Here is a 115,343-nt window from a genome sequence, read left to right as displayed (position 1 = left end):
AGTCCGAGCGCCAAAAATAGGAGAAGTGATGCCCGGTTTATGAATCAACCAGTTCAATGCCACCTGTGCCGGTGTCTTGTCCGCCTCACGGGCAACCGCAATCAATTCATCTAGAATGCGGAAGTTTTTCTCGGTATTGCGAACCTCCCAACGGCTCTCTCCCGTTTTAGAAGCCAACCGCCCTTCTGTCGGTTCCTGTCCGTGAGCATATTTCCCTGTCAAGAAGCCGCCGCCCAAAGGAGCCCAAGGAATCACACCTACGTTTTCCTCCAAGCAAAGAGGCAGAACCTCGCGATCCATCGCACGACATACCAAACTGTATTGCGGTTGAATGGAAATAAAACGGGCATAACGATTAAAATCGCTGATGCTTAATGATTTCATCAATTGATAAGCCAAGAAATTGGAGCAGCCGATATACCTAACTTTGCCTGAGGTAACCAGATCATCCAACGTTCTCAATGTTTCTTCTATGGGTGTTATTTGATCCCAAACATGCGCTTGATACAAATCAATATAATCTGTTCCTAAACGACGAAGACTGGCTTCCACACCATCAAGAATATGCTTTCTGGATAAACCGACGTGGTTGACGTTATTGCTCGTAGGAAAACGCACCTTGGTCGCCAAAATAACATCGGAACGATGCTTCTTTATGGCTTTGCCCACGATTTCTTCTGAAGTACCGGAGACATACACATCCGCCGTATCAATAAAGTTACCTCCGCGATCCAAAAAACGATGAACCATTTCAATAGAATCTTGTTCATTTGTCGTATTTCCAAATGTCATGGTACCTAAACAAAGCTCAGAAACGGCAATCCCGCTTTTGCCTAAAACACGATACTTCATCTCTTACCCCCTACTCTTACTTCTTCTCTCGCTCATCAACAAACTTAATGTTTTCAAGATGGCCACGTAAGGAGGTTTTAAAAGAATCGATATACTTCCTTCTTAGTCCATTGCGCTCATCCAGTTCTGCCTCGGTCAGACCTTCTGATTTCGCTTTGCGGGCCAACTCGTTAATACGCTGTACGACTGCATCATGATCCGATTCGTTCATGCTGATCCTCCCGGTAATATCATTTCAAATTATACTTTGACATTACCGAATCTGATTGTCAAGAGAAGCATCCCCGGCAATACAGCACTCGTCCAATTTATTATGGAAGCAGCAGTTTTTGTCCTACTTGAAGATTGGAATTCTCGAGGTCGTTGATTCCTTTCATCTGGTGCACATATTCCCTTATATCCTGTCCTTGGTCTACATATTGGGAGGCAATGCTCCAAAGCGTGTCGCCAGATTCGACCTCTACATACGTCTGAACCTGAGGCTGCGAGGATGCCGCATGTACATCCTGGTCAAAGAAAAAACCGAACATAGTGGAGATAGCGATCACGGCACAAAATAAAAATGCACCAAAAACCAAAACACGGACATATGTTCCCTTATTATTATCATTATGTTTTCTAGGCATCACATGACGGGAATTAAAGTTATGTATAAGCTGAGTATTCTGAATCATCAACATAAACCCCCCAAACATTTGTTCTGTTCTTAATTTAACACGAACACTTGTTTGTGTCAACGTTTTTTTCTCGAACTTATGTTTGTACGAACTCCGGTTCTGTGGTATACTTCTAAGTAATGATTACCAAAATTGGAGTGATGATCGTGAGCAAAATTTCCAATCGGCAGCAGGCGATTTTAGAGTTTATCAAGAATGAAGTCAGAGAAAAAGGTTATCCGCCTTCCGTAAGAGAAATCGGAGAGGCCGTAGGATTGGCCTCCAGCTCCACCGTACACGGACATCTGGAACGATTGGAAAAGAAAGGCATGATCCGCAGAGACCCCACCAAACCGAGAGCCATAGAAATATTGGACGGAAGCTCATCGGACGGAGCATTCTCCGTATCGGTCGCCAGAGTACCGCTGATCGGACGCGTTACTGCCGGCGTACCCATTACAGCGACGGAAAACATTGAGGATTACTTCCCGCTTCCCAGCCATTATGTAAAAGATAATAATGTCTTTATGCTCAGTGTTATCGGAGAAAGTATGATCGAAGCCGGTATTCATAACGGAGATTATGTTATCGTTCGTCAGCAGCAAACGGCCAATAACGGGGATATTGTCGTCGCCATGACCGAAGACGATGAAGCGACAGTTAAAACTTTTTACAAAGAAAAGGATCATATTCGTTTGCAGCCTGAGAACCCGACCATGGATCCGTTGAGACTTAAAACCGTCAGCATCTTGGGCAAAGTCATCGGTGTATTCCGAAATATTCAATAATTCCTTCCCTTTCGCCGCCGCCCATGCCGGCCGGAAGGGATTTTTTATATCCGTGCCTCCATGAGAAAAGCTCTAACGAGTCCATTCAAGAATGAGCGACCTCGATTCAAAGGCATGTTTTCTTGCGATAAAGAAAACCGCCCGCTGCCGGAAAGCTTCCGGACAGCGGGCGGTATCATCGTCAAGCTATGAATATCTACTCTTAATACAGCGTCAAATATTGATCCCGTTCCCATTGATGAACCTGAGTACGGTAAATGTCCCACTCGATTTCTTTGAGCTCGATGAAGTGTGCGAGGGCATGATCGCCGAGCGCATCGCAAATGACATCGTTGCGCAGCAGCTCGTCCAGCGCCTGCTTCAGGTCAAGCGGAAGGCTTGGAATGCCCTGCTCTTCCCGCTCCTCTTCCGTCATGACATAAATGTTGCGGTCCGTAGGCGGAGGCAGCTGCATTTTGTGCTTAATGCCGTCCAGACCGGCCTTTAACATGACAGCCAGGGCCAGATAAGGATTCGCTGCCGGATCCGGATTCCGCACTTCAACGCGCGTGCTGATGCCGCGGGAAGCAGGAATACGAATCATCGGGCTGCGGTTGCTTGCAGACCAAGCCACATAACAAGGCGCCTCGTATCCAGGCACAAGCCGTTTGTAAGAATTAACCGTCGGATTAGTAATTGCGGCGAATGCGCGGGCATGCCGCAGAATGCCGGCCATGTATTGTCTCGCTGTCTCGCTTAAGCCCAGCTTGTCGCTTTCGTCATAGAACGCATTCTCTTTGCCGTTGAACAAGGATTGGTGACAGTGCATACCGGACCCGTTGACACCGAACAAAGGCTTCGGCATGAACGAGGCATGCAGACCATGCTGTCTTGCGATCGTTTTGACGACCAGCTTGAAGGTCTGAATTTGGTCTGCGGCTTTAATCGCATCCGCATATTTAAAATCAATTTCATGCTGACCTGGAGCCACCTCGTGGTGGGAGGCTTCGATCTCGAAACCCATTTCTTCCAGTGTAAGGACAATTTCACGACGGCAATTCTCGCCAAGGTCGGTTGGGGCCAGGTCGAAGTAGCCGCCCTGGTCGTTTAATTCCGTAGTCGGATTTCCCTTCTCGTCGGTTTTGAACAAGAAAAACTCCGGCTCCGGTCCGACGTTCATAGCGGTAAAGCCCATTTCCTCGGCTTCCTTCAATACGGATTTCAGAATGCCGCGCGGGTCTCCTGGGAATGGACGGCCATCCGGCAAATAAATGTCGCAAATTAAGCGGGCTACGCGATCTTCCGTTACCCAAGGGAATACGACCCAAGTACTCAGATCGGGGTATAAGTACATATCGGATTCTTCAATGCGCACATAACCTTCGATCGAAGATCCGTCGAACATCATTTTGTTATCGAGAGCTTTCTCCAGCTGACTTACTGGAATCTCCACGTTTTTGATCGTTCCCAGCAAATCGGTAAATTGAAGACGAATGAATCTAACGTTCTCTTCCTTGGCGATACGCAGAATATCTTCTTTAGTGAAATTCTTATCTGTCACTGTGAAATCTCCTCCTTATACTTTGTAGCAAAGGTAACGGAGCCTGTCCGGCACGCTTGAAAACGGTACCGGGACTACTCCGGACAAACCCTACTTTCTGAAAAACCGGGATAGTTCGCCTTGAATCAAAGACACTTGATTAGGACGTCTTCCTCCGCCCAAGAGCTGCTGTTTCAGCATCCGATGAAGCTGTGTGTCGCTAAGCTCTCTGCGTTTGACCTCCGTCTGTTCATTGAGAATGGTAGCATCCTCGGAATCCTTGTCTACAGGCAGCAGAACCTGTTTGATCCCTGCGATGTTAACTCCCTTCTCGATCAAATCCTTGATCTCAAGGAGCCGTTCTACATCATTAAAAGAGTATAACCTTTGATTGCCTCCGGTCCGGGCCGGGATGACGAGCTCATGCTGCTCGTAGTACCGGATTTGTCTGGCGGTCAAATCGGTCAGCTTCATTACGATGCCGATCGGAAACAACGCCATATTTCTGCGGATATCATCAGTCATGACCATCACTCCTAAGCTACTCTGGAACCTTACCTCTATTGTAACCTTACCGAAAAACATATGTCAAGTCATGTTAGGTTTATGCCATATGTTATTTTTGATTACAGTGGTTATTCCACTATGGGAGGTCAAGTCTTTTTCTTATGCGGCAAGCTGCGTAACTGTCCACGCATAACGCGAATAATACGAAGCTAAGCTTCCGGCCTACAAAATTTAAACGAGCAGACCCCGATCCATCATGTTTTGAATGGCCGTCAAAACCCCCATTTTACAATGAGAGTAGGTTAAGCCTCCCTGCATATAAGCGATATAAGGCTCTCGGATCGGAGCGTCTGCAGAAAGCTCAAGGCTGCCGCCCTGAATGAAGGTCCCTGCAGCCATAATGACCGGATGCTCATAACCGGGCATATCCCATGGCTCGGGAACGACGTGAGCGTCAACCGCGGCCGCTTGCTGAATCCCCTGAACAAAAGCGATCAAATGCTCGGCGCCCGTAAATTGAATCGCTTGAATAAGATCGGTGCGGGGAGCATTCCAGTGCGGGCTTGTTGTAAATCCAAGCTGCTCAAACACCGCGGCGGCAAACACCGAGCCTTTTACGGCTTGTCCAACGAGATGAGGCGCGAGAAACAAGCCTTGATAGATGGATCTTGTCGTACCAAGCATGGCCCCAACTTCGCCGCCGATTCCCGGTGCAGTTAATCGATATGATGCCAGCTCCACATACTTGGCTTTGCCTGCGATGTATCCTCCGGTCGCCGCCAAGCCTCCTCCCGGGTTTTTGATCAACGATCCGGCCATCAAATCGACTCCTACCTCGGTCGGCTCAAGCAGTTCAGTAAACTCCCCATAGCAGTTATCCACAAATACGATAAGTTCAGGACGGATTTCTTTGACAAAACGAACCATCTCGCCAATCTGTGAAACTGTAAAAGACGGCCGCCATGCATAACCGCGCGACCTCTGAATTCCAATCACTTTGGTGCCCGGGTTGATCCGCCGGGCAATTTCCTCATAATCGGGTAAGCCTTCCTCGAGCAGCTCCACCTCGCCATATGTAATTCCCCAATCCTGCAATGACCCTTTTCCGTCCCCAGGCTTCCCAATGACCTTATGCAGCGTATCATAGGGTTTTCCGGTGATCATTAGAAGCTCGTCGCCCGGCCGGAGCACGCCGAACAATGCCGTGCCGATCGTATGGGTACCCGATACGAAATGAGGGCGCACCAAAGCCGCTTCCGCCCCGAATACATCAGCATAGACCAAATCCAGGACCTCACGGCCCCGGTCATTATAACCATATCCCGTAGAAGCGGCAAAATGATAGTCGCTAACTTTGTGTTTTTGAAATGCGCGGATGACCTTCCATTGATTCCGGTCGATCACGCGGTCTATATCTTTGAGCTTCTCTCCGATTTTCTCCTCAGCTTGTTCCATCAAACCGAGCACCCTGTCCGTAAACATACTTAAACGTCTCTCCCTTGTTCTCCCTCAGCCGGTCGGACTGCATCATAGGCAGCCAGCATATAACCGATTTTGTCAAATTCCTTGTTGTTTATCCTTACCTTAAACAGCATATCACTGCCGTCAACCTCATTCTCAAGCACCTCGCCGATACGGTAAACCAGCGAGATCACATCCCCTTTGTCTGCCGGAATCCGGAAGGAACGGCTGCCGCCCGTCATCCGGGCTTCAAGCAGCTCCTTGAGACGTTGTAAATCCCCATCCCGATAAGCTGAAATTCTGAGGAACTCCCCTTCGGTGGTCAGCATATCCTTTTGCTCCGGCGGGCATGCATCGATCTTATTGAAAACCGTTACCCGATCCTTCCCATGGGCGCCCAGCTCCTCAAGCACCTGGTCGACTACCTGCATCTGTGTAACCATCATCTTGGAAGAGCTGTCCACAACATGCAAAATCAAATCCGCTTCGCATGCTTCTTCCAATGTCGCCCGAAAAGCAGCGACCAGATCGTGCGGCAGGTTTTGAATGAAGCCTACCGTATCCGTAACGACGATCTCCAATCCGTTTGGGAGCTTAAGCGAACGCGAGGTCGGGTCAAGCGTAGCGAACAGTTGGTTTTCCACATACACATCGGCGTTTGTAAGCTGCCTCAATATGGTCGATTTCCCCGCGTTAGTATAGCCTACCAGTGCAACTTGATACACCCCGGATTTCCTTCGTCTTTCCCGATGCAGACTGCGGTGCCGGACGACCTCCTGCAGCTGCCGCTTCAGCTCGCTGATCCGGTTGCGGATATGACGACGATCGGTCTCGAGCTTCGTTTCCCCGGGGCCGCGCGTACCGATCCCTCCGCCAAGCCGGGACAGATTTTTGCCTTGTCCGTACAGCCGCGGCAGCAGATAGGTAAGCTGGGCCAGCTCCACCTGGATAATTCCTTCCCGCGTTTTGGCACGCTGTGCGAAAATATCCAGAATAAGCTGAGTGCGGTCAATGATTTTGACATCGAGAAATTGCTCCAGATTCCTCACCTGGGCACCCGAAAGCTCCTGATCGAAAATGGCGGTATTCGCCCCGGTATCCTCGATCATGGCTTTGAGCTCCTCTGCCTTCCCTTTGCCGATAAACCATTTGGAATCGGCATATTCCTTATTTTGCGTAAGCGTACCGAGCACATGGACCTTTGCCGTCTCCGCCAAACTGGCGAGCTCGGAAAGAGAAAATTCCGGATCATAAGCTTCCCGCTTTTTTTGCTCAGCTGTAATGAGACTGACCAGGATCGCATTTTCCTGTGCGTTTGGCATCACTTCGTGCGATGTTTTTTTCATATATGCGTATCTTTCTCCTTATTGTGATCTCCACTGTCTCCACTTGAAAAGGAAACAGGAAAAGGAACGTTTACGTTCATTGTAAACGTCCCTACACCGAATTACAATTCAATGATTGGTTTATTGCTATTCTTCCCAATCCGAGCCTTGTTCCACAACCCTCATGTGATCGCTAATCTATGGTTATAAACCCATTGGTTTTTTCCGAAACGGATTCGTCACCTGGTCATCACAAATGATAAAATCCTGAGGAAGCAAATTCATTAATTCTTGTTTGTTCGGCTTTTGAGACTTGCTTAACAAACGAACTGCCTGATACCGGATGGCTTTTTCAATCAGATTCCTGACATATCGCGCGTTACTGAAATGCAGCTCCGTCAGCTTTTGTATATACAGGTGCTCTTTTAATTTTTTCAGCGTCTCAGGCATAAGCACATATTCTCGTTCGGAAGCCATTTTTTCCGATATTTTGATCAACTGGTCCACTTGATAATCAGGAAAATCGACTTGAATGGGAAACCGCGACGGCAGTCCGGGGTTGGTCTGCAGAAAGTTATCGATCTCGTCCGGATACCCGGCGAGAATCAAGATGAAGTCGTTCTTGTGATCTTCCATCGCCTTGACGAGGCAGTCAATGCTTTCCTTGCCGAAATCCTTCTCTCCGCCCCGAGCCAAGCTATAGGCCTCATCAATAAAAAGAATGCCTCCAAGCGCCTTTTTGACCATTTCACGGGTTTTTAGCGCCGTATGGCCTATATACTCTCCAACCAGGTCCGCACGCTCCACCTCGATCAGATGACCTTTGGACAAAACGCCCATCGATTTAAAAAGCTTGGCAACGATTCGCGCTACTGTGGTTTTGCCCGTTCCGGGATTGCCTTTAAAAATCATGTGATAGACATGGGATCCCGCATGCAAGCCTGCTTCCGTCCGAAATTGCTTGATTTGCAGCACAGCATATATTTGAAAAATCAGTTCCTTAACATCCTCAAGACCAATCATGCCGTCAAGCTCTTTAAATATGTCCGAAAACGTTTCTAGATGCGCGGGAATCGCTTTACCGTTGATATCCATCATCTGCGCTGCAGGCGGTTCATGGTTGTTAAAGACAACATTGATTTGACGATCCCTTTTCGTTATTTTACGCGTGTCCTCCTCCATCGCTCTCACCTCTTCACCCATTTTATGCATCACACCGCAATGATCATGTTTTAAACTTTCGGGGCTTGTATAGAGGCTTTATGATTATGAGAAGAATGCATTGGGAAGCTTTCAAGGAATGAAGAAGGAAGGCATTCTCTTAGCAGCGTGAGCTGATGATTGATGAGGCGGTCTTAGAAGACCGCCATTCGGCGCTGCGTCGACTCAGTTGGAGATGATGGGGAAAAGTTCGAAATCATACCAGGTTTGACTGTAGCCCTTTGTTACATTGGTTATCCTATTCAGCTTACGGTCCAGCATATAAATGTCTCCGTTCAGATCGGAGTAAGCTCTGCCGTTCAAATCGCTCCATTTGTCGGCCCTGCCGTCCGTTCCAATGCGGAATATCCCGTGAGCCTCATTTTGCTCATCCGGTAAAAGCCGGTTAAATGCCCTGATTACCAAGCTCCCATCCTTCTCTGCCCTGACCACCTGAATATCGTGAACCTTCAATAGATCGTTAATGAACACGGCATTACCCTTGGTATCGGTCAACGTCAGCTCGCCTCTGAGCTCTGCGTTTCTGACGGAAACCTCTTCCGATACGGAGCGGATCCGCCAAGACGAACCATCCTTATTTTTCAATTCCGTTCCCGGCATACCTTGCTCTTTTTCGCTGAGCTTTTGATAAAGCTCCTGTTCTTCTGCCTGTGTTAGTTTCACCGGGGTACCCGTTAAAGCTTTGTTCACTTTTAACATAGGGGAAGCGGAAAGATATAAGAAGTCCGCTTCGTCAAAAACAATGTCTTGAATGATTTTTTGCTGCTGCGTTATGATGCCGAAGCCATCAACATTACTCCAGCTTGTGATCATATGAAATTCATCATGCGCAAACCGCCAAGTCATCGGGAAATAGGTGATGTTACGGAAGTTAAGTACAGGATACGGCTCTTTAGCGTTGTCAATAAATTTGCCGTTGATCTTTATAGGGTATGACGGTAAATCAGCTGAATATGTCATGTTCGTATTGTTATTTTCATATCGTTCTTGTCTTAGCTCATTAAGCGTCGTTCCTTGATTTTGGATGTCCAGTCCATGTTCATAACCCCAACGAATGGAAAGACCCAATCCTCTTGCGTAATCCCATGTCATGGGAAAATAAGTGATGTCTTTATAGATCAACAGCGGATATGGAGCGTGGTTGTTATCCACTTGCGTGCCGTTAACCGTCACCGGGAATGAAGGCACGCGAACCTGAACGCTGTCGCTTGCCGCCATTGCATTCGGGCATACCGAGCCTACTGACAAAGCGAGCAGTGCAGCACAAGTCATCAACCTTTTTTTGTTCATCATAGCATCGTTTCCAATCCCTCAGATTTGAGCTACCAGTGTCACTGATCATTGGCATTACTCTACTACTACCTTTAAAGCCGATGTCTGTCCGGGATAGGACAAATTCATATATCCCTCTGACCAAGCCTTGACCGTTCGACCTACAAGCTCTTTATCAAAGCCACTCGACATTTGCATTCCATTGACAATTAGAACACCATCCGAACTTAAACGGACCCAGGTAGCTTGTGGTTTATTGGACTCTCCGATGTTCTTGTCCTCGTTTACAATCAATATCTGTCTCTGCTCCTGATCCCATTCCGTAATTGTACCGACTATGTCCGCCTCTGCGGTGCAGCAGGTTCGCACGGATAATTCGAGTGGGAATTTCCCTTCGGCGAGCTCATAAAGAGACCGCTTAAATGCATCCAGTTCGTCATTCGTAAGGATATGCTCAACATCGGGGGAGCTGCGAATCTCCATCGTGATGTGATTCAGCCCTGTTCCCGTGCCCTGTATCCGAATAGAGTGATTCCCCTCCAGTTCCTCCCACTTTTCAATGATCCTTTGCTGTATCTCTTGAAGTGGAATCTCCGTCATCTGCGTGTCCTCAGCATGCTTTTGGGGGATGGCCTCAAATGTAGTTTTTGGAACAACAGTAGTCTGTTGGGAACCATGAGACACAACCAAAAAACTGCCCAGCAACATGAAAGTGAACAGCTTCACCATAAGACTCTCCTCCCCTGATTAACATAAGCGGATAAAAAATCAGCACGAGTACCGGACATCGCTCCTTTAACGAATCGCATCCACCGGCTCATGGATACGCCAGCCCTTGCCGTCAACATAAAGCATTTTGATTACTTTTTCTTCAAACTCCTCAAAAAGCGGTACTTGGAAACGGAACGTTTTCGTTCCTTTCCCCTCTTCGATTAATGCTGCCTTGGCATCCGCCCAGCCCATCATACTTCCGCCGTCAGCCTCAGGCTGGGCCAATTTCCCTTCAATTTCCACAATGGAGCCGTTCGCAGTCTGCTTTTTCCAAAAGGCCTCTGCATGTTCAGGAGTATAAATCTCCTCGATATAGGAAATGAATTTTTCTTTCGTATCTAAATCGCTGCCCATCCAGCGGTATGGATGCTCTCTGCCCGGAACGGAAAAGGACCCGGGGAGGTGCTCGCCGTCGCCGCCTCTGGAGATGACCCAGTAATGATTTTGTGCGTCTGCCGCAAGCCCAACCGCATCCTGAATGGTGATCTCCTCGTTTTTTCTCTGAAGCTTACGATAAGCTTCATTCTCAACAATAACCGTTTGGTTGGCTTCATCCCAAATGACTCTGGCTCCCAATGCTTCCGATAAGGCCCTCGCCGGAACTAGAGTGCTCCCATCGATAATCTGGGCAGGAACCTCGGAAAGAATTTCATTGCCGTTAACCATCAGCTTCACAACCTTTGGCGCGGCAAACGATATTCCCGAAAACAGTACCGAACCCAAAACAACCCCGCTTACAAAAGATTTCCCGTTTATTTTCATATCCATAGCACTCCTTCTATTGGACAAAATCATAGATCTGCTTAATTGACGTTTAGGGGTTCCCTTTTGTTACAAAGTTTGGAAGAAATATTTGAATTTTTGTTGTAAATTACCGAGGCTGCGGTTCTGGGGTGAATGAGTTTTTGATTTCCTGAAGACGTTTGCGCGATGATTTTCTGTATAAATAAGTACACAAAACAGCGATACTTATGATTCCATACATCACGATCGGAGAGGTAGCCAGATATACAGTAACCGATAAGGTGTAAACCATGATGATTTTGATAACGGCTTCGCCCAGCAGCGCGATACCCCATCCTGCCGTCATCACACGCATCACCTTGCGTACATAAGGCAATTTCCAATTCTCTGCAAAATCAGCCTGCTGAGCCTGATGTTTCCCAACGGTAAATCGTAAGGCAAAATGGTAAATAAGCGGCTTGGAAGCCATTAATGAGCCCAGAAACAGCAGCCCCATAATCCCCGTTACGAATGATTCACGAAGCAAAATCAGCTTCTGGTCGCCGCCCAGCAGAACAGCTGCAATACTGAGTATAAAGCCGGTGGCCATAAAAGCGGAGAAGACATCCGTTTTTTTGTGTTTAAACAGATGAACCAGGGTATCGAACAATGGAATCAATGTAGCGATGGACAGTGCCGCTACTTCGGACATATGATTCTCCAGGACCTTGTAAACCAATAACGGCAGCCCGCCATTGATGAATAAAGAAATGAATATCCCTTGCATCACTTTTTTCCGGTTCATCGATGACTACCCTCTCTCAATTTGTATATAAACCATGAAAACCAAAAGGAATGTGGTGAGGAACCTCCGCGCGTCCCACTTCCTCCAAGCTGAGGGCATCACATACTAACAAGCAGGACCTTCCTTTCAAACCGTCTAAAACCACGGACAGCAAGAGGCCCTCATCCTCCGCTGTTGATCCGGGAGAAGGAACAAACACCGGTTCGCCCGGATAATGGCCTTCTTGATGCCAAATCCGGGACTGGCCTGTATGCGTATCGATTTTGATCAGTTGGTTGCTTACGTTTTCGCGACGATGCCGGCTTGTGCTGATTCCATAGGCATATCGGTATTCCCGGCCGTTAAAGCGGTGATAAGAAATGGCCGGAAGCTCTATCGTTTCGGGAGACAACACCTCGACTCGCGCACTCGATTTACCTGGCAGCAACGTGAGTCGTTTGAACTTGGGATGGGACTGGGCGGATTCTTCACCCATCATTTGATCGATAAACATATTGTTCACTGCAGCGGCGTTCTCCGACATACAAACATCCACAATAATATCGGAGCCTTTCTCATAGGCATTAATCACGTGGTAGCCAAAACCCGCTTCGCCTTCCACTATTCTTTCGACTCTGCCTGTGGCTTTGTTCATGACCAGCAAACGGGTGCCCCGCTCCGCCCTCCAGTCCAAACTATCGACAAACGAAGCACCTCCGGCCATTAATAATAAAGGCTGAATCATTAATGGAAATTCGATTAGAACAATATAATGCTCAGTAACGGCAAAGCTGTGCATATAGGCAGGCTCTTTGGTTTCTATGGTTCCGATGAGATGCCGCTTGGTTGTTTTGGAATCCATGGAATATACATGGTATTGATGCTTTTGCCCGAATTCAAGAGTAAAATTAATGATCTGTCCGGAGAACAAATCCATATGAGGATGGGCTGTCGTCATATGAGCCCGAATATCATCTTCAAAAGAATAAAGACCTATCGTTGCAAGATCCACAGGGTCAAATTCGACGACTCCCGGCGATTCCGTTAACGCAAGAAAATGATGACCCGCTTTCAATATACTTACGTTCGTGTTATTCCCGCCGGAGGCCCCCCCTGAACCAAACCCATTACTGTAACTTCCATTCATTACGCGCCGATAAGCTTCCGTATGAAGAAAACGGTTGGCATAAGAGACGGCTCCTTGCCGAAAAGAAAACTTGTGAATCATGGCCAAACCGTCGAACCAATGCCCTCCCTGAAAATAAGCCGGTCCATTGCGGTACAGCGCTCCGGAAAGCCACTCCGGAATCCTGCCCCGGATGGGCAGCGAATCAAGATTGACCTCTTGCTCTAGTGTGGTTAAGCCCATTTGAAAGGTTTTCATAACCATCCTCCTATTGCTCGCTTTTTTTAAGCGCACCTACCATTAGACGGAACATATCCTGCAGCTTCGGAGCCTGTCGATCCGGATTTTTATCAAGAAGCTGGTTTATGCGTAATCCATAGGACATCGTAACAAACATGGAAGCCATGGAATCGGCGTCTACATCTGCCGGTATAGCGCCGTGCTCTTGCCCAACCTTGATCCATGTCTCGGACAGCAGCAAAGAATTTTGATGCACTTCTTCCAAAATAGCTTCCGTTTTCGGATTATGTCTTTGGCTTAATAAATAAATAAAAATGAGGTTGCTTACTTCTCTTTCGGCAAACGAGGATACTAGAGCTTGAACAGGCTTCCGGACATCTTTATCCTTTGATTGATGAACCGCTTCATGAAAGCTTTGATTCAATTGCTCCATATACCCCAAAAGAATTTTCCCGAACAGCTCATCTTTGCTTTTCACATAATGGTATATCGCTCCTTTGGACAAGCCGGTTCGTTCCATAATGTCCTGCAGAGTCGTTAGTTGACATCCTTTTTCTTTAATCAGCTGCTCGGTCGTCGACAAAATAAATTGGAATGTGCTTTGATCCATTGGGTCCTCCTTGAAATTGAAAAAACCGACCATCGGTCTGTATGATCAGTATACATACCGCAGGTCGGTTTGTGAATCCATTTTTTCACTTTTTATAAAAATTCTCTCCAGCTTAAATTACATTAGGCCAGTTTTGCAATTAATTCACGCAGCGGCAATTCCTCCATGGAAATCAGACGCTGATCAACCTCTCCGAACTGAAGCCTGGCAGTCACACTGTTCGGTACAATCACGCAGCGCATGCCTGCACGCTTGGCCGCGAGCGCTCCGTTGGGTGAATCCTCGAAAGCTGCGGCTTCCTCCGGACGAACACCAAGCTCCTCCAGTACCTTAAGGTAAAGCTCAGGATCAGGCTTGACTTTAGAAACGTCATTCGACGTACGAATGCAATCGAACCCCGAAAGGAGTCCGAATCTCTCCAAATAACCGGTAACCCATTGTCTTGTAGAACTTGAGGCCAAGCCAATCCGCAGCCCTAATTCCTTTGCTTCCTGCAAATAAGCGCGAACGCCAGGACGAATGTCCGCTTCCCGCATTTTCTCTTCATAAGCCAGCTTGCGCCGTTGGCGGGCAGCCTCCCTATCCCAGACCCGGCCTATGCGGGCTCCCAAATCCTCATAAGGATTAAAGGCGTCCGGTCCGGTTCCAATGCATTGTCCCCATATATCCAGAGTCAGCTCACAGCCTTCCTGCCTGTACATGTCTTGATACGTTTCAAATTCGGGCGTCTCCGTATCCAGAATCAGCCCGTCGAAATCAAACACCACCGCTCTTATCACGTTCAGCAGCTCCTTTCAGTCCTTGGTTCGTACTATGCTCAGGGGATATAGAATAGTACATTTTTCGTACCATCTTAACATCAAACCATCCCCTTATCCAGTCTAAGGGATACCTTTTCACATCCAATGTGACGAATCATCCTCCATGAAGGTTACACAAAATTCAATGCGGCGTACACAGCAAAGCCAGCTAAAAAAACGCCTGCCCATGGAGAGCAGACCCTTGTCACTAGCATTACGCCTCCACTGCAAGTGTAAGCTTCTTCTTATACACCCATTTGGATAACGAAATGCTCAATTCGTACAGCAGCAGCAAAGGGATAATGACCAGAATATCGGAAATGAAATCCGGCGGCGTAATCGTTATGGATACGACAACCAAGACAAAATAGGCGGCCTTTCTCGCTTTCGCAAGCCGGATCGGGTTGATTAGCCCGATTTTCGTCAAAAACATAACGACCGCCGGCATTTCAAACAACAGCCCAAACGGTAAAGTAAGGTTCAGCATAAAACGAAAATATTTATCTGCCGTGTACATCATCAGCACTTGATCCTGAGCCATTCCCTTCATAAAGGAAAGGACCATCGGAAACAAAACGAAATACCCAAAAGAAATCCCTGCCGCGAACAGAACGGCCAGCGCGGGAATAAAGGCGAGCGCAGCCCTTCTCTCATCCGGCTTTAACGCCGGCTGCACAAAACCCCATACCTGGACACCCGCAACGGGTATGGTCACCGCGAGCGCAAAAACGCCGGAGATCATCAGGTACACCCAAAGCAAATCCGTGGGTCTCAATACGGTAAGCTTGCCCTCCATGTCGCGAACCAGCCAGGCGTAAATCGGTTTGGCATACAAAAAGGCGGCGGCCAGCGCAACCACGAAGGTGCAAAGGGTCACCATCAATCGCTTTCTCATTTCTTCCAAATGGGTCACTACATGCAAATCTTGATCTTGTCGGGCCATGGGATTTCCTCCGCAATAAAAGATCGCTTCCGGCATACATCAAGCGGAGGGGGCGCTTGTTTGCCGGAAGCGTGGAAGTTAGCTTACATTATGACTGTGTTTTCTCGACTGCAGCCAGGTGAGGCTTGGTTTCAACCGGCGAGGAGCTTGTAGCGGCAGCGGAGGCCGGTTTCTCCTGCGGCTTGTCGGCATCGGACTTTTCCTCGTCTCCGCCGATCAACTCTTTCGTAGCGCTTTTAAACTCACTCAGGGTACGGCCAAAGGCTCTTCCGAGCTCGGGAAGCTTGGACGGTCCAAAAATGATTAATGCAATAATTAGAATTAAGATCAGCCCGGGAATCCCGATGTTACCAAACGGCATGTATATTCAGCTCCTTGTTAAAATTGAAAACCGGTAATCGCGATAACGGCAGGACGAGGCATGGTATCTCCCGGACGGCGCGGCCAGGTGCTCGTCGGCTTGCTCAGATCCGTCGTATTTTCACCCGGATGCTGTACGGCGAGAAACAAGGTGCTTTCATCGGGAGTAAACCAAGGTCCGGTCATTTCGGCTTCGATCGGCGCGGATGCAAACTGCATCGCTTCTCCCATATTCGGACCGGTAGTCGGGATGACATACATGCCGTTGTTGGCAAACGAGGTGAACACGCCTTTGTTCATGCTGCTCGTGGACATATCGGTAACCGTCCACAGATTGCCGTTGCTATCGAAGGTGAGATTGTCCGGCGCGCTGAAACCGCTTTGACGTCCGCCTGCGGCGAAAATCTCAAAGTCAAATTCCATAGCCCCGAGGTCTCCATCCTTCTCAAAAAAACGGGTGATGTGACCGTGAATGTTCCCATGGTTGTCATTGTTGGTATGTGCTACAAAAAAGGTATTGTCAAAAGGGCAAATTTCGATATCTTCAGGACGATCGGTCGGCGTTGCGCCAAGAATCATGGCCGCTTCATGCGTATGTACACAAATATCCGCCTGCGTCCGGAATTTGGCCGCGAGCTCTTCTTTTTTCGCTTTGATCATGCTCGGAACCTTGAAGTTCTTATCCTCTAATGCTTTCTGTACGGCTTCAATCGTAATCGCAATCCACTTGCCTTTCTTCATATCCGCAGCGTAGAGTGTTCCTTCCGTCAGCAATGCGGTATTGGCACGGCCCATTTCGGGCGTGTATTTGTTCATGGAAACGAATTTGTACACACATGCATCCTTCTTGTCGTCCCCCATGTATACGACTACACGGCCGTCCTTACTAAGACCCATCGCCGTGTTCTCATGATTAAAGCGCCCGAGCGCGGTATGCTTGCGGATTTCAAACGTCGGATCGAACGGATCGACTTCCACAACCCACCCATAGTGCGTAACATCCAGACCTGCTTGTGCAGATGTCTCTTCAAAGTTTTCTTCACAGGTCAACAGCGTATTCCACAGCGTCATTCCGCCGGAGCAGTTGGCGAACGTCCCCTGCGCATTCGTCGCACCGTTCACGGCCTTTGTACCCGCAGCAGGACCGACTAATTTCGTCGGCGTCAAGCCGGTTACGCGGCGCGCATACTTCGATTGGGTATCCAGCTTCCAGACTCCCTTCTCATCGCGGCGAATTTCGATGACGGACCCGCCTTGTACATACAGCATTTTTTTAACCTGCTCCACCGTATATTTCCCTTCGGCACCCGGCCTGCCATGAACGAACACGTCGCTGGAATATTCATGGTTTACCCACAGTAACCCGTGCGTATTGGAGCCATTGATGGGAAAATAGACGGTAAAATCGTTGTTGAAACCAAACGTATCTCCCGCTTCATTAATTACGTCTCCATAGGCAGCCACCACATCGTATTTGAATCCCTTTGGAAGGATCACATCGTCAAGTTTGCTGTGCTCGATCGGTTTAAAAAAACCGGACACTTTGTTGTTTTTGTAACCGAACAAATGATCAGCCGTTCTGGCGGCATAGGCTTTACCGCCGACTAGGGACTCGAGTCCTGTAGATGCGGCCGCCAGCGCGGCCGTACCTGTGCCTAAATAAGCAAGAAATTTTCTTCTATTCATTTCCATGCCATTACACCATCCGTTTCCCTGTATTGGTAATCATTGCTTCCTAAACCATCATACGGGGGAATCGTAAAAGGAAGATTAAGGCGGAATGGATTTTTTGTAAATGAACAGCTTACCGCTCGCCATATATACGTCTCACTGATCGTATGAACAGCGAACAAAAAGCATACACAAAAAACTCCCTGTGATGTCTGCTTCTAAAGCAGACATCACAGGGAGTTTAGACCATTTAAGCTTATGATTTTTTCTCATCCTGGGGCTTGCTGTTATCTTCTTTATCGCCGGATACGAGGCCGCGGGTCGATTCTTTAAATTCGCTCAGTGTTCTGCCGAAGGCTCTGCCGAGCTCGGGAAGCTTGGACGGTCCGAACAATAGCAACAAAACAATCACGATCAATATGAGTCCGCCGATACCGATATTACCAAATGGCAAGACATTCCACTCCTTTAGGTTCGAACAGTTGTAGCTTTATTATACCAGCTTGTCTGTGGAAAAGAAACCACTGCGGCATATGGCTTTGTAAAAGGCTGAAAATCCCATGATTTTAATTTACACTCTGCTGACCCCATACGAGCTTGACTTTATCCCACTGCCATTTGGTCAGGGCCAACGTCTCCCGTCCTTTGTGCCAGGCCATCATCAGCACACTGGAATCCATCGGCGATGCCACGGGTTCTTCATACCCCAGGAACCTGGCAATATCAAGCGCTCGTACGGCATGATACCGGTGAGTTACAATGACCGCTGAGGTCCAGCCGTTGCTCTGCATGATTTTTTGGCTGAGCAGCATATTTTCATACGTGTTTGTCGCTTCATTCTCCAGGTAAATATCACGCTCAGGTACCCCTTTGTCCATTAGGTAATTGCGCATGCCTTCCGCTTCCGTCAGCTTGGCGCTCGCATAATCGTAACCGCCGGATACAATAATCTGCTTAATCGTACCCGATTCATATAACTGAACCGCACGATTCAAGCGTTCCTGTAATGCGGGGCTGGGCGTCGTTTGCCACAGCGCCGCGCCCAGAACGATACCTACCTCTTTTGGGGGGAGCTGGCCGTCCTGCAGGCTGGCCATCTTCCACTGAATAAATAACACCCACAAGAGCACGATAGCTGCAGCCATGAACAAAGCTTTGACCGGAAATTTTAAAGCTTTCGCCAACCGTGGTGCCTCATTCCTTCTTATCGCCCTCAACCCTAACACTCCCATCCCCAGTCATTTCGATCATCTCAAAAAACGCTCCACCGCAGCAAATAATTCAGGCGCCTCCGGTCCCAAACAGATCAAATGACGGGAATGCGGAAAGTAAAGCAGCTCCCTTTCCCCTCTCAGCTTTCGGTAAATATAATCTGCACTTCGGGGGTGAACGATCTGATCCCGTTTTCCTTGAGCAATCAAGGTAGGGACTGAAATCCGCGGCAGCTCACGCAGCCTCATATAGCGAGCCAGCTTTATAAATTGAAGGGCCGCAGGAAGGGGTGTTTGCTTAATCCGGAGCAGCTGCTCCCAATCATGACAGCGGAGGCGGTCAGCCAAGTCGCATATGAAAAGGTAAGGGCTGAGGTATATAGCTGCCGCATTAAGCAGCACCAGCCTGCGTACCGGGAAGTGATTGGCCAGATAAGCGGAGAGCAGGCCGCCCATCGAAAATCCTACCACATCGATCGCTCCAAATTGCTGCGTCAGCATTTCCGTCTCACGCGCTGCCGCCTTCACCCAATCCCGCCAAGTAACCGTACCGAGTCCCTTCAAGCCTTGCTCATGTCCGGGCAGTGTAGGCACATGGCAATAGTACCCTTGCTTATGCAAATGCTCAGCCAAAGGCATGACCTCATAAGGTCCGCCGGTAAATCCGTGCAGCAGCAAACAGCAGCGGTTATCCAGTCCTGCTGTCGGCGCCTTGGGGACCACACCGGGAGAAGGCGCCGAAGCATCGGTGTCAAAGCAGCCGCTGACGTGAAGCGTCATAAGAACTTCTCTCCTTTACTGACGATGGAAATTATCATATTGTTCCGTATCTTCAAAAATAATTAACCTTAGTAAGATATATGCGAAACTTAATCTCAGGTGTGATGGCAAAAAGCAGCGTGGCGCGCCACGCTGCTTTTTATTTTTCAGTCATCGTAATCGATTGGATCGTAACTTTCTCCGTCGGTACGCTCGGTGACGGCTCTCTCCCTTGCTTTACAGGTGTAGCCGCAATCTTCTGCACCACATCCATGCCTTCCACAACTTTTCCGAAAATCGTATAATTCGGCTGCCTGTTCAAACTTTTGCTGTCCTCACCCGTACAAATAAAAAATTGGCTGCCGTTCGTGTTTTTGCCCGAATTGGCCATAGCGACAATGCCCGGCTCATATTGGTGAGGCGAATTCAGCTCATCCTCGAACTTATAACCGGGGCCTCCCGTTCCATTGCCGAGCGGGTCGCCGGTTTGTATCATAAACGACTGGATGATCCGATGGAACGTAATATCGTTATAGAAGCCTTCCTTCGATAAAAAGACAAAATTATTGACTGTCTTCGGCGCGTCTTTAGCGAACAGTTCGATCGTAAATGTCCCCATGGAAGTCGTCACTGTCGCATGATACGATTTGTTCGGATCAATCGTCATCTCCGGAGGTGAAGACCAGGATTTTTTTCCCGTCTGCTCTGGGTTAGATGCATTTTGGCCGGCAGGCTGGCTGCCGTTTTGTGGAGCGCTCTCCGTACCCGAAGGCGCCGGTTTCGTACCGCATCCGCTTGCAATCAAGGCCAGCAGCGCTGCGATGCAAATCCAGACGGATAATTTTCCTAAACGTAAAGCTTTCATCCGTATTTATTCAACTCCAATGTCGTGATATGAATACCGGGTTATCACCCAGTATTCATTATACTACGGGTCCGCTTCAAATTAAAAATCCACTGGCTCATTATTGCGTGGGCACACCCGGAATCCTTTGCGTCCCTGTGTTAGGATCGGTTCCGTTTCCGCTGGTTCCGGAGGTCCCGTTACCCGATTCGGACGTTGGTGGGGTCCCTGTGCCTGTTCCGCCGTTACCGTTGACCGGTGGGGCAGGTTTTGTGCCGTTCCCCGTTTCACCGGTTCCACTGCCGGAATCGTTACCCGCATCACCTGTGCCGGTACCACTACCGTTCTGCCCTCTATTCGGCGACTGGCTGCCGCCGTTCTGCCCAGGCATGATCTGTCCTCCCGTTCCAGACCCGTTGCCCGGGTGGTTCACTCCCGGCGCACCTGTGCCCGGCCTAGTCCCGTTTCCTCCCGTTCCCGGTTGATTCGGACCGACGGGCTCTTCATTCGGATTGGTTCCCGGCTCTTCCGGATGTAACGGATCCGTCCCGTTCGCATGCTCCGGAACCTGAACGGATACTACGTTGGAACGCTGTCCGGCTGTATTGTTCTCCCCATTTATAGGAACAACAACATATTGATAAGTATCCGGCTGTATAGCGGAAATATCGTTCACTTCCGTCATCATCGTCGTTACAAGAGGTTCTGTCGGGAAATCCTGCATGGTGCTGTCTTTCCGCAGCACTTGATACGATACCCCTGAACCTACACCGCTCCAAGTAAGATGAACCGAACGTTTTTCCTGATCGTATGACGCAGTCAAGTCTCCAATCCCTTTAGGCGGCTCAACTGGATCCGGTATGCCGGATGGCTTCTTGAATGACGACATCGGGCGCTTAGCCAGCGATTTTTGCATCACTTCTTTGAAGATCGCCGCGGCGCTGCCGCTGCTCATCGATACATAATGCTTCGAATCGGTCTTGTCGAATCCCATCCAAACCGCCGCTGTCCATTCCGGAGTATAGCCGACAAACCACAAGTCCCGGTTATACCGTTCCAGCCCTTTGATGTCCAGCTGAGTCGAGCCGGTTTTGCCTGCAACCGGACGATCAAACCTCGCCGCCGTGCCGGTTCCCCCCGGTTCCACTACCGTTTGCATCATTTGGGTCATATACCATGCCGTTTTGGGGCTCATTACAGGCGACTTGCGCTCTTCCTTAAACGCAGCGACCTCGCCCTTGCTGTTCGTTATTTTGATAATCGCATGCGGTGTGTTCATGAATCCGTTATTTGCAAACGCGCTGTACGCTCCGGCCATTTGAAGCGTGGTTACGCCTTTATGCAAGCCCCCCAACGCTATTGCCAGATTATTATCCTCCGGAGCCAGCTCGATACCCAGCTTGCTGACGAAATCCCTGCCGGTCCTAACGCCGATGTCATTTAATACATCGACAGCAGGGATGTTAATCGATCTTTTGATCGCCTCCTGCATGGTCACCTCTCCGCGATATACGCCGTCATAGTTTCTTGGAGAATACCCGTTATAGGATCTCTGCACGTCTTTAAGCATTGTGTATGGCGTATAGCCTTCTTTTTCAACCGCAGGCGCATAGGAGATAAGCGGTTTAAACGCCGAACCGGGCTGTCTCGGTTGAGATACGGCACGGTTCAATCCGCGTGTCACATAATCCCTTCCTCCGATCATCGCGACAATGCCGCCATCCTCGTTGTTCAGGATTACCATACTGCTTTGCATTTTTTGCTGCGGACCGTCTTTTTGGAAAAATTTATTGTTCGCATATGTTTGTTCCATGGTTCTCTGAGCTACAGGGTCTAAGGTCGTGTAAATTTCATACCCGCCCCGCAGCAAATCGTCTTCCTCAAAGCCGTAAACATCCTGTGCCTCTTTGAGCACATAGTCGATATACGTTTGGAAATTGCTTTGCTCTGCAGCCTTCGGAGGCGCCGAGTACTCCACCGCAGCCGCTTCAGCACGCTGGGCTTCCGTAATATAGCCCTGCTCCTGCATCAGCTTAAGAACTACCGCCCTGCGCTCCATTGATTTGTCAGGATCATTCAAAGGATTGTATGCGTTGGGCGCCTTGGGCATGGCTGCGAGAGTTGCCATCTGCCATAATTTCAATTGATTTAAATCCGACACACCAAAATATACCTTGGATGCGGCTTTCACGCCGTATGCCCGTTTTCCGAAGTAAATACGATTTAAATAATAGCTTAAAATTTCATCTTTCGAATATCTTTGCTCCAACGCAACGGCAATGGACATCTCCGTCGCTTTACGGAAAAACGTTTTGTCCGAGCTCAAAAACACGTTTTTGGCCAGCTGCTGCGTGATCGTGCTGCCGCCCTCGACCATGCTCCTTGCGACGATATCCTTGACCAGTGCACGGCCTATGCCAAGAAAGTCAACGCCGGCGTGATCCTCAAACCGTTTGTCTTCCGTTGCGATAAAGGCCTGCTTGAGCAGATCCGGAATCTCGGACGAATCTACATTTTCCCGGTTTTCCACTCTTAATGAGCCGGCTTCCTTCCCATTCACATCATAGATATGGGACGCTTCGCTAAACTCTAGCTTATCCAAATTTTTCGTTAGGATCCGGTTACCGTTGACGATAATAAAGATATATACTCCCATTGCGCAGATCGCTGCGATGGCACCGGCAACGAAGGTCCACCAAAATACTTTTCCTGCCGAAAGCTTCTTTTTCTTCTTACTGACCTTTCCCGACGCCGGCTTCTTCTCCATGGGTGTTTTACCGGATGCTCTGCTGTTTCGTTCCGCCATGCCCCGACTCCCTTTCTTTATCTGTATCTGACATTTTACAGGATTCTTAACCTGCAATCATGCCTCTTAAACAAAGAACAACCCAAGAAATCAGGGTTGCTCCGGGATCCTCTATTCTATTATACGTTTCGGACGACCAAAAGGTTGCTTCTTCGGTCATGCTCTTCACGTAGCCAACCGTAATTACTCGGCGCTTTCCTGCTGCTGCATAAGAGAAACCGCACGCTGTGGAGTAAAAGTCGAAATGGCATGTTTATACACCATTTGCTGACGTCCTTCACTATCGATGATAATGGTAAAATTATCGAAAGCGCGAATCACGCCGCGAATTTGAAACCCATTGGTCAGATAGACGGTGACTGGAATGTTCTCCTTGCGCAATTGGTTCAAAAAAGTGTCTTGAATGTTGATCGTCTTATTCATCAATGGGCCCCCTCCAAAATATTAACGGTCAAGCTTTAGCTTTTGTGCTATTATAGCATGAATTTGTTTCAAGTGTGTAGGAAATTCTGTCAATTCACTCACATCAATCCATTCGATGTCCTTCATATGGCGAAACCATGACAGCTGCCGCTTGGCAAATCGGCGGGTGTCCCGTTTAAGCAGCTCCACCGCTTCCTCCAGCGAATAATCGCCATTCAGATATCCTACCATCTGCTTGTAGCCAAGCCCCTGCATCGCAACCGACGTCGGGCTGCAGCCTTGTGCCAGCAAGCCTCTGACTTCCTCAACCAGGCCCTGCTGCATCATGACATCGATTCGGTCTTCAATACGTTTATATAGTAAAGCTCTATCCATTGTCAACCCAATGATACACAATTCGTACGGAGATTGCTTTTTCTGACGCTTCAATTGATCCGATAACCGCTCTCCGGAGACATGAAAAATTTCGAGCGCCCTTATAATCCGTCGTTGATCGTTCGGATGCAAACGCTCCGCGCTTTCGGGATCCGCCTGCTTTAGCCGCTCGTGCAGAGCTTCCGCTCCCTGCGATTCCGCAAAAGCCTGCTGCTCTTGACGAAAAGCCTCGTCCGACCCCGTCTCGCTGAATTGAAAGTTATAGCACACCGATTCGATATACAGTCCCGTGCCCCCCACGATAAAAGGCAGCTTGCCTCGCCCGTGGATGTCCTGGATCAGCTCTGCGCAGCTTTCTTGAAATTCCGCTACGGAAAACGGCTCATCCGGTTCATGGATATCGATCATATGATGCTTGATTTCAGTCCGTTCTTCAGGAGTCGCTTTGGCTGTGCCGATGTCCATTCCGCGGTATACCTGCATCGAATCCCCGGAAATGATTTCCGCGTTGTATTGTTCGGCTATCGTAAGGCTGAGCCTTGTCTTGCCGACGGCCGTAGGGCCGACGAGCACAAGGAGCCTTGGCCGCTGCCGGTCCGTTTCTGTCAGCATCGTATCACTCCATAAGCAATTTTGTTCCCGGAGCGGTGCACTTCAGCAAAGCCGAGACGGGCAAATTGATCGCTGTCGCGGTGCTCCTTCATGACAACGACCCTGCGGGAAGCCCGTAGCGCTTCCTGCACGCTTTCTTCCGAAAGGGGCCGGTCGTCGGCTAATCCGCGAATCGCCCGTATGGAAACCGACTCCGTAATTGGCTTACGGAACATCGGATCAAAATAAACGACGTCGACGCTGTTCTCCGGCAGATCACGCAAATAGTCCATGTGGTCCATGTGAACCACCTCTATGCGGCGCATTGCGTCATTCAAACCAGTCACATCGGAATGATAGGTCTTGAGTCCTTGTTCAAGTAAAAAACAGGGAATGCCGGCATTCTCAATCGCCGTGACCCTGCCGTTTGTCCCAGCGGCAAATGAGAATACCAGGGCATCGGAGCCTAGTCCGGCGGTACAATCGATAATCCGGTCCCCTGCCTTGATACCGGCGATCTCCACAAGGGGGTCGCTTTCACCTTTGAGCAGGCGCTTGATGCGAACAGCTGCCGTACTGGGATGAAAAAATAAGGGCTCCCGCCGGTCATGATGATACTCGATCCTTTCCTTGGACACCAGGAGGATCTCCTCGTCCCCGTATCGCCGCCTCATCTGCGACAAAGACATCTGCCGGCGTTCAATACAGCGGCCGCTCAGCATAATGGCAAGCCTCCGAGCTTCTTCCAGCTGCTCGGGACAGGGGTCATAGGAGGTAGTAACGAACAACGCTGATCACCCTTTACGGTTATGCTAAAATAGTCATTATCATTATAATGGAATTGCACGGGAACGCCAAATGTTACGACTCGTTTTATTGAACCCGTTTGAACATTTTTTCCAGCTCATATGTGGAGAAGCTGACGACGATCGGCCTTCCGTGCGGGCACGTATACGGATTACGGCAGGCTGCGAGCCGGTCGAGCAGCGTTTCGATCTCTAGCGTACCGATGCTCTGATTCGCTTTGATCGATGCTTTACAGGAGCACATGATCGCCGCTTTTTCCCTCAGCTTGCCGATATCCACCTGCTTCTTCTCGCCCATCAGCCATTCGATCATTTCTTCTACGATCGCCTGCTCATCGCCTTTGGGCAGCCAGTGCGGATATGCGCGGACAAGAAACGAAGTTCCTCCGAATGGTTCCAGATATACCCCTGCCTGTTCCAGCTGCGGAAGCTTGTCCGTAAGCTTAGCCGCCTCCACCGCCGTGAACTCCAGAGTAATTGGAACGAGCAGCTCCTGACTTGCCTCATCAGGCCTGCCGAACATGTCAAAGTAACGCTCGTAATTGATTCTCTCATGCGCCGCGTGCTGGTCGATCAGGAACAAGCCTTCCTCGTTTTGTGCTACGATGTAAGTACCGTGAAGCTGCCCGACCGGTTGAAGCTTCGGAAAACCCGGCAGCGCCGGAGGGGCCTCCGGCTCCGGGGCAAGCGTGCGCAGCAGCGCGCCCGAAGCGGCAGCCGCTTCACGCGGCGCAGGCCGCTCCCGCGGAGCCTGCGCCCATGCAGGCGCTGCCGGCTCACGGCGTACCGGCGGCTCCGCCGCGAAGGCGGAACGTTCCGAACGCGGAGCATCGTCCCTAGACGGCTGAGCCAACGGGGCACGCGACGGTTGTCCAACCGCGCCCGTCAGACGCTCCGCGGCGGCGGCAGCCTGCGGCCGGTACAGCTCGAGCTGCTCCTGCACGAGTGGTTCCCGCGGCCGCTTCCCCGCCCCGCCCGGCTGCCCGGCCGTAGGAATCAACCGCTGCCGTCCGAGCGTTTCACGCGTCTCGCGCTCGATCAGCTGCATCAGCTCGGGCTCCTTGCTGAAGCGCACCTCCAGCTTGGCCGGATGAACGTTTACGTCGATCAAGGTCGGATCCATCTGCACATGCAGCACCGCCACCGGAAAACGGCCGATCGGCAGCAGCGTGTGGTAGCCCTGCAAAAGAGCCTGGACCATCGGATAATTGCGGATATAGCGCCCGTTAATCACAGTCGTCATGCCGCCGCGGTTGGCCCGGGTGATCTCCGGCTTCGCGATAAAGCCCTCCAGCCGGTAATCCAGCGTTTCTCCGCTAATCGGAAGCATGCTCTTGGCCACCGCTGTACCATAAATGGCTGCGATGGTTTGAAGCAGATCCCCTCCCCCTGGCGTCTGGGCCAGCACATTCCCGTTATGCTTCAGCGTGATGGCGATGTTCGGATGCGCCAGTGCCAAACGGTAGATGTAATCCGTCACGTGCCCGAGCTCCGTTTGGATCGTCTTCATATATTTAAGCCTGGCCGGGGTATTATAAAACAGCTCCCGCACGGTAATATCCGTCCCCTGGGGCACAGCTGCATCGGAGCGCTCCAGCACGCTGCCGCCTTCCAGCACAAAACGCGTCCCCAGACCGCTTGAATCCGGGGAGGTCAGCAGCTCCACCTTCGACACCGCCCCGATACTGGGCAAAGCTTCCCCGCGAAAGCCGAGCGTTCGGATTTGGAACAAATCGTGAGCGCTTGAGATTTTACTTGTGGCATGGCGGTAAAACGCCGTTTCGCAGTCCTCACGGTCCATCCCTGAACCGTTGTCGGTCACCCGTATAAGCTGTAAGCCGCCTTCTTCAATCGCTACATCAATCCGGGTGCTTCCCGCATCAATGGCATTTTCGACCAGCTCCTTTACGACTGAGGAAGGCCGTTCGACCACTTCGCCCGCGGCGATCTGGTTGGCGATATGTTCGTCTAAAATGGTAATCTTACCCATGGGCGGCACTCCTTCCGCGGTTGGATTTCACGCTTACTCAAACGCGACCGTAGTATTCCTGCCGTCATCGCTCCACTGCAGGCCGGTCCATACGGAAGCCGCCTGATTCAAACTTACGTAGCCCGTACCGTCTTGGAGCAGAAGTCCTCCCCCTGCGGAACCGAATTCGAACTGGCCGCTTGCGGAGCTTATCCGTACCGATCGGTTCGCTTCATTCCACTCTACGTTGCCGCCGATCAGAGCCGCCAGCACACGGGAAGGAACATAGGTTCGACCTTGTTCACGAACGACAGAGAATATATGATCCACGGCCAAACCGTTCACCGTCAAATTCAGGCGCTTTTGCGACAGGTCGATGCGGCTGGCGCCGGCCGTCCGAAGCGCGGTCAGCAGCTGCGGAACGTCTCCGCCCTCAGCTTTAATGTCCGGCTCGATACCTACCCCGTTCACCTTTCTAAGCTTCGGAGTTAAATACTCTTGAATGGTAAGCTTCAGGGCGCCGCCCGATTTCAGCGGAATGACCTGCTGGACACTGCCTTTTCCAAATGTTTTCGTTCCGATGACCTTAATCACGCCATAATCCTGCAAAGCCCCCGTCAGTACTTCCGAAGCGCTGGCGCTGTTTTCGTTCACCAGAAAATATACCGGAAAAGGCTGCGTCGTCCCGTTCTTAATTTGTATGGGGGCATCCACGTTGTCACGGTCCTTGGTATGCATGAGCGTGCCCTCTTTCACAAAGAGCCTGGCCATCCGCTGAGCCGTCTCCAGAATACCTCCGGGATTATCCCGCAGGTCCACGATCAGGCTTTGGATCCCTTGTTCCTTCAGCGCGGACAGCTCCTTGTCCATCTTCTCGTCCGCATCGCTGGAGAAGCCGATCACCTTCAAATACCCGATACCCGGCTGAAAGCGTCCGGCTATGACACTGGGAACCCGCACCTGCCGCCGTTCGATCGTCAAGTCCTTCGGTTCCCCGCTGCGCGTCATTTGAAGGTTGACCTTCGTTCCAGGCATACCGATAATTTTGGAGGTGACCTCCCCCAACGGTTTTCCAATCGTGGATTCACCCTCCACCTTTACAATCAGGTCGCCTGCCTGCAATCCCGCTTGGCTGGCCGGGGAGCCGCTGAACACTTCGGTAATGTAGAGCCCGTCCACTTCCATGGCTACCCTTACGCCGATCCCGACATATTGATTCTCAACCGCAGCTTCGAAAGACTGCAGCTCTTCCGGCGTAAAGTAAACGGTATACGGATCTTTCAGCAAGTCAATCATCGCTTTAATGGCCGCATCGGACAATGCGCTTTCGTTCGGAGCGCTCACATGGTTGTGTTCAAGCAGGTCAAGCACTTCCGACACGCTCCCTGCCCCCGCAGCCCCGGCCGGAGCTGCAGCCGGAATCAGGAGAGACAGCGAGAGCACCGCTGGAATCGCCCGGCGCAAAAGCGCCTTTTTCACATTTCGTTTCATGGATTAATCCCTTCTCCCCATAGCATCTTTGCCTTGTGAAGCCGTATTTAAGAGGACAGCTGCTTTTTTAGTTCATATACAAAGTTCATGGCCGCCATCGGGGTCATATTCATAAGATCGGCGGTGCGCAGCTGTTCAATCACTTTGTCCGTTTTGGCATCCTTTCGGGATGGCTTGTCCGGCTTCTCTTCGGAAACACTAAAGAGGCTTAATTGCAAGGCCTCCTGCTGCCCGTATCGATCCGGCTCAGATTCCTGCACCTGCACCGCCGGCTGAGCCGCTTTGCGTTCTGCACTCCCGCCTGCAGATGCTTGAAGCTGTCCCTGCAGCAGCTCCCCCCGCGCTTCAAACGCATGAAGCAGCTCGTAGGAGCGGTCGATGATCCCCGACGGCAGTCCTGCAATTTGCGCGCAATAAATGCCGTAGCTGGTACTCGCCGCCCCACGGATGAGCTTCCGCAGGAACGTAACCTGCTGTCCGCTCTCTTTAACCGCCATACAGTAATTTTGCAGCCCCGGCAAGCTTTCTTCCAAATGCGCCAGCTCGTGAAAGTGTGTCGAAACCAGCGTTTTGCAGCCGATCTCGTCGTGCAGATATTCGATCACGGCCTGAGCGATCGCCATGCCTTCGCCTGTAGACGTTCCCCGTCCCAGCTCGTCAATGATCACAAGACTCTTCGAAGTCGCTTTTTCGGTCATCACCTGAATATCCATCATTTCGACCATAAAGGTACTCTGCCCGCCGATTAGATCGTCTGCTGCGCCGATGCGTGTAAAAATACGGTCAACGATCGGTATCCTTGCCGTTTTCGCCGGAACAAAACAACCGATTTGCGCCATCAGGACGATCATCGCCACCTGACGCATATACGTGCTTTTACCCGCCATATTCGGTCCGGTAATCAGCAGCATGCTGCCTTCCTCTTTGGACAGCTTGGTTTCGTTGGCGATGAAGACACTATCCTCCAGCACCGCTTCCACGACAGGATGGCGCCCTTCCTCGATGAAAAGCTCATATCCATCTCCGATTTCAGGCCTTACAAAGCGGTTCGAGCTGCTGACATGCGCAAGCGATTGGTACACGTCCATCGTCGCAATCAGCTCGGCCAGCTGCTGCAGTCTCGGGATGTGTGAAGCGAGCTTGTCCCTCAGCTGAATGAACAGCTCGTATTCGAGATCGACCATGCCTTCTTGCGCTTCCAGGATCAGGGCTTCTTTTTCCTTAAGCTCCGGCGTAACGAACCGTTCGGCACTGGCCAGTGTCTGCTTTCGTTCGTACCGGCCTTCCTCAAGAGAGCCCAGATTCGACTTCGTCACCTCGATGTAGTAGCCGAACACTTTGTTAAAGCCGATTTTGAGCGATTTGATCCCTGTTCTCTCCCGCTCGTGCTTCTCCAGCTCGGCGATCCACTGCTTGCCGTTCGTGCTCGCCTCGCGAAGCTGGTCCAGACGCGCGTTCAGCCCCGCGCGGATCATGCCCCCGTCCCGGACGGATACGGGAGGCTCGTCCACGATGGCGTCCGCGATCGAAGCCATCAAATCCTGGCACGGATCGATCCGTGCCGCAAGGGCCGCCAGCGTAGAGGAGCCGCTGGTTTCGCAAAGCTCCTGGAGCTTGGGCACCTGCGATAGCGACATCTTAAGCGCAACCAGATCGCGCGCGTTGGCGCTGCCGTAGGCGATGCGGGCCGTCAGCCGCTCCAGGTCGTAAACCTCCTTGAGCGACTGCTTGAGCTCATCGCGGACGATCAGCTGACGGTACAGACGTTCCACCGCTTCAAGCCGCTCTTCGATATGCGTCCGGTTCATGAGCGGCTTTTCGATCCAACGGCGCAAAAGCCGGCCGCCCATCGCCGTTACCGTCTTGTCGAGCAGCCACAGCAGCGTGCCCTTCTTGGAGCGGTCGCGCACCGTCTCGACCAGCTCCAGATTACGACGAGTGAATGGGTCCATAATCATATACTGGCTGGGCTCATAGACCCGGATATGCTTAATGTGCGTCAATGACCTCTTCTGCGTTTCCTGCAGATATTCCATCAGCAGCGCCAATGTATCACGGGTGCCTTGCGGCAGCGAACGAAGCTGCGCCTCCGAAAAATGACCCTCCGGAGACAGGCCTCCGGCCACCCGACCGCCCTCGCGTTCCCGTGGTGTCATTACCGCCGATTTCATCCATGCGGCCGCCCCGCTTCGTATGCGCTCCAGCAGCGTCGCGCTGCCCAGCACCTCGGAAGGGCTGTACACATTCAGCTCGTCAAGCAGCAGCTCGAAAGATCCCTCAAGACGCGTTACGTAAAGCTCACCGGTAGATATGTCGCATGCGGCAAAGCCGTAGCCTTCCCCGGACCGGACGACAGCGGTGATATAGTTGTTGCTTGTCTCGCTAAGCAAACGTGCATCCATCACCGTGCCCGGCGTCACAATGCGGACGATCTCCCTGCGGACAGGCCCCTTGGCCTCCGCCGGATTTTCCACCTGCTCGCAGATGGCCACCTTATAGCCCTTTTCCACCAAACGGGCAATATAGTTTTCCGCCGAATGATAAGGTACGCCGCACATCGGAATGCGTTCTTCCGCGCCGCCGTCCCTGCCGGTCAATGTAATTTCAAGCTCGCGCGCTGCCAGCACCGCGTCTTCAAAAAACATTTCATAAAAATCGCCTAAACGAAAAAACAAAAAAGCGTCCTGCACCTCCGCCTTGATGGCGAGATACTGTTCGATCATGGGTGTATATTTGGCCATGCTTCATCCTCCAAATGCCTTCTGCATCATCGCCCGCAAACAGGTGTATAACTATTCATTTTCTTATGTACTTGGGTCGTACGGGCAGCTTGAATCTTCGAAAGTCCGCTAAACGCTGCAAACCTTCTCTGCTCTATCTTTCATTCTATCATGCCAATCATTATATCACGAAAAGATAGAGAACTCCCGCGTTCTATGTAAAGGGAGAGATTTTCCATTTGGGACGGATATCCTCGCGTTCATTCCAGGCTCTCATCTGCAGCATCATACGGCGAAGCGGCAGAAGGTAGGATTCATGACGCGCGTAATCCGGCAGCCTCTCCAAATCCCGCCACAGCGCAGCCAGCAGAGGCCGAATGCGTTCCTTGTCCCCTTGATAGTAGGCTTTGGTCACCTCCGTCTCCGCAAGCGGTCTTTGCTTCAGCTCAAGATAATGCTCGGCGATCAGCTTCGCAAGAGCCAGTACCCCTTTGGTCACGGTCGGAGAGACCATCCAGCTCGGCAGCACGCGATATTCGAATCCTCCGTGCTTCGCCCTGCGAAAATCACCCAGAAATCCGTACTTCGGCTTGCGCATACCGGTCGTCGCGTCCTCAAGCAGTATCAGCGGAAGCGCGAGATAATTATCCAACGCCCGCAGCAGCCTGCAATCCAGCGGAGTGCCGCTGAAGTGAATATGTCCTCCGAGCGGAAGCCCGCGAACAGGCATTCCGCCTGCCACCCACTGCAAATCCGAATCCGTAATCCGCCTGGCGGCAAGCTGCATCGTCCGGCGAAGATGTATGATAAGCTCCCTCACCTCGGTGCTTGGCTTTGGCCTAAGCTCAGCCAGAGGGAATATTTTCCTTCGGCTTCGAAGCAGGATGGCATCGCAGCCGAAGGGTCCATCCTTGTCAACATAATGGGAGGCGAACTTTACTTTACCCTGAGGAGTAAGCAGTAAAAATTCGGGGTCCGCCCCAAGCATGACCTCTCTTTTGGGGCCTGAAACGCCGGCAGCTATCTGCTCATCGAAGCGGTTCATCGCTTCGGCGAACAGCTCGGCGAGCCGCGGCGTCAGCTTAGGAACAGCCTCCAAGCCAAGCACAGCCATAGATCCGTCCGGCCTGACGCCAATGCGTACAACGCCATAATCAAGTCCAAGCGCATAAATCGCTTTCACCGCTTCACGCAACGCATGCGACGCATAATAATTCGGTTGGGAGGTGCCGATTTCCGTCCATTCGGCCGTCGCCCCATCGCGAATCCGCACCCCCGAAGGCGTTGCTGAGCCGTAGTATACGTTTAGCACCTTGTGGAACAGGGTCAGCGCCTGCAGATGGAATACGGGCACAGTATATAGATGGGACCAGCGCCGGCTTTGCTCAGGAGCTGCCGGTGCAGCGGTCAGATGCATGGGAACCGGTGACGGCGTCTTCTCCTTTGCCGGTTCGTCTTCTGTCCATACACAGTCTATCCCATGTATGCCCAGCAGCTCCGCCGCTCTTTGAGGCTGTAAAGAAAGCAGCAGGCTTTTGACCGGCTGAAGCACCTCGGCATGGCCTCTTTCCGGGTGAAAAGCGCCCCAATGGATGATGCACCTCGCTTCTTGTCCGGGAGGCAGCCGGCTTCCGTGAGGAATCTGCAGCTTGTCTAACAACAGCTCCAGCGTCGGTTCATGGGAATGCAGCAAAAATGCGCGCATTAGGAGTTCCTCCTTCTTCGAATTACATCCATATCTAAGCCGGCAAGGCTGCTTCCGAGCCGGTCCCGTAATATCACTGCCTTGCCGGCCGGCCCATTTTTCATCGGACAACCGCCGGGAACAAAAAAGAGGGCTAACGCCCTCTGCCGAAATGCCTTGTTCCGGCATATGATGTTAAGGGAAGCTCGGATCAGTCCAGTTCCTCGTCTAACAGATCGGGATCCAGGTCCTCGTAATCGCCGTCGTCGGCGCTATCGAAGTCCACATGCTTATCGTCGAAATCATCGCAGCCGTTAGGGCATACCACCACGCATACCTTCGTTTCTGCGATCATTTCCACCTTAAACTCCCGTTCAACGCGGATAAGAACCGTATCTCCATAAGAAGAGATGCTCGCTTCTACGCAGTTCGGTTCCTGAGTAGCGACAGCCGACACTTCCGCCGTCGACGGCTTATGCTTTTTGTCAAGATAATGAAGCGAGACCAACTCCGAATAAGATACGGTTTCTTTCGCAACATCGGTTTTGGTATTCCGGTCGTAAGAATACCATATGTTGATGTCGTAAGTACCTACCACTTCCACATGTTCACCCGACTTCACCGCATCGTACTGGTTGTTGATAATCCAAGCACCCAAAATACTGGTCGGAGCATGAGGCGGAGTGACCGAGTTGGTTACTTGTGAGAATTTGCGTCCTTTGCCACAGACAGCCTTCGTATAGATCTCTCTGCACTGCAAATCTTTATCTAATGACATCCTTCTAACCTCCTCCATACAATCATTCATTACATTTGTATGCAGGACATTCGTCTAGTGTGCTCATTTTCTTTACCATTTTTAATTTATTTCAAAAGTTTCTCAGAAACGTGCCGTTCTTTATGCGTCCTGCCCCACAGGGCGTTTTTCCCGTTTGGCCACGCTAAAATAAACCTTCATTTCTTCTGTGAGCTGCAGCAGCGCGGCGCGAATCTCGAACTCCTCGCGTGTGGACGGCAGCGGCATCGATTTAAATCCTTTTTCCAGCTCCAGCAGCATGTTCTCCGCTCTTCCTGTATAATACGGTACCTTTACATCCTCTGCGAGTCCATCAAAAACGCCTGCCAGCAGCTCGCCGTGCGGGAGGGTTTGATATACTCTGGCGACCAGCTGAACCATTCGCTCAATCGCATCCAGCTGCTGTTCACGCATGTAGAAATAAACGGGCCAAGCCGTACGGCCGCTCAGCAAGCTGTTCTCGTCTGCACGCTCCGCCATTTGGATCGCCTGCTCGAGCAGCTCCTCGGTCTCCAGCAGCTCACCGCCGCTCCAAATATACTCCGTATCTCTCAAATGGTGCGCCAGCTCGATAAAAATCTGCGAGAACAGCTGCTCCACTCTCGCTTTGCAGTCGAGCAGAAGCTTGTCCTCTTTGGGCATATAAATAACGTTGATCACCGTGGCTGTACCCAGCCCGACAAGCAGCAGTCCGATCTCATTTAACAAAAGCTCCATAGACAGGCTCCCTGCGGTAAACATATGCAGCATCATGACGGAGCTGGTAACGACTCCCTCTTTCAACCGCAACCGGCTCAATACGGGATAGAGCAGCATGACGAACAGTCCGATGACCCAGACATGAAACCCGAATACCCATAATAAAGCCGCCCCCGCAAACAAGCCCATCACCGAAGCTGAAATGCGCTGAAAGGACGTATTCAGACCTCTTTTTTTCGTCACGTCCACTCCGAGCACGGCAAGCAATCCTGCCGAAAACGGCGACTGCAGGCCAAGCATCTGTGAAATATAAATCGCTGCCACCACGGCGACCGCCGTTTTTAGAACCCGGATTCCCATATGCGCCTTCCTCGCTTCACACCAATGTACCCACATCTTACCTCTTTCCGGGCATTTCCTCAACGCGTCTTCGGCACAAAAAAAGGAACCGCCCCGGCGAGCCGATTCCCGTACCTGCTTTATGACTTTCTTCCCACCAGCTTGCCCTCCAGGTAGGCTACCCCTTGATACATTACTGTCGCCGCGGTAGCGATAATAAACAAGCTGCCGATAACCAGATTGAAGTTGAACACCTGAAAGCCATAGATGATCAAGTAACCCAACCCCTGCTTGGATACGAGGTATTCGCCCACGATGACCCCGACCCAGGACAATCCTACATTCACCTTAAGCGTCGAAACAATCGTAGGATAGGATGCCGGTAAAATGACTTTACGGAAAACGGTGCGCCGGTTCCCGCCGAAGATCTGTACGACCTTGATCAGATTCGGGTCAACCTCCCGGAAGCTATTATAGATGACCAATATCGTAATAATCACGGTGATGGAAAGCGTGGTGGCGATGATCGACATCATCCCAGGTCCGAGCGCCACGATAAAAAGCGGTCCGAGCGCGACTTTGGGCAAGCTGTTCAATACGACAATGTACGGATCCAGCACCCGTGAAAGAAACGGCGAGAACCAGATGAGTGCCGCAATAGAGGTGCCTAATACCGTGCCCAGCAGGAACCCGATGATGGTCTCCCATATGGTTACCCAGGTGTGAATCAGCAGGGTTCCGTCCGCCGTCTTCTCCACCAGAAGGGCTGCGACCCGGCTGGGCGAGCTGAACAGCAGACCGTCAATCCATTGAAGCCGACTGGCCGTTTCCCATAACCCGATAAATAATATCAGCAGACTGATTTGGGTCAACCGAACATAGAAGGTAAGCTTCCGCTCCCTGCTGCGGAACTGTTCTAAGACGCGTTGGGCCAGCGGGTCCAAAGAGCTGTCGTTCTCGCTTCGCGGCCCGATTCGTTCACTTGGAGTCACTCCCGCTCCCTCCCTTCTTGTCCATCAGCTCAAATAGCCCCCATAAATGGTGAAATAGTTCATGAAAGCCTTCTTCCTCCCGCGCTTTAAGCGGCTGCTCGCTCCGGATAGGTGCCGGCACTTCCACCTCCGCCAATATACGTCCCGGATTCGGACGCAGCACGATAATGCGGTCGCTCATGGCAATGGCTTCCGAAATATCGTGGGTTACAAGCAGCGCCGTTTTTCTACGTGCCTTCAGCGTTTGTGCAACCAGGTCTTCAAGCTGCAGCCTGGTTTGGTAATCGAGCGCGGAGAACGGCTCATCCAGCAGCAAAATGTCCGGCTCCGCAGCAAGCGTCCGCACCAGCGCCACCCTTTGCCGCATCCCCCCGGAAAGCTGATGGGGATAACGGTCAACCTGTTCGCTAAGCCCCATTTCATCCAGAAGCGCCAGTACGGACGACCGGGTCTGCTCATTCAGCCGACCGAGCAGCTCCAAACCGATCGACGCATTCTCCTCAATGGTACGCCAAGGGAATAAGTAGTCCTGCTGCAGCATATATCCCACCTTGGCCGTCGGCTTCTGAATGTCATCCCCAAAGATGCGAATGGTTCCGGAAGTCGGGGCCAGCAGCCCGCTGATCAGCGAAAGCAACGTCGTTTTGCCGCATCCGCTCGGACCGATCAGGCTTACAAATTCACCTGGACGAACGGTAAGATCAATATCTTTAAGCGCGGCAAATGTCCCTTTCTTATTCACATATACCTGTGACAATCCATTCACTTCCACGGCGGAGACCATGCTCATCCCTCCCTTTTCCTGTCTGCGCGAAAATAGCGAAGAGGCGCTTGGCTTGAATTTCCATGAACGCCCCTGCCGCTGCATGATTTCCGTCTTTCTTCTACTTAATGGTTTGCTTCGCTTTTTCGGCAAAGCGGGTATCCACTAGCGTTTTGTGATCCGCCCGCTGCTTCAGCTCCCCGGCCGATTGCATAATGTCCTGAAGATTGTTCCACTCCTGCTCGTCGACGATCCCGTCCGCAGCGAAGGAGCCTTGACTTTTATACCGTTCTACGACGTTTTTGATGATGTCTTTATCGGTATCCTGGAAGAAAGGGGCAATCGCCTCGGCTATTTCCTCGGAGCTATTTTGCTGTACCCAAAGCTGAGCCTTCTGCACCGCATTCGTAAACCTTTGTATCGTTTCGTTATTTTTATCGATATAGCTTTTCTTGGCCATAAAGACGGTATAAGGCAGCTTTCCGCTTTCCACCCCGAAAGAAGCGATCACGTAGCCTTTACCCTCCTTCTCAAACATCGTCGCCTGCGGCTCGAACAGCTGCACGAAGTCGCCTGTTCCGGATGCGAAGGCTGTAGGAATGTTCGCATAATCCACGTTTTGAAGCAGGTTCATGTCCTTGTGCGGATCGATGCCGTGTTTTTTCAGAGTAAACTCACCGGCCATCTGCGGCATCCCTCCTTTTCGTTGACCAAGGAAGGTGCTCCCCTTCAGCGTATTCCAATCGAACTGTCCTTCCATTTTTTTGCGGGAAACCAGAAATGTACCGTCCGTTTGGGTCATTTGAGCGAAGTTAATCACCGGATCGGCGCTGCCCTGCTGATGAACATAAATGGACGTTTCCGATCCCACCAGCGCAACATCAATTCCGCCCGACAGCAGCGTCGTCATCGTTTTGTCGCCTCCGAAGGTTGTCGTCAGCTCAATATCCAGTCCCTGCTCCTTAAAAAATCCTTTGCTGATCGCCACATACTCCGGTGCATAGAAGATCGAGCGCGTGACCTCGCCCACCCGTACCTTCTGAATTTCTCCCGCCTTCTCCGTGCCGCAGCCCGCAAGCACCGCACCCAAGGCCAGAATGAACGCAAGACCCAGAACTAATCCTTTTCCCCGCCGTTTCGTTTTCATAGGCCGGTCCCTCCCTGTCTGCTTCTTCAATTGATGATGCCATCATATGCACCCGCCCAAAGAAAGGTTCAAGCCGGACAGCCGCGTAGGCGGACAGCATCGAAAAAAGGCATTCCCCGGATGTCCGGAGAATGCCTGATCAATAAATAACTGAAGGCTAGAGCCTGTAAATTTCCGAATATTTCTCGCGCAAGTAGTCCACCAAATAGCCGGGATTTAATTCCTCGCCGGTCACCTGTGTAATGATTTCCGCCGGCGTCAGGCTTTTGCCGTGACGATAAATTTTGTCGGTAAGCCAGTCCTTAATCGGATGGAGCTTTCCTTCACGAACCAGTGCGTCCATATCACCCAGTTCCTGCCGAAGCGTTCGCATAATCTGCGCCGCGTACATATTGCCTAGCGCATAGGATGGGAAATAACCGAAGGCTCCTCCGGACCAGTGCACGTCCTGAAGCACCCCTTCCCCGTTGTGCGACGGCGCGATGCCAAGATAATCCCGGTACTTTTCGTTCCATACCTCCGGCAGGTCGGCCACCTTTACGCTTCCGCTGAACAATTCCTTTTCAATTTCGTAGCGCACCATAATATGAAGATTATAGGTAAGCTCATCGGCCTCAATGCGGATCAGTGAAGGCTTCACTTCGTTGGTTGCGCGGTAAAAGTCCTCCATCGGCACTTGATCGAACTGTCCGGGATAATTGTTCTGCAGCTTGCCGTAGTACTTGGTCCAAAAAGGACGGCTGCGGCCGATCATGTTCTCCCAAAAGCGGGACTGCGACTCATGAATGCCCATTGATGTCCCTGCACATAAAGGCGTGCCGATCAGATCCGGCGAAATATTCTGTTCATACAGCGCGTGCCCGCCCTCATGGATTGTACCGAACAATGCGCTGTTCACGTCGTCAAGCAGATATCGGGTTGTAATCCGGACATCACCCGGATTTAACCCGGTAGCAAACGGATGGACGGTTTCGTCCAATCTTCCGGCCTCAAAGTCATAGCCCATTTGTTCGAGGATATACAGGCTGAACTGCTTTTGCTTTTCCTTATCGAACATCTGCTTCAAAAAGGAAGTATCCGGTTTATGCGGCGAAGACTGGATAGCGGCAAGCAGCGGTACAACCTTCTCGCGGAGCGCGCCGAATACCTGATCGAACTTCTCCACCGTCATACCCGGCTCATACATATCCAGCAGCGTATTATACTTATGTCCCTGATATCCCCACAAGTCGATGAACTCCAGATTCATATCCACAATTTTCTCCAGATATGGTTGAAAGCCCGCAAAATCCGCCTGTTCCTTGGCTTTTTCCCATGCCGCTTCCGCCTGGGAAGTGAGCACAACGTATTCCTGATAGCGCTTTGGGGGAATTTTTTTACTGCGGTCGTACTCCTTTTTGCATTCGCTGACAATCCTTTTATCTATAGGATCCAGCTGTTCATTCACACCAGGGGAAGCAAAATAATCCAGGAACGCTCCCATTTCATCCGACACCGACATTTTGAACAGGTCGCCCGACAGCTCGCCTACCACCTCAGAGCGCGTGGCGATTCCTTTTTTGGGCGCTCCCGTGCGCATATCCCAATAGATGAGTCCTACAGCTTCCTCGTAGCTTTTCATCTTTTTTAAATAATGCTTGAAGTCGTTTAGTTGGGTCTCAAAGCTTGACGTCGTCACCAGGCATACCCCTTTCCTTTAACGGTATATCTTGATCATACTTCCTCTTGAAAACAGAAGCAAATTTCTCCAAAATGGGGTATGATAGATACAGGAGGAGAGTGAACACCATGCATATTACTTTTACCGGAGAGGCTGCCAAAAAGATTGATGCGAAGCTAGGGTCGCCTGACGGCGGACAGCTTAAGCTGGTCTATGATGCGGAAGGCTGCGGCTGCGCGGTCAGCGGCGTCCCGACGTTATGGATTACGGACAAGCCCGATAGCAACGATTTCACGGTTCAGGACGAGCCTTATCCGCTGCTGATGGACCGCAAGCATGAAGTATTTTTCGAGGAACGCATGACCATCGATTACAAAGAGAACGGTCATTGCTTCGTATTGAAAAGCAGCGGACAAATATATAATGCCAACATGCGGCTTTTAGACAAAAGATAATAATATAAAAAAAGACGATAGGATACGTTATTTCACTCGTCGGGGAGGAACAGAGATGTCAATTTTATCCGAAATTTTAGATCACAATGAATCGTTCGTTGAAGCCAAAGCATATGAGCAGTATAAGACCGACAAATTTCCCGATAAAAAAATGGTCATTCTGACCTGCATGGATACCCGTCTGATCGAGCTGCTGCCAAAAGCCATGAACCTGCGCAACGGCGATGCCAAGATCATCAAGAATGCCGGGGCGATCGTTTCACATCCGTTCGGCAGTATTATGCGGAGCATCATCGTAGCGGTGTATGAACTCAATGCCAAGGAAGTTTTCGTTGTAGGCCACCATTTGTGCGGCATGACCGGACTTAATGCGGAGAATGTACTGGACAAAGCCCGCAGCCGCGGCGTAACGCTAGAGCTGATCGACACGCTGAAGCATGCGGGTATCAATCTGGAAGGTTTCCTGACCGGCTTCGATCATGTGCAAGAAGGTGTCGTCAACAGCGTTAACATGATCAGAAACCATCCGCTCCTACCTAAAGATTTGCCGGTTCACGGACTCATTATTCATCCGGAAACAGGGCGTCTGGATGTCATTTCCGACGGTTATAAAGCCCTCTGCTGACCTGTTCCAAGGATAAAAAATCATCGCCTGGCTGCCGATATCTCCTTATCGGCCGGTCATTGCGATGATTTTTTTATCATCTCTTCTTCCTCGTATCGGTTACGATCAGAAGCCTTTCTTATTTCGCTTCACCTTCATCTTGGATGGGCTTTACCCGCTGACTCAGCTTAAGCTGCTTCTGAAGCTCACGCTCCGCCACGACCGTACTGCGGTCGCGCAAGGTATGCTTATGAATCAGGAACGTATCATTCAGATCGGTCGGTCTGCCCCATACTTTATCGGACCCGGCACAAGCCTGACCGCACAAGGCGTTCAACGCATCGTCGTTCAAGGGGATATCCAGATCCGAATAGATGAAGCCCGTCTGATCCGTGCATTCCTGTAATCGGGACTGAAGCCGATTCCTAAAGATCTCTCCATCGATGCCAAGCCGCTCCAGCCGTTCTTTATCCAGCCGTTGTATGGCGCTTTTCAGCATTTTGACCGCACCGGACAAGTTGCCCCTTCTTTGATGGTAAAGGGAGACGGCTACCTGGATCAAGCCCACGTACGCTTCGCTGTTCGGATCTTCAGGATGCTCCTTCCAATATTCTTCAAGCACCTCGTGACATTCGAAAAAATCCCGGTCGGCATGAAAATGGATCAAATAATCAATATAAGCATTCGGGTATGAGTTCATCGGCATTCATCCTCCGGATTTTCATATGATTTTAATTTTATTTTAACAATTTCGTTTAAAATGTGAAACCATCGTCAACATTGAACGTATTACATCGTTGTAAATACTATATATACTGGAGGATGTTAATGATGTGGAAGAAAAAATTATCTATGATTCTGGTGGCCAGTATGGTTGCGTTCTCGTTCACAGCGGTAACCATGCCTGATCCGGCGGATGCGAAGAGATCGTATAACTCTTCGAAGAAAAGCTTCAGCCCAAGCTCCGGATCGACAAACACCCAAACACCAAACAATAATATCAATAGAAACCAGTCGACGACATCCAACACGCCGGCTAGCACTGCGGCAACGCAAAAGCCCGGATTTTTCAGCGGCGGATTGATGAAGGGCTTGATGATCGGCGGTCTTGCAGGTATGCTGTTCGGCGGCTTGTTCGGCGGAATGGGCTTCCTTGGCGAAATGCTCGGCATGATGGTCAACCTGCTTGCCATCGCAGCGCTGGTTCTTATCGTGTTCCGTCTTATCGCCTTCTTTAAAGACCGCAAAAAAGAAAAGCTGAACGAAGAACCGAAGCGTTATTAATTTATAAAACTCCGTTCAAAAGAGGGTTACGTGCTAATGAGACTATCGGAACAAGACATCATCAACGCGATTTGCTTGAATATCGCAGAACGCAAGCAGATTCAACCCACACAGGTCGAAGTTGAGCTTATGTGGGATGAGGATTTAGGGTTCTCCGCAGAAGTGCATGCACAGGGGCGCAGCCAAATTCTGATTGCCGCCAATATGCTCGAAGCGATCGAACGTTATCTGCTGAAGGAATATAACATGCGGGTGTTCCGCGAACAAATCCAGCTCAACCTGGAAGATGAAATCGTCGCAGACATCGTACAATAAACGCATCAGCCCCAATCCCTTGTCAGATTCTTACTGACAAGGGGTTTTTCCGTTTATTAGAATAATCTGCTAGCCTTTAATTTATTTTCCTATCTATTTCCATCGCAACTTCTCCCCCTCTTTCTACGTTTAATAGAGTAGACTCACTAGAAAGAGGTTGATATATGTTGAAGCGCAAGACCCTGCTGTCCTTGTCGGTCTTGACTCTATTCCTTTCCTCCGCCGGCTCTGCCATGGCTGCAGACAAAACTACCAAGTATCGTGTATATCAGGATACCCGCATCATGCTGGAGACATCTGACTACAAGTCTGCTGAGAATTATGCCAAAAACTACAGTCGGAGCCATGTGGAGGACATCGCCACACGCCAATGGCTTTGGGATAATTACCCACGTTACAAGGTTTACCAGCACAGCTACAGCTCGTCCGCCTGGGAATTTGCCACGCGTGATCAAGCCATCAGGGAAGCCGCCAAATGGGGTTCCTCCAGTGTCCGCGATTTGCAGACGGGAGGCTGGATTTGGAATAACTATCCGAAGTATCGTGTTTATCAAGGCGAAATCACACTGGACTCCTGGAAATTTCAAACCCTGGGCGATGCGATGGCCGAGGCCAGAAAATGGGCCAACTCCAACATCGTCGATTTGGATACGAACCGTTGGGTATGGGACAGCGTAACAGAAAGCAGAAAATCGGAGCTCCGCAATTCCGGAAAGCGAATTTATCAAGTTTATCAAGGCACATACACCGCAGACAGCTGGAAATTTGCGTACCTTGGCGATGCGGTCAATGAATCCCTCAAATGGTCTAATTCTATCATTCGAAATACGGAAACCGGGAAAGTTGTCTATTCCAACGTCAAGCCTTACAAAGTATACCAATACGACAACTTTCTAAATTCGTTCCTGAGCTTGAACGATGCCATCAATTATGCCAAGCTTTACGATCACACGAAAATCAGCAGCGACAATGCACCCGCGATCGGGGGAAAATCAGGCGCCATTTGGAATAATTACCCTTATTATCAAGTGCTGCAAAATAATAAATGGATTGCCGATTTCTCAACGATACCCACTGCTTTGAAGTACGCTCAAGGCTATGCCAATGCTTCAATCCGCACCTACGATGACGGGATAACCCTTTGGGATAACCTGCGCAAGCTGCAGTTCTGGGGATGGAACGGCAGCTCAAACGATACGACGGTTCGGTCTCATGTGAACAACACGTCGGGGCTGGATGTCGTTTCGCCAACTTATTTCCAGCTTGCTGACAATACAGGAAATATCGCGGATGCTTCGAACAAACAAACCGTAGCCTGGCTCAAACAGCAGGGATATACGGTATATCCTCTCGTCGCAAACCAGTTCGATACGGCACTGACAACACAATTTTTGGCGAAGCCCGAAGCCCGCACCAGGTTTATCCATGATTTGGTCAACAAAGCGGCAGCCCTGGGCGTAGATGGGCTTAATATCGATTTTGAGAGCCTGGCCGGGTCAGACAGAGACCGCTTCACCGCATTTATGCAAGAGCTGACGCAAGCCGCGCATACCCAGAAGCTGATCATCTCGGTTGACCTGCCGCGCGGCAGTCTCAGCTGGAATGATAAAACAGCATTCGATCATGAGAAGCTGGCAAGCATCGTCGACTATATCATTACGATGACCTACGACCAATATTGGAAAGGCAGCACCGAGCCCGGTTCTGTCGGGGGGCTTTCTTGGGTGGAACAGGGCGTAAAGGAATTTCTGTCCTACGGCATTCCAAGAGACAAGCTGATTATGGGTATTCCCTTCTATGTTCGGGAATGGCAGGTGGATGCTTCCGGCAAGCTGGGCAGCAACCGGGCATTACTCATGAAGGACCTGCCCAAGCTGATTGCCGATAAGAATGCAACGATGACGTGGGACAGCCGTTTTGGCCAGTACAAGGTTGAATATAAGCAGGACGGATTCACCAACGTATTTTGGCTTGAAAATGATGCAACGGTCAAAGCCCGTATCGAGATTGCCAAGAAGTATGATTTGGGAGGCGTAGCCGCATGGCGCCTAGGCTATGAGCCTCAAGAGCTCTGGAATGCCATGATCCAAGAGAAATAAAATGACACGAAAAAACGGACAACGCATCCTTTACAAGGAAACGGTTGTCCGTTTTTAAATGTGATGCCATCGGTAACTTCACGTTCAATAATTCCGGTAAGAGCCCATGTAACGATATCCGGAGCTTGAGGTGTGTTTATCCCTGATGATCAGAAAAGCCGTCGAGATACAGAAAAGACCCGCCAAATATCCTGCTGCGATATCGGTTACGTAGTGAACCCCAAAATACAGCCGGCTGTATCCGATACCCAGAATCACAAGTCCCCCGGTAACCATAATGGCCCATTGGCCCCATCGGGATCGGATGCTGTGTGCCAAAATATATGAAAGCATTCCGTATAATACCATGCCGATCATGGCATTGCCGCTTGGAAAGCTGAGGCCTGCTGCTTCGATCCAGCCTTCATTCAGGGGGCGTTCCCGCTCTACCCAAGACTTGACCAGTGTATTGAGTACGTATGCTGCCGCCACCGTTCCCAGCAGAGCCACCGCTTCTTTCCTGCGCCGCAGCGACCATACCAATACAGAACCCGCAAGCGTCATGATGCCGAAAGCAACGGTTGAACCGAGCAAATTGACCGCACCAAGCCATATTGACGTCTCAGACGCAGCATTGGCTTTTATATTCGCTTGGCCCCAAGCGTCCCAAACCGTTATATCGTTTTGCAAAACCGACATCAGGATCAAGGTAAATCCCAACGCACTAACCATTGTAAGCGCCACTGCCCATCTTTTTGTTCTAATCAAGCCTATGACCTCTCCTTTGGTTTAAAATCCCTATTCTCTTGAAAGAGTACCGGAATGTACCAGGTTTGGTCAACCCCTAGTAAAGAATTACCTGCAATTGGGGGCTGCGATAAGAAAGACAGAGGAAGCATCAGCCCCCCTCGGCCTCACCCACAAATTTTACGAGCTTAGAAGCTCCTGCAGCTCTTCCAGATCGCTGACCGGAGACTGGCATGCGTAGTTCTCGCAAACATAGGCCGTCGCCCGTCCGCCCAGCGGCAGCTTATCCTGCACAAGCGGAATTATGCGTCCGAGCTTTTCCGCATCGGAAGGATCAGTAGTGCGAAGGATCGTCAGCGCATTCGGGAGAAACGACTGCCGCACCTCCCGCAGCATGGCTTGGGTATCTTCCTTCGCCGGATCACCGGCGATCACGATTTCTGTCGGAGCGCCATACGCGAAGTCTACCGCCATCAGGAACAACGCATGACCGGAAGGATAGCGCTCCACCGATCCGGCGAATGCCTTCAGCTGCTGCTCCGCTTTTTGCGATAAGGCGGCATTGTAGGTGTAACGCGACAGCTTCTGCAAATTTAACGCAGCCGCGGAATTGCTCGATGGCATAGCGCCGTCATAGATTTCCTTCGGACGCGTGAAGAGCTGCTCCCCGTCTTCACCGTAGAAGAATAGCCCTCCCTTGGTATCGTCCCAGAATAACCGCAGCATGTCATCATTCAACTCGACGGCCTGACGCAAATAGTCCAGCTCAAACGTGGCTTCATAGAGCTCGATCAGCCCCCATACCAAGAAGGCGTAATCGTCGGCATAGCCCAGATATGCCGATTCCCCGTCACGGTAACGCGCCAAGAGTCTTCCATCCTCCCGGCGCAGCTTCGTGAGGATGAAAGCAGCCGCTTTCCTTGCCGCATCGGCATATTCCGGTTTATCCAGCGCCTTGGCCGCTTTGGCCAGGGCCATGATCATCAGACTGTTCCAGGAGGTCAGGATTTTGTCGTCTTTATGCGGATGGATACGCTGCTCACGGTAGGCAAAGAGCTTTTGGCGGGAAGCCTCCAGCCCCTCTTTTAGCTTTGATTCGTCGATTTGCTTCAATCGGGCCATCGTTTCCACCGCGGCATGAATCAGATTCGGAATGCTGTGCCCCTCGAAATTACCCTCCTCGGTAATATCATAGGCTTCACAGTAGAGCTCTCCCTCTTCCTCTCCGAGAACCTGCTTCACTTCTTGAGGAGACCAGACATAAAACTTGCCTTCCTCCCCTTCCGAATCCGCATCCTCCGCCGAATAGAACCCGCCTTCAGGATCGGTCATATCCCTGAGCACATAAGCAACAATTTGCTCCGCCACATCAGCATAGCGCCGATTACCCGTCGCCTGGTACGCCTCCACATACGTCATCGTCAGCAAAGCGTTATCGTACAGCATTTTTTCAAAATGCGGTACCAGCCACTTCTCGTCCGTGGAATACCGTGCGAAGCCATAGCCGATATGATCGTACATACCGCCGCGGAACATCGCATCCAGCGTCTTCTCCACCATATGTAAAGCTTTCTCATTGCCCGTCCGCTTCCAATACCGCAGCAAGAAAGATAAATTATGACTCGTCGGGAACTTCGGCGCATCCCCAAAGCCTCCGCTGCTTGCATCGAAATTGCGCTCATACATCTCAAACGCGCGATCCAGCAGCCCCTCCGATAATTCCCCTTCCAGGTTGCCGATCAGCCGTTTTTGCGTCTCCTCCACCACCTGATCGCCGATCTCGATAACCTTGTCCCGGTTCTCCTTCCACTTGCCGGCAATTTGCGGCAAAATGTTCATCAACCCGTGACGCCCGTATCTGCGGGCCTTAGGGAAATAGGTCCCGGCAAAAAACGGCTTCTTCTCCGGGGTCATAATGATCGTCAGCGGCCATCCCCCCTGTCCGGTCATCGCTTGACAAACGGACATGTACAGATTGTCCACATCGGGCCGTTCCTCCCGGTCCACCTTGATTGAAACAAATTCACGGTTCAATAGCTCGGCTACCTCTTCATCCTCGAATGATTCTCTTTCCATGACGTGACACCAATGACATGTACTATAGCCAATAGATAGGAAAATAGGTTTGTTTTCCCGTTTCGCTTTATCAAAAGCTTCTTCTGACCAAGGAAACCAATCTACCGGATTGTAAGCATGCTGCAGCAAATAAGGTGACTTTTCATTGGCTAATCTATTGGGTTTGTTGTTTGTTGTCATGGGGCACCACTTCCTTGATTTCAGGATGTTATTGACGATAGTTAGAGCTTAGCATACCTTGCAATAAAAAGAAAAAACCTTTGCTACAGTAGCAAAAGGTTTCGTCGTGAAGAAATAAAAAACATTTTTTTTGCATTTATCAAATAGATTAATATCCTACGTTTTTTTGCATTTAATCTTAAATAGTATTTTAACATTCCCATATACGCTTAGCATTTCTTGGTGAAATTAATCATACAACTCTTTTTTTAAAAATCTCACATAGTATTCCTTTTCTTCAACATGCTCTATTAATCGGTAATATTACTAGTGTAATACTCAATTATGTCTTTACGGCGGATGATTCCGATAAAGATTTGGTTTTCGTCTACGACGGGAACAAAGTTCTGGTCAGCAGCCAAATGAAGCATATCCTCAAGACGCGCTTTGACCGACACGCATTCATTATGAATACGACGTTTAATTTCATAAACTTTGACAATATCCAAGTTTCGAAAGCTTAATCCGGAAGTGTTCTTCATCTTCCAGAATAGATCCCCTTCACAGAGAGTTCCAACATATTTTCCCTCCCCATCAATAACAGGAATTGCCGTGTATTGATTTTTCTCTAATATCTCCAGGGCCTCCTGCATGTTAGCAGTTGAATGAATATAGGCTACTTTGTGCTTGGGCAAAAGAAAATCAGATATTTGCATCGCTCAAAACTCCCTTCTACCAAAACGTTAACATACGTTTCGCTTATTGTGACACACATTAAGATAAAGCTAACCTATATTGATAACGTTGGGCGGTTACGTTGCACCCTATAGGGCCTCAACTTTTGTTTACTTCATTTTTTATTGATGAGTCCAAGTTTATCATACCTGTCAAAAAGAAAAAACCTCCGTTGCAACAAGTAAGAATATGGAACAGACTATTGTTGTTTTTAATAATTAATAACATCCCGCAACATGCCCCTTATCCGATTGAACTTCATCGTGCTGCGTTATATACATTTTTTGTTATTAATGCTTCGCGCGAACATCCCATCAATGGCATGTACTCTAGCCGTTCGATAAAAAGATGGCTTCATTTCCAAATAAAAAAAGCGGCCCCCTCTATGCGGAGCCAAACTTTCCAAGTTAACCTCTATACATTTTTTAATAATAAATAGATCGTTACCAGTCTCCGATGCCTAAGTTCAGCTGCCAATTTACTCCAAATTTATCGATCACCATGCCATAGTATTTGCTCCAAAATGTTTCTTGCAGCTCCATGCCTACAGAACCGCCATCCTTCAATTGATTAAAGACAGATTCAATTTCATCCTTGTTGTTACTTACAAAGGCCAGGCTGATGTTGTTTCCAACCACAAAAGGCATCCCGGGAAAAACATCTGAAAACATAACGTTGCTTCCGCCAATGGTAAGCCGCGTGTGCATTATGAGGTGTTTCGCTTCTTCCGGTAGAGAAAATTCAGGGTTTGGCGCCATATCTCCAAAAGTCATAAATTTCGGTTTCTCTGTTCCAAACACTTCTGCATAAAACCCCACTGCTTCACGGCAGTTTCCATTAAAATTCAGATAAACATCAACCGACATGCTCAGCACTCCTTCATTCATTGTTATTATTTTATAGATTTTTTTATTTACATCTTATCATTTAGCTATACGTGAACGATATCTCAGGTTCCTCAGCCGACAAGACTCTACTGGCAGCATTATCTCCAACAATTAGAAATGTATTCCACTGATATTGATTTCTTTACCATCCAGATCTCCGGAAAAAGCATTACCACCACTTGATGATCTCCGATGACTAAGATCGGTATGTCGCGGATGAAATGAGAAGCCAAGTTTAGTGAAAAACTTAGATTTGATGATTTATATATTCTTACCTTTCATATTAACAAGAGTAATGAAGCATGGTTTCTTTTAGATTGCTTTATTTTAAAAAGCTGCGAAGCAAGGTTCCCCATACTATGGTCCTATGTCTTTAGATGTTTTTAAAAGTTTGGAATGATTGGAAATTCATAGTTGAGTAATACTTTATATTCATTTAAAATGAAAAAGTCAAAGGCAAAATTTTCCGAAAGGAAAATGACGCAAAGCCATGGGTCTAAGGTCCTTGTTACAGGATGATGATCGCCAGGTTGCCGTTTCGCTGCATCGTTTGATTTTATCCATGGGTACTGCGCGGCTATATTTGGCTTGCGCAGTTTTTTGCGTCTATGCCGACCAACTATCAGAAAGAGGGTGTTTTTCTGTTTCAATGGAAGGCGAAATCAATGATCGCTATGTTTCTCTGTTTGTGGTCTTGCTTTAGTTTGGTTTCCGTAACATCAGCGGAAAAACAGATTGACGTAGTGATCGACGGAAAGAAGCTGGAATTTACGGTTCCCCCATTCATCGAGTACGGGAATACGCTCGTCCCCTTCCGCCCCGCTTTTGAAGCGCTTGGATTAAGTATTGCATGGGAGGCGGAAAGACAGGTTGTTACAGGGAAGAAGGATGGCCTGGAGCTTGAGCTTCAAATTGGCAGCACGACGGCGAAGGTCAACGGCAAGCTGAAATCTCTCGCGGTCGCTCCACGATTGATCGATAATCAAACGTTCGTTCCGCTGCGTTTTGTTGGCGAAGCATCCGGCAGAGAGGTGAAATGGGACGCGGAATCACGTACTGTTTTCATCCGTCCGCTCGGGAGTAGCGATGTTTCACAGCTTACATACGAAGGCGATATGGTGGATGGCAAGCCAAACGGCCACGGAAAACGGTATGCGGATGGGACACTCATCTATGAAGGAATGTTCCAAAATAATCAAATGAACGGTCAAGGGAGGCTATATGACGGAGGGCAGCTCGTCTATGAAGGAGAATTTCATCAATCCCTTTTTGAAGGATACGGCAAAATGTATTATGCCAACGGTAGACTGATGTATGAAGGTCATTTTTCCGACGGATTCATGCATGGCCATGGCAAGCTCTATCGTGAGGACGGCACGTTATGGTATGACGCCCATTTTCAGTACGATAGCATTGAGGGTCCGGGAACCGTATATTTTCCCAAAGGTCATCGGTTGGAAGTCGGATTTATCGACGGAAACCCGCATGGCAAGGGGATTTATTATTACGGGGACGGAACCGTTCGTTTTATCGGCGAATATCGTAACGGTATGCGCAACGGCTTTGGTACGAATTATTACCCGAATGGCAACAAGATGCACGAAGGCGAGTTTGTGGACAGTCGGCTGGTTCGAGGGAAATCTTATTATGAAAGCGGGAAGCTTCGGTACGAAGGCGAATTCAGCAATATGCTGCCTCATGGAAAGGGTATTGAGTATAACGAGGACGGAACCGTATTTCATCAAGGCCTGTTTAAGCTCGGAGATCCGGTCAAACCGGAATAACAACAGCTGCAAGGGATGAACGTCCTTATTTCAATGGGAGGATACATATGATGATGACATGGATCAAAGCATTCGCCTCGCAATGTTTGCTGTCAGCCGTTTTCATTGGGGTCGGCGCAGTGTTTTTCGCTTCGTCTGCGGAAGCTGCGGAGCTTGCTTCTCCTCGGGATCCGTTTTTTTATGACCGTAACGATACGCCGTACCTTTTGGAAGGGGAGTTGGAGTTTCTTCCCGCCGCCGATCAATCGGACATTACGGATTACGCTATATATGTGTTGGATCACACGGACAACAAGATAAAGCTTCTCGGCAGCGTGAATGTGAAGCAGCAGGAAGAGTATATCGCGTATGCCAAAAGCATCGGTCTCAAGAGGGAACGCTATATGTTCCGCATAAAGGATTTGGAAATCGCAAAAAATGCCGAAAAGTTCGGGATTTACGCCAAAAATGCATTGGAGGAAAGCACGGCCGGATTGATCATGCCGATATGGGACAGGCCCCGGCATCGTTTTCAAGAAGGTCTTCGCATTACCGATAAGAACCCAAGCCAGGGCAACTTGGAATTGGCGCTGACCTGGAAAGGACTGCAAGAAGAGAATCCGATCACCGGCTATAAAGTCTATTTCTGGGTGGACGGACAGAAAAAGGCGCTTTCCAGCAAAAGCATAGACGTGGCAAAAGGGAAATCCGAATATGAACTCATAGTGCCAAGCGGAACGATACCGGAAAGAACGGAGGAAATGGCAATTTACCCCGTCTCGCCGGAAGGGATCAATGGGCCTGGCTTGATTAATTATGTGATGGACGACATTTCGGAAGAGCCGATTGTGCAATTGCAGACTTCCAGCCTGATTCCGGCGCCGGTGATTACGGAGATCGGAGACAGGGATTCTGTCGTCGGCACATTTAGCGGCAGCATCCGTTGGGAGGTTGATGACCGCGAATTTACGGGCATGGTCAATGGGGCTTCTCCCTTATCGTATGCAGTCTATTTTCTAGATAAGGACAAGCGGAAGATCAAAGGTATCGGCATGATTCCCAGAAATACGAGCAGATACGGTGATTATACGCTGCAAATTCCGTCAGGAACGCCCATACCGGAGGAGGCCGTTTATCTCGGTGTTTTTGCGCAAATGTCCACGGCTGAAGGCATTCAGTTCGGCGAGAAGTTTTTTTGGGATAAACCGTATGATCGTTTCCAACCGAAAAGGGTTCAGTTTATCGATATGGATGAGAATCCGGGTTCCATCCAAGGCAAAGTAACCTGGCAGGCGGCTGATGATGAAGGACCTCTGTACGGTTATGCCATTCATATCGATTGGCAGCGAAAGGATGCGAAGCCGTATACGATTGTAGAAAAAGGGCGTGCCTCCTACGAGTACGTTTTTCCGGACGGAGCTGTGCCTAACCAAGGAAACCTTGTCTATGTGCTTCCCGTTAATGAATTCGGCGAAGTGCCGTCAGACTCCTACGATCATCGCCGGCCTGAAACGTTCGCAACCATAGCGGACTCTACAGCAAGTCAAAAAGCAACGCTGGAGCCAACGGGGATTAACCTTGGCAATTTTACTCAAGTCGGCTTTCAAGATATGGACGGCAAACCGGGAGTCATCGGGGGGCGGTTAAACTACTCCAATAAATATGGAGATACGGTGGCTATCGAATTTTTTTATGTGGATGCGTTGAACCGGAAATTAATGTCGATCAACGATATCCAATGTACCGCCAATCGGTGCGGGTATTCCTATTTGGATATTCCTGAGGGAACACCGATTCCCGACGGAGCACTGCATATCGGCGTGCGGGCGAAGCTGAAGGACGGTACGGTCAAGCCCATCGGTGCCGCCGTCTTAAAAGATAACAGCACGGAACAACAAGTCTCGTTTACTGACGTTCACACGGAATTCAACCACGCAGGCCAACAAGAAGTGGAACAAATGGCCTCGCTAGGACTGGTAACGGGTTATGCCGACGGTTCCTTCGGCCCGGACAAACCGATTACCCGGGCGGAATTTGCCGTGATCCTCGTACGCTCCCTGCGGTTGGCGCCCACTCTTAACGAAGCTGCGCCCTTTTCCGATGTGAGCTCAGACGATTGGTTCGCCAAGCCTGTCGCTACCGCAGTCGAATACAAGCTTTTGAGCGGATTTGAAGATGGCACCTTCAGGCCTCAACAAAATGTAACCCGTGCGGAAATGGCCGTGATGGTGTACAAGGCTTATCTGATCCGGTATGCCCGCCATGAGTCTAAGGCGTATATTGAGTATGAGGACAACTACTTGATCCCGGAGTGGGCGCAAGATTCCGTTTCGGGGACAAAACAATTAAGGCTGATCCCGAAGTATAATAAACTCGAGCCAAACAAACCTGCGACACGGATGGAGTGTACCGTTTCACTGTACAGGCTGATGCAAGCCTATTTTTTGGTGGATCGCATCAACAATTGACAACGATTTTGAAAAACATTGATACCGCCCTGGAACTTTAGGATCTGATCCAGGGCTTTTTGCCGCAGCTCGCTCTTTCATGTTGGCAATGCTCCTTTCGATCCGTTACCTGACAACAAAAAGAAAAACCCATGTTTAACATGAGTTTTTAATCTAGACAACCGTCTGTTTTCGGGCTGCCGATTTCGCGGACTGAGGGGAAGGAACCTCCTTACCTCGTCGCGGCCAGCGTTCTGCTCTCCCAGCCTTTGTGGTGGCGTTTTTCTTGTTTTTCGAACTAGCCAATAAATTCCTGAACCCACTCGCCGTTATAGTAAGCTATTCCGATTTGGGTGTAGCTGCTATTCAGGATGTTGGCACGGTGGCCGGGACTGTTCATCCATTGGTTCATCACTTCCGTCGGGCTTGTCTGGCCTTTGGCGATGTTTTCCCCTGCTGTGTTATATGTGATCCCGAACTTATTCATCATATCGAACGGGGACCCATAAGTCGGAGACTGATGATCAAAATAATTGTTGTTGTGCATATCCTGCGCCTTGGCCATAGCTACTTTCGAGAGATTGCTGTTCAAGCTAAGAGGATTCAAGCCTGCTTTCTTTCTTTCTTGATTTACCAAATCAAATACTTGCTGCGCGGATTGGGATGGGTCCGCGGATTGCTGCGGCGGATTAACGGACGGATTCGCTGGGCCATTTGCCGATGGGTTGTTGGGATTGAGCAAATCCAACAAATTCGAAGCGTCATTGGGTGCTTGTTTCGCCGTAATCGATGATTTTCCTGCCCCCGCTGTAGAAATGGATGAAGCTTGAGTTAAGGTTGACGTTGAAGCAGCATTAGGAGCATGAGTTTGAACCTTCGTTTGATTAGTAGACATTTGCTTGTTTGTCGAAGGATTACCCGAACAACCTGCAACAAGTAATACTGCTGCTATTACGATGACCCGTTTTATAAAAACCCCTCCTGTATCGTCAAAATCGTGACGTTATCAAATAAAAGGGTTTGTAAAGTTCCTCTGATTTATTCAGACCCCATTCAAAATCTTTTTGCAATTAGCCGCTAGTGAATCATGCGAAATCGATGATGTTGGATGACAATATTCCGGTATGGCTTGGAGGTTCGTTTTTTGGGCATATGCAATTTCAAAATGCCGTCCTTCCATTTCGCCGTTGATTGGCCGGGAATCACATCATGTGATAGCACGATGATTTCCGTCATACCGGAATTTGTAATCTTGACTTTACTTTGGTTTAAAAAAACCTTAAGTTTTTTCACCGAAGCCTTCTTTGGCACCTTGAAATGGATATAAATCCAACGCTTTGTCTCAATCATCTCATAGTCCAAGTATTTTTTCATATCTTCAGCAACAGCCGGCTTTTTCTGAGTGGATTCAATCATATTTTTCAACATATCTTGTACGAAGATTTTTATCTGGTTATTATTTATTCCTAATAATTCCATTAATGTTGGGGCAAGATGAAATGGATATTGCTTTTGAATGGACTGAATGAACCTTCCAAGCTCAGCCCAGTCCAATGCTTGCTCTTGTTTTGGCATAAATTACACTCCTTCCCTGATTGCCGCATCACTCCAGCCATAATGTAATCATATGACCGTAGATTTGCTGCACCCTTGGACATTTCATAAGATAGAGAAACTATTACTGGAAACGTTTTTTGTAATTAGCCAGTGTCAGTAAAGGCCAAATCCAGCGATAGCTGTGATAATGAATATACCCCCCCGGGCAGGCCGGCTCCTGTTGGGTAACTGCTTGCCCCATCGTTCTGATCCGGGAACACCAGAAGCCGGGAGATTGCTTTTTGGATTTCCGGCGTATCTCTCTCGGCCGCTGAAATAAGGGCATCCGCAGCCCAAGCTGTTTGGGATGGAGTACTATAACCGAGAGGCTGATACTGTTTTTGGATATCGCTTTGACAGGATTCACCAAAACCTCCGTCCTCGTACTGGATACGCTTCAGCCATCTGATCGCTTTCCGTATGGCCGGAAGATCCTTGGCAATGCCCGCGGCATTAAACCGGTGAACCCCGCCCAGGTACCATAAATGTAGGATATTCCCCAACGACCATACCAAGATCCGTCCTGTTCTTGTGTACGCAACCCCCCGGTTTCGCTCCCCCCTCAAGAATGTGCCAGTCGCCGTAGCGCACATGCTGTCGGCTTATTAAGATAATGAAGGGATTTCCAAATGGTCGGATTCGCGATACTTCATCCCGCCTCTTGTAATGCATGACTGATTAAGGCTGTGACCCAGACGGTAGATGTGAAATATTGGATATGAATCATTCCCTCATCTGTAAGGACTGGTCAAGCTTTTTAAACCATGAACAGCTTGGATAATCACTGGATGGCGTTTCTCGCACCCAAGAGAGCAATGCATAAATCATGAGGAATGTTGCGCTGAAGTATCCGTATAATGTACCGTCAGCTTCTATCCGGTAAAGCATGTAGCCTTCCGCCCGCTTTAGGGCAGCATATAGTCCGATTTTGAGAAGGACATCCTTCCTGTTTGAATGTCGAATGAGAGCATGCTTTTGATTAACCTGCCGAATCCCACGCTCTGAAAGATCCGGAGTATATCGGGTTCGAATATAAAATCGGGTGTACGCGGCCACCATGACTGGCGCAATATGGACACGAGCGTAACTCGATAAATTGAAAAAGTTGATCGGAAACCAGGTCGGCAGAAGGAGCATGCCCAGGGATAATAGGTGATGGTCGTGCCACGAATACTATCCGTTCATCGCTGACATGACCTTGGTCATGGGCTCCGCCTTCACCAGTCCTCCGCATGCTTGAATAAAAGCATTCGCACGGACCAGCCGAGGATCATTTTCAGGCAGCAGACGGGAATACAATAAAGCGAAGTAAGCTTCATTAGTAACCTAAATATTTCCTGTGTTTTCATCGCCATACAGCTTCCAAGCGCCATTGTCTTCCTGTTTATGAAGCAAGCGTTCAACCAGCTGCGAGATGAGAGTTTCTTCTTCTTCGGATTCCAGCGCTCTGAGCAGGATAATCAAATAGGCGTCAGTCATGGGACTGCTTTCCACACAAAAACGCCAAGCTCCATCCTCCGATTGTCTGGATGATAATTTTTGAATCATGCGTTGGATTTCTCGTTCAACTTGAATCGTCAACGTCACCGTCATCATTCCTTTTAGAACATACATACCACTATGTATTCAGAAACCAGTGAGATGGAAAGGACGACAACGATTTGAAAAACAGAGAAACCGAACGCCCTGGAACGAACTTTGAGAAAAATTCCAGGGCTTTTTATCACCAGAAAAGTTTAGGGTCCAATCCATAAGCGGGTGAATGTGACATAAATGACTTTATGATAAACCTCCAATTCATTAACAAGCACAATATCCGGTTAGTAGATAATGATCGTTGCCGTATTCATCTTCTCCAATCGAGTGCCTTTATACGATTGCCATACCTGCTCAAGATGACGAAAGGCTGATCGCTGCTTTAGCCAACATGAATTTCCGATTCCAGCTTCATTATTGCTCTTGCGCAAAACCGGCCAACCTTTTTAAATATAGCATTTTATGGCGCAGTATCCGGTAATACATCTCAGTGGTTTCCTCTTTTGTAAAAAGACGGCGAATATATGGAGCATTATGCTGGATTTCGAAAATCCAAATATCGCCTTTCTTGTCAATTCCGATATCTACCGCAATTTCTCCACAATTTACACCGGTTGCATCAATATATTTGGCAGCTTCAAAGGCTAAAAGGGACATTTCTTTTTTTATTTCGTCAACCTGTTCGTCTGTCAGATGCAAAATGCTTTTTAACGCTGGCTCTCCGAGTTCAAATGTTCCTCCCGCTGAAATATTGCTGACGATATTGCCTGATTTTCCGTATCTGACGATGATACCCATATCATGCCAATTGCCATCCCCGCTTTTTATAAGAAGCAGCCTGAAATCGATTACCTTGTCCCCTAGAGATATAACGTCACAAGCGGCTTGAATGATATAGTTTTCCTTTTTGACGTCGGTTTCAATAAACTCATATGAATCTTCTATATTTTCGAAGTAAAGATTTTGATTTTCTCCTTGTTCATTAAAACGTACGACAACTCCATCACCTTGTTTCATTACGGTTTTAATACTTCTGCCCTTTGACCCGTAGATCGGTTTAATATACACATGGGGATGTATGTTTAAAAACGATCTTATATCATCTATTTTTGTTAAGGGCTTTGTAAGCGGTAAATGGTTTTTGAGGATCGGGGAAGATTGCAGCAGTTCGTACATTTTCCATTTGTCATAGCTAAAATTATTGAATATGGTATCTCCCAAATGGGATTGGAAATGCTTTTTCCAGGGATTCAGCAACAATTCTCTAAAAAAAGATGCAGGATAAGCATATGTGCCTTTCTCCCATTGTTTTGCTTCAGGATTGTACATATATCCTTGGATAGTCAGGTCGGATGTATTAATTCCATCAAACGAAAATGCCACTACCGCCCCGCCGATCTCGTCGTAACAATGAAGGTAGCCTGAACATTCTTCAAGGGTTATGTTTAAGACAACTGGCTTGAGTGATACTAAAAAACCGATATACGGGCCGATTCTTATTTCATTGTTTTTCACTATAATCTCGTAGCGGGGTGACAGTGGTATCTGTAATTTTGTAACGATGCCATGGGATAACCATGCTTCATCCAATTGGAGTTCGGACGATGTAGTTATTTGAACCTCATGGGATTTTATACCAAATCGAATGCTGCGTATGTCGCTATTCAATAATCTCAGCTCATTGGCGGTATCCGGGTGAATGGTCAAGCAGTCCGCCATCGCCGCATCCGATCTTAGTTTTAACTGTGTTTTCATTTGCTGATCCCTCCCTGCATAAAAGACAAAATCTTATTGCATAACCTATTGTTTTGTAACAGACAACAAAAAGGCAGCTACACTAAACTAATTTTTTATGGCAGGACTGCAGCCAATGGATTGAAACCCAACGTAAAAGCTCTATATATTTGTATGAAAAACTGTAAGGTTATGTATGGTCAAACGTATACTTCATTGTCAATCATGAATGAAAATAAAAATTCAATTCACGGTTCAAGTGATTTACCCAATATATTTTCTATTGTGCCGATAATTTAAGTTAGCTTATTATCAGGATTTGATTCTTTATAGGAATAAGACCGCCATGCAGCTCCGTAAGGAGACAGGGAAAAAGCATTTTCTCAACGGATGAATCCTTATTAAAAATGCTCTATCTAGCCACTATGGATGTTTCACGCAAGTGGACTGGCATTTCTCCAATAGCTGAAAGATTCTCTTTAATGAATTTTCCCGTAATTATTGTTACGTCCAAAGTCCAATGTATTCTCCCCATGCTTTCGACTAGTTCCATTTTAATTGGTTTTAGGGGTTACATACTTTATTGTACAGACCTTTGATAAAGCACTTCCGAAGCAACATGAGAAATAAATGTTCCCTCTAACTCTTATATTATTCCTTTCAAAAAGTAAAGCTGGATCAATAGGAAACTACAACAACCTATTGACCCAGCTCATTTTATTGTTTATTTTAAAATAATTTCTACATTTGATGGGCCTCTATTTTTGCTGGAAATTGAAATTCCAGCACCGCCCTTTTCTTGAATTACTTCAAAAACGATCTTACTTTTTACATTTTTTACGTTAATACTGTACAATTTCTCGGCTCCAGGCTCTAAATCATCTGAATTTATTTGCTTATCATTATTTAAAATAGGTAAGGATTCTGAAGAACTTGAATCTCGATCATAGGCATTCAGCTTGAACGTGCGACTATCTTTAACATTGCCATTTATAATTTTTACAAGTATTTTTTCTTTACCATTTTTAGCAGGAATGCTGCAGCGCGAGATATTCATTCTAGCCATTTAATCTTCCCCTTCTTTTCTGAGGGCATTAATAGCATCAAGTATGGTTTGACGATTGTTTTTTCCGTCTTGTACCATCATATTCAGTGTACTTGTTAAATTTGAAACAACAGAGTCTATATAATCAGAATTTTGATTTCCCTTTAATGCTGCAAGTAGTGCAAGTTGCGATATAGCCATAGCTATATAAGAAGCATTATTATCACAATAACCAATTATTACATTATGCCCATTTTTTGCAATAATCTGATTATGCTCAAAACTATTATTCGCACTTGCTTCTGCTTCCGCTTCCGCTTCTGCCTCTGCCTCTGCTTCCGCCTCTGCCTCTGCTTCAGCTTCTGCTTCTGCTTCCGCCTCTGCTTCAGCTTCTGCTTCCGCTTCTGCCTCTGCTTCCGCTTCTGCCTCTGCCTCTGCTTCTGCCTCTGCTTCAGCTTCAGCTTCCGCTTCCGCCTCTGCTTCTGCCTCTGCTTCTGCCTCTGCTTCTGCTTCTGCTTCTGCTTCAGCTTCCGCTTCCGCCTCTGCCTCCGCCTCTGCTTCCGCCTCTGCTTCAGCTTCTGCTTCTGCCTCTGCTTCCGCTTCTGCCTCTGCCTCTGCTTCTGCTTCAGCTTCCGCTTCCGCCTCTGCTTCCGCTTCTGCCTCTGCTTCCGCTTCCGCTTCTGCTTCTGCCTCTGCTTCTGCCTCCGCCTCTGCTTCTGCCTCTGCTTCTGCTTCAGCTTCTGCCTCTGCTTCTGCCTCTGCCTCTGCTTCTGCTTCTGCTTCCGCCTCTGCTTCTGCCTCTGCTTCTGCTTCCGCTTCCGCTTCAGCTTCTGCCTCTGCTTCCGCTTCTGCTTCCGCTTCTGCCTCTGCTTCCGCTTCTGCCTCTGCTTCCGCTTCTGCCTCTGCTTCAGCTTCTGCTTCCGCTTCTGCCTCTGCCTCCGCTTCTGCCTCTGCTTCCGCTTCCGCTTCTGCCTCTGCCTCTGCTTCCGCTTCAGCTTCCGCTTCAGCTTCTGCCTCTGCTTCAGCTTCTGCTTCCGCTTCTGCCTCTGCTTCCGCTTCTGCCTCTGCTTCCGCTTCTGCCTCTGCTTCCGCTTCTGCCTCTGCTTCCGCTTCAGCTTCAGCTTCCGCTTCCGCCTCTGCCTCTGCCTCTGCTTCAGCTTCTGCTTCCGCTTCTGCCTCTGCCTCTGCTTCCGCTTCAGCTTCTGCCTCTGCTTCAGCTTCTGCTTCCGCTTCTGCCTCTGCTTCCGCTTCTGCCTCTGCTTCCGCTTCTGCCTCTGCCTCCGCTTCTGCCTCTGCCTCTGCTTCTGCCTCTGCTTCCGCTTCCGCTTCCGCTTCTGCCTCCGCTTCTGCCTCCGCTTCTGCCTCAGCCTCTGCCTCTGCTTCCGCCTCTGCTTCAGCTTCTGCTTCTGCTTCCGCTTCTGCCTCTGCTTCCGCTTCCGCTTCTGCCTCCGCTTCTGCCTCTGCTTCCGCTTCTGCCTCTGCTTCCGCTTCCGCTTCCGCTTCTGCCTCTGCTTCCGCCTCTGCCTCTGCTTCCGCTTCCGCCTCTGCCTCTGCTTCCGCTTCCGCTTCTGCCTCTGCTTCCGCTTCTGCCTCTGCTTCCGCTTCTGCCTCTGCTTCCGCTTTTGCTTCCGCTTCTGCCTCTGCTTCCGCTTCTGCTTCCGCTTCTGCCTCTGCTTCCGCTTCCGCTTCCGCTTCCGCCTCTGCTTCCGCTTCTGCTTCAGCCTCTGCCTCTGCTTCCGCTTCCGCCTCTGCTTCAGCTTCCGCTTCTGCTTCAGCTTCCGCTTCTGCCTCTGCTTCCGCTTCCGCTTCTGCTTCCGCTTCTGCCTCTGCTTCCGCTTCCGCTTCTGCTTCCGCTTCTGCCTCTGCTTCCGCTTCTGCCTCTGCTTCCGCTTCCGCTTCAGCTTCTGCTTCCGCCTCTGCCTCTGCCTCTGCTTCCGCTTCCGCTTCTGCCTCTGCTTCCGCTTCCGCCTCTGCCTCCGCTTCTGCTTCCGCTTCTGCCTCTGCCTCTGCTTCAGCTTCTGCTTCTGCCTCTGCTTCTGCTTCTGCTTCAGCCTCCGCTTCTGCCTCTGCTTTGGCTTCTGCTTCTGCCTCTGCCTCTGCCTCTGCCTCTGCTTCCGCTTCTGCTTCAGCCTCCGCTTCTGCCTCTGCTTTGGCTTCCGCTTCTGCTTCTGCTTCTGCCTCTGCCTCCGCTTCTGCTTTTGCTTCTGCCTCTGCCTCTGCCTCTGCTTCTGCCTTTGCTTCTGCTTCTGCCTCCGCATTCGCTTTTGCTTCTGCTTCAACCAGGGCTTCGATCATGGCATCTAGTGCATGTAATCTCTCAAGATAGCTTTTCTTTTTTCTTTTATAAGAATCTTCCGACCTATCATTTTTTTTCTTCTCAAGAGACTGTATTTTAGCAAGTAGTTTGCCTTTTTTCGCTTCTAATTCTTTTCTTTTGCTATCATAATAACTCATTTTTTGGCCTCCTTTCTGATTTATTAACATTATAGTTAGTCCAGTCATATTTAGTTCTAGGATAATTAATCATATAAAAGCGGAATTATTAAAAGATATTTTCAAACAGTATCGCTACAATAATTTTTCTCCAGAATGAAGACAGATCCCATCAAATGGAGATATAAAACGCAATGGGAAAGCCACAAGCCGGCTTTCCCATTCAGTACTGAGTGGTCATGATCACAATTGAGGGCTGGAGATTAAACACTGACATTTTCGGGTCAAGATTTGACCTTAGTAGCCGTTTCTTTTTTTTCTGCTTCAGCTTTTGCTATTTTATCTTCTAGCTTTTTTACTTTTGTAAGCAGCTTTCCCTTAGCTTTTTCATTTTTTTCTGTCTTCTCTAGCTGCTTTAATTCCCCAAGTAATTTTTCCCTTTTATCTTTTTTCCTGTTTAATCTTCTTTCGCGCATTCTCATCCCTCCTCTTCTTTAGGTATTAACATTATAGTTATCCTTGTACTTTTGGTTCTGGGACTTATCATCATCTTTAACGTATACAGTCAGCGATATTTCAGGTTCTTCGCAATTAGCGTCAAAACCGTAACTTAGAGGAATGCTCGGAGGTGACAGCAAAGTTAGCCCGTCCCATCAACAAATAATGAAGCCTCTGCCTAATGGCGCCTAGAAAAAGTGCCAGGTTATCGACATGGCCGGATAGAGCAGCCGGAGGGTTCACCTCAAAGGTCGGACGTACGCATTACACTGCCGGTAAAGGCTGCAGATTGGAGACAGATCTTATCAATTGGAGAAATAAAACGAAATGAGAAAGCTTCAATCCGGCTTTCCCATTTCAGTACTGAGTGATCCTGATTACAGTCGAGAATTGACCATTAAACACTTCCAATTTCGGGTCAAGATGTTGCTTTTTTTTCTGCTTCAGCTTTCGCTATTTTATCTTCTAACTTTTTCGCTTTTTTAAGCATCTTTTCCTTCTCATTTTCATTGTCTTCCGTATTCCCAAGCTGATCTAGCTGCTTTAATTCCTCAAGTAATCTTTCCCTTTTTTCTTTCGTAGTCTCTAACTGTTTTAATTCGTCAAGTAATTTTTCCATTTTTTCTTTTTTCCTGTTTAATCTTCTTTCGCGCATGTTAATCCCTCCTCTGCTTTAGGTATTAACATTATAGTAATCCTTGTTCTTTTCGTTCTGGGACTTATCATCATTTGTAAAGCCGAACAGCCGGCGATTACAAAAAGAACTATAAGTCCTGCCCCTCTTTCATGACCAGAAGCCTGATTCCAGAAAATGCATCTTAGTGCTTGAAGCATCAATGAGAATATGTGCCCACTTTACCCAGAAGTTTATGGCGAGCAATGAATAGAAGGAGCGCTCAGCCAAGGCGAATGGACGAATGTCTGAATATATAAAGGAGCTTGCCGCGAAAGATCCTTTTATAACGATCTCCTGCATTTTATTTTAAAACTTAGGTTGTCTCGCTTTACTTCGCGCCGTTTCTATATCCGACCATAATTGTTCAACATGCGGGGAAATCGGTTTAAGATATCCCGCGATGACCATAATCACGAAAGCGAGAATTATTCCGTACATTCCGGCGGTCCAACCCAGCTCATCTATAAAATAAGGGTTAAAAATGATTAAATAGATGGAGGTTGCCGTACCTATGATCATACAAGCAATGGCTCCTTCTTTGTTTGCCCTTTTCCAATAAAGACCCAAGAACACGACAGGGAAAAACATGATGATCCCTTGATAGGTCAAAATGGCAATAAAAACAAGCTTGCCAAAATCAACGGCGGCCATCGCTTGAATAATCCCCGAGACGGTGGATATGCTGGTCGCCATGATAAGGACGCTCATCAATGCCAAAGGAACGGGACCCGCCATACTGGCAACCCACATATAGGCCTCCTCAGGATGATTGCGGGGGTATTCCATGGAATGCACCATGATTCCCAAAAAGACCATAGAAGTCCAGAAAATAAGTCCCAAAATCGAGGCGATGACCGTTGATTGTTTAATGGACCTAAGGTTTTTGGCCGCAAACATTTTGTTAAAAATCCAGGGCCACATAAATGCACCCAGCCCGCTGACAATGATAATGGAGGTCCAATACGGCGTAGGGGGAGACCATCCAGGTCCGGGGTAGGTCAATACATCGGGATAGTCCCTTACAAGCATTTCCATCCCGCTGCGGATACCGCCAAAAAATTTATAAATCAACCATATGGATAGCCCCGTTCCCACTACAAACATAAAGATGCCCTGAACAGCATTAGCTCGAATGACCGAACGCATCCCTCCCATGGAAACATAGATCATCACGGTTACCACACCGATCAGCATACCCCAGAAAGGGCTTATTTTCCCCCCGGTAGCATAGCTGAAAATGTAACCCTGCGTAACCCATTCCAGGAGCAGCCAAGGACCGGTAAACAGAACGCCCAAAAACGACATCAGGATACGCAGCATCCCGCTTTGATAACGAAACCCCATAAGCTCGGCTTGAGTGATTAAATTGTATTTTTTACCCCAGATATAGGTTTTCTCTGATACTAAATACATAATAAAAATGGATATCGTACCGTATATGGCCGTATAGATTCCGATAAATCCGAAGCCTACATTAAATTCGGCCCATGCCGTAAACACCGAACCCACATACCACGAAGATGGACAAACCAATGGCTGTAGGCCCGAAGCTCTTATTTCCCGTAGCATAATCTCCGTAATCTTTAATTCCCTCATTGCCTCGATTTATAACAATCATGAGCAAAAAAAAGACCAAAATAAATGCAAGTCCCATAGTGTCCTCTTTTTAAAGTTCGCCTTTATTTTCTTTTTTCACACCCTCAACCTCAATATCAAGATCGCCGTTCAACCCATCCGCGATGCACCAAACGACTAGTAACAAGCACATGCAGGAGATAATGAATAATTGCCAAAAAATTGAGAATGGAATGTTGAGCACCCAAGGCTCAATACGGTTAGACCAGTCGAATAGAACGGGAAAACAGCTTAGCGAAACGAGGATGAAGAAAGATAAAACCAGGATTCCCCTGCTGAATTTATAAGACATATTTACCTCCACGGTTCGATAGTAGCGACTATATCCTTTTGATTACAGACGCTATTCGTTTGTCATCCTGCCGACTGCATCAACAGCCGGAAGCAAAATATAAATGGTTGTGCCTAGATCCACTTCACTCTCGATATAAATATCCCCATGATGTGCCTCAACAATTTTTTTTGAAATGCTCAACCCGAGCCCACTTCCTTGAATTTCTTTTTCGCTCGGCCGGGATTCTCTATAGTAAGGGATGAACACCATATCGATATTTTCTTTTTTGATCCCCATTCCATTGTCTTGAATTTTTATGACTATATTTTTGTTGTTTAAATAAATGGCAATGTTAATTTTTACTTTGGGTCGGTTGGAAGCATATTTGATCGAATTATTTAAAATGTTGATAAATACCCGATAGATTTTCTTAGGATCTACAAACACTAAGGGTAAATCGTCTTCATAATACGTATTCAGAATAATATTGGAGTGTTCCGTGTCAGAGAAAATAGTTTTGAGTGCATGATCCATAATGAATTCAATATTTATCCATTCTTTCTGGAATTTCAGTTCTTCGGCATCCAATGATGAAAGCTCGAACAAGCCTTCAATCAACTGAATGATATGGTTGGTTTGGACGAGAATTTGATCGATCAGTTCTTTTTTCTGTTCTTGAGGCAATGAATATTTGTTTAGAATTTCCAAGAAGCCTTTAATCGAGGTCAGGGGAGTCTTTAAATCATGGGATACCTGAACGATCAGCTCGGAGCGCGATTTTTCAGATCTTTTTAGTTTGGAATAGGTTTGATGGAGCAATTCATTGGCTTCCTCCAGCTCTTTGGTTCGTTTTTGAACATTTTCTTCCAATTGTGTGGATCTGCTGTTTAATTCTTTGATTAAATTTTGAATGGTATTGTCCATATAGTTAAAGGTATGTATCAACTCACCCATCTCATCTGACCTTGTCGTAAGCAGAGGGTCGATTTCAAACCCCTTGGCTCTTTGATTTAAAGCGGACATTAATTGTCTAATGGGAGCAGTAAAAAACTCGGAGAAGAAGTAGGAAAAAAATAAAATTAACAAGATGCCGATGAACAAAAAAAAGCTCATGCGTTGAACAAGCTTATATACTTGAGTATTGGTATATTCTTCAGCATGACCGGCAGCAATGCTCATCAATTGGGCTTCAGGGATAATATAAATAACAATCCACTCCGGCTTGTCCACATTCATATAAAGCAGGTGATACTTCTCATGTGCCGTATTGACGGTAACGATCCCACTTTTATTATTTACCATTGATACATGCTGCTCCTGCAGGAGGTCATAGGGGATCAATGATTCCAGATCGTTTCGGACTTTGGCAATCATTACACCATTCTTATCCAGAATATACGCTAAAGGTTTATATCCGTATACGGCAATATCAAAAAGCTGCCCGGCCAGAAGCTTACGCGACTCATCGTCCGTCCTCCGACCCCATTGTTCATTCAATTGCCGCACTCTTTCTTCTAGGGAAAATGACGTTTGCAGAATGTTACTGGATGAAGTTTCATTAATAATCTTTTTCGAAAGCGATTTCACTTCAATCAAGAAATAGATGCTAAACAGAATGTATGGGATTAATGATAAAAGAGCTGTATAAATAAGAATTTTGAAAAAAAGGGATCTTTTGATCAAACTAGTAACGGACAAATTTATACCCCGCTCCTCTTACTGTAACGATATACCTCGGATTCAGGGGATCCTCCTCCACTTTTTTGCGCAAGCTCGAAATATGAACGACCACCGTTCTATGATCACTCAACGTATCGTTTCCCCAAATCTTGACTAAGAGCTCCTCCATCGTAAATACACGATTGCAATTCCTGTACAAAAAAGTCAACAAATCGAATTCCTTCATCGTGGTATGAATCTTTTTCCCATCACGAAAAACTTCCCGGGACTGTGTATCGATCAATAGATTATCTATTTGAATCCGGAAATCCTGCTCAAGCGCTCGCTGTCTCTCTTTATGCAAGATTCGATTTCTGCGCAGATGCGCCCTTATCCTTGCCAGCAAAACATTGATGTTGAACGGCTTTTCGATATAATCGTCCGCCCCCATGCTTAGACCCAAGATTTTGTCATTGTCCTCATTCTTGCAGCTCATGAATAAGATGGGACTGGATGTCAGCAGCCGGATTTGCTTGCAAACCTCTATACCGTCCATATCAGGAAGCATGATGTCAAGAAGAATAAGAGAGGGGTTATGGTTTTTTACTTTCTCAATCGTTTCTATGCCTGAAGAGGTAATGGAGTAGGAAATTCCTTCATGATCAAGACAAATCGAGAGAAGCTTTTGTATCTTCAGATCATCTTCCACGATAAGGATTTCTTCCATTCTTCCTCCTCCATTTCCTTTATTTAATTACTTTCCATGATAATACAAAATTTTGAATATTTCAATTTATCTCATTTTTGTTCCTAATTCGATCAAATAAACTTTAACTTAATTTTATCCTGTTCTGATGCAGGCTTGATTGCTGCTTTATCTTGGACTTATAAAATGAACTTACTTCCGGATGATATTCTGAATAATTACAATGTAATCCTTGGAGGTGATGATGCCGCTTTTTGTCTTTCATTACCCTGTAGTCTAACATCCGTCTTTAAAAAAACAAATGATTATGGAGGGATCGGCAATATGTCTAAGCAACCCAGAGATAAAGCGGTCTATATGGATATAGACATGAGGAATTTTGAAACGAGAATCAAGCCGCTGATTACCAGGGAACTGATAGAGGAGCACCGGTTAAATCCGATCGGCAAACATAGCGAACAATTGGATGTGGTATTGAATTTTTTCCGCAGACACCATGAACAAATGGAAGGTAAATATGTCATCGTATGCACCAAGCCCCATGAAGAATGGTGTATAGGCGAACATCCCGCTGTCCGCGGGGAACGACCGGTCCTATTCGAAGATGAAAGGTTCGATTCCAGAGAAGCCGCGGAACATGGGCTTTTTCTAAAAAGACTCCAGCAATTCGGCGTAGTCGTTTAAATCTAAATCGAAAGGGAGATCTCTAGTGGCTATTAACGGATATACAGATAAGCTTAGTGTAGCGCCGGGAAACAAAATCAAATTTATGGTGAACTGTGAAGGGCATGAAAGCTATCAGGCCGCCATTGTTCAATTGATTCATGGGGACACCAATCCTCAAGGCCCCGGATTGAAGACGAGACCCGTCAAGACCAACATAAATAAAGAATACAAAGGAAGAGAACAGAAAATTTACAGCGGTTCTCATATCATCGTGCCGGATCATCCATTATTTAGAAATGTTCAGAGTTTTTCCCTGCAAGCTATGATTTGGCCCACTACACCGGGCATAGGAGTTCAAGGACTGCTCACGAAATGGTCGGATTCCAAAAAAGCCGGTTACGGATTGTTTATTGACGAGAACGGCTGCTTGGCCTTATGGATCGGGGACGGAAGCGGGAAGGTTGAGAAGGTCAGTACAGAGAAGAAGCTGGAACAAAAAATCTGGTTTTTTGCAGGGGCTTCCTATGACGCAACGAGCGGGACGGTTGAAGTATACCAAAAACCTCTCATCGGCCGAACCAACGGAAGATATTCTCTCGCCTATGCAACGGAAAGAATGGCTGCGCACGTAAAGACGTCTGTAAAAGCAAGGCCTGATACGGAACAAGACACTCCTTTCCTTATGGCCGGTTATTTACAAAACACGATCGCCGGCAAGAACATCGTTGGCGGATGCTATAACGGAAAAATGGATAGGCCTCGCATGGCGGACCGTGTCCTTACCCTGCAGGAGATGGAGCAGTGTGTAGAAGAGCCCTTTGATGATTTGCTGGCCGCTTGGGATTTTTCGAAAAATATCGGTCCGAATGGTTTTGAAATGCCCAGCAAAGTGCTGGACACTTCAAAAAACGAACTGCATGGAACAGCCGTTAACCATCCTACCCGAGCGATGACCGGCTACAATTGGACGTCAAATGAACAAAATTTCATTCATGCGCCCGAGCAGTATGGAGCCATTCATTTTCATGATGATGATCTTTCGGATGCTAAATGGGAAACGGACTTTGAATTAACCATCCCGGAAGATCTAATAAGCGGCGTTTACGCGGCCCATGTAAAAGCAGGAGAGGATGAAGACTATATTACGTTTTTTGTCAAGCCTGCCAAAGGATCCACCACCAATAAAATCGCTTTATTGATTCCAACCGCAAGTTACTTGGCTTATGCGAACACAAGATTTCAGGACATTCCTCTGGCGCAATTGATGTTCGGGCGGGCCCCCGTTATACAACAAGAGGACTTGTATCTTATGGAGCATAATGAATTCGGTCTTTCAACGTATGATGTACATTCCGATGGCAGCGGAGTATGTTACTCTTCCGCACTTCGTCCTGTCCTCAATATGAGACCGAAATATAGGCATAACCTTTCCCCTTCCTTGTGGCAGTTTAACGCGGACCTCCATTTGGTAGATTGGATGACCGAAAAGGGATACTCCTTTGATGTGATTACCGATCATGACCTTCATGCGGATGGCGTGGAGCTGTTAAAACCGTATAATGTAGTCCTTACGGGCTCTCATCCCGAATATTATTCCGGTCAAATGCTGGATGCGATTGAAGATTATCAGCAGCTCGGCGGAAGATTGATGTATATGGGAGCCAATGGCTTCTACTGGATCATCCAGTTCAATCCGGAAAATCCAAATATCATAGAAGTCCGCAAGCAATTCGGCTCCAATGCCTGGAAGGCGCAGCATGGCGAATTGCATCTCAGCTTTAGCGGCGAACAGGGGGGACTATGGAGAAATAGAGGCAGAGCACCGCAAAAAATTGCCGGGACCGGCTTCATCGCGGAAGGATTTGACGTTTCCTCCTATTACCGTCGGAATCCGGATAGTTTTGACCCCAGAGTCTCCTGGATTTTCGAAGGAATCGGAGATGACGAGCTCATTGGAAACTTCGGTTTAGTCGGCGGCGGTGCAGCGGGGCTAGAACTCGACATTTATGATCTTGAGCTTGGGACCCCTCCGGAAGCGCTGATCTTGGCCTCCTCGGAAGGCCATACCGACGTTTACCTGCAGGTTGTAGAGGAACTGTTTTTTAACGTTCCCGGCATGGGCGGTTATGAGAATCCCAAGGTTAGAGCCGATATGGTCTACTACCCGACTCCCAATGGAGGTGCAGTATTCTCGGTAAGCTCCATTGCGTACTGCGGAAGCTTATCGCACAACAAGTACGATAATAACATTTCACGGCTCACGGAAAACGTGCTCAATAAATTCATGTCAGACGAGCCTCTGCCATGGCAAACACCATAATCCGGTTTCCTTAAAAATGTAATGCCGTCCCTAACGTCTCAAATAAAGAAACCGGGCTGCATCCCCGGTTTCTTACGTTTGCTAATAAAGCCGGCCGATCCGCTTTACCGCTTCCTATATAGAATCACTTGACTTCCTGAAGCGCAAGCCATACTTCCCGGCAAGCTCGTCAAAGGCAAGGGTTGTCGCCTGTTCAAATCCGGCAATCGGGCTCATGCAATTGGTCAGGAGGCTAAACCGGGGCTTTACCGTCTCTCGTTCGAACAATACCAGGACCTGCTTCACCGAGGTCAGCACACAATGCGATGCCGCTTCTCCGGCGAATATCACTTCATCATAATTCTTAAATTCATCGATCATTCGATGATCGACATAATTGAGCGGATTATGTTCCGGGTGAACAATGCCATACATCTCGCTGATCGGGTCAAGCCCTTTTTCAATTACAAAAGGATTGAGCCCGTTCTTACGGGAGTGACGGATGATCGCGTTGTAAATGGTTTTTTCTACGGCTGCACCCGGAGTGCCTTGAAGACAATGATCCGTCCAAATCATGATGGACTTCAGTTGACTTATGCACTGCAGGGTTTCATCCGGATGAAACTGCGGTCGCCACCGGCCGGCTATAACATCGTCATATGTAATCAACGTATAGGGTTCAGGGGATTGTCCGTCTTGATCGGCCCACCATACGGAGAAGAAAATCGAAATCGGCTGGTGGGTATCCAGCGAGTAGCCTATGCGTGTGATCTTACGCTCATTTTCCGAAATGAACGTTTCCAAACGCTGCATATCTTTCTTGGCACCTGCAACGGGCAGCGCACCGTCATCCATGAAGTCATTCTGCGGATCAATAACAAACAGCATGATGCTATCCCTTTTCACAAATGCTCACCCCTATAAGGATTAAAATGTTCACTACCTTCAGTATAACTCAAAAAGAGCCATCCGCGACAGGAGTCTTGAATGGCTCTTGCTTTTTCATTACGCTTTGGCCGTGTTCGCCGCACTGATGATCTCCAATGCTTGCGCAAGGTACTTGCGGAACACTTCGTGATTTTCACTCATCGGGAAGTGGCCGATGCCGACCATTTCGATAAATTCGGCATTTTTAATTTGGCTTGCGGTACGCCTGCCGTCTTCCGGAGTCGTGAGATAGTCATAATCGCCGGTAAGCATAACCACCTTAACTTTATCCCCCTGGATCTGACCCAGCTTGCCGCGAAGGTCATGATCGACGGAGTAGAAGTACAAATCGCCTTTGAATGCTTCCGAGCCTTGCGAGTAATAAAACCATGTGGCCCAACGGTCCTTATCCGGCGATTGCGGAGCCATGAGGTCCCATACTCCGCTGGCACACACTTGAGCCGCGTTGGCATGCGGATGATGCCACCAGTCCAGATAAAAGCCCGGAGAGTGATCCGCCGCTTCAACCGGAATGACGGCAGCAAACCGGTCAGGATAGCGCAAAGCAAGCTGAAGCGCTACGTTTCCTCCAAACGACGAGCCCATGAAAATCGGGTTTTCCAGCTCGAGGGCATCGCACAGGGTAACGATGAATTTTGTGTAAAAATCGGCGGACAGCTTGTACTCTTCCTTCCACCATTCACGGTTCAGAGGAGGATCGGATTTGCCGTGACGCGGCAGATCATAAGCGATGATGCGATAGTTTTGCGTGAATTCCTCATCCTCAAGCAGCCCCCGCCATTGATGGTTGTGGCAGCCTGCCGTATGCTGGCAGACAATGGGCTGACCCGTTCCGTTCTCCAGATAAAATACTTTATATTCGTCACCGTCCACTTCAATGGTGACATAGCGGCCTGTTACGGGTGAAAATGTTGCTTTTGGCATAGCTTGCTTCCTCCCTTATCGTATTTAGTTTATACCGGTACTCCGACAACACGGAATAATTCCAATTGGGTGGTGAGGCAGCGGAGATTTTGCATCAATACAAGCAGGTCGCCCTCAAGCTTCATATCCCTCTGAAAGCTTGCCGCCCAAATGCCGTGATACATCGGCGGCGGAGTAGGCTGAGAAAACTTGCGCCACGTATCGGCACTGGCACGAATGGCAAACTGATAATGCTCGAGCGGACCCGGATCCATGGTGACGCTTTCCATTTTTCCCGCATGTGTTCGAATCAAGACCTTTGTCGTCTCCATATCCAACAGATACGAGCAGGTAAAAAACTTCCCGTGGGCGTTAAGCTCTTCATTGCTGTCATTGATTTCTTTAAACTCCGTGGACCATTGATCTGTTGCAACTGTCATTTCCGATGGCCTCCTTTAAATTATGTTTTAGTAGAGTCTATTCCAATTCCCTACATGTCCAAATAAATAAGCAAAAACCATGCCAATGCATATTATGATGTACATTTTCTAAATCCATCGTATTCATGCACTGTTTCGCCCCCTATGATCCGAACGCAAGCCTTTCTCCCCTGTTCCCGGGACATCCGGTGTCCGGACACCGGACAGCAGCGGGGTTTAAAAAAAGGGCCTGTTCCCGCAGCCTCCCTTTCAATAAAAAAATGATACAGCCGGACAAGAGAATGTCTCTGTCCGGCTGTGGATATAGATCAGTTGAATATTTACTTGTTAATGCAGCGATTATAAACCGATTTATTTACTGAGTCCCAGCGTTTTAAAAGCCCTGCCAAAGTTATCATCGCTCTCTTGCATAAATTTCCCGAATTCCGGGCCTTCTCTATACACTAAACGGTATCCGCTCTTTTTCATGAAATCTTTAAACTCCTGCTCTTCCGATGCCTTCTTAAAGGCTTCGGCTAATACTTTTACAATTTCATCCGGAGTGTCTTTAGGAACGGCAACTCCGCGCCAAGTACTGTAATATTGAGCCTTGATCCCCGTATCCGCTTCAAACGTTTTGACGCCGGGAAACACCTCCGACTCCCTGGCATCCAGGATGGCTAAGGATTTTAGCTTCCCGGAGTCTACAAGTGCTTTGGCTTCCGGCGGACTTACAAGTACAGCATCGATATGGCCGCCTAAAACATTGGTCAGTGCGCCTGCGGTGCCATCAAGAGGAAGATGTGTAAATTCTACGCCGGCCGCTTGTTCAATGGAGGCTGCGTTCACATGATGGATCCCGCCTGTACCGGAGTTGCCGATCTTAACATCCCCCTTTTTTTGTTTGGCATACTCAAGGAATTCCTTCGCCGTCTTCCAAGGAGCGTCCGCTTTGACTGAAAGAGCCAGGGGATCATCATTAAATTGAGCTACCGGCTTATATTGCTTATAGTTAATCCGGGTAGTACCCAAATGATGAAGCATCGTTAGTTCTCCGGTGACCATAGTGATCGTATATCCATCCGGCTTTGCATTGGCCCCTTCAGTCATTCCTACCGAACCTCCACCGCCCGTTTTATTGACGATGACGATCGGTTGACCGAGATGTTTTTCCGCTACCTTGACCAAATGACGTGAAATCGTATCCGTACCTCCTCCTGCCGCAAAAGGTACAAGCAATGTAACCGGCTTAGATGGATAATCTGTTTTTTTGGCGGGCTCGGCTGCAGCAGGCTTTGCTGCAGAAGAAGCGTCAGAGTGTGTCGAGTGATTTGTCCCTCCCGTTCCTCCCCCACAAGCTGTGAGAGCCATCATTCCCAGGATAGCGCCGGATGTAATGAAACTCTTAAGCTTCATCTTTATCACATTCAATTCCCCTTTCTGTACCTTCGTTTTGAGTGATACACTGGAGGATTCTGATCAGAAGAAAATTATTGAAATTCCTTTAATATAGTGCGGCTAATAATCAGCTTATGAATTTGAGAGGTTCCATCATATATTTGACATATTTTGGCATCTCTCATAAATCTCTCTAAAGGATATTCCTTGGTATATCCGTAACCTCCGAAAATTTGCACCCCATTCGTGGCATGACGCATTGCATGATCCGAGCAGTAGTACTTTGCCATCGATGCTTCCTTGGTGAAAGGCTTGCCCGCATCGCTCAATGCGGCTGCTCTGTAAAGAAGAAGACGCCCGGCATCGATTTCCGTGGCCATCTCGGCGAGCATAAAGCCCACACCTTGAAATTCCCCGATCGGTTTGCCAAACTGCTGTCTTGTTGCGGCATAGGAGGCAGCCAATTCGAACGTCGCCTGGGAAATCCCTAGTGACAGTGCAGCAATATCTAACCGGGTGCCATTCAGCCCGGACATCATAATCTTAAATCCTTGTCCTTCCTCTCCCAACATATGTTCAGCAGGTATTCTTACCTGATCGAAAAATAATTGACTTATCGGGATACCATGCTGGCCCATCATATAATCTCTCGGTCCTGCCGTAAAGCCTTTCGTTCCCTTTTCCACGATAAAGGTCGTTAAACCGCGGACGCCCTTGGAAGGATCTGTAGAAGTTAAAACCATCACCATATCGGCAACCGGACCCAGCGTAATAAAAGACTTTTGACCATTAATAACCCAATGATCGCCATCTCGAACCGCCGTCGTCTTGATACCGGCTACATCGGAGCCGGCGTTAGGTTCGGTTAGGGCAAAGCTTCCGATCTCAGTACCGCTGGTCAGGCCAGGCAACCATCGTTTCTTTTGCTCCTCCGTACCATAGGTATGGATCAAAAATATTTGGAGCCGCAAAGCGCCTGTTACATTACTCACCGCAGCACTCGCACGAGCGATTTCTTCGTTGCACATCACGGCTGCCAATGTACCGCTGTTGATTCCCCCCTGAGATTCAGGCAGCTCCATTCCCAAGATGCCAAGCTCACCTGCCGTGCGTAAAATGTCGGGGAAGAATTCATCTTTTTCATCGATTTCTTTCGCGCGAGGAGCAATGACATCATTGGCAAACTCCCGTACTAAATCGCGGACTTCCTTCACTGTATCGGAGATTTGAAAATCCATGAGAAATCAACACATCCTTTTTATGTTTTTTCAGCTTTTACGCGTGAATACCTGCCAATGACAAAACCAATTTCATGCGCTGCTCCGCAAGCTCGGGATCGCGCAGCAAATGAGCTTGATCGGCCAATATAAACAATTCAGACAGATGCGGGATTGAGCGGGCGCTCTCCTGCCCTCCGATCATACGAAAATGAGATTGATGTCCATTCAAATAAGCCATAAATACGATACCCGTCTTATAATAATAAGTGGGCGATTTAAAAATATGGCGGGATAAAGGGAGCGTAGATGTCATAATTTGATTGTATTTTTCCATGTCCCCTATATCCAGCGCATGAATCGAGGCGGAAGCCGCAGGGGCAATAGCATCAAAAATCCCTAAAAGCGCATCACTATAACCTTGCTCATCCCCGGCTATTAAAGATGGATAATTAAAATCGTCTCCCGTAAACATGCGAACCCCTTCAGGCAGGGCACGACGCATTTTGATTTCCAATGTATGTTCCAGAAGCGATATTTTAATACCGTATACTTTTGCGGCATTTTTATTGATAATGTCCAGGCATACCTTCATGGCGGCATCATGGTCCGGATAGCCCCAATATCCCGAAAGCGAAGGGTCAAACATTTCTCCAAGCCAATGGAGGATAACAGGCTTTTTCACTTGTGACAGAATCGTCTCGTACACCCTATAGTAATCTTCCGGCCCTTTGGCACATTTGGCTAGTGCCCTGCTGGCCATCAAAATAATTCTGCCACCGTGGTCTTCAATAAAATGGCATTGCTCCAGATACGCTTGTTCTATACCATCTATAGTTAAAGCATCTGTCAGGCTAAGGTGATCCGTACCCGCACCGCAAGCGATATCCCCTCCGACCGCCATGGCTTCATGCAATGATTGCCGGATTAGCTCCTTCGAGGTTTCCCAGTCCAGTCCCATTCCGCGTTGAGAAGTATCCATGGCTTCAGCGACAGACAGTCCTAACGACCAAAGATAACGCCGGTATTCCAGAGTCCCCGTCCAATCGATGCCGGGCTCCCGGGAACGATCAACGTCAGCCAGCGGGTTGGCGACCACGTGCGGCGCCGCATAAGCGATACGGCTTTTTAACGGTTCCGAGGGGGGGTGCCAGGCCGCAGACCGTTTGGGCTTGTAGGATATCAATTCTCCATTACTGTTGGGCAATAAAATGGTTTTGGCCATTTATGTAAACCTCCTAAGCCAAGTTAATACGTATAAAACCCGATTTCAAAGTTTAACTTCACTGATTGAGCCGGCCGGCTCATAGATCGCAAGAAGATGCACATATGCTTCCCGTCATCCTCGCCATATCAAACTCCATGTCTTTCCTGCTCTTCTTTCCAGTGGGAAACGACGCCGGCCGGTGAATATACAAACATCATGACCATAGGCCCGTCGGGTCCATTGACCAGCTCATGGATAACATGAGGCGGAAGGTATATCGCCGTTCCTTCCTCCACCATCCGTTTTTCCTCGCCAACCTGCATGAACCCTTTGCCTTTGGCGATAAAGTACACTTCTTCCTGCTCATGAGCATGGATCGGCACCGAACCGTTCGGATCAAGTTCAACATATCCCATGACAAAGTTTCCGGCCTGAATCGGGCTGTTCGCGCCGATCATCACCCGTGTTCTCCGCCCTGTTGGAAATCGGGTTCCGGCTATATCCTCCAAACGAATCGTTTGCATATAATCCCTCCGTGATGGCTTCTCTTCTATATCAATCTTCTCCAACTTGGATGAGGACCTTTATGGCAGGCTCTGCTTTGAGATGTGCCATTTCCATGGCGGTGGAAAGCTGGTTCAACGGGAATTGATGGCTTACCAGCGAGCGAACATCAACCCGGCCGGACCCGATCATTTGAATCGCACGGTCCCATACCCTTGCGCTGGCCATATTTCCATATACCCGGACATCCTTGGTGATTAGCTGTGAGGCATGGATTTCCACGTTCCCTTTATATAGACCGACCAGTGAAATTTGACCTCCCGGACGAACCAGATTTATGGCTAATGCTACCAATGAGTTGATCCCTGCAGCCTCAACAATAATATCCACTCCATGTCCATCCGTGATTTCCTCGATTTCCTTTACCTGCATCGGGGTGTCATTAACGTTGGAGATGACAACGCTGCAGCCTAATCTTTGGCCCATCGACAGCCGAAACTTATCCGGATCCACGCCAATAATCCGGGCTGCCCCCATCGCTTTTGCAACTTGACATATCAATAAACCGATGGGCCCCAGTCCAAATACCAGCACATTCGAACCGGCAACGGAATCCAGCTTATCCAACGCATGCAGGGCAACCGTTAACGGCTCAACCAGAGCGCCTTCTTCAAGCGAAACCTGAGCAGGCAGCTTATGAATGGCCCGTTCCGGAAGAAGAAGGTATTGCGCAAATGCTCCGTCATGACCCATAATGCCTACCCGAATCCTTCTTTTGCAAATATTGGTGCGGCCATTCAGACAATCCCCGCATTTGCCGCAGCCGATATGACATTCCCCTGTAACCCGGTCTCCCGGCCGGATATCCTCCACTTTCGGGCCGCATTCCACCACTTCGCCAGACCATTCATGTCCGGGAATAAGCGGGTATTGCAGCAAACCATCTTTTAAGTAGGAAATAGAGCCGTCGTATATTTTTACATCCGTCCCACAAATGCCTGCATACTTCACTTTGATCAATACCTGGTCCTCATAAGGTACGGGAATGGATCGTTCCGAAATCACCACATTTTGAGGAGAAGCAAATTCAGCGACCTTCATACTCGACATGTTCACCCATCTCCTTGTTATACGTCTTGCACCCTCCCGCCTCTTAGGCGTCTCCTATAAACCCAATGACGGCTTCTACCGGTTCAGATAAGCCGCTTTAGTTTTCATTTCATTCTTGATCCCCATCATTTCCGGCTTGAAAATACGTGAATCCATAAGCTTGACCTGCTGCGGTACGATAACAGGAAATTCAATTTGCTCTAAAATATCCCTCCTGATATCGATACCTGGAGCGGCTTCTTTCAGAACGATTCCTTCCGGTGTTAACTCAAATACTGCGCGTTCCGTAATGTATACGGCCTTTTGGCCTCTCTCCAAGGCATAAGAACCCGACCAAGTCACCTGCTCAACATCCTGGATGAATTTTTTGACGGAGCCCTCCTGCCGGATATTCAGCTGACCGTTATCCACACGGCAATCGCTTTTGCCGGCTGTAAGGGTTCCAAGGAAGCAGACCTGCTTGGCATTCTGGGTTATGTTGATAAAGCCTCCCGGACCGACAATTTTACCGCCAAACCGGCTTACGTTGACGTTACCCTTCCGGTCCACCTCCGCAAAGGATAAGAAGGCCAGATCCAGACCTCCGCTGTCGTAAAAATCAAACTGGTAAGGCTGATCAATCATAGCTTCATAATTCGATGCCGCTCCGGCATCATTGCCTAATGCGGGAATTCCGCCTATCAGTCCTTGTTCCACCGTTAACGTTAGATCGTTGGATAACCCTTCTTCCGCAGCAACAAAGGAAATTCCGTTGGCTACGCCAAAACCTAAATTGACAACCGAATCCGGATACAACTCCATCGCAGCCCGCCGGGCAATGACTTTTCTGGCATCCAAAGGCAGGACCGGCAACTCATCATCCAATCTATGAATGAATCCGGCATAGGCCGGATCAAATTTGGTTACGTATGTTTGCCAAGGTTCAGGATCGAGGACGATATAATCCACCAGGATGCCGGGAACTTTGACCTGTTTGCCTGGCAGCATTCCTTTTTTCGTAAGACGCTCCACTTGGGCGATCACGATCCCCCCGCTTCGGCGTGCAGCTGTTGCGATGGACAAATTCTCACCGAAAACGGCCTCGTTCTCCATCGTCAGGTTGCCCTTTTCATCGGCTGTTGTAGCCCGGATAAAGGCAACGTCAATCATCAACGGTTTAAACCGCAGATATTCCTTGCCATCCAGATGAATCACTTCCACTAAATCCGGACCCCTTTTGATCCCTTGCTGTCCTCCCTCCAAGCGGGGATCGACAAAGGTATGCAAACCGGTGGTTGTGATGAGTCCAGGTCGTCCACCCGCAATCTCCCTGGTTAATTGAGAAAGCACTCCCTGCGGATAGGTATAGGCCTCAACCTCTCCTGCCGCCACCAGCTCGGCCAGCTTCGGGCTATTGCTTAACGTGCCGCATATCGTACGCCGGATCAAACCGGAATGGGCTAACCGGTTTACGCCTGCCGTTTTCCAATCGCCGATACCGACAGCATGGATGCAGGTAATAGAGCGAGGACTTCCTGACCTGACGTAGCGATCTCCCAAAGCCTCGATCAGCCTCTCAGGGACGGCATGCCCTCCTCCTGAACCACCGATCCAAAGAGAGTCATGATCCTTGATTAGCGCCGCCGCTTCTTCAGGTTTGATGAGTTTAGCCATTTCTCACACTCCTAATCCTTTTTAACGCCATCCCAGATGAATCTTAGAAAAAAAGACTGAGCAAGCCCAGTCTTATTGAGTTATTCCCAGCTCCTTGAATGACTTGCCGAATTTCTCGTCACTTTCTTTCATTAACTGTCCGAATGCAGGACCGTCCTTTTGAACCAGACCGTGCCCTCTGCCATTCATAAAGTCAACAAACTCCTTTTCTGCAGCACCTTTCTTAAAGGCTTCAGCCAATATTTGAACGACATCGTCAGGGGTATCTTTAGGTACGCCGATTCCACGCCAAACATTGAAATATTGAGGTTTCAAACCCGTCTCAGCTTCAAATGTTTTAATCCCGGGAAATACAGCCGCTTCTTTGGAATCCAGGATCGCTAAGGTTTTTACTTTGCCGGAGTCTACGTGGGGCTTAACTTCAGGAGGAGATACAAGCACAGCGTCGATATGTCCGCCCATGAGAGAAACAAGTGCCGGGGCAGAACCGTCAAATGGGACATGATTAAATTTTACGCCTGCCGTTTTTTCAATGGATGCTGCATTGATATGCCAGATGGCCCCTGTTCCGGAATTACCGATTTTGACCTCTTCCGGGTGCTTTTTGGCATACTCGATAAAATCCTTAGCCGAATTAAATCGAGTATCATTCGCTCTTACGGAAAGCGCAGGCGGTTCCTCGTTAAACTGGGCAACCGGCTTAAACTGAGTGTAGTTAATCTTGGTTTGTCCTAAATGGTGGATCATAGTCAGCTCTACTGTAAGCATCGTGGTAGTATAGCCGTCAGGCTTGACATTGGCACCTTCTGTCATCCCAACCGATCCGCCGCCTCCGGTTTTATTCACCACGACGATCGATTGGCCTAAATGCTTTTCCGCTGCCTTTGCCAGCTGACGTGAGATGACATCGGTACCGCCTCCCGCTGCATGGGGAACGATGATGGTAACCGGCTTATTCGGGAAATCCGATTTTTTCACGGGTTCAGCTGCCTTAGGGGCCGGCTCCTGCGGCTTAGAAGCGTTACCGTTATTATTGGTGCTATTGGCGCTGCCGCCTCCGCAAGCCGTAAGGGCCAGCATGCCGATCATGGCTCCGGAAGCAAGTACACTTTTCCAGGAATGCTTTTTCATTTCAAATCCCCCTCAAAATTTGGATTGAATAACCGATAAGTCGACCAAGCTAGTCAGCCGTTTCAAAAAACTTTAGTATATGCTGTCCTACTGTACACAGTTCACCATTTTGCTTGAAGACCTCGATATTGGACTTTGTTTTTAGCTCATCCTCGTCAATCTCTGCAATGGTATAAGTCACGGTTACCGTATCCCCGATAAAAATCGGTTTAATAAATCGTATACGGTCATATCCGTATGAAACAGCGGTCATATTCGTTTTGTTGGCCATATAAGTCGATGTTGTCGAAGCAAAGCCAATGGATAGTACTCCATGGGCAATTCGTTCCTTATAAGGGGTTTTGCTCATGTATTCTTGATTGACATGGTTCGGACTCAAATCACCGGTAATACCTGCAAACAGATAAACATCCGATTCTCCAACCGTTTTACTGAATGATACTTGATCGCCAATTTCCAACGGAATTTTTTTCATTGTGATCAAATCCCTTCTCCATGTTTTTTGTTTTGCAAAATAGCTTGGTCATTTCTACTTTATAATCTGAGGCTAATTGAAACATTGAGCTCCTTTACAATCACCCCCTTTAATGATAAGGTTCTGGTGAAACTTAATTACACATTTTCAAGATTTATGTAATCGCTTTCAACAAGTGATGGTATTAAAAGCAGCATATATAAGTGCTGGCTTCTTTAATGCATTTAAACGTTTAAAATGTTAATTAAAAAAAAATATGAAATGCGATTTTTTTCGGTTGTTGGATGAAAAGACATCTAAACCTTATGATATGTTGTTTAGAATTTTCTGTCAATATGTAATTTGAAAGCGCTTATTCCTCTCCATTCATGGCGCTCCCACAAGAACGACGCACGATCAATTCGGTCGGCAATTTGATATGCCATGGAGCCGCAGGGTCTTGTGGTTCATCCTTATTTTCAATTTTCTGCATCAGTCTTTCAGCGGCTAAACTAGCCATTTCGGCTGCTCTGTGCCCTATGGTCGTCAAACTGATCAAGCTATGCCCGGATAGTCTGATATTATCGAAACCAACAAGCGCTATATCCTCCGGAACACGTAATCCACGGTGATTTAAAATCTCCATAGCATCAAGGGCCAAATAATCTCCCGTCGCAAAAATGGCTGTGGGCTTGATATCATTCTCGAACATACGGTTGACGGCTTGTTCCACATTGGTTTCCCTTTCGATGACTTCTTGAACAAAATTGGCCGGGACACCGAACCCGTGCTCTTTCATAGCTTCATAATAGCCTTGGACACGTTCACCGATATTATCGAATTGAGCCAGTCCATGAAGAATCCCTATTCTTTCATGCCCCAGCTTAATCAGATGAGTAACGGCATCGTAAGCGCCCTGAAAATTATCTAAGACGACATAGTCATATTCTCCGTCCCCTTTTTTGCGGCTGTACAGAACGCAAGGAATATTGTTCCTACGCAATCGCTCAATAGCATCCGGATTCAGCAGGGATCCGATAATCACGCCATCCACACGCATGGTAATCAATAAATCAATATATTTATCCATCTTGGATTCATTCTCTTCGGTTACGCACAATGTGACATGACAATGATATTTCTCAGCTGTTTTGACAATCGTTTTTGAAGTTTCCGCAAAAAATAAATTGGTTAGATCCGATACAATCAATCCGATATTAAAAGTCCGGCCTTTTCTCATGCTGCGGGCTATTAAATCGGGATAATAATTCAGCTCTTTAATTGCTTTCAAAACCTTGATACGGGTATCTTCTTTCACAATTTTTTTACCGTGAACGACATTGGAAACGGTTGCATAAGATACACCGGCATGGGAAGCCACTGCCTTCAGATTCACTTTTTTGACATCTTTCATTTACAGCACCTCTTGCCTGTCTTAATTTATTGGCTTTCACAATCGCAAATGATATATATATCCTAATTCGATAAGCAGTAAAAAGCAAGCGGGAGTTGATGTTGATGGAATGACGCTTATTGTACGGAGAAACATGACATGCGGCACCAACAAAAGCATCCCCTATCCGATAGGGGATGCCGTTATATTACATTTCAATATCGTTGGCAAGCATTCCTCTCTTTTGTTTAATACCTGCGTAAATGCTGATGAGCAAAACGAGAATAGCGATACCCATTAAAGTACCGGAAATAGGACGGGAGAAAAAGCCAAGAAAGTCACCTTTGAAGAAGATTAAGGATTGCAATAAGGAGCTTTCCAGCAGTTTGCCTAGTACAAATGTCAGTACGATCGGAGCCATTGGAATGTCCAGCTTTTTCATGAAGTAGCCCATCACGCCGAATACGAACATGACCCCAATATCAAACAGATTGTTATTGATGCTGTATGCACCAATGACGGTTATAACAAGAATAATAGGATACAGCAATCTTGCCGGTATCATGGCAATTTTCCCCCACATGCTTGCCATCGGCAAATTCATAATCAAGAGAATAAAGTTTCCGATAAACATGCTGGCAATAATCGCCCAAACAATGACGGGATTATTAGTAAACAACGTAGGACCGGGCGTCAACCCGTGCATAATAAAGGCTCCAAACAAAATAGCTATCGTAGGTGAACTCGGGATGCCCAAGGTAAACAACGGAATCAGCGCTGCACCGCAATAAGCATTGTTTGCGGTTTCCGGCCCCGCCACTCCTTCAATAGCTCCTTTACCGAACCGGGACGGATCTTTGGCGACCTTCTTTTCCACCGTATAAGACAAAAGAGAAGGAATTACAGCATTGGTACCCGGGATCAAGCCTGTCAAAAATCCGATTCCCGTACCTCTGCCGATCGCCTTCAAAGTGGGGCTCCACTCCTCCCTTTTCGGTAAGACTCCATTTACTTTAGCCGGCTTTTCTTTATTCGCAATGCTCTCGAGCCCTAAAAGAACCTCCGAAAGCCCGAACAATCCCATAGCAACCGTAACAAAATCGAGCCCCTGCATTAAATAAGGATTATCCAGGGTGAACCGTACGGCTCCGGAAACCGGATCCATTCCAAATAAAGCCAAGGTTAAGCCCATTATAGCTGAAATCATTCCGCGAACCAATGATCTGCCCATTAATCCGATGACCATAATTAAACCTAACAGCATAAGGGTAAAAAATTCCGGCGGTCCAAACTCCAAGGCCATTTCGGCAAGCGGAGGGCCAATCAGCGCCAAGCCTAGAATGGCAACCGTCCCGCCGATAAAGGACCCGATTCCGGCTACGCCCAGAGCCGTACCGGCCCGGCCTTGTTTGGCCATCGGGTGACCGTCAAGACAAGTAATGACGGATGCCGCTTCACCCGGCGTATTGATCAATACCGAGGTCACGGTCCCACCGTACAACGATCCATAATAAATACCCGATAACATAATGATCGCTGAAACAGGCTCCATCGAGAAGGTAATGGGCAGCAAAAGAGCGGTAGCGGTAGTCGGCCCCAAGCCCGGCAAAACACCCACCATCATTCCAATAGTAACGCCGATGAGACAGTAGAGCAGATTCCACAAAGTCAGTGCTGATTCAATTCCTTGCAGTATAGCTGAATCCATTCCCCTTCCTCCTTACCATCCAAGTTCGTTCACTGGCAGTGGAACACCCAATAATGTGTTAAATACATAAAATACGATGATGGACGTTACAAGAGAAATCCAGACGGCCGAGTACCACTTGTATTCCCTTACCAGAACAATAAACATGAGAATAAAGCTGGATATAACAAAACCTGCGAAAGAAACCATCGCCACAAAAAGAATAAGTGAGCCCAGTGCGGCAAGTATACTTCTCAGTGGTCTTCCCTTAGGCAGGATGTCTGAGAAACGCAGCACTTCTTTTTTGATCGATTCCCAAATATAAAGCAAGGAAAGTAAAATTAATAAGCCGCTCAGCCACATCGGAAGCAGTCCTGGTCCCGGACCTTGACGCGTGTAATAATCATAAGAAAAAGATTGCCAAAATATAAAAATAGCGTATCCGAGTAACGATAACCCGGCCCAAACACCCGCGTTTTTCATGCAACTCACATCCTATGCTAAGAAATTTATTCCAGCAGCGCCGGAGCACGTTTATAAACAAATAAAAGGTTATGTATCCATAATGTCTTATTTTTTCATCCCTCCTTTCAGGTCACGATAAAACTACAACAATTGTCGAATAATGTAACCGCTTTCAATTGCTAATAAAAAAATCATGGGATTTCCTGTTCATTCATTTCTCTTTGGAGAATGGGGTAAGACAAAATCCCGACACCAAGCTCGGGATTTTGTCCGAGTCTTCGAAGCCAATTCTCATTGGCAAAGCTTTTATTGTTCCTCTAAGCGAGCCGTAAAGAATCCTTCCGGATGGCAGCTGTCCAAAAAAATATTTTTATTCCAGCTTGGGTCCACGTTCGGATAATCCTCACGGTAATGGCCTCCGCGACTTTCTTTTCTGGCGAGAGCTGCGGTAGCCATAATGCTTCCTGAATCGAGCAGGTTTTTAAGCTCCAGCAGGCGGATTAGATTTTTGGGATGGTCCAGGCGGACTTCATTAAACAAGGCATGCTCGATTTCATGTATCTCCCGTTGAAATTCCAGCAAGCCCCTCTCCGTTCTAATAATCAGCAAATGCCGATTTGCGGATTGCTGCAAACGTTTTTTAAGGTCGCGCAATTCCGTTGTGCCCGTCCCCTTAAACTGGTTCAGAAATTGCCGCTGCTCATCGTAAATACCGGATATCGCCGGATGATCCCCGCTGTCTTTGGAAAATTGAGCTGCCGCCTCACCGGCTCTTCGGCCAAATACTTGGCAGGTAACCGACATATTTCCGCCAAGCCGATCCGCTCCATGAGGTCCCCCTGCTGCTTCACCTGCAGCATACAACCCTTTGATGTTCGACGCCGCTTGCTCATCGATTTTCAGACCGCCGTTGATGCAGTGGGCGGAGGTTGTAATTTCAACCTTATCTTTGTATAAATCGACATTTTTCTTTAAATGCCACTCATAGGCGATCGGCCACATTTTCGCAATACTCGTAGATTGCTCTGCTAGAATACGGTCGAAATCTTTGCCAAAAAAGTCCAGATAAACGCCTCCGCCTTCGGTTCCATTCCCATGATTGATTTCTTTATGGATGGATATCTCCATATAACGGGATATATCACGGGCACTAAAAGGGAAATGCTTCTCCTTCTCTTTCATGACCGCATCAACGGTCAAGCCATCGGGAAGGTATTTTTCAATAAAGGTGTCACCGTTTTTGTTGGTGATGTTAGGCTGTGCTTCCCACAAGTAGGAATTGAATAAGTTCATGAACGGTGAGCTTAGGCTAATACCGGCCTGCATAAACTCCATATTCACCAAATGAGCGCCGGCACGATAAGCCATCGCATAGCCGTCACCGGTAATATCATAAGGATATAGGTTTCGTTCGAAAAGTTGACTCGCTCCGCCTGTCGTTAGAATGGTGGCCTTCGCCCGAATGATGACCGAATTCCCCTCCTGATCGACGGCATAGGCACCATAGCATTGGCCGTCGCGAACAATGAGATTGCTCACCATCAAACGATCCATCACTTTAATATTCCGTCGGGTCGCTTCTTCTCCTAATGCCTTGATAATCGGTTTGAAATGGTTTTGAATCACATGAGAACGCGGTTTGGTCGAAAAACAGGCTTGATACGCCAAATAGTTCGTATTCGTCTTTTCATATACCACACCGTATTGCTCCAAATATTTCATTGCATCTATCGCTTCATCGGCTAAAATGCGGCTAAGACGCGGATCTGACATATCCTGTCCTGCATCTAAAATATCGTTAAGAAACTGTTCGGGAGAATCGGTAGAATCCGCCGCACCATCGGGTACGTTAAAGGCTCCTACTTCCGCAACGCTATAAAAGGTCGCCCCGCTCTTTCCAAAAGCTCCTTTGACCACGACCAGAACTTCCGCTCCCGATGAATCGGCGGATAAAGCTGCACGCAAAGCGGCTCCACCGCTGCCAACCACCAACACATCCGTTTGAATTTCCCTCATCATCATGGTTCCCTCCGGAAAAAATGCTTTTCATGTATTCCGTATCTTATGAGCAGCTAAAGAACGGTTTGATCGATTTCTTTTACCGTCTGAATTTCTTCGAGCGCCACCACTCTTTTTTCATCAAGCGAGAGCTTTACCGCTTCAAGCACACGCATAACCCTCAATATTTCCCTGCCGGATGCCTGAGGCTCTCTTCTTTCAAGGATGGACGTACAAAATTCTTGAATTTGACGGTCAAAGTTTATGCCACCTTCAAGATAATGGCCGTAATCTTCGGTTTCAACAAGCCGATCTCCTATCCACAGATCTTTTTCGTCCTTTATTCTCATCGTTCCCTTCGTACCCACGATCATTCGCTCGTTTCTCGGCGGATTGCAGTGAAAGGAAAGAAGCACGGACGCCGTTGCTCCGGATGGGAAGGTCAGCAGGATGGTGGCTTGGCTCGTGCCTGGAAAATGCTCGCTGAACGATCCGCCTGCCGCATATACCGTCAAGGGCGTTTCATCCAGGAAGTAAAGAGACGTATCTAATAGATGCGGGGCATTAAGTTCAATAATCAAATGCTTCATGCCGCTCCACCATTCGGCAAAAAGCTGATTAAAATTCACTCCCAAATAATGAGTTGTATCCACAATTTCCCCGATTTGAGGCAGCTCTTCCTTTGCCTTTTCAATCGCTTTAAAAAACCTGCGGCATTGGGCGACCATTAGCGTGACGTCGTTTTGTTCCGCTGCATCCAGCATCTCGGCCGCTTCCTTATAATCCATAGCCATAGGCTTCTCTACCAGGATATGTTTTCCTGCTTTGGCAGCTTTGATCGTTTGCCAATGATGATCCGTATTTGGAGTACAAAGCACGACGGCATCAATGGTTGAATCCTTTAGCACATCCTCGTAATTGGTGTAAAATGTAGCAGCTCCATACTCCTCCGCAGCCCGGCGGGCCCGCTCCTCACTCCGGCTCATAACCGCGACAAGTTCCGCCACATCAGGTGAATTTTGAATGGCACGCAAATGAGCGGTGGAAATTCTGCCAATGCCTACTACAGCCAATCGTATTTTTCTTCCCATTGTCCCATCCCCCTTAAAAAAATTATTCCATTAATACTCCACCATCAACATTCATGCTTTCACCGTAAATATAGCTCGATGCATCCGAGCATAGGAACAGGATGGCATTTGCAATTTCCTCAGGTTTAGCGAAGCGTCCCAAAGGAATGCTGTCTGAAACCTGAGAGCGGGATGTGTCATTTAACCCCGTATGCATTTCCGTATCCGCCGGACCCGGACAGATCGTATTAATCCTGATCCGGCTTGCGGCCATTTCTCGGGCTATAGATTTCACTAGAGCCAATACGCCTCCTTTGGATGCTCCATAAGCAGCTGTACCTATACGCCCTCCCCCGCGTTTGGCGGTATCGGAGGCAATCGCTACGATACTCCCGGATTGATGCGGGATCATAAGGCGATAAGCTCCCTGGATACATAAAAACGTTCCTGTTAAATTGATCGCGAGAACACGGTTCCATTCCGAAACGTTCATATCCAGCAGCTTCGTTTTATGGAGAACTCCCGCGCAGGTGACACAAACGTGAAGTCTTCCGAATGTATCTTGAATCCATTGGAACATCGCTTCAATACTATCAGGGTCTGCCACGTCAACGGTAATGGCGTACGCGGTTCGCCCTTCGGATACAAGCTCTTCTTTTAGCTTTTCCGCATCTTCGAGATTAAGGTCGGCCAGAATAACGGTTGAGTTCTCTTCCGCAAAAGCTCGTGCCGTCGCACGGCCGATTCCGCTGGCAGCGCCTGTAATGAGGACAATGCGATCCTGCATCGTGTAGCGATTAAACATGGGATAAGCCTCCTCTAATCGATTCTAATGGTTTATTGGGATTTGGCTTTCTCGATTTCCTCGTAAAGCGCCTTTCCGTTTGGAATATCTTTTAATAAAGTATCATATACCGGCTGTGCCGCTTTCTTAAAGCTTTCCAAATCGGTATCTACGATCGTAACGCCCAATGCTTTGGCTGCGTTAATGGAATCCTCGTAAGATTTTTTATAAAACGCTTTGCCATAAGCTAATGCTTCGTTGCTTGCCTCCCGTAATATTTTTTGCTGGTCAGGAGTTAGGGCATCCCATTTGATTTTGGAAATCATCAATACGGCCCCGGCATGATGAAGCTTTGTTTTACTATAATATTTGGACACTTCAGCAAACTTATCGGTGACGTAATTGTCGGGCGAGCCTTCTCCCCCATCCACTGCTCCTTGCTGCAGCGCCACATAAACCTCAGTTGTGGACATTGGTGTGGGTTGGGCTTTCAAGGACTGATACGTACTCAAATAACCTGGAGATTGCATCACGCGAATCTTCATACTTTTGAGGTCCTCCGGGCTTCGGACCGGTTTGGAGGCATATACATTGCGTTCCATCACAGAAAGCCAGCCTAATCCGACTAACCCGTGCTGCTGCAGCATGTCCAAATACTTTTGGCCCACAGGGCCTTCCAATACTTTATTGCCTTGGTCGATGCTGTCAAAAAGATAAGGCAGATCAAAAATCATATATTCTTTTACTGTATTTTCCATTGGTGCATGGGTGGAAATAATCATGCCTAACGAACCGGTTATTGCGCTTTGAATCAATTTTACTTCTCCGCCGAGCTGAGCTTGGGGAAAGACATTGATTTTCATAGCTCCATTGGACTTCGTCTCCACTAATTCCTTGAGTTTGGCAGCGGTCTCATAGTAATGGGCGCCCGGCATCTGGACATGCCCCAAATCCAATTCAACAACACCGCCCGCCCCGCCATTGCTGCCGCCGGCTGTGTTGGAAGCGGTCGAACCGCAGCCGGTCAATGCCGTTATTGTCAGCAAGCTTACCGCCAATGCTGATGAAATCAATTTTCTCTTGAACATTCGAATTTCCTCCCCATGGTCTATAAAAGACTAATCTAAACTGCGGTTTTATAGAGTACTGAGTAGGTTTTCACGCAAAGTACTATCCGATTACAAAAGAGTTCTGTGATCTATTTAAGCATTCGTTGCGGTACCATTAAACTGCGGCTTCCGTTTTTCAAAAAAAGCTCTAACCCCTTCCGCACAATCATCTGTTTTGAAGACTTCCCGGCTTAGATCCAAGGTTAATTGAAGAGCTTCATCGTAAGGAAGAAGCAATGATTCTCTTATCCCTCTTTTTATATACTTGACAGCTTCATGAGCCTGAGCGGCAATTTCTTCGGCAAGGACAACCGCTTCATGTATAGCCTCTCCGTCAGGAACTACCCGGTTAACCAATCCGATCCGTTCCGCTTCCTGAGCGGTAATGAAGTTCCCACGGTACATTAACTCCGCAGCACGGGCGTGACCGATCAATTTAGGAAGCCTAAAAATGCCTCCGCTGCCCGGAAAAACACCCAGTTTGATTTCCGGCAAACCGATTTTGGAGCTTTCCGCCATAATTCTAATGTCACAGCACAGGGAGAGCTCGCAGCCGCCTCCCAAAGCAAAGCCTTCCATAGCCGCAATGACAGGCTTCGAAAGGAATTCCACCATGCTGTAAACCGCATTTTCCTTGGTCAGCTTCCGCTCGACGACATCGTTCTTCAGACCGGGAAATTCTTTAATATCGGATCCTGCACAGAACGCCTTATCCCCGCCCGTCAAAACAATGCAACGAACTCGATCATCCGATTCCAATTCGTTCAAAGCAGCTTCAAGCTGACGGGTTAATTCCAACGTAACCAGATTAAGCGGAGGATTATTTAAAGTTAATTGAGCTACTCCATTGGACAAATAATCGACAATAACCAATTGAGCTTGATCACTCATGAGCTTCAACCCTTTCTTATCTTTCTTTGTAAGCCATGAATCTTTAAAGAACGCGTGAGCCTGGCAGCTTCGCTTCGGTCACAACCCGGCGAATGGTTTCTCTTTCTTCGTCAGTAATACGTTGAAGAGGAGAACGCACATAAGCTTCATCCATTCGGCCCAAAATCACGTTCGCTTCCTTCATACGATTGTGCATATCAAGAAACGGTTCTTTGTAGCACAGCTGCACCAATGGATACATCCGATCCGATATCTTTCTTGCTTCCGCCAAGTCCCCGCGCTGAACCGCATTGAACAGGGCAACCTGAAGATCGGCAATAAGGCTTCCATGACCGGAAAGAATACCGTCCGCTCCGATGCACAACGAAGGAAGCAGGGCTTTGCTGAAGCTTGAAAGAATGGATATCTTTTTATCCAGCGCGCTTAATTCACGATAATTTCTTTCGTACACCGCTATATCATTGGACCATTCTTTAATGGCAATCACATTATCGATTTCGGTGCAGATTTTGACCAGATGATTCGTGGGGATATGCAGACCGGATGTTACCGGATACACAAACACGATCATCGGCAGGCCGGTAGCTTCTGCGATGGCGGCATAGTGGTTATAGGCCATTTCAGGACGGAGCTGAGAACCGTAATCGAAAACCGCCGAAGGGAATACGAGCAGGCAATCCGCTCCTTCACGCTCAGCCATTTTAGCGATTTGAATCGCTTTTTGCGTACCGTCTTCATAAACCCCGCAAATGACGGGTATCTTTTTGGCTGCTTCATCCAAAGTGATATTCAGACTGCGCTGCTGCTCTTCAAAAGTTAGCGTCGCTACCTCCGCAGCGTGACCATTGGTTGTTAAACCCGCAACCCCTTCGGTATCGAGGATGTATCGGATGTGCTTTCGGTAATTTTTTTCTTCGATTTGAAGGTTGGCGTCAAAAGCCATCAGATTAGCCGGTATGACTCCTTTAAGAACTAATTCGGGTCTCATGAATATCAGCTTCCTTTCGTGATTTGAGTCCAAACGGTTCCATTTCGCTTAATCCCAGTTTGTCAGGATAAAATAATCTTGGGTCCATCTGTTTCAAAGGTTCGCTGATGGCCGGACGAAACTCCATCTTGCTTAAAATGTCCTTTTCCAGGTCGATACCCGGAGCAATTTCACTCAATGTCAACCCTTGCTCCGTAAGACGAAAAACCGCCCGTTCGGTCACATAGGTGACTTTTTGCCCCTTCTTGAGGGCTTCCTTCGCGTTAAAAGAAATTTGTCCCACTTGACTGATAAACTTGGTATGGCGCCCGTCGTTGGCAATATGGACCTTCCCGTCTCCCACTTGGATATCCAAACCGCCGGCCGTAAATGTCCCGCAAAATACAATTTTTTTCGTTGCATGAACAATATCGATAAATCCGCCCAGGTTGTATTTGCCATTAACATAGCTCACGTTAACGCTGCCATCCGCATCGATTTCAGCCATTCCGAGGCAAGTCATGTCCAATCGACCGGCGTCATAAAATTCAAAAATATGTTGGGCATCCATCGTAGCCATCATATTGACACCTGCACCGAAAGCATACTTATTATTGGGTATACCGCCGACAGGTCCGTGTTCTACATTGAAAATAACCTGATCCGCAACTCCTTCTTCCGCAGCAATTTGCGGTACATCGGCACTGATGCCAAAACCGAAATTGACCAAGTCTCCCGGCTCCAGCTCCATAGCCGCTCGCCGGGCGATTATTTTTTTGTAATCAAATACCGGCGGCTTCATTTCGTCTAACGGAACTCGGATATCACCTGTCCACGCCGGATTATAAGGCATAGCATCCATTTGATTCGGGGCAAGTACAACGGTATCAACGAATATACCAGGGACGGCTACCGACTTCGGATGAATGGAGCCGCGTTTGGCGAGTTGTTTGACCTGCGCGATCACCGTTCCCCCCCGATTTTTTGCGGCCATCGCTTGATGAAGAAGTCCAATAGAGATCGGTTCCTGCTCAATCGATAAATTCCCGTCCTCATCCGCTGTCGTCGCCCGGATAATCGCTACATCAATCGGCAGTGCCTTGTAATAAAGGTATTCCTTCCCTTCCATGACCATGACTTCCGCTATTTCTTCCGTTGTACGCGGAGTCAGCTTGTAGCCTCCGATACGGGGATCGACAAAGGTGCCGATACCTACCGGAGTTAATGCTCCCGGCTGACCTGCCGAGGCGGTTCGTACCATATTATAAAGGGCACCAAAAGGTACCAGATAGGCTTCCACTTGATTGTTTTGAATAAGGTAATTAAGCTTTTCAACTTTCAGGGTATAGTAGCTTCCCGCATAAATTCTTTTCAACATACCCGGATGAGCTAACCGGTCTATTCCCGTTCCGCTTCTTTGAGCACCGGGTATAACGTTATACACTAATGTTAAATCACGCGGTTCGCCTGTCTCCAAAAATCTTTTTTCCAAAGCGGCCAACAGTTCGTCGGGCATCAAGAGCTCACCGTTACCCGATACAATGATCGTTTGGCCGGATTTGACTTGGAGCACGGCTTCTTCTATAGAGCTTTTACGCACCATGCAGCATTGACTCCTTTGTCTTTTTTTTAATCTCCCGAATGTGTAGAGTAATCTAATCCTGAAGCCCTTCTTTACAGACTGTCTGAACCCTCCTTTTTAAGGATGTTATAGAGACCGTTTTCGTGCAATTAAGCAGGAATACGGGTTCCATCACCTTCAGCAGCTAACCGTTGAACTAGCATAGGCACATCGTTGATAAAGCGCTTTCAAATGGATTGTAATTTCAGTTCGCTTAATACTGGTTCTGATGAGCGCATTAAAACGTTTAAATGGAATTTGAAATGTCCCTCTTTAAGGGTTCGAAAGAAAGCTTTCATGATAACTTTGGCTTTAAGAGGCATACCCAATTCGTCAAACCATCGGAAAATAAATTTACACATTGTTGGGCTTTGCTTATTGAGTTAAATTGGGGTATCTCCTATGGACCGGGCATTCAATGGAATAAGCGGCTCCAATCCGTTCCGGTCATACGACTTCAATTGAGAATAACAAGGCAGGATTTGTTCTTATACTTATTCCTTTTGCTTTCAGCAAATGACAATTTAGTTGTTTAAACGTTTAAATTTTTCTTGCTATTGATTTTTTCTCATCCTAAAAAGTGTACTATACTTGAAGCGACTGTCAATTTCTGAGAATGATTATATATTATCACTTATTGTAAGCGTTTGACAAGTCATTTCGCACAAGTGCAAATGGATGACGATCCAAAAGGTCGAGCCGGAAGGCAAGCAAGCCCTCTACTCGACCTTTTTTCCTAAACCATTTGTTTTAAAAAATCCATCAGCAGCAGATTAAAAGCAACAGGTTCATCTACATTAGACAAATGTCTTCCATTGGGTACAACATGAAGTTCGGCGTTTGGAATCTTATTGGCTATCAATTGTGAAAGCTCAATTGGCGTCTTCAAATCTTCTTCCCCAATTAATACTAACGTAGGCACGGATATCATGCCTAATTGATTCTCAAGCTGTATCCTAAAGCATGACTCGGCCGAGCCTTTATAAGCTTCAACGTCCATTCCGGCAATCGACCGCCTTAGCGACTCACGCATCTTAGACGCATATGGTGATTGAGAAAGTGTGCTATCTAAATAAATGTCCGCGTACAATGCCATACCTCGCTCTTCGGCAGCACCAGCCGTAAGCTTAATCTTATTAGGAACCTCATTGAGATCCAGCCCGGCAAAGGTATCAGCCAGTATTAGAGCGGAAACACGCTGCGGGTGTTTTAAGGCAAATGCCATCGCTTCCACACCACCCATGGATACCCCGCACAATACCACCTTATCTAAATGCAGATGATCAATGAGGTTAAGAATGTCATCCACCCATAAATCTAAGCTAATGCCCGTTTGATAAGATGATTTCCCGTGGCCTCGAGCATCCGGAGCCACAATGGTATATCCTTCACTAGATAGTGCTTCCATTTGATACTGCCAAATCTGATGATCCGTGCCTAAACTATGAAGTAAAACAATCGCTTTATCCCCATCACCCGGAATGTAATGATAAAATAATTCTTCCTTTGCCTTTGATAGATTCGGCATAGATTACTCCTCCATATAAAATCAGGCAATTTTCTTGGCTTCAATCTCTTTTGCCATGGATTTGAAAAATTGGCTTAACATCATCTTGGAAACGCCCGAAAGCATCCGTTGTCCAACACCGGCGATAAGCCCTCCAATTTGAGCTTCCCCTTCATATTCCAGTAACGTTTGCGGTCCATTTTCTTTCAATACTAGCTTGGCTGTTGCATCTACCACTCCTGCAGAGCCCTCAGCATGAATTTGCAGTGTGAACTTTTCAGGGTACGATTTGTCTACTAGGTTTATCTTACCATGGTAGTTTCCCTTAATCGCTGCAACTCCAATTTCCATTCTGATTTCATACGAATCTTCATCAATCTGAATCATTTCTTTACATCCAGGCGTACATTTTTTCAGGGCTTCGGGGGAGTTTAACACTTCCCATACCGTTTCTCGATCCGCTGCAAATTTGGTTTCTCCCTGTAACTTCACGATCATCCCTCCGTTATTATAACTTGTATTTCATTGCGCAATTTTAAAAATTTCTTGAGCATTCCTGTACAAAATATGATTTCTTTGCTCATGTGACAGTCCAAGCTTTTCAGACTCCACGACCATCCTTTGACGAGGATCCCGAATCGGGAAGGGCGCATCGGATCCCAGCATAACCTGACGATAATCTACTAGCTTCAATAAAAACTGAAGGGCTTCAGGCTCAAAAACGACCGTATCAAAATAACATTTTTTAAAACCCTCAACAGGATCATAGATCGTTTCTTTTGATTTCAAAAAGTCATAGTTGCGCTTCAACCGGCCCAGCATGTAAGGCAATGCTCCTCCGCCATGGGAAATGACTAGCTTTAATCCGGGAAATCGCTGCGGTATCCCGGCATAGAGAATACGCGCAAGCGAGATGGCTGTCTCATTGGGTCTGGCAACCGCATTCACCATCCCCCATTTTGCGGCACGCGGACTCGCTCCGGCGAAAACGGGATGAAGAAAGACGGGAATGCCTGAATCCGAGGCTGCTTGCCAAAACGGATCTAGGGAGGCATCATCCAGATCATGACCGTCATGTTCAGCTCCTTCGGGAATCCAGGTTCCAATCATGACTCCCAGATGACCTGCCGCTGCTGCGGATTTCAATTCTTGTGCCGCTTTCTCCCCATGCTGCAGAGGAACCGTAGCTAACGGGGCAAATCGATCGGAATCGGTCTCGGACTTTAACGCTTCCATTAACGTTTCGTTAAGAAAGCGGCTCCAGTGGGCGCCTTCTTCCGGTGCAAGACTATATCCGGAAATATCCAGCCATCCGGCATTGATTTGTAAAGCGATCTCCTGCCTATCGAGCTCTTCCCTTCGGCTTTCTAAGCTCATAAGAGCCGGACTGACAGGCCTGGTCCAAGCTTCGGAACCCACTTTAAACTTGACGCTTCCATCCGGAGTATCTTCCAACAAGACATAAGGGAAGGATGCCCGGTCCGCTTTGATTTTTTCTATAAGTAATGACGGCAAATAATGAGCATGTATATCGACAGCTTTCATTTTCACTACTCCTTTTATGACCTAAGCTCCAAGGCTATTTAATATTTCTTGACGGAGACATTCATTGGTTTTGGGATCTAACTGTGAAGGAACTTGGATTTCTTTACTGACATGTCCAGGCTTATGGAAAATCAAGACCCGATTCGCCATTTCAAGCGCTTCATGAATGGAATGGGTGATAAACAAGCCCGTCTTGCCATTCTCCCGAACCAGCGTCATGAATTCCTTGCGCAGACGACTGGCGGTAAGTTCATCCAGAGCACTGAACGATTCGTCGCAGAGGATCAGACTCGGGTTCATGGTAAAGGCCCTGGCGATCGCCACTCTTTGTTTCATGCCGCCGGAAAGCTCATGCGGGTATTTATTCTCCCATCCGGAGAGTCCAAGCCTCTGCAGCCACTCCATAGCAATATTTAGTCTTTTCTTTTCCTCGATTCCCATAATTTCAAGTCCGACCGATGCATTTTCTACTGCTGTCCTCCATGGAAGAAGGCGATCGTTTTGAAATACGATTCCAATTTTGCCGCGAAATTGGTCAAAATCCAGGTAGGGGTCGCATCCATCGACGATGATTTTACCGCTTGTCGGTTTAGTCAAACCAACAAGAAGTCCGAATGCGGTGGATTTTCCGCAGCCGGTTTTGCCTACAATCGCCACCATTTCACCTTTTTTGATTTCAAAATCAAGATTGTGCACACCAAAATTTCCGGGTGAAAATTCTTTTGAAACCTTCTCAAAGCGGACTATTGTATCCACAAGTTTAACCTCCCTTATCTTTCCGACTTTGGCCGCCAACGTAGCAATACGCTTTCCAATCTGCTGATGACAAACTGCATGAAAAAAATGAAAATAACGAGGGCGAACGTCCACGCCATGGCTTTCGACATATCAAACAATGCTTGCGCCGACTGCAATTGGTAACCTACTCCCAGGGTGGCGCCTACTAACTCAGCCACGATGGCCACACGTGTCGTATTCCCCAGGTTAACTTTCCATGAGGTAAGAATATCGGGAACTAAAGAAGGAAGAATGAGCATCCGGAACATCTGCGTCGGTTTCGGACGTAAAACCAACAGCATTTCGCGGTAGTCTTTGGATATCGCTTGATAAGAATCAAAGGTCTGCAGTGAGAAGTTCGGAAGAGCCGTAATTAAAATGATAAAGAACATACGAAATTCCGGTTGAGGAAACCAGATGACGGCAAAAACTACCCAGGAAAGTGCAGGAATACCTTGAATCAGATTTAATACCGGACGTATATACCCATCAAACGCTTTATTTTTGGACATTAATAGCCCGATCGCTGTGCCAAGCACAAAGGCTGAAATTAATCCCAGCAAAATCCTCCCCATCGTTGCCAACGCGTGACGGGCAAGGTCGATGTTTACAAAAATGGAAAGCAAATCAGCTCCAATCTGTTGTACCGGCGGGAATTTCGCAGGTGCTTCGGACACCAGGGAAACCACCTGCCAAACGACGAGTAACACGATTACGCTTAACAAACTTCTGTAAAAGCTTTTTTTTCCCACGGTATCACCTCAGATCCTAATCTAATTTTTCCTTATAAATGATAGAATCCTCCGGCATTTTTTGGATATACCCAATCTCTTGTCCCGCTTTAAAAACGGATTGGATATCATTCACCATTGCGGATGATGGAGACACGTTCAAGCCTAAGCGATTATTGTTCTGAATCAAATCTTGAATCACTTCAGCTTTTCCGCCCGGAATTTTCTTAGCAATGATCTCCGCCGCCTCTTTCGGATGCTCCTGGATCCAATTCGCAGCGTCTACATAAGACCGGTATAGCTTGGGGATTAAAGCCTTATTTGCCTCAGCCCAATCCTGGTGTGCAGCAACGCCTAGATATGGAATTTTGCTGGAACCGGTATATTCTTTCCAGCGATCGATCCCGAAGTCTACTTCGTTAAATTTCCCGGGATTGTTGTTGATCAGCGTAGAATAACCGGGCTCCCATAATTGCACTCCATCGGCTCGGTCCGCCGAAGCGTAGGTGACTAATGCCGTCGTACCGGCATTCAATACATTCATTCTATTGATGTCTACCCCAGCCTTCTTGACAAAGTAAGAAAACATCGCATAGTTGGTTGTACTTTTCGCAGCAGCAAGATTTTTGCCTTCCAAATCCTTAATGGTTTTAATTCCCGGTTGGGCGGTTACAACGGTTCCCCAGAAATCAAACAAATTAAATAAATAAGTAACCTTTACTCCCTTGTCCATCCGGTTTGCCTCCGAAAGCAGTGCTGCACTTCCGCCTACCTTATATTGGCCTGACGCAAACTCATTGTTGTAAGCATCCGTATCCCTTTCGGTGTAATTGATACGAATTCCATTTTTTTCATCAAACTTGTTATGCTGGATGATCGGCGGTAAAAAGGCCCCTAACGAAGGCGGATTGAAAACGACCATATTCACCTCCGGCAGTGCTTGTCCGGATGCACCTTCGGAGGAGGAGGAGGAAGGCTCTGCCTTTTCTCCTCCACAGCCTGTCAATAATGAAAGACCTAGCGTCAATGCAGATAATCTGTAACCGATTTTTCTCATTGCTTTTCCCCTTCCGGTTTATAGGTTAATAACCTGAAGAATATCCTGAGGTCTGACAGGAACATGTCTCATCGTTTGTCCATAAGGCGATAAGGCGTCATTGATCGCATTCACAACGGCCGCCGGTGCACTCATATATCCCCCTTCCCCTACCCCTTTTTGCCCTAGTGATGTCAAAGGTGAAGGTGTGCAGTGCTTCACCACTTCGATATGCGGAACCTCCATAGTAGAAGGCAATAGATAGTCCATAAACGTTTGAGCGGTCATTTGACCGTTATCATCATAAGTAAAATGCTCATAGAGTGCGACTCCAATCCCATGAGCAACTCCCCCTATGACCATTCCCTTGACAATATCCGGATTGATTACAGTTCCGCAATCGTCTGCGATGTAATATTTAAGAAACTCGATTTTTCCCGTCACCGGGTCAATTTCAATGACTGGAATGTGAACTGAAAATGAATAGCATGGGTACATTTGCACTCGTCCTTCAGGCGTCGGGAGTACACCACCCGTCGGGACTTCCAATACGAAATTCGCTTGCAATCCCGGATCCATATCTTTGGGCATTTTGTGATACTTCAGATGGGCAATATCTACGATATCCTTCCATGTCATTCGTTTTGCAGCATCCTCTTTAGCGCGAATATCGCATAGATCCCATTCCAATTGCTCCTCATCCACTTGAAGGTTATACGAAGCGATTTCCATCATTCTCTTCTTTAGCCTTCTCGCAGCTCCGCTGACTGCCCCGCCAAGCACAATCGCCATCCGGCTGGCCACCGGAGATTGGGAAGGCAAAGCCGTTAATGAATCCGAATGTATGACGCGAATATCGTCTCTTTCCAAACCTAGCTCTTCCGCTAAGATGGTAGCGACCATCGTCTGGTGCCCTTGTCCAGATGAAGAAAAGCCAATTTGCGCGGTCACCTTCCCGTGTTGATCCACCTTCAACTGACAGCCTTCAGGGAATGTTGTTTTATCGTTTTTAGGATTGAATAAAGGTTCGAACAGCGCATTCCCGCCTCCCGGTTCAATGCAAGAGCCTATCCCGATTCCGATGATTCTTCCTTCTTTTCTTGCCTCTTCACGCCACTTGATCAGTTCCTCGTAGTTGGCCAAATCCAAAGCCTTCTGAAGAACCGTGGGATAGTCGCCACTGTCGTAAGTAGTTCCACTTGGAATTTCATAAGGGAAGTCCTCAGGCTGAATAAAATTCCTCCTTCGAATTTCCACCGGATCGAGTCCCAATTCTTCCGCTATTCGGTTTACCGTCATTTCAATGACCCAGTTTGTAGGGGACTGCCCAAATCCCCGTACAGGGACTTGACCTGTTTTATTGGTAACCACAGCAATTCCTTCATACTCGACACTTTTGATTTTGTAAGCGCCTACAATTGCTCCGATTGGTTTCCCCATCTGTAGTGGTGAACGGCCGGGGTAAGCCCCGTTGTCATCAATGGTCCTCATTTTCATACTTTTTATGATCCCGTTTAGATCATAGGCGGCTTCCACCTCAAAAATACGGTCAGGTCCATGCATGTCACCCCCGCGCATATTTTCCAGCCGATCTTCAATGAACTTCACCGGAACGCCAAACCGTCTGGCTAAATAACCGACTAACACGGAATGTTTAATCCCTCGCTTTACACCATAGCTGCCGCCTACATCAACATCATAATGAACACGTACCCCGTTCAACGGGACAGATAACGACGAAGCGATTTGCTCGGCAAATTGCGGCATCTGAATGGAAGCCCATACATCCAAAATTTCGTTGCCCTCATCCCATTTGGCTACCACACCAAACGTTTCAAGGGGAACTGTCGAATTGCGATTCCAGCGGTAACGCCCCTGCACTTTTTTCGGTGTATCCGCAAAATCCTGCTCCACATTTCCATAAGTAAATTTCCGCTGCCAAACCACATTGCTATTATAGTCTTTATGGACAAGAGGCGCATCGGATTCCATGGCTTTTTCCAAATCCATAACAAACGGTAAAGGTTCGTATTCAACTTTCACCAGTTCCGCCGCATCCTCTGCAATATAGCGATTTTCAGCGAGTACGGCCACGACCCATTCCCCTGCATACCGTACCTGTTCATAAGCCAATGGACGCCAATAGATGCCTGCAATGTCAATATATTGGCGAAGCGGCTGCGTATCTCGCGCAATATCCTCTCCAGTAATGATCCCAATCACTCCAGGCAAGGCTAATGCTTCGCTGGCGTCAATGGAACAAATTTTCGCTGCAGCATGGGGGCTGGATACGAGAGCCACATGCTTCATTCCTTCGAGTTTTACATCCGCTACATATTTGCCTTTGCCTATAATAAAACGATAATCCTCCATTGGAGCATTCTTTTTCCCAATTACGCGAAATTGTTGCATTCTTAACACCCCTTCTGCAATTTTTCCGCGGCCATTTTTACCGATTCAACAATCTGTACATAACCTGTGCAGCGGCAAATATTTCCCGAAAGCGCTTCCCTTATTTCCGCTTCTGTTGGATTAGGAATTTCTGTCAGCAAAGATTGCGTGGTCATCAGCATACCTGGCGTGCAGTATCCGCATTGTAATCCATGACATTCGCGAAACGCTTCCTGAATGGGAGACAGCTGGACCTTCCCTGCGGAATCACAGGAGGATAACCCTTCCACGGTAGTTAGACTTTGGCCATCCACCTGGACGGCTAACAAGATGCAAGAGCGTACCAATTCGCCGTTTAATAAAATGGTACAGGTTCCGCAAACCCCATGCTCGCAGCCGATATGAGTTCCGGTCAAGTCAAGCTCTTCACGCAAAAAATCGACCAACGTCAACCGTGCCGGAATCGTTCGTTCATACTGATCGCCATTCACTTCAACTTTAATACGATGCAAACTCATTTTCTCTCCACCTTCTCTCTGCAAGCTTCTAAGAAAGCTCCTTGAAGAACTCGTTTGGTCAGCCCAATGGCTACGCTGCGGCGATATTCTGCGGAAACTGACGGATCATCGTCCGGGTCCAACATCTCCGCGACGGCTTCTGCCGCCTCCTCAAACAAACCGGGTGATCCTTCTTTTCCTTTTAAAAACGCCTCCGTATCGACTAAACGAAGTGGTGTCCCTCCTACTCCGCCTACGCCAAGACGTACATCCACAATCACGTTATCATGCAAATCGATTTGGCATGCAGCCGCAACAAGGGCAAAGTCTCCTTCCCTTCTTGCCATCTCTTGAAATGCGCAGCCTCTTTTCGTCTCTAGTGGGACAGTAACCTCTGGGTAAACCATAGCCACGACCAATTCATCGGGCTGCAGGTCCGTCATCATATACCCATAAAAGAAATCGGCAAGGTTTACGATACGTGTACCTTCTGCATTCTGAATTTCCAGATAAGCATCAAGGAGTAAGGAAACCAGAGGAATTTCAGCGGATGGGTCCGCATGCACTACACTGCCCACCAACGTTCCACGGCTGCGAATCGGACGATGTCCAACGTACGGAACCGCCTTTGCCAATAACGGAACATGTTCTTTAATCATCATCGATGTTTCGGCTTGATGATGTCGCACCGTTGCACCGATACGTATTCCGTCTCCCATTTTTTCAATTTGACTCAAATGAGGAATTCCATTCACGTCCACCAAAATCGAGGGCCGTGCAAGTCTCATGTTTAAAATGGGCAAAAGACTTTGTCCACCCGCGATAATCTTGGCCGTTCCATCCGATTCGGACAGAAGCTGAACTGCTTGTTCCACACTGGTGGCGGCCATATAATCAAAGTTAACCGGTTTCATTTTCATTCACCTCATTTCTGCTCATTCTTTAAAATAAGAAACCGGTTGAAGTAAATAAGAACTCATATAAGTGGTTAACGGTCCATCGATTTCACTTTGCGTTTTAACGCGCTTCCAATCAGGATCCGAACCAAAAGCTTGCCATGCTTGTTTTTGCTGTTCTTCATTTTCAAATCGACAAACATATATCAAAATATACGGAAAGTCCTGTCGAGTCCAAAATCCCGTCACCTCTATCTTGTGTTTGTCAAACAAAGGCAGTGTTTCCTCGCGAAAACGTTGGTGGAGCAATTCCTCCTTCCCCTCAACCGCATGATATTCCCGCAATTCATAAATCATTTGGCAATCTCTCCCTTCTGCTTCTGGATTGAGAATATCATTTTTAAAATTTTTTTTCAATAGTTATTTATTTCGTTGATTTTTCGGCATTAAGCCCACAAAAACATTGAAAATCAGGTTGTTTTTATGTTAAATTATAAACAGTGAAATATTTTTTGAAATTTTTTTTCAACGAAAGGTTGGACAGATATGGTTAACCATCGAAAACCGGGCGTCATTTCACTTCTACAACAGCAACTCCATTCCTTGAATGGAGTTATGAAAGAAGTAGGAGAAGCTATTTTGAAGCAGCCGGACAAAGTGGCCCGTATGAACGTCACCGGTTTGGCGGAGATATCAGGAACTAGTGAAGCGGCAGTGGTCCGATTAGCACAACGTCTGGGGTATTCCGGATTTCGTGACCTGCAGATCAATCTGGCTTATGATTTAGGAGATCAAAGATCTGACCCAAGATCGGAATTGAATGAAGAAATTGAGTTGGATGACAGTATGGAGGTCATAGCTGAAAAAGCCTATCACGCAAATATAGACGGACTTTCGCAAACAAGAAATTTATTGGATAAGGAAGCTTTAAAAAGTGCTGCCCAGCTGATCAATAGAGCAAGGGCTGTCCATATTTTTGCTCAAGGCATCAACTATTCTACAGGAGTTGATTTATCATATAACCTCATGAAAATAGGATTTTTGTGTCAGGTTTACAATGACTCTTACATGCAAAGTGTGGCTTCGGCCATCACCGATAAAAGAGATGTGGTTATTGGCATTTCACATACGGGAGCTAATCTGGATGTCCTTGAATCGTTATCCATCACCAGGCAAAACGGCGCTGGAACGATAGGTATAACCGCTAAAGAATCCTCACCTATCACAAGGATTTCGGAAATATCATTATGTATTTCTCCCAAAGAAATGTTAGTTCTTGGCGAGCCGTTTACTTCGCGCATGAGCATGCTGTATTTGATAGATATTTTATTCCTTGGAGTGGCTTCCCTCTCAAATGCAACAGCTTTGCAAAATTTACAAAAAGTAAAGGATGCATTAAAAACAAAACGTTATCCTAGTTAATTTTTAACAGGGAGGTCCATATGCTTGAACTATTGGAAATTCTCAAGGAATGCTGGGAAAAGAAGCGTTGCGCCGCTATAGCAACCATCGTTCACAAGCAAGGATCAACCTATCGCGGAATAGGGGCTAAGAGTGTCATTTTGCCTGATGGAATCATTAAAGGAACCTTAAGCGGGGGATGTGTTGAGGGAGATATATACGAACATGCAATGAAAGTGATGACCTCCGGTCACCCTCAATGGATTGAATATGATTTCCATGGGACCGGTGATGCGATTTGGGGATTAGGCGTAGGTTGTAACGGGGCTCTAAAAATTTGGATTGAGGCGTTTGATCCGATAAAAGATCCGGAAAATGCCCTTCAAACATTACATATCTTACAAAATCAGCTTTCATCCATCACCATCATCTCATCAAATACCAGTCATTTTTCTGTTGGGGCGAAATTGATCCTTGGCCAAGATCCCATCGAATTTACATATCCAACCGCTACAGGGCTTTTTAGCATTCAGCATAATGAAGCAGAGATGGAAATATATGTAGAAAAATTAAAGCCGATTCCCCGCTTGTTTATTTTCGGTGCCGGTCCTGATGTTGTCCCTCTTGTCCAAGGAGCAAAGCTCCTTCAATGGCTTATTACAATCGTTGACCATAGACCTGGATTCGCAAATAAAGAAAGGTTCCCCGATGCGGATAACATCATTGTCTCCCCCCTTGGGACCTTCCCGATTCATCTTGGGATTTGTGATACCGATTACGCCGTCATCATGACACATCACTTCGAACAAGACTCTCTATATTTACAAAAATTGATTTCTTTTCCACTAGCTTATTTGGGTATTCTCGGGCCTAAAAAAAGAACGACGCAATTGCTTATGGATAAAATCGTTCCGGCAGGAGTTTCCCTGCATTCACCAATAGGACTGGATATTGGAGCAGAAACACCGGAAGAAATTGCATTCAGCATTCTTTCTGAAATGATCTGTCATGGCAATGGTTCTACAGGGACACCGTTAAGACTCCAAACCGGATGGATTCACTCACGCTGACATTCATCAGCTTCAGCTTGTACAGGCAGCAGCCCCAGGGTAATTGACGCTTGGCACAATGAATCCTCGATTTCGCTCGATTCAAAAAGAGCCATCCGCGGCAGGACCGTGAATGGCTCTGACCTCCATCACAGCATGCCGTATTTCTCCATTTTACGATATAAAGCGCTTCGCGAGATCTTTAGGTCTTTGGCCGCTTGAACGCGGTTTCCGTTCGCTGTTTTTAATGCCGCTTCAATATGCTCCTTTTCATTCCTGTTCATTGGGAGGCTGCTTCCCGCATCCAAAAATTCGTAGACATGCCGGGCTTCCAATTGATCGTGTTCATGAAGATATGCGATTCTCTCCATCACATTCCGAAGCTCCCGCAAATTACCGGGCCATGAATAGCTTTGAAAGAGCTCCATCGCTTCCGGTGTACAAGTGATCATATGTCGCCGCGCTTTTTCGCAGGCTGCGGAAAGCATCTGAGTCATCAAAAACTCCAAATCCTCCGGCCGTTCTCTTAACGAAGGGAGATGAACCGTAAAGACATTGAGACGATACAGCAGGTCCTCGCGAAACTCCCCTTTTTCCACCAGTAGCTTTAAATCTTTGTGTGTAGCTGCAATAAAACGCACATCCACAGGAATAGGCGTTGTGCTTCCTACTCTTGTAATTTGCTTCTCCTCCAAAGCGCGGAGAAATACCGCCTGCAGCTCGAGAGGCATGTCTGCAATCTCATCCAAAAACAAGGTGCCCCCGTTCGCGGCTTCAATTTTGCCGGGATTGCCCTGCTGCTTTGCTCCGGTAAAAGCGCCCGCCGCATAACCGAAAAGCTCGGAAGCGATCAGCTCCTTGGGCAATGACGCGCAGTTTAGCGCAATAAAAGGCTTGCCGTTTCTGCTGCTTTCGCGGTGTATGGCTCTGGACATGTAATCCTTACCCGTCCCGCTTTCTCCCCGAAGCAGTATGCCCGCTTCGCTTTTTGCCGCTTTCGCAGCCAAATGAAGCGTTTTCAAAAAAGCGGGATTTTTTGTTTCAAAAGCCTCATGAACTGCAGATTGACCTTTTTCATCAGGCTTGGCCGAAGACGTTGGCTTTTTCTTCTGCACTTCCTCCTTGACTAAAACCACCATGGCCAGGTTTTGATTCTGTTTGGTTAATTGCTTCGACTCAAGCAGATATTTCTGTCCCTCAAGGTAAATCTCAGCCGTTTCATCCGACTGAATGCTTAACTGGCTGATGATCGGATGCTCGTTCGTCTGTGAAGAAGGATGTAATCTCTGGTTCTCCTGCTGCAGCAGATGGATAAACTCGGATGCCCGTTTGTTCTTATGAACAATTTTACCCCATCGGTCAAAGGAAAAGATGCCGGTGGACTTCAAATTGACATCCCAGGAGCGCAAAAGAATTTCCGACAGGATCTCTTCTTTGACTCTGTTCCGTTCATAACGCAGTCTCTCGGCCACAGCTCTTGCTCCGGAAACCGCTAAAGTATACAGCTCTCGTATATCATTGCCGGGACCTACCCGGCATAAGTCAAACACACCCATAAATTCTCCGTCTACGAAGATGGGGCAAGCGGAGCAATCCCAAACGCGAAAAGCGGTGCAATAATGCTCATTGGCAGATGTGGCCATTGCCATACGGGTCCTAAGAGCGATGGAAAGTCCGGTAGAGCCCACATTATCCTCCATCCATCTCGCTCCGGGTGTAATCCCTCCCCTGTCGCACACATGCTGCGCTTTGGCGTCCGCCATCATTTCGATCAAATATCCATCCGCATCGGCAAGAAGAATCAAGTATCCGCCGCCCTTTAAATATCCGTACATTTCTTCCATCACCGGAACCGCAGCAGCCAACAGCTCTTCGTTCTTTTCCCGCTTATGAACAAACTCGTCTCTGCCGATATGAGATGCCACCTGGTCCAATTCATAAGAGATACCGATCTGCCTGCATCTGTACCATGAATCCAAGATTTCCTTGCGTATACTCACGTCGGCTTCCCCGTTTAGAACAAATTGCTGCCATGATTGAGTGACATTCAACCGGAACCCCCCCTTGGCTATGTGTTTAAAGGCCGATTTGTCGTATTATTCAAACTATATATACATTCGGTAAATGCCTAGCATTTCCCTGCCACTTTTGCCGCTCTGATGGAAACTTTATGAATCGCCGCAATAAACCTTCAAGAATCGGCAATAAAAAACGTCGCCAACAGGAGTACCTTGTGCAAGCAGGATCTTTATCTTTTTCGGCAAGCCGAATTCCTCTATAGATAAACCGTTTCTTCTTTACGAAAAGAAATAGCGCGATATGGACAAAAGCAGCAGACCCGCAATGCCAAAGATGAGCTTCATCAGCCATTGATCATGACGGTCAAACCGGTTGAGGCTCTTTCTTTTCCCGTCCCCCACTACGTTTCCCCCTTTACATAGTTCAAATTAAACAAAAATAACCTAAGCACTAAAATAAGCGCCGGGATCAGCAGCAATAACCCCGCCACAAATGCGGTTACAAGGGCTCTTCCCATGACCGGGTTGGTCACTCCGCTGGTAATCGTCAAGTAAGGGTACAGCAAGTACGGCAAATGAGAAACCCCGTAACCGAAAAAAGCGAAGGCAAACTGAAACATGACCAGAATGAACGCCGTGCCGTAATTTTTCTGTTTCCATATGAGCCATACGGCCATCATGAAGGTTAACAAGGATAAACCGAACATCCACCAAATTTCCAGCATCCTATCAAAATGGGGCTGATTATGGTTGCGCAGCGCGATAAAGACGAACAGACTGGAAATGATCGTCGGGATCCCTCCCCACAATGAAAACTGCCTCAGCCAGCCCACCGCCGCCCAATCCTCCGCCCGCGCTGCATAATAAGTTAAAAATGTGGAGCTGATGAACAAAACGCTGGAGATGGCAAGGAGCACGACGGCCCATGAATAGGCGCTAAAAAACAGCTCTTGTGTCAGGAAAATAACGTTATTTTCGCGGACCGTCAAAAACCCGCCTTCCGAAATGGTAAGAACCGTAGAAAGCGACGCCGGGATCAGCAATCCGGTAGCTCCATAAGCCAAAAGATAAAGAGTATTTTCCCGCGCTCCATAATTGGCAAAGGCATAAAAGGAACCTCGAATAGCCAAAAGAATCAGCGCTATACTTCCGGGAATCAGCAGCGCCGTTCCGTAATAGTGGGCGGTATCCGGAAAAAAACCGACAATGCCTACAAAAAAGAAGACAAAAAACACGTTGGTGATTTCCCATACCGGGGACAAATATCTGGAGATGACGGGCCGGATGACCGATTCTATACCGATGACCCGACCATAATAAGCATAAAAACCCGCCCCGAAATCAATTGAGGCTACGACCAAGTATCCGTAGAGGAAGATCCATAATACGGTAATCCCTAAAAGTTCGAGCGACATAGTGATGCTGCCCTCCTATAAAATGATGCGGCGTTCTTCCAATTCCATCTCCGCCGTCTGATTACGAAATAAACGGCTTAATACGATGGCGCAAACCGTTCCCAGAAGCACATACAGCAGCATAAAAAGCCAGAAGGTCAGCTGCACATGCGCATTGGTTGTCGCCGCGTCGGATACCCGCATGTGCCCGCGTAAAATCCACGGCTGTCTGCCTACCTCAGCATAAAACCACCCGAGTTCAATGGCCAGCAGCGATAATGGGCCGCCCGCCACGATTCCCCATAAAATCCAGCGGTTATATTCATTGCATCGTTTGAAAATGGAGAACACCAGGAATAAGAGCGGGATGAACACCAGATACCCCCCGATGGTAACCATCCCGTCAAAAAGATAATGCACATAGAGCGGAGGCCACAATTCGCGGGGAAACTCATTCAAACCCATAACAGGTGCATCCGGATCACTATGGGCCAAAATGCTAAGGACCAACGGAAGACGCAGAGCATCCGTTACTTCCAGCGTTTCTTCGTTCAGAAACCCTCCGTATATCAAAGGCGCCCGCGGCATCGTCTCAAAATGCCATTCTGCTGCAGCCAATTTTTCCGGCTGCATCTCGGCAAGAAATTTGGCGGACATATCACCGACGGCAAAAGTCGCTAAAGCCAACATAAACCCCGTCAGCATGGTAAGCCGGATAGCTTTCTTATAGTATTCATGCCTGCGTCCCCTCAGCATGGAGAAAGCGGCGATCATGGCAAGGACAAAAGCGCCTGTTACGTAAGCGGATGACAAGACATGCGCCACTTTGGAGGGCGTTGCCGGATTGAACATCGCCGCCAGCGGATCGAGCTTCGTGAACACTCCGTTCTCCAGCGTAAAGCCTTGAGGCGTATTCATAAACGCGTTTACCGTGGTGATAAAAAATGCAGAGGCGGAAGCGCCGAGAACGATCGGAATCGTTAGCAGCCAGTGAACATACGGATTTTTGAACCGGTCCCAGGTATATAAATAAATGCCCAAAAAGATCGCCTCAAAGAAAAAGGCGAAGGTTTCCAGAAATAAAGGAAGGCTGATCACATGGCCGGCCGCACGCATGAAATCGGGCCATAGCAGACTCAGCTGCAAGCCGATACACGTTCCGGTAACGACGCCGACGGCTACGGTAATAACAAATCCGCGCGTCCATCTCCGCGCCATCAACGAATAGTATGGATCTTTGAAGCGAATGCCCATCCATTCGGCAATGGAAATAAAGATCGGAATACCGACACCGATCGTCGCGAAAATAATGTGAAAGGCCAGCGTCATTTCGGTTAACGCCCTGCTCCATTCTATAGCACTCATGATCCAACCCTCCATGTTTAACCGATAACTGAAAGTATTTCCATATGGGGGCATAATCATGTAATCCGTCTGAAATAAATAAACAAGCCGCCGCCAGATTTTTTCAGACGACAGCTTGTTGTGTTTAGGCGCTTGTTATGCAGCAGTTATTTCCAACCGATCTCCTTCATTATATTCTTCAGGTAGTCGATCGATGTCCTAGCGTACCAATCGGGATCGGCTTTGCGTGTATGGAAGCCGACTTCCATCGTCAAATAGCCTTGATAATCAATCTCTTTAAGAGCTCTGAGCACAGCATCGAAATTGCAGTTTCCATGTCCCGGCGGTAACCGATCCGCGTCGGAAATATGGATATGATGAAGCTTATCTTTCATTCGGTACACGTAATCGCTCGATACCTCGTTCCGATAGAGCGCATGAAAGGTATCGAACATGACCTTGACGTTATCCTCTCCGCTTTGCTCCGCTAACAGAAGCGCATCGTCCGCCGTCTCGATCAAATTGCTGTCTGTAGGCGTCGGCTCGACGACAAGCGTGATGCCAAGCTGCTTGGCATATCGGGCACAATCCACCAGACCTTGAAGGCTGTAATTCCACGCAGCCTTCTGAGGCGTTCCATAGACGGCCCATCCTGCGATCCAAATGACGGTCGGACATTCCCATTCATGTGCAAGGCGAATAATATCCTTATAATGCTGAATGGTGAACTCCCGCTCCTCCCGGATCGGGGAGCTAGGGTTATTCCCCGGCCCGCCGCCCGGGGCAGGCAGCATCGACGATACGTTCAGCCGGTTCGTTTGGAGCAGCTGTTTGATTTCCTTTCTGCGCTCGTTTGATAAATGATCCGGCCATGCATGCGGGCTAGCGCAGCCGATTTCGATCCCGTCATAGCCCATCCCGGATAATCTTTTAATGACTTCATCCAAAGGGTAAGACGGCAGCCAGCTCGGAAAACAACTGTATACCCATGTATTAAACGAAATTCCTTTCATCGGATGATGCTCCCTTCTATGGATATGAGATTTGAAATCAAGCTGCTACCATACGAATACGGCTTTTTCGGTTTTTCTTTCGTCGAACAAGCGGAACGCTTCCTCTGCTTCCTCCAATTTGAAGGTGTGAGTCACCAGTTTTTCAACCAGTACGTTTTTGCGCACAATAAATTCCGTAATCTCTTCATATTCCTGAATCGGGAAATACCAGGAGCCCATTACGGTCAATTGTTTACGGATAAGCTGATCGCTCGGCTTAATTGTCGATTCCCTGCACTCACCCACAAAAGCTACTCTTCCATGAGGCCGCACACAATCCAGCGCCTGGTTTTCCGCAATCGGACTGCCCGAGCAATCGATCGCCGCATCCGCGCCTTTATTGTTCGTGATCTCGCGAATTCGGCTGACGACATCCTCCGTTTTCCCATTGATCGTGTAGTCAGCTCCAAGCTCGGCTTTGGCCAGCTCCAGCCTTTCTTCGATCATATCGACTGCGATCACGGTTGCGCCCATCGCTTTGGCGACCAATATGCCGGCTCCGCCCATCGGCCCCAAGCCAAAAACAACCAGGGTGTCCTTCCCGGATATGTTCAGTCTTTTTTGAGCATGATACAGCGTTCCCACCGCATCTGTAGAAACGGCGGCGGCAACATAGCTTAGCGAATCCGGAAGCTTCATGCAATTTCTTTCCGGAACCACCAGGTAATCGGCATCTCCGCCGTGCACGTCAAAGCCGATACATTTCCATGTGGTGCAGAACATCATATACCCGCTCTTACAATTCGAGCATTCACCGCACCCGACAGCCAAATAAACGGCTACCCGGTCACCTGGTTTGATCGATTCTACGCTTTCTCCGGTTTGAACCACTAATCCTGCCGGCTCATGACCCGGAATGATAGCTCCCGATTTGGTCGCCTCGCCGCCAACCACCGGGTTTCCATAGTAAAGGCTCATATCGCTGCGGCAAATCGCCGATGCCTTCATTTCAATCAAAACCTCGTTAGGCCCCGGAACAGGAACCGGAAACGCTTTGACCTGCACCTGCTTGTTCCCTGGAAATACAACGCCCTTCATCGATTTCATCAATATGCCCTCCAACCTCTTGTGAATGGTTTATTTTACGGAGCCCATCGTTAAGCCTTTAATCATATGGTTTCTTACGAGAATGGCAAAGATCAGAACCGGAGCCGTCATTAATGTCGAGGCCGCAGTCAATTCGCCCCACTTCACCCCATACATCGTGATAAACTGATTGGCGATAACGGGAGCCGTTACGGCATCGTTTCTGGAAAGCACCAGCGCAAACATAAATTCATTCCAGCTGAACATGAGACAAATAATCGCAGTTGCGGCTAAACCGGGAGCGATCAACGGCAAAATGATTTTATAAAAAGCCGTCATCCGGGAGCAGCCGTCCATCATCGCCGCTTCTTCCAAATCGATCGGAATATCGTCGAAAAATCCCTTCAGCATCCATACCACAAACGAAAGATTGAATGCCGTATAAGGAATAATGAGCGCGGTATACGTATCGATCAAATCAAACCAGCTCATCATCATAAATACAGGCACCAGCGTAGCGGCCGGAGGAAACATCCGGGTGGATAATATCCAAATGGCGACATCCTTTCCTCGTTTCAAGTTAAATCTCGACAAGGAATACGATGCCAGCGCACCAAATACGACGGAGAGCAGGGTGGATACCAGTGAGACAACCACGCTGTTCCACAGCAGGCTGCTGAATTGATTGGAAGAACCTTTACTTGAAAACAAGGATACGTAGTTCTCAACGGTCGGAAGAAAGAGCCATACCGGCGGTAAAGCCTGCGCATCCCAGGACGTTTTTAACGACGTTAGCACCATCCACGCCACCGGGAATATCGCGATAAACAAAATGAAGTAAGTCAAAAGATCCAGGAACCGGTTGACCACGGTTTTCTTCGTTTTATATGATACAATTCCCACAATGTCATCCCCAATACTGTGCGGATTAAATCGATCAGATTATTTGGGTGTTTCCCTGTAAAGAAATCGAATAAACTGCGAGGTAATCAAAATCACCAAAATTAAGAACAGCCAGGAAATCGCAGAGGCATACCCTGTTTCCCAGAATTTGAACGCTACACGGTAAACACGCAGACTCAATAATTCCGTACTGATGCCGGGTCCCCCATTCGTTAAGGTCCAGACCACGTCAAACGACTTGAAGGCATCAATCATCCGGATTAACAGCACGACCAGAATCACAGGCCTTAACTGCGGAAGGGTAACATGCCAGAACATTTGCCAAGGCGAGGCCCCGTCCATCCAGGCGGCTTCCACCGGGTCATCGGGCAAAGATTGCAGTCCCGCGAGTAAAGACAGCACCATAAAAGAAGTCCACTGCCAAACATCGACAAGAATGACCACCGGCATGGACAAGGTATGCTCCCCGAGCCAATTCGGTCCTGTGATGCCGAACCACGAGGTCAAATAATAATTAATAATTCCGAAATCCGTATTAAACAGCCATCTCCACATGAGGCCGACCGCTACGGGGGTAGCCATCATCGGCAGAAGCAGCAGCATCCGGATCACGGTGATTCCTTTCATTTGACGGTTTAATAATAAGGCAATCATGATACCGAGAAAGAACTCGAAGAAAACGGCGCAGCCCACATAAACCAGCGTGTTGATAAAGGACGTCTGGACATCGGGATCGGTTAGTGCGCGGGTGAAATTATCCAGCCCGACAAAGCTCCACTTTTCCGGTTCCGTAGCCCTGTAATTTGTCATACTGGTCAGCAAGGAAAAAATAAACGGGACAATGGTCATGGAAATCAGAACAACCATGGTCGGCACAAACAAAAGATATTTCAGCTTACTCTTATTTTGATTTCTCATGAGGAATTTCAACTCCGTTTAAAGCGGACGCTTGAAGCCCAACGTTCATGCGTCCGCAGGGTTTAAACCTTAATAGCCGGCCTGCTTCATCAGGGTTTCGACTTGCTTGGCACCATCATTGAGCGCTGTCTTCGCATCTTTTTTGCCGGACAGATAATCACTGACGGCAATTTGGACAGCTTCGGAAACCTGATCATAATTCGTGATTCTCGGACGGCCTACACCGACTTTTAAGGAATCACCGAGCACCTGGTAGTACTCTTTAAGCGATGCCTCAGGCAAGGACTGCGCAGCCTCGTAAGCGGATATTCTCGTCACGTGCTGGTTAAATTTCAAGTAGCCTTTTTGGGCATCCGGGCTCGTCAAATATTCCGTCAGTTCATAAGCGGCTTGCTTGTTTTTGGAATATTTGCTGATTCCGATCCCCCAAGACCCAAAGTGCGGACCTCTGACTAGCTTATCTCCATTTTTCACACCCGGGAATACAAAGTATCCTGCTTCGCCTTTGACTTTAGGATCGAGCTTCATATCATGATAGTTCATCCCCATAGCCACTTGTCCGGACCCGAATACGGTCGCCACTTCATCCCAGGTGTAGGTCAATACGCCCGGTGGCGTCACTTTATGCTGGCCGATCCAGCCGCCGTAGGTTTCCAGCGCTTCAACTCCTTTTTCATCATTAAATACCGGCTTCAGGTTATCATCAAAGATCCTACCGCCAAAGTCGCTTAAGAACGATTTAAAGTCAACAAAATTGGCTTCGTGCTTCTTGCCCATCAACGTCGTGCCGTACAGATCGATTTTGCCGTCGTTATTGGTATCTCTTGTGAAAAATTTAGCGATATCCAAATACTCATCCAACGTTTGCGGAACGGCCAGTTCACGATTGTACTGCTGTTTAAATGCCTCCTTATTCTTCGGATCGTTAAAAAGATCTTTTCTGTAGCTGACGGTTAACACGTTGGATTGAACGGGAAGACTCCAGATATCAAAGCCCGCCGATGTAATTTCATCCAAATTAATCTCATCCATTTGCGGAGGATTGGTTTGCGGCGCATCTTTTTTGAAAACGGAGGTATCCAAGAATGCTTTGGCGATAAAATCATTCAGCTTCAGCGAATCCGGAGATTTCGAAGCCTTGATATAAGGTGTCATGGGTTCGATATGCTGAATAATTTTTGGAACCCAAGGCGTATCAATCGCAATCAAATCATAGTGATCGCTCTTTTGCGCCAGTTCGGAAAACACTTTTTCTTGTAGGTTGTTATACGGAAACGTATTCACTTCAATCTTAATGCCCGTTTTCTGCTCGTATTTTTGCGCAGCGTCGATGATCGCCTCCGAGCCTGCCTCCACGGTGGCATATAATACTTTCAATACCTGCGGCTTACCGTTATCTGCCGCATTTTGCTCATTGGCAGGCGGCGTATCCTTGGAACACGCGGACAATACCAGCATCGAGGAAAGCGCAAGAATCGAAACCGTTTTCAATATTTTCACTTTGCATTACCCCTTTTTGGATTTATATCTGATACCGACTATCCCAACAAATCCCAGTCTTCGCACAGGCTCAAGAGGAGCATGACCGCTGAAACTAGTCCCTATCATTCTCACATGAACTCGTGTGTTAACCGCTTACAAGATGAGTATAAAAAATCCCCCGATGCGAAAACAGCAGAATAATTTAGCCGGAGGGGAGAATTTTTTAACGTTTGTGGTTTAATTCATCTCATCGCCAGTGTTCACGATTCCATTGCCTCTGCGATACTCTGAAGGCGTTAAGCCGAATTCTTTTTGCTTCTTCGCTATAGTTCGTTGCTGAGGTCTGCTTAATAGGTTGATTGTCAATACTGCTGAGTAAGAACATTACTAGGGCGGGATGAACAATGTGGACCTCCGCAAGCAGTAAGGATAATCT

General features: G+C 47.9%; 104 protein-coding genes, 2 pseudogenes and 1 riboswitch (1 of these 107 running past the window's edge). Of the genes and pseudogenes, 12 read left to right on the top strand and 94 right to left on the bottom strand.

The genetic code is table 11. The features are described from left to right. The 3 genes from ACZYR9_RS12585 to ACZYR9_RS12575 all read right to left on the bottom strand — a co-directional run. Positions 1 to 852, bottom strand: the 5' portion of a protein-coding gene (locus ACZYR9_RS12585) for an aldo/keto reductase (RefSeq protein WP_488978842.1). Its footprint begins 138 nt before the window's first position; only the first 852 of its 990 coding nucleotides appear in the window; the start codon lies at positions 850 to 852; the stop codon falls past the left edge of the window. A gap of 16 nt (positions 853 to 868) precedes the next feature. Beyond that, on the bottom strand, positions 869 to 1,063 hold the full coding sequence (locus tag ACZYR9_RS12580; RefSeq protein WP_488978841.1) for a DUF896 domain-containing protein: 195 nt from the start codon (positions 1,061 to 1,063) through the stop codon (positions 869 to 871). A 100-nt stretch (positions 1,064 to 1,163) separates the two neighbouring features. Continuing rightward, a complete protein-coding gene (locus ACZYR9_RS12575; RefSeq protein ID WP_488978840.1) occupies positions 1,164 to 1,526 on the bottom strand; it encodes a LysM peptidoglycan-binding domain-containing protein in 363 nt (120 codons plus the stop codon). A 149-nt stretch (positions 1,527 to 1,675) separates the two neighbouring features. Between ACZYR9_RS12575 and lexA the strand changes: the two genes are divergently transcribed. After that, positions 1,676 to 2,296 (top strand): transcriptional repressor LexA, encoded by a 621-nt coding sequence (gene lexA, locus ACZYR9_RS12570; protein WP_488978839.1) that lies wholly within the window; start codon positions 1,676 to 1,678, stop codon positions 2,294 to 2,296. A gap of 202 nt (positions 2,297 to 2,498) precedes the next feature. Here lexA and glnA read toward each other — a convergent pair whose 3' ends face one another. The 33 genes from glnA to ACZYR9_RS12405 all read right to left on the bottom strand — a co-directional run bounded on the left by glnA (position 2,499) and on the right by ACZYR9_RS12405 (position 39,722). Further along, the gene (gene glnA, locus ACZYR9_RS12565; RefSeq protein ID WP_488978838.1) at positions 2,499 to 3,836 is read right to left on the bottom strand and encodes a type I glutamate--ammonia ligase; all 1,338 of its coding nucleotides are present in this window, start codon (positions 3,834 to 3,836) and stop codon (positions 2,499 to 2,501) included. Between the two features lie 90 nt (positions 3,837 to 3,926). Beyond that, complete coding sequence (locus tag ACZYR9_RS12560; RefSeq protein ID WP_488978837.1) at positions 3,927 to 4,340, bottom strand: MerR family transcriptional regulator; 414 nt, start codon at positions 4,338 to 4,340, stop codon at positions 3,927 to 3,929. Between the two features lie 213 nt (positions 4,341 to 4,553). Next, entirely contained in the window at positions 4,554 to 5,804 is a 1,251-nt protein-coding gene (locus ACZYR9_RS12555) for a methionine gamma-lyase family protein (protein ID WP_488978836.1), read from the bottom strand. Between the two features lie 2 nt (positions 5,805 to 5,806). Then, positions 5,807 to 7,129, bottom strand: coding sequence for a GTPase HflX (gene hflX / locus ACZYR9_RS12550; protein ID WP_488978835.1), 1,323 nt, complete (start codon positions 7,127 to 7,129; stop codon positions 5,807 to 5,809). 183 nt (positions 7,130 to 7,312) lie between these two features. Further along, entirely contained in the window at positions 7,313 to 8,290 is a 978-nt protein-coding gene (locus ACZYR9_RS12545; protein ID WP_488978834.1) for an AAA family ATPase, read from the bottom strand. A 204-nt stretch (positions 8,291 to 8,494) separates the two neighbouring features. Next, positions 8,495 to 9,622 carry a hypothetical protein gene (locus tag ACZYR9_RS12540; RefSeq protein WP_488978833.1) on the bottom strand — a complete coding sequence of 376 codons (1,128 nt, stop codon included), beginning with the start codon at positions 9,620 to 9,622 and terminating at the stop codon, positions 8,495 to 8,497. Between the two features lie 54 nt (positions 9,623 to 9,676). After that, positions 9,677 to 10,330 carry a hypothetical protein gene (locus tag ACZYR9_RS12535; RefSeq protein WP_488978832.1) on the bottom strand — a complete coding sequence of 218 codons (654 nt, stop codon included), beginning with the start codon at positions 10,328 to 10,330 and terminating at the stop codon, positions 9,677 to 9,679. A 66-nt stretch (positions 10,331 to 10,396) separates the two neighbouring features. Then, complete coding sequence (locus ACZYR9_RS12530) at positions 10,397 to 11,134, bottom strand: DL-endopeptidase inhibitor IseA family protein (RefSeq protein ID WP_488978831.1); 738 nt, start codon at positions 11,132 to 11,134, stop codon at positions 10,397 to 10,399. A 109-nt stretch (positions 11,135 to 11,243) separates the two neighbouring features. After that, positions 11,244 to 11,900, bottom strand: coding sequence for a VC0807 family protein (locus tag ACZYR9_RS12525; protein ID WP_488978830.1), 657 nt, complete (start codon positions 11,898 to 11,900; stop codon positions 11,244 to 11,246). A 16-nt stretch (positions 11,901 to 11,916) separates the two neighbouring features. After that, the gene (locus tag ACZYR9_RS12520; RefSeq protein ID WP_488978829.1) at positions 11,917 to 13,263 is read right to left on the bottom strand and encodes a carotenoid oxygenase family protein; all 1,347 of its coding nucleotides are present in this window, start codon (positions 13,261 to 13,263) and stop codon (positions 11,917 to 11,919) included. Positions 13,264 to 13,273: 10 nt separating this feature from the next. Continuing rightward, positions 13,274 to 13,855, bottom strand: coding sequence for a TetR/AcrR family transcriptional regulator (locus ACZYR9_RS12515; RefSeq protein ID WP_488978828.1), 582 nt, complete (start codon positions 13,853 to 13,855; stop codon positions 13,274 to 13,276). A 122-nt stretch (positions 13,856 to 13,977) separates the two neighbouring features. Further along, positions 13,978 to 14,634 carry an HAD family hydrolase gene (locus ACZYR9_RS12510; protein WP_488978827.1) on the bottom strand — a complete coding sequence of 219 codons (657 nt, stop codon included), beginning with the start codon at positions 14,632 to 14,634 and terminating at the stop codon, positions 13,978 to 13,980. A 235-nt stretch (positions 14,635 to 14,869) separates the two neighbouring features. Continuing rightward, positions 14,870 to 15,598, bottom strand: a complete 729-nt coding sequence (tatC, locus tag ACZYR9_RS12505; protein ID WP_488978826.1) for a twin-arginine translocase subunit TatC — start codon at positions 15,596 to 15,598, stop codon at positions 14,870 to 14,872. An 88-nt stretch (positions 15,599 to 15,686) separates the two neighbouring features. Next, on the bottom strand, positions 15,687 to 15,959 hold the full coding sequence (gene tatA / locus ACZYR9_RS12500) for a twin-arginine translocase TatA/TatE family subunit (protein WP_488978825.1): 273 nt from the start codon (positions 15,957 to 15,959) through the stop codon (positions 15,687 to 15,689). A gap of 17 nt (positions 15,960 to 15,976) precedes the next feature. Further along, on the bottom strand, positions 15,977 to 17,650 hold the full coding sequence (locus ACZYR9_RS12495) for a PhoX family protein (protein WP_488978824.1): 1,674 nt from the start codon (positions 17,648 to 17,650) through the stop codon (positions 15,977 to 15,979). Positions 17,651 to 17,885: 235 nt separating this feature from the next. Then, positions 17,886 to 18,083, bottom strand: coding sequence for a twin-arginine translocase TatA/TatE family subunit (gene tatA / locus ACZYR9_RS12490; RefSeq protein WP_488978823.1), 198 nt, complete (start codon positions 18,081 to 18,083; stop codon positions 17,886 to 17,888). 112 nt (positions 18,084 to 18,195) lie between these two features. After that, entirely contained in the window at positions 18,196 to 18,813 is a 618-nt protein-coding gene (locus ACZYR9_RS12485) for a SanA/YdcF family protein (RefSeq protein ID WP_488978822.1), read from the bottom strand. Between the two features lie 63 nt (positions 18,814 to 18,876). Continuing rightward, a complete protein-coding gene (locus ACZYR9_RS12480) occupies positions 18,877 to 19,620 on the bottom strand; it encodes an alpha/beta hydrolase (protein ID WP_488978821.1) in 744 nt (247 codons plus the stop codon). Positions 19,621 to 19,759: 139 nt separating this feature from the next. After that, on the bottom strand, positions 19,760 to 20,464 hold the full coding sequence (locus ACZYR9_RS12475; RefSeq protein WP_488978820.1) for a peptidylprolyl isomerase: 705 nt from the start codon (positions 20,462 to 20,464) through the stop codon (positions 19,760 to 19,762). A gap of 100 nt (positions 20,465 to 20,564) precedes the next feature. Beyond that, the gene (locus tag ACZYR9_RS12470) at positions 20,565 to 23,249 is read right to left on the bottom strand and encodes a transglycosylase domain-containing protein (protein ID WP_488978819.1); all 2,685 of its coding nucleotides are present in this window, start codon (positions 23,247 to 23,249) and stop codon (positions 20,565 to 20,567) included. 183 nt (positions 23,250 to 23,432) lie between these two features. Next, complete coding sequence (gene hfq / locus ACZYR9_RS12465; RefSeq protein WP_488978818.1) at positions 23,433 to 23,672, bottom strand: RNA chaperone Hfq; 240 nt, start codon at positions 23,670 to 23,672, stop codon at positions 23,433 to 23,435. A gap of 21 nt (positions 23,673 to 23,693) precedes the next feature. Then, positions 23,694 to 24,659: a tRNA (adenosine(37)-N6)-dimethylallyltransferase MiaA gene (miaA, locus tag ACZYR9_RS12460; protein WP_488978817.1), complete on the bottom strand. Its 966-nt coding sequence runs from the start codon at positions 24,657 to 24,659 to the stop codon at positions 23,694 to 23,696. Beyond that, on the bottom strand, positions 24,653 to 25,426 hold the full coding sequence (locus ACZYR9_RS12455) for a class I SAM-dependent methyltransferase (protein ID WP_488978816.1): 774 nt from the start codon (positions 25,424 to 25,426) through the stop codon (positions 24,653 to 24,655). The genes miaA and ACZYR9_RS12455 overlap by 7 nt, the downstream gene beginning before the upstream one ends. An 85-nt stretch (positions 25,427 to 25,511) precedes the next feature. Continuing rightward, on the bottom strand, positions 25,512 to 27,434 hold the full coding sequence (gene mutL, locus ACZYR9_RS12450; RefSeq protein WP_488978815.1) for a DNA mismatch repair endonuclease MutL: 1,923 nt from the start codon (positions 27,432 to 27,434) through the stop codon (positions 25,512 to 25,514). A 33-nt stretch (positions 27,435 to 27,467) separates the two neighbouring features. Continuing rightward, the gene (locus tag ACZYR9_RS12445; protein WP_488978814.1) at positions 27,468 to 28,904 is read right to left on the bottom strand and encodes a S41 family peptidase; all 1,437 of its coding nucleotides are present in this window, start codon (positions 28,902 to 28,904) and stop codon (positions 27,468 to 27,470) included. 47 nt (positions 28,905 to 28,951) lie between these two features. After that, positions 28,952 to 31,645 (bottom strand): DNA mismatch repair protein MutS, encoded by a 2,694-nt coding sequence (gene mutS, locus ACZYR9_RS12440; RefSeq protein WP_488978813.1) that lies wholly within the window; start codon positions 31,643 to 31,645, stop codon positions 28,952 to 28,954. Between the two features lie 193 nt (positions 31,646 to 31,838). Continuing rightward, entirely contained in the window at positions 31,839 to 33,329 is a 1,491-nt protein-coding gene (locus ACZYR9_RS12435) for a putative amidoligase domain-containing protein (RefSeq protein WP_488978812.1), read from the bottom strand. Positions 33,330 to 33,519: 190 nt separating this feature from the next. Continuing rightward, the gene (locus tag ACZYR9_RS12430) at positions 33,520 to 34,086 is read right to left on the bottom strand and encodes an outer spore coat protein CotE (RefSeq protein WP_488978811.1); all 567 of its coding nucleotides are present in this window, start codon (positions 34,084 to 34,086) and stop codon (positions 33,520 to 33,522) included. Between the two features lie 120 nt (positions 34,087 to 34,206). Continuing rightward, the gene (locus tag ACZYR9_RS12425) at positions 34,207 to 35,199 is read right to left on the bottom strand and encodes an aromatic acid exporter family protein (RefSeq protein ID WP_488978810.1); all 993 of its coding nucleotides are present in this window, start codon (positions 35,197 to 35,199) and stop codon (positions 34,207 to 34,209) included. 83 nt (positions 35,200 to 35,282) lie between these two features. After that, a complete protein-coding gene (locus ACZYR9_RS12420) occupies positions 35,283 to 36,077 on the bottom strand; it encodes an ABC transporter permease (protein ID WP_488978904.1) in 795 nt (264 codons plus the stop codon). A gap of 43 nt (positions 36,078 to 36,120) precedes the next feature. Next, the gene (locus ACZYR9_RS12415) at positions 36,121 to 36,918 is read right to left on the bottom strand and encodes an ABC transporter ATP-binding protein (RefSeq protein ID WP_488978809.1); all 798 of its coding nucleotides are present in this window, start codon (positions 36,916 to 36,918) and stop codon (positions 36,121 to 36,123) included. A gap of 100 nt (positions 36,919 to 37,018) precedes the next feature. Beyond that, positions 37,019 to 38,044: an ABC transporter substrate-binding protein gene (locus ACZYR9_RS12410; protein ID WP_488978808.1), complete on the bottom strand. Its 1,026-nt coding sequence runs from the start codon at positions 38,042 to 38,044 to the stop codon at positions 37,019 to 37,021. 157 nt (positions 38,045 to 38,201) lie between these two features. Next, on the bottom strand, positions 38,202 to 39,722 hold the full coding sequence (locus ACZYR9_RS12405) for a carboxypeptidase M32 (RefSeq protein WP_488978807.1): 1,521 nt from the start codon (positions 39,720 to 39,722) through the stop codon (positions 38,202 to 38,204). Between the two features lie 110 nt (positions 39,723 to 39,832). Between ACZYR9_RS12405 and ACZYR9_RS12400 the strand changes: the two genes are divergently transcribed. Both ACZYR9_RS12400 and ACZYR9_RS12395 read left to right on the top strand, forming a co-directional pair. Continuing rightward, a complete protein-coding gene (locus ACZYR9_RS12400; RefSeq protein ID WP_488978806.1) occupies positions 39,833 to 40,159 on the top strand; it encodes an iron-sulfur cluster biosynthesis family protein in 327 nt (108 codons plus the stop codon). A 55-nt stretch (positions 40,160 to 40,214) separates the two neighbouring features. Beyond that, positions 40,215 to 40,784: a beta-class carbonic anhydrase gene (locus tag ACZYR9_RS12395; protein ID WP_488978805.1), complete on the top strand. Its 570-nt coding sequence runs from the start codon at positions 40,215 to 40,217 to the stop codon at positions 40,782 to 40,784. 118 nt (positions 40,785 to 40,902) lie between these two features. On the opposite strand, the gene ACZYR9_RS12390 is transcribed toward ACZYR9_RS12395, so the two are convergent. Further along, complete coding sequence (locus tag ACZYR9_RS12390; protein ID WP_488978804.1) at positions 40,903 to 41,463, bottom strand: DUF309 domain-containing protein; 561 nt, start codon at positions 41,461 to 41,463, stop codon at positions 40,903 to 40,905. Between the two features lie 131 nt (positions 41,464 to 41,594). Here ACZYR9_RS12390 and ACZYR9_RS12385 point away from each other — a divergent pair, with 131 nt between their 5' ends. The 3 genes from ACZYR9_RS12385 (at position 41,595) to ACZYR9_RS12375 (ending at position 44,461) form a co-directional block, all read left to right on the top strand. Next, a complete protein-coding gene (locus tag ACZYR9_RS12385; protein ID WP_488978903.1) occupies positions 41,595 to 42,047 on the top strand; it encodes a hypothetical protein in 453 nt (150 codons plus the stop codon). Positions 42,048 to 42,083: 36 nt separating this feature from the next. Beyond that, positions 42,084 to 42,362, top strand: a complete 279-nt coding sequence (locus ACZYR9_RS12380) for a YxcD family protein (protein ID WP_488978803.1) — start codon at positions 42,084 to 42,086, stop codon at positions 42,360 to 42,362. Between the two features lie 164 nt (positions 42,363 to 42,526). Beyond that, complete coding sequence (locus tag ACZYR9_RS12375; RefSeq protein WP_488978802.1) at positions 42,527 to 44,461, top strand: glycosyl hydrolase family 18 protein; 1,935 nt, start codon at positions 42,527 to 42,529, stop codon at positions 44,459 to 44,461. Positions 44,462 to 44,545: 84 nt separating this feature from the next. Here the strand turns inward: ACZYR9_RS12375 and ACZYR9_RS12370 are convergent, their stop codons facing one another. The 4 genes from ACZYR9_RS12370 to ACZYR9_RS12355 all read right to left on the bottom strand — a co-directional run bounded on the left by ACZYR9_RS12370 (position 44,546) and on the right by ACZYR9_RS12355 (position 49,023). Beyond that, positions 44,546 to 45,208, bottom strand: a complete 663-nt coding sequence (locus ACZYR9_RS12370; RefSeq protein ID WP_488978801.1) for a phosphatase PAP2 family protein — start codon at positions 45,206 to 45,208, stop codon at positions 44,546 to 44,548. A 159-nt stretch (positions 45,209 to 45,367) separates the two neighbouring features. Continuing rightward, on the bottom strand, positions 45,368 to 47,443 hold the full coding sequence (locus ACZYR9_RS12365) for a thioredoxin domain-containing protein (RefSeq protein ID WP_488978800.1): 2,076 nt from the start codon (positions 47,441 to 47,443) through the stop codon (positions 45,368 to 45,370). Between the two features lie 290 nt (positions 47,444 to 47,733). After that, positions 47,734 to 48,138 carry a CBS domain-containing protein gene (locus ACZYR9_RS12360; protein WP_488978799.1) on the bottom strand — a complete coding sequence of 135 codons (405 nt, stop codon included), beginning with the start codon at positions 48,136 to 48,138 and terminating at the stop codon, positions 47,734 to 47,736. Between the two features lie 462 nt (positions 48,139 to 48,600). Further along, positions 48,601 to 49,023 carry a VOC family protein gene (locus tag ACZYR9_RS12355; protein WP_488978798.1) on the bottom strand — a complete coding sequence of 141 codons (423 nt, stop codon included), beginning with the start codon at positions 49,021 to 49,023 and terminating at the stop codon, positions 48,601 to 48,603. A gap of 466 nt (positions 49,024 to 49,489) precedes the next feature. Further along, positions 49,490 to 49,582: riboswitch (cyclic di-GMP riboswitch) on the top strand. A 127-nt stretch (positions 49,583 to 49,709) separates the two neighbouring features. On the opposite strand from ACZYR9_RS12355, the gene ACZYR9_RS12350 reads away from it, so the two are divergent. Continuing rightward, a complete protein-coding gene (locus ACZYR9_RS12350) occupies positions 49,710 to 50,828 on the top strand; it encodes a stalk domain-containing protein (protein ID WP_488978797.1) in 1,119 nt (372 codons plus the stop codon). A 47-nt stretch (positions 50,829 to 50,875) separates the two neighbouring features. Continuing rightward, complete coding sequence (locus tag ACZYR9_RS12345) at positions 50,876 to 53,275, top strand: S-layer homology domain-containing protein (protein ID WP_488978796.1); 2,400 nt, start codon at positions 50,876 to 50,878, stop codon at positions 53,273 to 53,275. A 277-nt stretch (positions 53,276 to 53,552) separates the two neighbouring features. Here ACZYR9_RS12345 and ACZYR9_RS12340 read toward each other — a convergent pair whose 3' ends face one another. The 13 genes and pseudogenes from ACZYR9_RS12340 to ACZYR9_RS12280 form a co-directional block, all read right to left on the bottom strand. Then, positions 53,553 to 54,149 (bottom strand): CAP domain-containing protein, encoded by a 597-nt coding sequence (locus ACZYR9_RS12340; protein WP_488978795.1) that lies wholly within the window; start codon positions 54,147 to 54,149, stop codon positions 53,553 to 53,555. Between the two features lie 182 nt (positions 54,150 to 54,331). Then, complete coding sequence (locus ACZYR9_RS12335; RefSeq protein WP_488978794.1) at positions 54,332 to 54,829, bottom strand: hypothetical protein; 498 nt, start codon at positions 54,827 to 54,829, stop codon at positions 54,332 to 54,334. A gap of 125 nt (positions 54,830 to 54,954) precedes the next feature. Next, positions 54,955 to 55,391 (bottom strand): annotated as a pseudogene (locus ACZYR9_RS12330) (hypothetical protein). A gap of 182 nt (positions 55,392 to 55,573) precedes the next feature. After that, positions 55,574 to 56,398: pseudogene (locus tag ACZYR9_RS12325) on the bottom strand (hypothetical protein). A gap of 402 nt (positions 56,399 to 56,800) precedes the next feature. Next, positions 56,801 to 58,141: a YheC/YheD family endospore coat-associated protein gene (locus tag ACZYR9_RS12320; protein WP_488978793.1), complete on the bottom strand. Its 1,341-nt coding sequence runs from the start codon at positions 58,139 to 58,141 to the stop codon at positions 56,801 to 56,803. 703 nt (positions 58,142 to 58,844) lie between these two features. Next, a complete protein-coding gene (locus tag ACZYR9_RS12315; protein ID WP_488978792.1) occupies positions 58,845 to 59,186 on the bottom strand; it encodes a hypothetical protein in 342 nt (113 codons plus the stop codon). Beyond that, positions 59,187 to 61,619: a hypothetical protein gene (locus ACZYR9_RS12310; protein WP_488978791.1), complete on the bottom strand. Its 2,433-nt coding sequence runs from the start codon at positions 61,617 to 61,619 to the stop codon at positions 59,187 to 59,189. A gap of 263 nt (positions 61,620 to 61,882) precedes the next feature. Continuing rightward, entirely contained in the window at positions 61,883 to 62,074 is a 192-nt protein-coding gene (locus tag ACZYR9_RS12305) for a hypothetical protein (RefSeq protein ID WP_488978790.1), read from the bottom strand. Positions 62,075 to 62,514: 440 nt separating this feature from the next. Next, on the bottom strand, positions 62,515 to 62,751 hold the full coding sequence (locus ACZYR9_RS12300; protein WP_488978789.1) for a hypothetical protein: 237 nt from the start codon (positions 62,749 to 62,751) through the stop codon (positions 62,515 to 62,517). A gap of 327 nt (positions 62,752 to 63,078) precedes the next feature. Further along, positions 63,079 to 64,272: a sodium:solute symporter family protein gene (locus tag ACZYR9_RS12295; RefSeq protein ID WP_488978788.1), complete on the bottom strand. Its 1,194-nt coding sequence runs from the start codon at positions 64,270 to 64,272 to the stop codon at positions 63,079 to 63,081. Positions 64,273 to 64,438: 166 nt separating this feature from the next. After that, positions 64,439 to 64,699 carry a hypothetical protein gene (locus ACZYR9_RS12290; RefSeq protein ID WP_488978787.1) on the bottom strand — a complete coding sequence of 87 codons (261 nt, stop codon included), beginning with the start codon at positions 64,697 to 64,699 and terminating at the stop codon, positions 64,439 to 64,441. A 51-nt stretch (positions 64,700 to 64,750) separates the two neighbouring features. Beyond that, positions 64,751 to 66,178, bottom strand: coding sequence for a HAMP domain-containing sensor histidine kinase (locus ACZYR9_RS12285; RefSeq protein ID WP_488978786.1), 1,428 nt, complete (start codon positions 66,176 to 66,178; stop codon positions 64,751 to 64,753). Between the two features lie 187 nt (positions 66,179 to 66,365). Continuing rightward, on the bottom strand, positions 66,366 to 67,067 hold the full coding sequence (locus ACZYR9_RS12280) for a response regulator (protein ID WP_488978785.1): 702 nt from the start codon (positions 67,065 to 67,067) through the stop codon (positions 66,366 to 66,368). A 303-nt stretch (positions 67,068 to 67,370) separates the two neighbouring features. Between ACZYR9_RS12280 and ACZYR9_RS12275 the strand changes: the two genes are divergently transcribed. Together ACZYR9_RS12275 and ACZYR9_RS12270 are read left to right on the top strand one after the other, a co-directional pair. Next, on the top strand, positions 67,371 to 67,730 hold the full coding sequence (locus ACZYR9_RS12275) for a N,N-dimethylformamidase alpha subunit family protein (RefSeq protein WP_488978784.1): 360 nt from the start codon (positions 67,371 to 67,373) through the stop codon (positions 67,728 to 67,730). Between the two features lie 25 nt (positions 67,731 to 67,755). Further along, complete coding sequence (locus tag ACZYR9_RS12270; RefSeq protein ID WP_488978783.1) at positions 67,756 to 70,032, top strand: N,N-dimethylformamidase beta subunit family domain-containing protein; 2,277 nt, start codon at positions 67,756 to 67,758, stop codon at positions 70,030 to 70,032. 114 nt (positions 70,033 to 70,146) lie between these two features. Here ACZYR9_RS12270 and ACZYR9_RS12265 read toward each other — a convergent pair whose 3' ends face one another. The 31 genes from ACZYR9_RS12265 to ACZYR9_RS12115 form a co-directional block, all read right to left on the bottom strand. After that, entirely contained in the window at positions 70,147 to 70,917 is a 771-nt protein-coding gene (locus ACZYR9_RS12265; RefSeq protein WP_488978782.1) for a cysteine hydrolase family protein, read from the bottom strand. Positions 70,918 to 71,016: 99 nt separating this feature from the next. After that, the gene (locus ACZYR9_RS12260; RefSeq protein WP_488978781.1) at positions 71,017 to 71,883 is read right to left on the bottom strand and encodes an alpha/beta fold hydrolase; all 867 of its coding nucleotides are present in this window, start codon (positions 71,881 to 71,883) and stop codon (positions 71,017 to 71,019) included. Positions 71,884 to 71,912: 29 nt separating this feature from the next. After that, positions 71,913 to 72,302 (bottom strand): hypothetical protein, encoded by a 390-nt coding sequence (locus ACZYR9_RS12255; RefSeq protein WP_488978780.1) that lies wholly within the window; start codon positions 72,300 to 72,302, stop codon positions 71,913 to 71,915. A gap of 351 nt (positions 72,303 to 72,653) precedes the next feature. Next, positions 72,654 to 73,697: a tripartite tricarboxylate transporter substrate binding protein gene (locus ACZYR9_RS12250; protein WP_488978902.1), complete on the bottom strand. Its 1,044-nt coding sequence runs from the start codon at positions 73,695 to 73,697 to the stop codon at positions 72,654 to 72,656. Positions 73,698 to 73,771: 74 nt separating this feature from the next. Next, the gene (locus ACZYR9_RS12245; RefSeq protein WP_488978779.1) at positions 73,772 to 74,917 is read right to left on the bottom strand and encodes an acyl-CoA dehydrogenase family protein; all 1,146 of its coding nucleotides are present in this window, start codon (positions 74,915 to 74,917) and stop codon (positions 73,772 to 73,774) included. Between the two features lie 37 nt (positions 74,918 to 74,954). Next, positions 74,955 to 76,121, bottom strand: coding sequence for a dihydrodipicolinate synthase family protein (locus tag ACZYR9_RS12240; protein ID WP_488978778.1), 1,167 nt, complete (start codon positions 76,119 to 76,121; stop codon positions 74,955 to 74,957). A gap of 128 nt (positions 76,122 to 76,249) precedes the next feature. Then, positions 76,250 to 76,627, bottom strand: a complete 378-nt coding sequence (locus ACZYR9_RS12235) for a cupin domain-containing protein (RefSeq protein WP_488978777.1) — start codon at positions 76,625 to 76,627, stop codon at positions 76,250 to 76,252. Positions 76,628 to 76,658: 31 nt separating this feature from the next. After that, the gene (locus tag ACZYR9_RS12230) at positions 76,659 to 77,717 is read right to left on the bottom strand and encodes a zinc-dependent alcohol dehydrogenase (RefSeq protein WP_488978776.1); all 1,059 of its coding nucleotides are present in this window, start codon (positions 77,715 to 77,717) and stop codon (positions 76,659 to 76,661) included. Positions 77,718 to 77,792: 75 nt separating this feature from the next. Then, positions 77,793 to 79,370 (bottom strand): acyl CoA:acetate/3-ketoacid CoA transferase, encoded by a 1,578-nt coding sequence (locus ACZYR9_RS12225; RefSeq protein ID WP_488978775.1) that lies wholly within the window; start codon positions 79,368 to 79,370, stop codon positions 77,793 to 77,795. A 72-nt stretch (positions 79,371 to 79,442) separates the two neighbouring features. Next, positions 79,443 to 80,501: a tripartite tricarboxylate transporter substrate binding protein gene (locus ACZYR9_RS12220; protein ID WP_488978774.1), complete on the bottom strand. Its 1,059-nt coding sequence runs from the start codon at positions 80,499 to 80,501 to the stop codon at positions 79,443 to 79,445. Positions 80,502 to 80,550: 49 nt separating this feature from the next. Beyond that, entirely contained in the window at positions 80,551 to 80,976 is a 426-nt protein-coding gene (locus tag ACZYR9_RS12215; RefSeq protein WP_488978773.1) for a MaoC family dehydratase, read from the bottom strand. Between the two features lie 352 nt (positions 80,977 to 81,328). After that, positions 81,329 to 82,369, bottom strand: a complete 1,041-nt coding sequence (locus ACZYR9_RS12210) for a LacI family DNA-binding transcriptional regulator (RefSeq protein WP_488978772.1) — start codon at positions 82,367 to 82,369, stop codon at positions 81,329 to 81,331. Positions 82,370 to 82,556: 187 nt separating this feature from the next. After that, complete coding sequence (locus tag ACZYR9_RS12205; protein WP_488978771.1) at positions 82,557 to 84,056, bottom strand: tripartite tricarboxylate transporter permease; 1,500 nt, start codon at positions 84,054 to 84,056, stop codon at positions 82,557 to 82,559. Between the two features lie 12 nt (positions 84,057 to 84,068). Continuing rightward, positions 84,069 to 84,518 carry a tripartite tricarboxylate transporter TctB family protein gene (locus ACZYR9_RS12200; RefSeq protein ID WP_488978770.1) on the bottom strand — a complete coding sequence of 150 codons (450 nt, stop codon included), beginning with the start codon at positions 84,516 to 84,518 and terminating at the stop codon, positions 84,069 to 84,071. 288 nt (positions 84,519 to 84,806) lie between these two features. Continuing rightward, positions 84,807 to 86,522 carry an FAD-binding protein gene (locus ACZYR9_RS12195; protein ID WP_488978769.1) on the bottom strand — a complete coding sequence of 572 codons (1,716 nt, stop codon included), beginning with the start codon at positions 86,520 to 86,522 and terminating at the stop codon, positions 84,807 to 84,809. 50 nt (positions 86,523 to 86,572) lie between these two features. After that, positions 86,573 to 87,589, bottom strand: coding sequence for a Gfo/Idh/MocA family protein (locus ACZYR9_RS12190; protein WP_488978768.1), 1,017 nt, complete (start codon positions 87,587 to 87,589; stop codon positions 86,573 to 86,575). A 22-nt stretch (positions 87,590 to 87,611) separates the two neighbouring features. Next, the gene (locus tag ACZYR9_RS12185) at positions 87,612 to 88,373 is read right to left on the bottom strand and encodes an SDR family NAD(P)-dependent oxidoreductase (protein ID WP_488978767.1); all 762 of its coding nucleotides are present in this window, start codon (positions 88,371 to 88,373) and stop codon (positions 87,612 to 87,614) included. A 32-nt stretch (positions 88,374 to 88,405) separates the two neighbouring features. Next, complete coding sequence (locus ACZYR9_RS12180) at positions 88,406 to 89,440, bottom strand: TRAP transporter substrate-binding protein (protein ID WP_488978766.1); 1,035 nt, start codon at positions 89,438 to 89,440, stop codon at positions 88,406 to 88,408. A gap of 114 nt (positions 89,441 to 89,554) precedes the next feature. Next, positions 89,555 to 90,352, bottom strand: a complete 798-nt coding sequence (locus ACZYR9_RS12175; RefSeq protein WP_488978765.1) for an enoyl-CoA hydratase/isomerase family protein — start codon at positions 90,350 to 90,352, stop codon at positions 89,555 to 89,557. 43 nt (positions 90,353 to 90,395) lie between these two features. Further along, the gene (locus tag ACZYR9_RS12170; protein ID WP_488978764.1) at positions 90,396 to 91,340 is read right to left on the bottom strand and encodes a dihydrodipicolinate synthase family protein; all 945 of its coding nucleotides are present in this window, start codon (positions 91,338 to 91,340) and stop codon (positions 90,396 to 90,398) included. Continuing rightward, the gene (locus ACZYR9_RS12165; protein ID WP_488978763.1) at positions 91,318 to 92,922 is read right to left on the bottom strand and encodes an acyl CoA:acetate/3-ketoacid CoA transferase; all 1,605 of its coding nucleotides are present in this window, start codon (positions 92,920 to 92,922) and stop codon (positions 91,318 to 91,320) included. Before ACZYR9_RS12165 ends, ACZYR9_RS12170 begins: the two co-directional genes overlap by 23 nt. A 754-nt stretch (positions 92,923 to 93,676) precedes the next feature. Continuing rightward, positions 93,677 to 94,468 carry an alpha/beta fold hydrolase gene (locus tag ACZYR9_RS12160; protein ID WP_488978762.1) on the bottom strand — a complete coding sequence of 264 codons (792 nt, stop codon included), beginning with the start codon at positions 94,466 to 94,468 and terminating at the stop codon, positions 93,677 to 93,679. Between the two features lie 21 nt (positions 94,469 to 94,489). Continuing rightward, positions 94,490 to 94,939, bottom strand: coding sequence for an SRPBCC family protein (locus tag ACZYR9_RS12155; RefSeq protein WP_488978761.1), 450 nt, complete (start codon positions 94,937 to 94,939; stop codon positions 94,490 to 94,492). Between the two features lie 30 nt (positions 94,940 to 94,969). Then, positions 94,970 to 95,992, bottom strand: coding sequence for an amidohydrolase family protein (locus ACZYR9_RS12150; protein ID WP_488978760.1), 1,023 nt, complete (start codon positions 95,990 to 95,992; stop codon positions 94,970 to 94,972). Positions 95,993 to 96,013: 21 nt separating this feature from the next. Next, positions 96,014 to 96,748 carry an ABC transporter ATP-binding protein gene (locus tag ACZYR9_RS12145; protein ID WP_488978759.1) on the bottom strand — a complete coding sequence of 245 codons (735 nt, stop codon included), beginning with the start codon at positions 96,746 to 96,748 and terminating at the stop codon, positions 96,014 to 96,016. Between the two features lie 14 nt (positions 96,749 to 96,762). Then, positions 96,763 to 97,446, bottom strand: a complete 684-nt coding sequence (locus ACZYR9_RS12140) for an ABC transporter permease (protein WP_488978758.1) — start codon at positions 97,444 to 97,446, stop codon at positions 96,763 to 96,765. A gap of 91 nt (positions 97,447 to 97,537) precedes the next feature. Next, positions 97,538 to 98,557: an ABC transporter substrate-binding protein gene (locus tag ACZYR9_RS12135; RefSeq protein ID WP_488978757.1), complete on the bottom strand. Its 1,020-nt coding sequence runs from the start codon at positions 98,555 to 98,557 to the stop codon at positions 97,538 to 97,540. 18 nt (positions 98,558 to 98,575) lie between these two features. Further along, complete coding sequence (locus tag ACZYR9_RS12130) at positions 98,576 to 100,948, bottom strand: xanthine dehydrogenase family protein molybdopterin-binding subunit (RefSeq protein WP_488978756.1); 2,373 nt, start codon at positions 100,946 to 100,948, stop codon at positions 98,576 to 98,578. A gap of 2 nt (positions 100,949 to 100,950) precedes the next feature. Continuing rightward, a complete protein-coding gene (locus ACZYR9_RS12125; protein ID WP_488978755.1) occupies positions 100,951 to 101,445 on the bottom strand; it encodes a (2Fe-2S)-binding protein in 495 nt (164 codons plus the stop codon). Beyond that, complete coding sequence (locus ACZYR9_RS12120) at positions 101,442 to 102,338, bottom strand: FAD binding domain-containing protein (RefSeq protein ID WP_488978754.1); 897 nt, start codon at positions 102,336 to 102,338, stop codon at positions 101,442 to 101,444. Before ACZYR9_RS12120 ends, ACZYR9_RS12125 begins: the two co-directional genes overlap by 4 nt. 21 nt (positions 102,339 to 102,359) lie before the next feature. Next, complete coding sequence (locus ACZYR9_RS12115) at positions 102,360 to 102,677, bottom strand: NIPSNAP family protein (protein ID WP_488978753.1); 318 nt, start codon at positions 102,675 to 102,677, stop codon at positions 102,360 to 102,362. Positions 102,678 to 102,866: 189 nt separating this feature from the next. Between ACZYR9_RS12115 and ACZYR9_RS12110 the strand changes: the two genes are divergently transcribed. Continuing rightward, on the top strand, positions 102,867 to 103,742 hold the full coding sequence (locus tag ACZYR9_RS12110; protein ID WP_488978752.1) for a MurR/RpiR family transcriptional regulator: 876 nt from the start codon (positions 102,867 to 102,869) through the stop codon (positions 103,740 to 103,742). 20 nt (positions 103,743 to 103,762) lie between these two features. Further along, entirely contained in the window at positions 103,763 to 104,791 is a 1,029-nt protein-coding gene (locus ACZYR9_RS12105; RefSeq protein ID WP_488978751.1) for an XdhC family protein, read from the top strand. A gap of 128 nt (positions 104,792 to 104,919) precedes the next feature. Here the strand turns inward: ACZYR9_RS12105 and ACZYR9_RS12100 are convergent, their stop codons facing one another. The 9 genes from ACZYR9_RS12100 to ACZYR9_RS12060 form a co-directional block, all read right to left on the bottom strand. Further along, the gene (locus ACZYR9_RS12100) at positions 104,920 to 106,821 is read right to left on the bottom strand and encodes a sigma-54-dependent Fis family transcriptional regulator (protein WP_488978750.1); all 1,902 of its coding nucleotides are present in this window, start codon (positions 106,819 to 106,821) and stop codon (positions 104,920 to 104,922) included. 246 nt (positions 106,822 to 107,067) lie between these two features. Beyond that, positions 107,068 to 107,190: a hypothetical protein gene (locus ACZYR9_RS12095; RefSeq protein ID WP_488978749.1), complete on the bottom strand. Its 123-nt coding sequence runs from the start codon at positions 107,188 to 107,190 to the stop codon at positions 107,068 to 107,070. After that, on the bottom strand, positions 107,190 to 108,203 hold the full coding sequence (locus ACZYR9_RS12090) for a cytochrome d ubiquinol oxidase subunit II (protein ID WP_488978748.1): 1,014 nt from the start codon (positions 108,201 to 108,203) through the stop codon (positions 107,190 to 107,192). The genes ACZYR9_RS12095 and ACZYR9_RS12090 overlap by 1 nt, the downstream gene beginning before the upstream one ends. 15 nt (positions 108,204 to 108,218) lie before the next feature. After that, positions 108,219 to 109,547: a cytochrome ubiquinol oxidase subunit I gene (locus ACZYR9_RS12085; protein ID WP_488978747.1), complete on the bottom strand. Its 1,329-nt coding sequence runs from the start codon at positions 109,545 to 109,547 to the stop codon at positions 108,219 to 108,221. Positions 109,548 to 109,693: 146 nt separating this feature from the next. Beyond that, positions 109,694 to 110,539 (bottom strand): sugar phosphate isomerase/epimerase family protein, encoded by an 846-nt coding sequence (locus tag ACZYR9_RS12080; RefSeq protein ID WP_488978746.1) that lies wholly within the window; start codon positions 110,537 to 110,539, stop codon positions 109,694 to 109,696. A gap of 45 nt (positions 110,540 to 110,584) precedes the next feature. After that, entirely contained in the window at positions 110,585 to 111,625 is a 1,041-nt protein-coding gene (locus ACZYR9_RS12075; RefSeq protein ID WP_488978745.1) for a zinc-dependent alcohol dehydrogenase family protein, read from the bottom strand. Between the two features lie 30 nt (positions 111,626 to 111,655). Further along, the gene (locus tag ACZYR9_RS12070; RefSeq protein ID WP_488978744.1) at positions 111,656 to 112,507 is read right to left on the bottom strand and encodes a carbohydrate ABC transporter permease; all 852 of its coding nucleotides are present in this window, start codon (positions 112,505 to 112,507) and stop codon (positions 111,656 to 111,658) included. 39 nt (positions 112,508 to 112,546) lie between these two features. Next, positions 112,547 to 113,425, bottom strand: coding sequence for a carbohydrate ABC transporter permease (locus ACZYR9_RS12065; protein ID WP_488978743.1), 879 nt, complete (start codon positions 113,423 to 113,425; stop codon positions 112,547 to 112,549). Positions 113,426 to 113,494: 69 nt separating this feature from the next. Further along, complete coding sequence (locus ACZYR9_RS12060) at positions 113,495 to 114,925, bottom strand: ABC transporter substrate-binding protein (RefSeq protein ID WP_488978742.1); 1,431 nt, start codon at positions 114,923 to 114,925, stop codon at positions 113,495 to 113,497. Between the last annotated feature and the right edge of the window lie 418 nt (positions 114,926 to 115,343).

The sequence above is a fragment of the Paenibacillus sp. F024 genome (assembly GCF_057814255.1).
Note: the sequence above shows the minus strand (reverse complement) of the source record. Positions and strands in the feature narration are given on the sequence as shown.

What these genes read in the sequence shown, in the direction of transcription:
- ACZYR9_RS12580 (WP_488978841.1), bottom strand. Translation starts at nt 1,063, where the DNA reads ATGAACGAATCGGATCATGATGCAGTCGTACAGCGTATTAACGAGTTG.
- ACZYR9_RS12575 (WP_488978840.1), bottom strand. Translation starts at nt 1,526, where the DNA reads ATGATTCAGAATACTCAGCTTATACATAACTTTAATTCCCGTCATGTG.
- ACZYR9_RS12560 (WP_488978837.1), bottom strand. Translation starts at nt 4,340, where the DNA reads ATGACTGATGATATCCGCAGAAATATGGCGTTGTTTCCGATCGGCATC.
- ACZYR9_RS12555 (WP_488978836.1), bottom strand. Translation starts at nt 5,804, where the DNA reads ATGTTTACGGACAGGGTGCTCGGTTTGATGGAACAAGCTGAGGAGAAA.
- hflX (WP_488978835.1), bottom strand. Translation starts at nt 7,129, where the DNA reads ATGAAAAAAACATCGCACGAAGTGATGCCAAACGCACAGGAAAATGCG.
- ACZYR9_RS12545 (WP_488978834.1), bottom strand. Translation starts at nt 8,290, where the DNA reads ATGGAGGAGGACACGCGTAAAATAACGAAAAGGGATCGTCAAATCAAT.
- ACZYR9_RS12540 (WP_488978833.1), bottom strand. Translation starts at nt 9,622, where the DNA reads ATGATGAACAAAAAAAGGTTGATGACTTGTGCTGCACTGCTCGCTTTG.
- ACZYR9_RS12535 (WP_488978832.1), bottom strand. Translation starts at nt 10,330, where the DNA reads ATGGTGAAGCTGTTCACTTTCATGTTGCTGGGCAGTTTTTTGGTTGTG.
- ACZYR9_RS12530 (WP_488978831.1), bottom strand. Translation starts at nt 11,134, where the DNA reads ATGAAAATAAACGGGAAATCTTTTGTAAGCGGGGTTGTTTTGGGTTCG.
- ACZYR9_RS12525 (WP_488978830.1), bottom strand. Translation starts at nt 11,900, where the DNA reads ATGAACCGGAAAAAAGTGATGCAAGGGATATTCATTTCTTTATTCATC.
- ACZYR9_RS12520 (WP_488978829.1), bottom strand. Translation starts at nt 13,263, where the DNA reads ATGAAAACCTTTCAAATGGGCTTAACCACACTAGAGCAAGAGGTCAAT.
- ACZYR9_RS12515 (WP_488978828.1), bottom strand. Translation starts at nt 13,855, where the DNA reads ATGGATCAAAGCACATTCCAATTTATTTTGTCGACGACCGAGCAGCTG.
- tatC (WP_488978826.1), bottom strand. Translation starts at nt 15,598, where the DNA reads ATGGCCCGACAAGATCAAGATTTGCATGTAGTGACCCATTTGGAAGAA.
- tatA (WP_488978825.1), bottom strand. Translation starts at nt 15,959, where the DNA reads ATGCCGTTTGGTAACATCGGGATTCCCGGGCTGATCTTAATTCTAATT.
- ACZYR9_RS12495 (WP_488978824.1), bottom strand. Translation starts at nt 17,650, where the DNA reads ATGGAAATGAATAGAAGAAAATTTCTTGCTTATTTAGGCACAGGTACG.
- ACZYR9_RS12480 (WP_488978821.1), bottom strand. Translation starts at nt 19,620, where the DNA reads ATGACGCTTCACGTCAGCGGCTGCTTTGACACCGATGCTTCGGCGCCT.
- ACZYR9_RS12475 (WP_488978820.1), bottom strand. Translation starts at nt 20,464, where the DNA reads ATGAAAGCTTTACGTTTAGGAAAATTATCCGTCTGGATTTGCATCGCA.
- ACZYR9_RS12470 (WP_488978819.1), bottom strand. Translation starts at nt 23,249, where the DNA reads ATGGCGGAACGAAACAGCAGAGCATCCGGTAAAACACCCATGGAGAAG.
- hfq (WP_488978818.1), bottom strand. Translation starts at nt 23,672, where the DNA reads ATGAATAAGACGATCAACATTCAAGACACTTTTTTGAACCAATTGCGC.
- miaA (WP_488978817.1), bottom strand. Translation starts at nt 24,659, where the DNA reads ATGCTGACAGAAACGGACCGGCAGCGGCCAAGGCTCCTTGTGCTCGTC.
- mutL (WP_488978815.1), bottom strand. Translation starts at nt 27,434, where the DNA reads ATGGGTAAGATTACCATTTTAGACGAACATATCGCCAACCAGATCGCC.
- ACZYR9_RS12445 (WP_488978814.1), bottom strand. Translation starts at nt 28,904, where the DNA reads ATGAAACGAAATGTGAAAAAGGCGCTTTTGCGCCGGGCGATTCCAGCG.
- mutS (WP_488978813.1), bottom strand. Translation starts at nt 31,645, where the DNA reads ATGGCCAAATATACACCCATGATCGAACAGTATCTCGCCATCAAGGCG.
- ACZYR9_RS12435 (WP_488978812.1), bottom strand. Translation starts at nt 33,329, where the DNA reads ATGCGCGCATTTTTGCTGCATTCCCATGAACCGACGCTGGAGCTGTTG.
- ACZYR9_RS12430 (WP_488978811.1), bottom strand. Translation starts at nt 34,086, where the DNA reads ATGTCATTAGATAAAGATTTGCAGTGCAGAGAGATCTATACGAAGGCT.
- ACZYR9_RS12425 (WP_488978810.1), bottom strand. Translation starts at nt 35,199, where the DNA reads ATGTGGGTACATTGGTGTGAAGCGAGGAAGGCGCATATGGGAATCCGG.
- ACZYR9_RS12415 (WP_488978809.1), bottom strand. Translation starts at nt 36,918, where the DNA reads ATGGTCTCCGCCGTGGAAGTGAATGGATTGTCACAGGTATATGTGAAT.
- ACZYR9_RS12410 (WP_488978808.1), bottom strand. Translation starts at nt 38,044, where the DNA reads ATGAAAACGAAACGGCGGGGAAAAGGATTAGTTCTGGGTCTTGCGTTC.
- ACZYR9_RS12400 (WP_488978806.1), top strand. Translation starts at nt 39,833, where the DNA reads ATGCATATTACTTTTACCGGAGAGGCTGCCAAAAAGATTGATGCGAAG.
- ACZYR9_RS12395 (WP_488978805.1), top strand. Translation starts at nt 40,215, where the DNA reads ATGTCAATTTTATCCGAAATTTTAGATCACAATGAATCGTTCGTTGAA.
- ACZYR9_RS12390 (WP_488978804.1), bottom strand. Translation starts at nt 41,463, where the DNA reads ATGAACTCATACCCGAATGCTTATATTGATTATTTGATCCATTTTCAT.
- ACZYR9_RS12385 (WP_488978903.1), top strand. Translation starts at nt 41,595, where the DNA reads ATGTGGAAGAAAAAATTATCTATGATTCTGGTGGCCAGTATGGTTGCG.
- ACZYR9_RS12380 (WP_488978803.1), top strand. Translation starts at nt 42,084, where the DNA reads ATGAGACTATCGGAACAAGACATCATCAACGCGATTTGCTTGAATATC.
- ACZYR9_RS12375 (WP_488978802.1), top strand. Translation starts at nt 42,527, where the DNA reads ATGTTGAAGCGCAAGACCCTGCTGTCCTTGTCGGTCTTGACTCTATTC.
- ACZYR9_RS12365 (WP_488978800.1), bottom strand. Translation starts at nt 47,443, where the DNA reads ATGACAACAAACAACAAACCCAATAGATTAGCCAATGAAAAGTCACCT.
- ACZYR9_RS12360 (WP_488978799.1), bottom strand. Translation starts at nt 48,138, where the DNA reads ATGCAAATATCTGATTTTCTTTTGCCCAAGCACAAAGTAGCCTATATT.
- ACZYR9_RS12355 (WP_488978798.1), bottom strand. Translation starts at nt 49,023, where the DNA reads ATGTCGGTTGATGTTTATCTGAATTTTAATGGAAACTGCCGTGAAGCA.
- ACZYR9_RS12350 (WP_488978797.1), top strand. Translation starts at nt 49,710, where the DNA reads ATGATCGCTATGTTTCTCTGTTTGTGGTCTTGCTTTAGTTTGGTTTCC.
- ACZYR9_RS12345 (WP_488978796.1), top strand. Translation starts at nt 50,876, where the DNA reads ATGATGATGACATGGATCAAAGCATTCGCCTCGCAATGTTTGCTGTCA.
- ACZYR9_RS12340 (WP_488978795.1), bottom strand. Translation starts at nt 54,149, where the DNA reads ATGTCTACTAATCAAACGAAGGTTCAAACTCATGCTCCTAATGCTGCT.
- ACZYR9_RS12335 (WP_488978794.1), bottom strand. Translation starts at nt 54,829, where the DNA reads ATGCCAAAACAAGAGCAAGCATTGGACTGGGCTGAGCTTGGAAGGTTC.
- ACZYR9_RS12320 (WP_488978793.1), bottom strand. Translation starts at nt 58,141, where the DNA reads ATGAAAACACAGTTAAAACTAAGATCGGATGCGGCGATGGCGGACTGC.
- ACZYR9_RS12315 (WP_488978792.1), bottom strand. Translation starts at nt 59,186, where the DNA reads ATGGCTAGAATGAATATCTCGCGCTGCAGCATTCCTGCTAAAAATGGT.
- ACZYR9_RS12310 (WP_488978791.1), bottom strand. Translation starts at nt 61,619, where the DNA reads ATGAGTTATTATGATAGCAAAAGAAAAGAATTAGAAGCGAAAAAAGGC.
- ACZYR9_RS12305 (WP_488978790.1), bottom strand. Translation starts at nt 62,074, where the DNA reads ATGCGCGAAAGAAGATTAAACAGGAAAAAAGATAAAAGGGAAAAATTA.
- ACZYR9_RS12300 (WP_488978789.1), bottom strand. Translation starts at nt 62,751, where the DNA reads ATGCGCGAAAGAAGATTAAACAGGAAAAAAGAAAAAATGGAAAAATTA.
- ACZYR9_RS12290 (WP_488978787.1), bottom strand. Translation starts at nt 64,699, where the DNA reads ATGTCTTATAAATTCAGCAGGGGAATCCTGGTTTTATCTTTCTTCATC.
- ACZYR9_RS12280 (WP_488978785.1), bottom strand. Translation starts at nt 67,067, where the DNA reads ATGGAAGAAATCCTTATCGTGGAAGATGATCTGAAGATACAAAAGCTT.
- ACZYR9_RS12275 (WP_488978784.1), top strand. Translation starts at nt 67,371, where the DNA reads ATGTCTAAGCAACCCAGAGATAAAGCGGTCTATATGGATATAGACATG.
- ACZYR9_RS12260 (WP_488978781.1), bottom strand. Translation starts at nt 71,883, where the DNA reads ATGCCAAAAGCAACATTTTCACCCGTAACAGGCCGCTATGTCACCATT.
- ACZYR9_RS12255 (WP_488978780.1), bottom strand. Translation starts at nt 72,302, where the DNA reads ATGACAGTTGCAACAGATCAATGGTCCACGGAGTTTAAAGAAATCAAT.
- ACZYR9_RS12250 (WP_488978902.1), bottom strand. Translation starts at nt 73,697, where the DNA reads ATGAAGCTTAAGAGTTTCATTACATCCGGCGCTATCCTGGGAATGATG.
- ACZYR9_RS12245 (WP_488978779.1), bottom strand. Translation starts at nt 74,917, where the DNA reads ATGGATTTTCAAATCTCCGATACAGTGAAGGAAGTCCGCGATTTAGTA.
- ACZYR9_RS12240 (WP_488978778.1), bottom strand. Translation starts at nt 76,121, where the DNA reads ATGGCCAAAACCATTTTATTGCCCAACAGTAATGGAGAATTGATATCC.
- ACZYR9_RS12235 (WP_488978777.1), bottom strand. Translation starts at nt 76,627, where the DNA reads ATGCAAACGATTCGTTTGGAGGATATAGCCGGAACCCGATTTCCAACA.
- ACZYR9_RS12230 (WP_488978776.1), bottom strand. Translation starts at nt 77,717, where the DNA reads ATGTCGAGTATGAAGGTCGCTGAATTTGCTTCTCCTCAAAATGTGGTG.
- ACZYR9_RS12225 (WP_488978775.1), bottom strand. Translation starts at nt 79,370, where the DNA reads ATGGCTAAACTCATCAAACCTGAAGAAGCGGCGGCGCTAATCAAGGAT.
- ACZYR9_RS12220 (WP_488978774.1), bottom strand. Translation starts at nt 80,501, where the DNA reads ATGAAAAAGCATTCCTGGAAAAGTGTACTTGCTTCCGGAGCCATGATC.
- ACZYR9_RS12215 (WP_488978773.1), bottom strand. Translation starts at nt 80,976, where the DNA reads ATGAAAAAAATTCCGTTGGAAATTGGCGATCAAGTATCATTCAGTAAA.
- ACZYR9_RS12210 (WP_488978772.1), bottom strand. Translation starts at nt 82,369, where the DNA reads ATGAAAGATGTCAAAAAAGTGAATCTGAAGGCAGTGGCTTCCCATGCC.
- ACZYR9_RS12205 (WP_488978771.1), bottom strand. Translation starts at nt 84,056, where the DNA reads ATGGATTCAGCTATACTGCAAGGAATTGAATCAGCACTGACTTTGTGG.
- ACZYR9_RS12200 (WP_488978770.1), bottom strand. Translation starts at nt 84,518, where the DNA reads ATGAAAAACGCGGGTGTTTGGGCCGGGTTATCGTTACTCGGATACGCT.
- ACZYR9_RS12195 (WP_488978769.1), bottom strand. Translation starts at nt 86,522, where the DNA reads ATGATGATGAGGGAAATTCAAACGGATGTGTTGGTGGTTGGCAGCGGT.
- ACZYR9_RS12190 (WP_488978768.1), bottom strand. Translation starts at nt 87,589, where the DNA reads ATGGGAAGAAAAATACGATTGGCTGTAGTAGGCATTGGCAGAATTTCC.
- ACZYR9_RS12185 (WP_488978767.1), bottom strand. Translation starts at nt 88,373, where the DNA reads ATGTTTAATCGCTACACGATGCAGGATCGCATTGTCCTCATTACAGGC.
- ACZYR9_RS12180 (WP_488978766.1), bottom strand. Translation starts at nt 89,440, where the DNA reads ATGTTCAAGAGAAAATTGATTTCATCAGCATTGGCGGTAAGCTTGCTG.
- ACZYR9_RS12175 (WP_488978765.1), bottom strand. Translation starts at nt 90,352, where the DNA reads ATGAGTGATCAAGCTCAATTGGTTATTGTCGATTATTTGTCCAATGGA.
- ACZYR9_RS12170 (WP_488978764.1), bottom strand. Translation starts at nt 91,340, where the DNA reads ATGAGACCCGAATTAGTTCTTAAAGGAGTCATACCGGCTAATCTGATG.
- ACZYR9_RS12165 (WP_488978763.1), bottom strand. Translation starts at nt 92,922, where the DNA reads ATGGTGCGTAAAAGCTCTATAGAAGAAGCCGTGCTCCAAGTCAAATCC.
- ACZYR9_RS12160 (WP_488978762.1), bottom strand. Translation starts at nt 94,468, where the DNA reads ATGCCGAATCTATCAAAGGCAAAGGAAGAATTATTTTATCATTACATT.
- ACZYR9_RS12150 (WP_488978760.1), bottom strand. Translation starts at nt 95,992, where the DNA reads ATGAAAGCTGTCGATATACATGCTCATTATTTGCCGTCATTACTTATA.
- ACZYR9_RS12135 (WP_488978757.1), bottom strand. Translation starts at nt 98,557, where the DNA reads ATGAGAAAAATCGGTTACAGATTATCTGCATTGACGCTAGGTCTTTCA.
- ACZYR9_RS12130 (WP_488978756.1), bottom strand. Translation starts at nt 100,948, where the DNA reads ATGCAACAATTTCGCGTAATTGGGAAAAAGAATGCTCCAATGGAGGAT.
- ACZYR9_RS12125 (WP_488978755.1), bottom strand. Translation starts at nt 101,445, where the DNA reads ATGAGTTTGCATCGTATTAAAGTTGAAGTGAATGGCGATCAGTATGAA.
- ACZYR9_RS12120 (WP_488978754.1), bottom strand. Translation starts at nt 102,338, where the DNA reads ATGAAACCGGTTAACTTTGATTATATGGCCGCCACCAGTGTGGAACAA.
- ACZYR9_RS12115 (WP_488978753.1), bottom strand. Translation starts at nt 102,677, where the DNA reads ATGATTTATGAATTGCGGGAATATCATGCGGTTGAGGGGAAGGAGGAA.
- ACZYR9_RS12110 (WP_488978752.1), top strand. Translation starts at nt 102,867, where the DNA reads ATGGTTAACCATCGAAAACCGGGCGTCATTTCACTTCTACAACAGCAA.
- ACZYR9_RS12105 (WP_488978751.1), top strand. Translation starts at nt 103,763, where the DNA reads ATGCTTGAACTATTGGAAATTCTCAAGGAATGCTGGGAAAAGAAGCGT.
- ACZYR9_RS12090 (WP_488978748.1), bottom strand. Translation starts at nt 108,203, where the DNA reads ATGTCGCTCGAACTTTTAGGGATTACCGTATTATGGATCTTCCTCTAC.
- ACZYR9_RS12085 (WP_488978747.1), bottom strand. Translation starts at nt 109,547, where the DNA reads ATGAGTGCTATAGAATGGAGCAGGGCGTTAACCGAAATGACGCTGGCC.
- ACZYR9_RS12080 (WP_488978746.1), bottom strand. Translation starts at nt 110,539, where the DNA reads ATGAAAGGAATTTCGTTTAATACATGGGTATACAGTTGTTTTCCGAGC.
- ACZYR9_RS12075 (WP_488978745.1), bottom strand. Translation starts at nt 111,625, where the DNA reads ATGAAATCGATGAAGGGCGTTGTATTTCCAGGGAACAAGCAGGTGCAG.
- ACZYR9_RS12065 (WP_488978743.1), bottom strand. Translation starts at nt 113,425, where the DNA reads ATGAGAAATCAAAATAAGAGTAAGCTGAAATATCTTTTGTTTGTGCCG.